Annotated in this window: 98 protein-coding genes and 12 pseudogenes (2 of these 110 cut by a window edge); 56 read left to right on the top strand and 54 right to left on the bottom strand. The window is 56.0% G+C overall.

The window, feature by feature from the left end; genetic code table 11:
• The 3 genes and pseudogenes from LB453_RS23000 to LB453_RS22990 all read right to left on the bottom strand — a co-directional run.
• Window positions 1-397, bottom strand: a pseudogene (locus LB453_RS23000) (peptidoglycan DD-metalloendopeptidase family protein); it reaches 341 nt to the left of the window's first position.
• 288 nt (window positions 398-685) lie between these two features.
• Window positions 686-1,135: a hypothetical protein gene (locus LB453_RS22995; protein ID WP_040126202.1), complete on the bottom strand. Its 450-nt coding sequence runs from the start codon at window positions 1,133-1,135 to the stop codon at window positions 686-688.
• A 158-nt stretch (window positions 1,136-1,293) separates the two neighbouring features.
• Window positions 1,294-2,028 (bottom strand): annotated as a pseudogene (locus tag LB453_RS22990) (IS3 family transposase); the annotation flags it as partial.
• 80 nt (window positions 2,029-2,108) lie between these two features.
• Here LB453_RS22990 and istA point away from each other — a divergent pair.
• Together istA and istB are read left to right on the top strand one after the other, a co-directional pair.
• A complete protein-coding gene (gene istA, locus LB453_RS22985) occupies window positions 2,109-3,281 on the top strand; it encodes an IS21 family transposase (RefSeq protein WP_004115503.1) in 1,173 nt (390 codons plus the stop codon).
• The gene (istB, locus tag LB453_RS22980; protein WP_004115504.1) at window positions 3,281-4,075 is read left to right on the top strand and encodes an IS21-like element helper ATPase IstB; all 795 of its coding nucleotides are present in this window, start codon (window positions 3,281-3,283) and stop codon (window positions 4,073-4,075) included. The genes istA and istB overlap by 1 nt, the downstream gene beginning before the upstream one ends.
• Window positions 4,076-4,805: 730 nt before the next feature.
• On the opposite strand, the gene LB453_RS22975 is transcribed toward istB, so the two are convergent.
• The 3 genes from LB453_RS22975 to LB453_RS22965 all read right to left on the bottom strand — a co-directional run bounded on the left by LB453_RS22975 (window position 4,806) and on the right by LB453_RS22965 (window position 8,863).
• Window positions 4,806-5,030, bottom strand: coding sequence for a hypothetical protein (locus tag LB453_RS22975; protein ID WP_224481791.1), 225 nt, complete (start codon window positions 5,028-5,030; stop codon window positions 4,806-4,808).
• Between the two features lie 960 nt (window positions 5,031-5,990).
• Window positions 5,991-7,823 carry an ATP-binding protein gene (locus LB453_RS22970; RefSeq protein ID WP_224481790.1) on the bottom strand — a complete coding sequence of 611 codons (1,833 nt, stop codon included), beginning with the start codon at window positions 7,821-7,823 and terminating at the stop codon, window positions 5,991-5,993.
• On the bottom strand, window positions 7,820-8,863 hold the full coding sequence (locus LB453_RS22965) for an SIR2 family protein (protein ID WP_103797697.1): 1,044 nt from the start codon (window positions 8,861-8,863) through the stop codon (window positions 7,820-7,822). The genes LB453_RS22970 and LB453_RS22965 overlap by 4 nt, the downstream gene beginning before the upstream one ends.
• 325 nt (window positions 8,864-9,188) lie before the next feature.
• Here LB453_RS22965 and LB453_RS22960 point away from each other — a divergent pair, with 325 nt between their 5' ends.
• Together LB453_RS22960 and LB453_RS22955 are read left to right on the top strand one after the other, a co-directional pair.
• Window positions 9,189-9,926, top strand: coding sequence for a tyrosine-type recombinase/integrase (locus tag LB453_RS22960; protein WP_103797696.1), 738 nt, complete (start codon window positions 9,189-9,191; stop codon window positions 9,924-9,926).
• 28 nt (window positions 9,927-9,954) lie between these two features.
• Complete coding sequence (locus LB453_RS22955; RefSeq protein ID WP_103797695.1) at window positions 9,955-10,581, top strand: hypothetical protein; 627 nt, start codon at window positions 9,955-9,957, stop codon at window positions 10,579-10,581.
• Window positions 10,582-11,000: 419 nt separating this feature from the next.
• On the opposite strand, the gene LB453_RS22950 is transcribed toward LB453_RS22955, so the two are convergent.
• The 3 genes and pseudogenes from LB453_RS22950 to LB453_RS22940 all read right to left on the bottom strand — a co-directional run bounded on the left by LB453_RS22950 (window position 11,001) and on the right by LB453_RS22940 (window position 14,446).
• A complete protein-coding gene (locus tag LB453_RS22950; protein WP_103797694.1) occupies window positions 11,001-12,569 on the bottom strand; it encodes an AAA family ATPase in 1,569 nt (522 codons plus the stop codon).
• A gap of 171 nt (window positions 12,570-12,740) precedes the next feature.
• Window positions 12,741-12,935, bottom strand: a pseudogene (locus LB453_RS22945) (phage integrase family protein); the annotation flags it as partial.
• Window positions 12,936-13,748: 813 nt separating this feature from the next.
• A protein-coding gene (locus LB453_RS22940) for an IS1-like element IS1A family transposase (RefSeq protein WP_224481720.1) occupies window positions 13,749-14,446 on the bottom strand; the annotation gives its coding sequence in 2 pieces (ribosomal slippage) (window positions 13,749-14,197 and window positions 14,197-14,446; 699 coding nt in all).
• Window positions 14,447-14,500: 54 nt separating this feature from the next.
• On the opposite strand from LB453_RS22940, the pseudogene LB453_RS22935 reads away from it, so the two are divergent.
• Window positions 14,501-15,064: pseudogene (locus LB453_RS22935) on the top strand (methyl-accepting chemotaxis protein); the annotation flags it as partial.
• A gap of 71 nt (window positions 15,065-15,135) precedes the next feature.
• Here the strand turns inward: LB453_RS22935 and lldD are convergent.
• From lldD to LB453_RS22900, 7 genes and pseudogenes are all read right to left on the bottom strand, one after another.
• Window positions 15,136-16,320 carry an FMN-dependent L-lactate dehydrogenase LldD gene (gene lldD, locus LB453_RS22930; RefSeq protein WP_048786605.1) on the bottom strand — a complete coding sequence of 395 codons (1,185 nt, stop codon included), beginning with the start codon at window positions 16,318-16,320 and terminating at the stop codon, window positions 15,136-15,138.
• Between the two features lie 12 nt (window positions 16,321-16,332).
• Window positions 16,333-17,094, bottom strand: coding sequence for a transcriptional regulator LldR (gene lldR, locus LB453_RS22925; protein ID WP_048786607.1), 762 nt, complete (start codon window positions 17,092-17,094; stop codon window positions 16,333-16,335).
• On the bottom strand, window positions 17,094-18,743 hold the full coding sequence (gene lldP, locus LB453_RS22920) for an L-lactate permease (protein WP_033755975.1): 1,650 nt from the start codon (window positions 18,741-18,743) through the stop codon (window positions 17,094-17,096). The genes lldR and lldP overlap by 1 nt, the downstream gene beginning before the upstream one ends.
• A gap of 494 nt (window positions 18,744-19,237) precedes the next feature.
• A complete protein-coding gene (locus LB453_RS22915; RefSeq protein ID WP_033755977.1) occupies window positions 19,238-19,681 on the bottom strand; it encodes a flagella synthesis protein FlgN in 444 nt (147 codons plus the stop codon).
• A gap of 11 nt (window positions 19,682-19,692) precedes the next feature.
• Entirely contained in the window at window positions 19,693-19,806 is a 114-nt protein-coding gene (locus LB453_RS22910; RefSeq protein ID WP_374044267.1) for a flagellar biosynthesis anti-sigma factor FlgM, read from the bottom strand.
• 21 nt (window positions 19,807-19,827) lie between these two features.
• Window positions 19,828-20,525 (bottom strand): IS1-like element IS1A family transposase gene (locus LB453_RS22905; protein WP_224481786.1). Its coding sequence is split into 2 segments (ribosomal slippage): window positions 19,828-20,276 and window positions 20,276-20,525, totalling 699 coding nucleotides; the frame shifts between segments, so codons are not numbered across the junction.
• A 55-nt stretch (window positions 20,526-20,580) separates the two neighbouring features.
• Window positions 20,581-21,480 (bottom strand): annotated as a pseudogene (locus LB453_RS22900) (IS5 family transposase); the annotation flags it as partial.
• 32 nt (window positions 21,481-21,512) lie between these two features.
• On the opposite strand from LB453_RS22900, the pseudogene LB453_RS22895 reads away from it, so the two are divergent.
• Window positions 21,513-22,196, top strand: a pseudogene (locus LB453_RS22895) (AraC family transcriptional regulator); the annotation flags it as partial.
• Between the two features lie 347 nt (window positions 22,197-22,543).
• On the opposite strand, the gene LB453_RS22890 reads toward LB453_RS22895, so the two are convergent.
• On the bottom strand, window positions 22,544-23,050 hold the full coding sequence (locus LB453_RS22890) for a polyketide cyclase (protein WP_043016095.1): 507 nt from the start codon (window positions 23,048-23,050) through the stop codon (window positions 22,544-22,546).
• A gap of 133 nt (window positions 23,051-23,183) precedes the next feature.
• A complete protein-coding gene (locus LB453_RS22885; RefSeq protein ID WP_103797720.1) occupies window positions 23,184-24,092 on the bottom strand; it encodes a LysR family transcriptional regulator in 909 nt (302 codons plus the stop codon).
• 196 nt (window positions 24,093-24,288) lie between these two features.
• Here LB453_RS22885 and LB453_RS22880 point away from each other — a divergent pair.
• From LB453_RS22880 to LB453_RS22870, 3 genes and pseudogenes are all read left to right on the top strand, one after another.
• Window positions 24,289-24,648, top strand: a pseudogene (locus LB453_RS22880) (integrase); the annotation flags it as partial.
• Between the two features lie 53 nt (window positions 24,649-24,701).
• Window positions 24,702-25,399, top strand: a protein-coding gene (locus tag LB453_RS22875) for an IS1-like element IS1A family transposase (RefSeq protein ID WP_224481786.1) whose coding sequence is annotated in 2 segments (ribosomal slippage) — window positions 24,702-24,951 and window positions 24,951-25,399 — 699 coding nt in all. Because the reading frame shifts where the segments join, the coding sequence is not laid out codon by codon here.
• Between the two features lie 116 nt (window positions 25,400-25,515).
• Window positions 25,516-26,799, top strand: a complete 1,284-nt coding sequence (locus LB453_RS22870) for a globin domain-containing protein (RefSeq protein ID WP_103797718.1) — start codon at window positions 25,516-25,518, stop codon at window positions 26,797-26,799.
• Between the two features lie 952 nt (window positions 26,800-27,751).
• Here LB453_RS22870 and LB453_RS22865 read toward each other — a convergent pair.
• On the bottom strand, window positions 27,752-28,060 hold the full coding sequence (locus LB453_RS22865) for a hypothetical protein (RefSeq protein WP_224481789.1): 309 nt from the start codon (window positions 28,058-28,060) through the stop codon (window positions 27,752-27,754).
• 395 nt (window positions 28,061-28,455) lie between these two features.
• Here LB453_RS22865 and LB453_RS22860 point away from each other — a divergent pair, with 395 nt between their 5' ends.
• Window positions 28,456-28,644 carry a hypothetical protein gene (locus LB453_RS22860; RefSeq protein ID WP_051905675.1) on the top strand — a complete coding sequence of 63 codons (189 nt, stop codon included), beginning with the start codon at window positions 28,456-28,458 and terminating at the stop codon, window positions 28,642-28,644.
• Window positions 28,645-28,822: 178 nt separating this feature from the next.
• Here LB453_RS22860 and LB453_RS22855 read toward each other — a convergent pair whose 3' ends face one another.
• The gene (locus LB453_RS22855; protein ID WP_048783021.1) at window positions 28,823-29,431 is read right to left on the bottom strand and encodes a DsrE family protein; all 609 of its coding nucleotides are present in this window, start codon (window positions 29,429-29,431) and stop codon (window positions 28,823-28,825) included.
• Window positions 29,432-29,801: 370 nt separating this feature from the next.
• Window positions 29,802-30,199 (bottom strand): annotated as a pseudogene (locus LB453_RS22850) (VOC family protein).
• Between the two features lie 298 nt (window positions 30,200-30,497).
• On the opposite strand from LB453_RS22850, the pseudogene LB453_RS22845 reads away from it, so the two are divergent.
• Window positions 30,498-31,321, top strand: a pseudogene (locus LB453_RS22845) (IS3 family transposase); the annotation flags it as partial.
• A 55-nt stretch (window positions 31,322-31,376) separates the two neighbouring features.
• Window positions 31,377-32,074, top strand: a protein-coding gene (locus LB453_RS22840; protein WP_224481786.1) for an IS1-like element IS1A family transposase whose coding sequence is annotated in 2 segments (ribosomal slippage) — window positions 31,377-31,626 and window positions 31,626-32,074 — 699 coding nt in all. Because the reading frame shifts where the segments join, the coding sequence is not laid out codon by codon here.
• Between the two features lie 248 nt (window positions 32,075-32,322).
• Here the strand turns inward: LB453_RS22840 and LB453_RS22835 are convergent.
• Window positions 32,323-33,216 (bottom strand): annotated as a pseudogene (locus LB453_RS22835) (LysR family transcriptional regulator).
• A gap of 97 nt (window positions 33,217-33,313) precedes the next feature.
• Between LB453_RS22835 and LB453_RS22830 the strand changes: the two are divergent.
• The 3 genes and pseudogenes from LB453_RS22830 (at window position 33,314) to LB453_RS22820 (ending at window position 36,587) form a co-directional block, all read left to right on the top strand.
• Window positions 33,314-33,937, top strand: a pseudogene (locus LB453_RS22830) (NAD-dependent epimerase/dehydratase family protein).
• Window positions 33,938-34,398: 461 nt separating this feature from the next.
• The gene (locus LB453_RS22825; RefSeq protein WP_033755685.1) at window positions 34,399-35,610 is read left to right on the top strand and encodes an AAA family ATPase; all 1,212 of its coding nucleotides are present in this window, start codon (window positions 34,399-34,401) and stop codon (window positions 35,608-35,610) included.
• The gene (locus tag LB453_RS22820; RefSeq protein WP_033755686.1) at window positions 35,607-36,587 is read left to right on the top strand and encodes a ParB/RepB/Spo0J family partition protein; all 981 of its coding nucleotides are present in this window, start codon (window positions 35,607-35,609) and stop codon (window positions 36,585-36,587) included. Before LB453_RS22825 ends, LB453_RS22820 begins: the two co-directional genes overlap by 4 nt.
• Before the next feature lie 129 nt (window positions 36,588-36,716).
• Here the strand turns inward: LB453_RS22820 and LB453_RS22815 are convergent, their stop codons facing one another.
• Window positions 36,717-36,986, bottom strand: coding sequence for a hypothetical protein (locus LB453_RS22815; RefSeq protein ID WP_127908357.1), 270 nt, complete (start codon window positions 36,984-36,986; stop codon window positions 36,717-36,719).
• A gap of 796 nt (window positions 36,987-37,782) precedes the next feature.
• Window positions 37,783-38,763, bottom strand: coding sequence for a RepB family plasmid replication initiator protein (locus LB453_RS22810; RefSeq protein ID WP_033755755.1), 981 nt, complete (start codon window positions 38,761-38,763; stop codon window positions 37,783-37,785).
• 931 nt (window positions 38,764-39,694) lie between these two features.
• Here LB453_RS22810 and LB453_RS22805 point away from each other — a divergent pair.
• The 3 genes from LB453_RS22805 (at window position 39,695) to LB453_RS22795 (ending at window position 43,180) form a co-directional block, all read left to right on the top strand.
• Complete coding sequence (locus tag LB453_RS22805) at window positions 39,695-39,940, top strand: hypothetical protein (protein ID WP_033755687.1); 246 nt, start codon at window positions 39,695-39,697, stop codon at window positions 39,938-39,940.
• 932 nt (window positions 39,941-40,872) lie between these two features.
• Window positions 40,873-41,570, top strand: a protein-coding gene (locus LB453_RS22800) for an IS1-like element IS1A family transposase (RefSeq protein ID WP_224481786.1) whose coding sequence is annotated in 2 segments (ribosomal slippage) — window positions 40,873-41,122 and window positions 41,122-41,570 — 699 coding nt in all. Because the reading frame shifts where the segments join, the coding sequence is not laid out codon by codon here.
• Between the two features lie 185 nt (window positions 41,571-41,755).
• Complete coding sequence (locus tag LB453_RS22795; RefSeq protein ID WP_033755689.1) at window positions 41,756-43,180, top strand: amino acid permease; 1,425 nt, start codon at window positions 41,756-41,758, stop codon at window positions 43,178-43,180.
• 1,274 nt (window positions 43,181-44,454) lie between these two features.
• Here LB453_RS22795 and yddG read toward each other — a convergent pair.
• On the bottom strand, window positions 44,455-45,366 hold the full coding sequence (gene yddG / locus LB453_RS22790) for an aromatic amino acid DMT transporter YddG (protein WP_033755691.1): 912 nt from the start codon (window positions 45,364-45,366) through the stop codon (window positions 44,455-44,457).
• Between the two features lie 119 nt (window positions 45,367-45,485).
• Between yddG and LB453_RS22785 the strand changes: the two genes are divergently transcribed.
• From LB453_RS22785 to LB453_RS22740, 10 genes are all read left to right on the top strand, one after another.
• Window positions 45,486-45,782 (top strand): hypothetical protein, encoded by a 297-nt coding sequence (locus LB453_RS22785; protein WP_103797679.1) that lies wholly within the window; start codon window positions 45,486-45,488, stop codon window positions 45,780-45,782.
• A gap of 140 nt (window positions 45,783-45,922) precedes the next feature.
• Window positions 45,923-46,456 (top strand): SRPBCC family protein, encoded by a 534-nt coding sequence (locus LB453_RS22780; RefSeq protein WP_048782285.1) that lies wholly within the window; start codon window positions 45,923-45,925, stop codon window positions 46,454-46,456.
• Window positions 46,457-47,623 (top strand): zinc-dependent alcohol dehydrogenase, encoded by a 1,167-nt coding sequence (locus LB453_RS22775; protein ID WP_103797678.1) that lies wholly within the window; start codon window positions 46,457-46,459, stop codon window positions 47,621-47,623.
• A gap of 76 nt (window positions 47,624-47,699) precedes the next feature.
• On the top strand, window positions 47,700-47,975 hold the full coding sequence (locus LB453_RS22770) for a putative quinol monooxygenase (RefSeq protein ID WP_033755756.1): 276 nt from the start codon (window positions 47,700-47,702) through the stop codon (window positions 47,973-47,975).
• A gap of 233 nt (window positions 47,976-48,208) precedes the next feature.
• A complete protein-coding gene (locus LB453_RS22765; protein ID WP_224481788.1) occupies window positions 48,209-48,697 on the top strand; it encodes a (2Fe-2S)-binding protein in 489 nt (162 codons plus the stop codon).
• Window positions 48,694-49,686, top strand: a complete 993-nt coding sequence (locus tag LB453_RS22760; protein WP_033755699.1) for an FAD binding domain-containing protein — start codon at window positions 48,694-48,696, stop codon at window positions 49,684-49,686. Before LB453_RS22765 ends, LB453_RS22760 begins: the two co-directional genes overlap by 4 nt.
• 24 nt (window positions 49,687-49,710) lie before the next feature.
• Window positions 49,711-51,978, top strand: a complete 2,268-nt coding sequence (locus LB453_RS22755; protein ID WP_103797677.1) for a xanthine dehydrogenase family protein molybdopterin-binding subunit — start codon at window positions 49,711-49,713, stop codon at window positions 51,976-51,978.
• 201 nt (window positions 51,979-52,179) lie between these two features.
• A complete protein-coding gene (locus LB453_RS22750; RefSeq protein ID WP_127908358.1) occupies window positions 52,180-52,500 on the top strand; it encodes a hypothetical protein in 321 nt (106 codons plus the stop codon).
• A gap of 191 nt (window positions 52,501-52,691) precedes the next feature.
• Complete coding sequence (locus LB453_RS22745) at window positions 52,692-53,174, top strand: MarR family winged helix-turn-helix transcriptional regulator (protein WP_033755757.1); 483 nt, start codon at window positions 52,692-52,694, stop codon at window positions 53,172-53,174.
• A gap of 52 nt (window positions 53,175-53,226) precedes the next feature.
• A complete protein-coding gene (locus LB453_RS22740) occupies window positions 53,227-53,457 on the top strand; it encodes a hypothetical protein (protein ID WP_033755703.1) in 231 nt (76 codons plus the stop codon).
• Between the two features lie 9 nt (window positions 53,458-53,466).
• Here the strand turns inward: LB453_RS22740 and LB453_RS22735 are convergent, their stop codons facing one another.
• The 6 genes from LB453_RS22735 to LB453_RS22710 form a co-directional block, all read right to left on the bottom strand.
• Window positions 53,467-53,730, bottom strand: coding sequence for a hypothetical protein (locus LB453_RS22735; RefSeq protein ID WP_051905664.1), 264 nt, complete (start codon window positions 53,728-53,730; stop codon window positions 53,467-53,469).
• A gap of 299 nt (window positions 53,731-54,029) precedes the next feature.
• The gene (locus tag LB453_RS22730; RefSeq protein ID WP_033755705.1) at window positions 54,030-54,503 is read right to left on the bottom strand and encodes a GlcG/HbpS family heme-binding protein; all 474 of its coding nucleotides are present in this window, start codon (window positions 54,501-54,503) and stop codon (window positions 54,030-54,032) included.
• Window positions 54,484-55,863: a cytochrome c gene (locus tag LB453_RS22725; protein ID WP_033755706.1), complete on the bottom strand. Its 1,380-nt coding sequence runs from the start codon at window positions 55,861-55,863 to the stop codon at window positions 54,484-54,486. Before LB453_RS22725 ends, LB453_RS22730 begins: the two co-directional genes overlap by 20 nt.
• A gap of 2 nt (window positions 55,864-55,865) precedes the next feature.
• The gene (locus LB453_RS22720) at window positions 55,866-57,458 is read right to left on the bottom strand and encodes a GMC family oxidoreductase (RefSeq protein ID WP_103797674.1); all 1,593 of its coding nucleotides are present in this window, start codon (window positions 57,456-57,458) and stop codon (window positions 55,866-55,868) included.
• Window positions 57,455-58,057, bottom strand: coding sequence for a sorbitol dehydrogenase family protein (locus LB453_RS22715; protein ID WP_224481787.1), 603 nt, complete (start codon window positions 58,055-58,057; stop codon window positions 57,455-57,457). Before LB453_RS22715 ends, LB453_RS22720 begins: the two co-directional genes overlap by 4 nt.
• Before the next feature lie 39 nt (window positions 58,058-58,096).
• A protein-coding gene (locus LB453_RS22710; protein WP_224481786.1) for an IS1-like element IS1A family transposase occupies window positions 58,097-58,794 on the bottom strand; the annotation gives its coding sequence in 2 pieces (ribosomal slippage) (window positions 58,097-58,545 and window positions 58,545-58,794; 699 coding nt in all).
• 689 nt (window positions 58,795-59,483) lie between these two features.
• Here LB453_RS22710 and LB453_RS22705 point away from each other — a divergent pair.
• The 11 genes from LB453_RS22705 to LB453_RS22655 all read left to right on the top strand — a co-directional run bounded on the left by LB453_RS22705 (window position 59,484) and on the right by LB453_RS22655 (window position 71,828).
• Complete coding sequence (locus tag LB453_RS22705; protein ID WP_033755594.1) at window positions 59,484-60,983, top strand: PTS transporter subunit EIIC; 1,500 nt, start codon at window positions 59,484-59,486, stop codon at window positions 60,981-60,983.
• Between the two features lie 74 nt (window positions 60,984-61,057).
• On the top strand, window positions 61,058-62,074 hold the full coding sequence (locus LB453_RS22700) for a substrate-binding domain-containing protein (protein ID WP_048782051.1): 1,017 nt from the start codon (window positions 61,058-61,060) through the stop codon (window positions 62,072-62,074).
• A gap of 138 nt (window positions 62,075-62,212) precedes the next feature.
• Complete coding sequence (locus tag LB453_RS22695) at window positions 62,213-63,271, top strand: catalase family peroxidase (RefSeq protein WP_048782053.1); 1,059 nt, start codon at window positions 62,213-62,215, stop codon at window positions 63,269-63,271.
• Window positions 63,268-63,807 (top strand): cytochrome b, encoded by a 540-nt coding sequence (locus LB453_RS22690; RefSeq protein WP_033755600.1) that lies wholly within the window; start codon window positions 63,268-63,270, stop codon window positions 63,805-63,807. The genes LB453_RS22695 and LB453_RS22690 overlap by 4 nt, the downstream gene beginning before the upstream one ends.
• Before the next feature lie 45 nt (window positions 63,808-63,852).
• On the top strand, window positions 63,853-64,326 hold the full coding sequence (locus tag LB453_RS22685; RefSeq protein ID WP_033755679.1) for an RNA polymerase sigma factor: 474 nt from the start codon (window positions 63,853-63,855) through the stop codon (window positions 64,324-64,326).
• Window positions 64,323-65,060 carry an anti-sigma factor family protein gene (locus LB453_RS22680; protein WP_048782055.1) on the top strand — a complete coding sequence of 246 codons (738 nt, stop codon included), beginning with the start codon at window positions 64,323-64,325 and terminating at the stop codon, window positions 65,058-65,060. Before LB453_RS22685 ends, LB453_RS22680 begins: the two co-directional genes overlap by 4 nt.
• Before the next feature lie 270 nt (window positions 65,061-65,330).
• A complete protein-coding gene (locus tag LB453_RS22675; RefSeq protein WP_373688006.1) occupies window positions 65,331-66,257 on the top strand; it encodes an aminoimidazole riboside kinase in 927 nt (308 codons plus the stop codon).
• Window positions 66,258-66,388: 131 nt separating this feature from the next.
• Window positions 66,389-67,942: a carbohydrate porin gene (locus LB453_RS22670; protein ID WP_255729601.1), complete on the top strand. Its 1,554-nt coding sequence runs from the start codon at window positions 66,389-66,391 to the stop codon at window positions 67,940-67,942.
• Window positions 67,943-68,008: 66 nt separating this feature from the next.
• Window positions 68,009-69,379: a sucrose-specific PTS transporter subunit IIBC gene (locus LB453_RS22665; RefSeq protein ID WP_103797233.1), complete on the top strand. Its 1,371-nt coding sequence runs from the start codon at window positions 68,009-68,011 to the stop codon at window positions 69,377-69,379.
• The gene (locus LB453_RS22660; RefSeq protein ID WP_033755608.1) at window positions 69,379-70,788 is read left to right on the top strand and encodes a sucrose-6-phosphate hydrolase; all 1,410 of its coding nucleotides are present in this window, start codon (window positions 69,379-69,381) and stop codon (window positions 70,786-70,788) included. The genes LB453_RS22665 and LB453_RS22660 overlap by 1 nt, the downstream gene beginning before the upstream one ends.
• A gap of 29 nt (window positions 70,789-70,817) precedes the next feature.
• Window positions 70,818-71,828, top strand: coding sequence for a substrate-binding domain-containing protein (locus tag LB453_RS22655; RefSeq protein WP_033755610.1), 1,011 nt, complete (start codon window positions 70,818-70,820; stop codon window positions 71,826-71,828).
• A gap of 232 nt (window positions 71,829-72,060) precedes the next feature.
• Here the strand turns inward: LB453_RS22655 and LB453_RS22650 are convergent, their stop codons facing one another.
• The 3 genes from LB453_RS22650 to LB453_RS22640 form a co-directional block, all read right to left on the bottom strand.
• Window positions 72,061-72,285 carry a hypothetical protein gene (locus LB453_RS22650; RefSeq protein WP_033755612.1) on the bottom strand — a complete coding sequence of 75 codons (225 nt, stop codon included), beginning with the start codon at window positions 72,283-72,285 and terminating at the stop codon, window positions 72,061-72,063.
• A gap of 162 nt (window positions 72,286-72,447) precedes the next feature.
• Window positions 72,448-72,618 carry a DUF2256 domain-containing protein gene (locus tag LB453_RS22645; protein ID WP_071997469.1) on the bottom strand — a complete coding sequence of 57 codons (171 nt, stop codon included), beginning with the start codon at window positions 72,616-72,618 and terminating at the stop codon, window positions 72,448-72,450.
• The gene (locus LB453_RS22640; protein ID WP_048782062.1) at window positions 72,618-73,838 is read right to left on the bottom strand and encodes an MFS transporter; all 1,221 of its coding nucleotides are present in this window, start codon (window positions 73,836-73,838) and stop codon (window positions 72,618-72,620) included. Before LB453_RS22640 ends, LB453_RS22645 begins: the two co-directional genes overlap by 1 nt.
• Before the next feature lie 443 nt (window positions 73,839-74,281).
• On the opposite strand from LB453_RS22640, the gene LB453_RS22635 reads away from it, so the two are divergent.
• Complete coding sequence (locus LB453_RS22635; RefSeq protein ID WP_084885405.1) at window positions 74,282-75,433, top strand: glycosyltransferase; 1,152 nt, start codon at window positions 74,282-74,284, stop codon at window positions 75,431-75,433.
• Window positions 75,434-75,456: 23 nt separating this feature from the next.
• Here LB453_RS22635 and LB453_RS22630 read toward each other — a convergent pair whose 3' ends face one another.
• From LB453_RS22630 to LB453_RS22615, 4 genes are read right to left on the bottom strand one after another with little or no spacing between them, the layout of a single operon-like run.
• Window positions 75,457-76,110, bottom strand: coding sequence for a DUF1109 domain-containing protein (locus LB453_RS22630; protein ID WP_033755617.1), 654 nt, complete (start codon window positions 76,108-76,110; stop codon window positions 75,457-75,459).
• Window positions 76,097-76,651 (bottom strand): sigma-70 family RNA polymerase sigma factor, encoded by a 555-nt coding sequence (locus LB453_RS22625; RefSeq protein WP_033792446.1) that lies wholly within the window; start codon window positions 76,649-76,651, stop codon window positions 76,097-76,099. The genes LB453_RS22630 and LB453_RS22625 overlap by 14 nt, the downstream gene beginning before the upstream one ends.
• Window positions 76,652-76,711: 60 nt before the next feature.
• On the bottom strand, window positions 76,712-77,950 hold the full coding sequence (locus tag LB453_RS22620; protein ID WP_103797232.1) for a protein-disulfide reductase DsbD family protein: 1,239 nt from the start codon (window positions 77,948-77,950) through the stop codon (window positions 76,712-76,714).
• A gap of 23 nt (window positions 77,951-77,973) precedes the next feature.
• Entirely contained in the window at window positions 77,974-78,537 is a 564-nt protein-coding gene (locus tag LB453_RS22615) for a peroxiredoxin (protein WP_103797231.1), read from the bottom strand.
• A gap of 183 nt (window positions 78,538-78,720) precedes the next feature.
• On the opposite strand from LB453_RS22615, the gene LB453_RS22610 reads away from it, so the two are divergent.
• Window positions 78,721-79,647, top strand: a complete 927-nt coding sequence (locus tag LB453_RS22610) for an Rpn family recombination-promoting nuclease/putative transposase (RefSeq protein WP_033755621.1) — start codon at window positions 78,721-78,723, stop codon at window positions 79,645-79,647.
• A gap of 73 nt (window positions 79,648-79,720) precedes the next feature.
• On the opposite strand, the gene LB453_RS22605 is transcribed toward LB453_RS22610, so the two are convergent.
• Entirely contained in the window at window positions 79,721-80,080 is a 360-nt protein-coding gene (locus LB453_RS22605) for an NUDIX hydrolase (protein WP_033755623.1), read from the bottom strand.
• A pseudogene (locus LB453_RS22600) lies at window positions 80,077-80,660 on the bottom strand (NUDIX domain-containing protein). The gene LB453_RS22605 and the pseudogene LB453_RS22600 overlap by 4 nt, the downstream one beginning before the upstream one ends.
• A gap of 81 nt (window positions 80,661-80,741) precedes the next feature.
• Between LB453_RS22600 and LB453_RS22595 the strand changes: the two are divergent.
• Complete coding sequence (locus tag LB453_RS22595) at window positions 80,742-81,491, top strand: DeoR/GlpR family DNA-binding transcription regulator (RefSeq protein ID WP_103797230.1); 750 nt, start codon at window positions 80,742-80,744, stop codon at window positions 81,489-81,491.
• An 85-nt stretch (window positions 81,492-81,576) separates the two neighbouring features.
• Here the strand turns inward: LB453_RS22595 and LB453_RS22590 are convergent, their stop codons facing one another.
• The 3 genes from LB453_RS22590 to rluF all read right to left on the bottom strand — a co-directional run bounded on the left by LB453_RS22590 (window position 81,577) and on the right by rluF (window position 84,247).
• A complete protein-coding gene (locus LB453_RS22590; protein WP_103797229.1) occupies window positions 81,577-82,257 on the bottom strand; it encodes a type 1 glutamine amidotransferase domain-containing protein in 681 nt (226 codons plus the stop codon).
• Window positions 82,258-82,355: 98 nt separating this feature from the next.
• Window positions 82,356-82,961, bottom strand: coding sequence for a TetR/AcrR family transcriptional regulator (locus tag LB453_RS22585; RefSeq protein WP_103797228.1), 606 nt, complete (start codon window positions 82,959-82,961; stop codon window positions 82,356-82,358).
• Window positions 82,962-83,371: 410 nt separating this feature from the next.
• Window positions 83,372-84,247 carry a 23S rRNA pseudouridine(2604) synthase RluF gene (gene rluF / locus LB453_RS22580; protein WP_033755631.1) on the bottom strand — a complete coding sequence of 292 codons (876 nt, stop codon included), beginning with the start codon at window positions 84,245-84,247 and terminating at the stop codon, window positions 83,372-83,374.
• A gap of 310 nt (window positions 84,248-84,557) precedes the next feature.
• On the opposite strand from rluF, the gene LB453_RS22575 reads away from it, so the two are divergent.
• Window positions 84,558-85,988, top strand: coding sequence for a purine-cytosine permease family protein (locus LB453_RS22575; protein ID WP_103797227.1), 1,431 nt, complete (start codon window positions 84,558-84,560; stop codon window positions 85,986-85,988).
• 172 nt (window positions 85,989-86,160) lie between these two features.
• Here LB453_RS22575 and malT read toward each other — a convergent pair whose 3' ends face one another.
• Window positions 86,161-88,863 (bottom strand): HTH-type transcriptional regulator MalT, encoded by a 2,703-nt coding sequence (malT, locus tag LB453_RS22570; RefSeq protein WP_224481802.1) that lies wholly within the window; start codon window positions 88,861-88,863, stop codon window positions 86,161-86,163.
• A gap of 281 nt (window positions 88,864-89,144) precedes the next feature.
• Here malT and malP point away from each other — a divergent pair, with 281 nt between their 5' ends.
• Entirely contained in the window at window positions 89,145-91,547 is a 2,403-nt protein-coding gene (gene malP, locus LB453_RS22565) for a maltodextrin phosphorylase (RefSeq protein ID WP_224481801.1), read from the top strand.
• A gap of 8 nt (window positions 91,548-91,555) precedes the next feature.
• Window positions 91,556-93,625: a 4-alpha-glucanotransferase gene (malQ, locus tag LB453_RS22560; RefSeq protein WP_103797224.1), complete on the top strand. Its 2,070-nt coding sequence runs from the start codon at window positions 91,556-91,558 to the stop codon at window positions 93,623-93,625.
• A 71-nt stretch (window positions 93,626-93,696) separates the two neighbouring features.
• On the opposite strand, the gene LB453_RS22555 is transcribed toward malQ, so the two are convergent.
• The 5 genes from LB453_RS22555 to malK all read right to left on the bottom strand — a co-directional run bounded on the left by LB453_RS22555 (window position 93,697) and on the right by malK (window position 97,969).
• Complete coding sequence (locus LB453_RS22555; protein ID WP_103797223.1) at window positions 93,697-94,113, bottom strand: type II toxin-antitoxin system VapC family toxin; 417 nt, start codon at window positions 94,111-94,113, stop codon at window positions 93,697-93,699.
• Window positions 94,110-94,340 carry a type II toxin-antitoxin system VapB family antitoxin gene (vapB, locus tag LB453_RS22550; RefSeq protein ID WP_048782087.1) on the bottom strand — a complete coding sequence of 77 codons (231 nt, stop codon included), beginning with the start codon at window positions 94,338-94,340 and terminating at the stop codon, window positions 94,110-94,112. The genes LB453_RS22555 and vapB overlap by 4 nt, the downstream gene beginning before the upstream one ends.
• Window positions 94,341-94,483: 143 nt before the next feature.
• A complete protein-coding gene (gene malM, locus LB453_RS22545) occupies window positions 94,484-95,398 on the bottom strand; it encodes a maltose operon protein MalM (RefSeq protein WP_103797222.1) in 915 nt (304 codons plus the stop codon).
• 118 nt (window positions 95,399-95,516) lie between these two features.
• A complete protein-coding gene (locus LB453_RS22540; RefSeq protein ID WP_033755645.1) occupies window positions 95,517-96,818 on the bottom strand; it encodes a maltoporin in 1,302 nt (433 codons plus the stop codon).
• A gap of 41 nt (window positions 96,819-96,859) precedes the next feature.
• Window positions 96,860-97,969, bottom strand: a complete 1,110-nt coding sequence (gene malK, locus LB453_RS22535) for a maltose/maltodextrin ABC transporter ATP-binding protein MalK (RefSeq protein WP_033755647.1) — start codon at window positions 97,967-97,969, stop codon at window positions 96,860-96,862.
• 362 nt (window positions 97,970-98,331) lie between these two features.
• On the opposite strand from malK, the gene malE reads away from it, so the two are divergent.
• The 3 genes from malE to malG are packed head-to-tail and all read left to right on the top strand — an operon-like array spanning window position 98,332 to window position 102,014.
• On the top strand, window positions 98,332-99,522 hold the full coding sequence (gene malE / locus LB453_RS22530; protein ID WP_146053864.1) for a maltose/maltodextrin ABC transporter substrate-binding protein MalE: 1,191 nt from the start codon (window positions 98,332-98,334) through the stop codon (window positions 99,520-99,522).
• 59 nt (window positions 99,523-99,581) lie between these two features.
• Window positions 99,582-101,114: a maltose ABC transporter permease MalF gene (gene malF / locus LB453_RS22525; protein WP_084885377.1), complete on the top strand. Its 1,533-nt coding sequence runs from the start codon at window positions 99,582-99,584 to the stop codon at window positions 101,112-101,114.
• Between the two features lie 9 nt (window positions 101,115-101,123).
• Window positions 101,124-102,014, top strand: coding sequence for a maltose ABC transporter permease MalG (gene malG / locus LB453_RS22520; RefSeq protein ID WP_033792433.1), 891 nt, complete (start codon window positions 101,124-101,126; stop codon window positions 102,012-102,014).
• Window positions 102,015-102,177: 163 nt separating this feature from the next.
• Here the strand turns inward: malG and LB453_RS22515 are convergent, their stop codons facing one another.
• Entirely contained in the window at window positions 102,178-103,251 is a 1,074-nt protein-coding gene (locus LB453_RS22515; protein WP_103797220.1) for an aldo/keto reductase, read from the bottom strand.
• A gap of 444 nt (window positions 103,252-103,695) precedes the next feature.
• Here LB453_RS22515 and oxlT point away from each other — a divergent pair, with 444 nt between their 5' ends.
• Together oxlT and LB453_RS22505 are read left to right on the top strand one after the other, a co-directional pair.
• Window positions 103,696-104,979: an oxalate/formate MFS antiporter gene (gene oxlT, locus LB453_RS22510; RefSeq protein WP_103797219.1), complete on the top strand. Its 1,284-nt coding sequence runs from the start codon at window positions 103,696-103,698 to the stop codon at window positions 104,977-104,979.
• 418 nt (window positions 104,980-105,397) lie between these two features.
• Window positions 105,398-106,429, top strand: a complete 1,032-nt coding sequence (locus LB453_RS22505; protein ID WP_103797218.1) for a tyrosine-type recombinase/integrase — start codon at window positions 105,398-105,400, stop codon at window positions 106,427-106,429.
• A 249-nt stretch (window positions 106,430-106,678) separates the two neighbouring features.
• On the opposite strand, the gene LB453_RS22500 is transcribed toward LB453_RS22505, so the two are convergent.
• Window positions 106,679-107,575 carry a LysR family transcriptional regulator gene (locus LB453_RS22500; RefSeq protein ID WP_103797217.1) on the bottom strand — a complete coding sequence of 299 codons (897 nt, stop codon included), beginning with the start codon at window positions 107,573-107,575 and terminating at the stop codon, window positions 106,679-106,681.
• 134 nt (window positions 107,576-107,709) lie between these two features.
• Between LB453_RS22500 and LB453_RS22495 the strand changes: the two genes are divergently transcribed.
• The gene (locus LB453_RS22495) at window positions 107,710-108,195 is read left to right on the top strand and encodes a cupin domain-containing protein (protein ID WP_103797216.1); all 486 of its coding nucleotides are present in this window, start codon (window positions 107,710-107,712) and stop codon (window positions 108,193-108,195) included.
• Window positions 108,173-108,955, top strand: coding sequence for a carboxymuconolactone decarboxylase family protein (locus LB453_RS22490; protein WP_224481800.1), 783 nt, complete (start codon window positions 108,173-108,175; stop codon window positions 108,953-108,955). Before LB453_RS22495 ends, LB453_RS22490 begins: the two co-directional genes overlap by 23 nt.
• Before the next feature lie 37 nt (window positions 108,956-108,992).
• On the opposite strand, the gene LB453_RS22485 is transcribed toward LB453_RS22490, so the two are convergent.
• On the bottom strand, window positions 108,993-109,868 hold the full coding sequence (locus LB453_RS22485; RefSeq protein WP_033755664.1) for a LysR family transcriptional regulator: 876 nt from the start codon (window positions 109,866-109,868) through the stop codon (window positions 108,993-108,995).
• A 108-nt stretch (window positions 109,869-109,976) separates the two neighbouring features.
• On the opposite strand from LB453_RS22485, the gene LB453_RS22480 reads away from it, so the two are divergent.
• Window positions 109,977-110,840, top strand: a complete 864-nt coding sequence (locus LB453_RS22480) for an SDR family oxidoreductase (protein WP_103797214.1) — start codon at window positions 109,977-109,979, stop codon at window positions 110,838-110,840.
• A 3-nt stretch (window positions 110,841-110,843) separates the two neighbouring features.
• On the opposite strand, the gene LB453_RS22475 is transcribed toward LB453_RS22480, so the two are convergent.
• Window positions 110,844-111,767, bottom strand: a complete 924-nt coding sequence (locus LB453_RS22475) for a LysR family transcriptional regulator (protein ID WP_033755669.1) — start codon at window positions 111,765-111,767, stop codon at window positions 110,844-110,846.
• 104 nt (window positions 111,768-111,871) lie between these two features.
• Between LB453_RS22475 and budA the strand changes: the two genes are divergently transcribed.
• Genes budA through LB453_RS22460 form a run of 3 tightly spaced genes read left to right on the top strand, consistent with a single transcriptional unit; the run spans window position 111,872 to window position 115,145 of the window.
• Window positions 111,872-112,654 (top strand): acetolactate decarboxylase, encoded by a 783-nt coding sequence (gene budA / locus LB453_RS22470; RefSeq protein ID WP_103797213.1) that lies wholly within the window; start codon window positions 111,872-111,874, stop codon window positions 112,652-112,654.
• 14 nt (window positions 112,655-112,668) lie between these two features.
• Window positions 112,669-114,348: an acetolactate synthase AlsS gene (gene alsS, locus LB453_RS22465; RefSeq protein WP_033755671.1), complete on the top strand. Its 1,680-nt coding sequence runs from the start codon at window positions 112,669-112,671 to the stop codon at window positions 114,346-114,348.
• Window positions 114,349-114,371: 23 nt separating this feature from the next.
• Complete coding sequence (locus LB453_RS22460; RefSeq protein WP_033792418.1) at window positions 114,372-115,145, top strand: (S)-acetoin forming diacetyl reductase; 774 nt, start codon at window positions 114,372-114,374, stop codon at window positions 115,143-115,145.
• Window positions 115,146-115,222: 77 nt separating this feature from the next.
• Here LB453_RS22460 and LB453_RS22455 read toward each other — a convergent pair whose 3' ends face one another.
• Window positions 115,223-115,343: the 3' end of a pyrroloquinoline quinone-dependent dehydrogenase gene (locus tag LB453_RS22455; RefSeq protein ID WP_369799195.1), read on the bottom strand. It continues 1,934 nt past the right edge of the window; the window shows 121 of its 2,055 coding nt (coding positions 1,935-2,055); the start codon falls outside the window, past its right edge; the stop codon is at window positions 115,223-115,225.

Raw genomic sequence — 115,343 nt, 5'->3', positions numbered from 1 at the left:
TCATGGGCATGGAATAATCAATGCCATTATGGGGACTCACTTTTCCCGATACCGGGTTAAGTCTTGCAGGATTGAAAGGCGAACTGAGTCTTGCTGTGGCCGGTAACGGATAATCGAGACTGCCTTTCCCGGAAGTATCGGAAAGGTTATAGAACTTTTTATCTGATATACGATACGCCGTGTAATTAAATGAACCGGACGTAAATTTATAGGCCACGACACGTGATTTTCCCGCTTTCTTTTGCAGTACGAGTTTTAATGATTCATTTTTTTTCAAATGCCGCAGATTAAACCGGGAAGGCAAGGAGCGCTGAAGAGTAGCGATCTCGTTCGATTCCAGCCCCGAGCGGGTGGCTGAAAGGTAGGCATTTTCTTTTACGACATCGGTAGAATACATTTACTGGAATTCGCCGTTAGCATGAACACTGCGGCGTATGCTAGGGGTTTTCAGGAGGCGTGTCATCTGTCAGTTAATCGGGAGCACCGTTGATGGTCGTCATTTTTGTAACATATCTTGTTTCCCGTTTGCTCCTGAAGCTCTGGGAACTGTATGACCAGCCCGACGGTGATGATTAACGGGACTGAAACAGGTTACGGCAGAGCAATATGGGGCTCATGTCCTGCTACGTAACCCGTCAGTAAAGCCCTGCTGCGCACCTGACGCTAAGCACTAACCCGCCTGCAGTTACCAGGTCGAATAAAGCCCGCGAAGCTTTCTTGCCTGCGTCTGATGTGCTTCCGCACCGGCATTATTGACCTGCTCATGCACGAGAGCGGCTTTTTCTCCGGCATTCAGTTCGTTAAAAGAAGAAGACGAGGTCTTTGAATTTGCATCACTGCCGGACAGCATTTTTTTATGTTCCTCAATCATTTTTTGATGCGCATAGGACGCGCTGTTGTTCATAAATGAATGAGCAACAATGGCCCTTTCATGTTCATTCATTTCAGAGAATGAGGGCGTGTTGTTTTTATTAACCCTGTCCGGTAAGTTTTCATGCGTCGAGGAGTTCACATGACTGACGGCTGAGGCATTATTAACAAATCGATGTGCTTCATGGGCAATATCACTGGACTGAGCAAAAGCTGCCCCACAAAATAAAGCTGTAAACGCAGTGGTCGTGATTAATATATTCATGTGTAATTACCTTCTGAGGTACATAAAAGATGTCCTTATGATCATATATAAAAATAATCAACCTGTGGGGAAGATGACGTAAATGTAATACAGCTATGTACATTACACGATTGTAATGAATTTGTTTCTTAAGGTGTGCTTGAATCGCCACGGATAATCTAGACACTTCTGAGCCGTTGATAATACTGGTTTTCATATTCAGCCGGAGGCATTTGCTCGCTCGAACCATGCCGACGCTTACTGTTATAAAACATTTCGATGTAATCAAAAATATCGCTGCGGGCTTCTTCCCGCGTTCCGTAGATCTTTTTCTTTATCCGCTCGCGTTTCAATAACTGGAAAAAGCTTTCTGCAACCGCATTATCGTGGCAGTTACCACGACGGCTCATGCTGCCCTCCAGGCCGTGTGATTTCAGGAACGACTGCCACTCATGGCTTGTGTACTGACTGCCCTGATCCGAGTGAACCAGCACCTGTTTTTGGGGATTACGCCGCCATACAGCCATCAGCAGTGCGTTCAGGACAATGTCCTTTGTCATCCGGGATTGCATGGACCAGCCGATAATTTTGCGTGAGAACAGATCAACAACCACGGCAAGATACAGCCAGCCTTCGTGGGTCCTGATGTAGGTTATGTCCGTTACCCAACGCTCATCCGGAGCATCCGGATTGAACTGCCGCTGGAGCCTGTTGGGCGACACGATACTGGCCTCGCCTTTACGTGCCCGCGGGCTCCGGTATCCGACCTGAGCCTTTATCCCGACACGTTTCATCAGCCGCCAGACCCGGTTCACTCCGCACTGTTGCCCGCTGTCCCGCAGATCCAGATGGATCTTGCGATAACCATAGACGCATCCCGATTCCAGCCAGAATGTCAGCGCCAGTGATATAAGACTTTAATTCACCATTCGGGTTGTCCGCTCTACCCGTCATGCGGTTTCCTTAAGGTTCCCACACCGAAAAGGATTCCAGCATGCTGAGCAGAGAGGACTTTTTCATGATAAAGCAAATGCGCCAACAGGGTGCTTACATTGTCGATATCGCAACACAGGTCGGATGTTCCGAAAGAACCGTCAGGCGATATCTCAAATACCCTGAGCCCCCGGCCCGTAAAACACGCCATAAAATGGCAAAACTCAAGCCGTTCATGGATTACATCGACATGCGGCTGGCGGAAAACGTCTGGAACAGCGAGGTCATTCTCGCCGAAATTAGGACGATGGGGTACACCGGCGGGCGCTCTATGCTGCGCTATTACATCCAGCCCAAACGTAAAATGCGGCCCTCAAAGAAAACCGTGCGCTTCGAAACCCAGCCCGGTTACCAGCTGCAGCACGACTGGGGAGAAGTGGAAGTCGACGTGGCCGGGCAGCGATGCAGGGTGAACTTCGCCGTCAATACGCTGGGGTTCTCCCGCCGCTTCCACGTCTTTGCCGCGCCAAAACAGGACGCTGAGCACACATACGAGTCGCTGGTGCGCGCCTTCCGCTACTTTGGCGGCAGCGTGAAAACCGTGCTTGTCGATAACCAGAAAGCCGCCGTGCTGAAAAACAGTAACGGCAACGTGGTGTTCAACGCCGGCTTCCTGCTACTGGCCGACCACTATGGCTTCCTGCCGCGGGCGTGCCGCCCTCGCCGGGCCCGGACTAAAGGTAAGGTTGAGCGGATGGTGAAATATCTCAAGGAGAACTTCTTCGTCCGCTACCGGAGGTTCGACAGCTTTCCCCATGTCAATCAACTCCTGGAGCAGTGGATAGCAGATGTGGCTGACAGGCGTGAACTTCGCCAGTTCCGGGAGACGCCTGCAGAGCGCTTCGTTGTTGAACAAACACATCTGCAGCCACTGCCAGCAACCGACTTCGATACCAGCTACTTCGATATCCGGCACGTGTCCTGGGATGGCTACATCGAGGTTGGCGGCAACCGCTACAGCGTGCCCGAGTCGCTGTGTGGTCATCCGGTCTCGATCCGGATCTCGCTGGATGACGAGCTGCGGATCTACAGCAACGAAAATCTGGCCGCGACCCACCGGCTCAGCGGGGCTTCATCGGGCTGGCAGACAGTGCCGGAGCACCATGCTCCGCTGTGGCAACAGGTCAGTCAGGTTGAGCACCGGCCCCTGAGCGCGTATGAGGAGCTGCTGTGATGTACGAACTGGAAACACTGCTGAACCGCCTGAAAATGGAACACCTGAGCTATCACGTTGAAAATCTGCTTGAGCAGGCAGCAAAGCAGGAACTGAACTACCGGGAGTTCCTGTGTATGGCGCTGCAGCAGGAGTGGAGCGGGCGGCACCAGCGGGGAATGGAGGCCCGGCTGAAGCAGGCGCGCTTGCCGTGGGTGAAAACGCTGGAGCAGTTCGACTTCAGCTTCCAGCCGGGCATAGACCGGAAGGTCGTCCGTGAGCTTGCAAGTCTGGCGTTCGTGGAGCGCAGTGAAAACGTGATCCTGCTGGGCCCGCCGGGCGTGGGGAAAACGCATCTGGCGGTCGCTCTGGGAGTCAAAGCCGCGGATGCGGGCCACCGGGTGCTGTTCATGCCGCTGGACAGGCTGGTTGCCACGCTGATAAAGGCGAAGCAGGAAAATCGTCTTGAACGTCAGCTGCAGCAACTGAGTTATGCGCGGGTGCTTATCCTGGATGAAATAGGTTATCTGCCAATGAACCGTGAGGAGGCGAGCCTGTTCTTCCGGCTGCTGAACCGCCGGTATGAAAAAGCGAGCATCATCCTGACGTCAAACAAAGGGTTCGCCGACTGGGGCGAAATGTTCGGAGATAACGTGCTGGCGACGGCGATCCTGGACCGTCTGCTGCACCACTCAACGACGCTGAACATAAAAGGAGAAAGCTACCGGTTGAAAGAGAAACGCAAGGCCGGGGTGCTGGCAAAAAGCGCAACGCCAATCAGTGATGTTGAAATGGTGGAAAGCGGACAGCGTTAATGACCAACAGCGGACAATGAAAATGGTGAAAAACGGTCAGTAATCTTGGCGTTGACAATGCACACTTTGTTCGCAGCTCAGCTAAGGCGCGTGTATCGGAGTTATAGTCTGGAATATCAGGCGAACCAGCAATCCGGCGTAAGCTGGCATGTCTCGCCGTCAGAATAAGCAGCGCATATTCTGACTAAAGGACGTGTAAAAAAACCTGTCAGCATGGCTGACAGGTTTGTTGTTATCGGGTCAGTTCGATAATGATGATGACCACACTTATGGCTGAGCGAACTGCCTTCAGAACAACAAGTAACATATTCATATACGTTTGCCTTGTAGTTACTGGTCCGTAGCCTGGCGCAGTCAGCCTTACTCTTCCCGCTGCGCTTTCTCGTGTTGGTTTCAGTACACAGACAACACGTTCAGCCTCGTCCCGGATGGCTCTGAGTACCGTTGCAGTCGGCACGTCGGGAACTTTGTTTGCACTTCCTGGAGCAGCCCCGGCTTGATACGACCGGCCCACTTTTGTTATTCTCACCCACACAGTACACAGACAACATGTTCAGTGTCGTCTGGGGAAGTGATCGGTTTGCGTTGCAGCGCAGACCTGGCTTCCGGGAAAAGATCAGCTTGCAGCTGGTCTTTTTTTTTGTCTGAAACTGACTTTCAGCCATTAATTCACAGCTTGTCCTTTTCAGCTTACCTGTGGATAAGTACTACATATAGTGGGTTCAGAGAGTTACGCCGCTACATGCAGATATAGTATTATTTTTCGACGAGATAACAAGGCAGAAAAATGATGTCTGTGGGGCTTGTATTTTGTGCGGAATTTCCTAACCCCGCGACTTATAAGGCTCAACAGCGTGTCAACTGCCAGGGTAAAAAATTCCAGATTTTGATCGACCGCTGATTTTCCGCTCATCGCAGTGATTCCTGAAGCCTTTTTCAGGTCATCGACAGTCATAAACGCCCTAAAACGCACACACAGGCTGAATAGAGGTTTTTATAAAAAGATCGGGTTTAACGCTGCCGCCTTGCAGGAAAGCTTTGAGGGCAGTTAAGCCTGTGCGGCCCCTGAATGTCAGACTGATAAAAGCGCACAGATAAGCCTCACATTTTAATCGGGCATTTTCCCTTTCGATGGACTCGTTCAGACTGACTTGGCTGAGACCCCTTGACGGAAAACAGCATAGCCATGACTCCTCCGGTAAGAACTATTCCTGAGGCGTGGACGACTTCAGCCAGCTTCTGCGCATCCTGACCAGATGCGACAGCTGGTTTGTGCGCGTGCAGACTGTCAGAGCAGATTTATCGGATGTATCGGTAAGAGTGTTTTGGGCTCTTTTTAGCGTTCATACTGATCACACAGGGCGTCAGAACCGTTATAAATACGGGCCCAGGACGAAGAAAACGACGTTACTTTTCTGGCAAGTTATTCGGCCCGTCACGTTGTGGCGTCATAAGCTTTGCCCGAGCCTGGCGCAGATATTTTGCATTTTTACTATGCGGAGCTGATGGCAGGTGAGCTAAGCAGATCCTGATTCAGGCCATTGCTCGTATCAGGCCAGGTTGCGCGCTGAGCTTTAATCATAATTTGCGCGAGGGGATGTGGCTCCTCAGAGTATGTTGGCTACCCTTCGCCATCAGTTCGGCAACAGGCTAAGGCGGGGTATAAATAGCCCCCTTCTTCTGCAACATAAATTTCTGATAATTTTTGCAGGTTTCGCCGTTCCTGATTCACGTAGCGACGCTTTCTACAGAGCGTTTGTTTATGACGACGCGAGATTTGTCAGGGACGCTGTTTTTACTACAGTCAGGTCACTTTTAAATTAAAACCAGACTACTGCCACGAGGGAGGTGCCACGACTATGCAGCGAGCTGACCGTTGAAATATGTCGCTCGTAAAATAAAAATCTAAATCGTTTCAGTCATCTTCTCTCTGCACCTCTGCAATCAAGTCGCTGAAGGCAATTGTATGACTTCTGGGCTTTTGTCCCGAAGGGAGTTCGGCAACTCTCAGTTTAAGCGGCATGGGGCTGACGATGCCACTGAATATACAGGTTCCCGTAGAAAGAGTGGGTATGGATTCTTCTGTCAGCCGGTCTATGTAAGATACCGACTTTTCGATGGCATAAAGATCGTTCTGGTTAATCAACCGGTGAATAAAGTAATTATGTGCCTGGGAAATAATTGTTGAAGAGATATCATTTGGACGCTGGCTGGAAATGGTAATAAAAACACCAAATTTGCGTCCCTCCTTGATAATCTCTTCAAAGGTTTCCAGACGGTAATCCTTCCAGCTTTCCGTTTCCCGAAAAGAAATATTAGACAGAATATTGTGAGCTTCGTCGATAATCAGATGCAGCGTTGATGGAACGTCAGACAGCTTCTTCAAATTGTAAGCCCACTTTGCAATCAAAAGAGGAAGCGTCTTCTTCATGGTAATGTTTACCATATTGAGGTTAACGACGGTAAAATTGCCCCCATTCCAGAAATCATTCTGCCCGGACGTATCAAAAATCTTGTTTATATCCTTCCGGTTAGCGTTCATTCTGTTTATAACGGGAGACAGATGTTCTGGATTGGATTTATTAGAGAAAAATTCGTATATGAGCCTGAGCCACATGAAATCAAGAAGACACTCTATCATATCCGTTTTAAATTCAAACGCGCAGGCCAGACTGTAGATATAAGCCCGCTCGACGGCTGCTTCAGAATCAAAGTAATGATGCTCGTTTCTTATTTTCCATTTCTGCCTCCCGGAATGAAACTCTAAATCTGAGTATAACTCCGGGTCATCGCGAAAAATCGGACTGAACATGGCGTTTATCGATTCGCTCTTAATTTTGTCGCCGCTGAACAGGTTATGTTTGATTTTTTTCTTGAGCATGTTTCGCATGAATCCACGCGGATCTGCGCTGCGCATGACTTCTGCCTGAAAATCCAGCACGCGCTTCAGAAACGGCTTCTGCGTTTTATCAGTGGCATCGGTCAACACGGAGAGCATGTCATGTTCAAGCAAAACCTCCCGGGGGAGCGGAAGCTTATCGCCGTTTGCCTGGTGCGTGTTCAGGTTATAAACCGTTTTCTCACCGGTTATACAGTCCGGAGCAGTATATTCACCGTTAAAGTCGAACAGGATAAATTTGCATCTTTCCTTATAGCGGTCACCAAGCATATGCCTTATCTGGGCGGTTCCCGCTTTATAAAGCGCGGCCAGAGTGTTGGATTTTCCGCTGCCGGTGTTGCCGAAAATGGCAATATGCGAGTTAATAAGACCATTGACCGGCAGCGCAATCTCGATATCTTCAAGGTCCGTACGGGTGAACTTCATTACAGCTTCATCAGAATCAGCTATCTGATGGACCGCCTGTATCATTTCCTCGGTTACCACAAAGGCCTCATTGCCAATGAGGGGGAGCTCACGTGAACCGCCAGTGAAAATGCCTCTGCGGTCAATGTACCCCGTCAGGGTTGCCGTCAGGTAACGCCGGTATCGCCAGGCATCACTGCCGCTTCCGGCAGGATTTTTTTCTTCGATAATTCGCTCAGCTTCAACTTTGCCAATCAGGCTCATAAATCCTTTTTTGATTTCAATGAAGCTACCTACAGATACGTTTCGCAGGACTTTCCCCTGATAAAACAGATCGCTGAGATTTTTGTTTTTATCGACAAGGATAATAACAGCGCGTCCGGATACCTCGCAGACCTCGCCAACCCGCAGTACCGCTTCTTCATCCGTAAAATGCCCGCTCACCTCGCGCCTCCCAGATAGCACGTGATAATATTATTCATTGCCGGAAAATCAATGTTTCCCCCCGGACGATAAACAATTTCGACGTTGGAATAATCACGAAATTTCTCCACGAACCCTTCAACGCTGGCCTCATTGAATGCAAATATCAGCAACTTGAGAGTGGCATTGCGCAGGGCCTTTTTGGTCAGCGTTTCAAGGTGCTCATCAGCAAAAGAAAAGCCAAAAACAATCAGAAGGGTGGCTTCTTTATCAAGTTCATTAGAATAGGTTCTCAGCAAATCGTAATAAACATTCTGCAGCAGCGTTTCCTTAAACTTCTCCTTGCGCGGCAGAATAAGGGCATGTTCGAGAACCCACTTTTTCTTTTTTGCTGACGTGGTAAAACTCAGCGGCCTCTGCTCGCCAATGTTATAAACAATCTTTTCTTTGTGATGTTCCCATGAAAGCGATCCGTGAAGCTTGATCAGATTGACGGTAGGGAGTTCGACCTTATAGTTATAGAGATTCCCTGTGGCGCTGATGGAATAATTAAAACTGCCTGCGTCAAATTCCATATCGCCCCAGACATCCAGCCTTTTGGTAAACCCGTCATTAAAAATGATATTTTTATTTCGGGTCGCAGCGTCCTCAATAAATAAATCATAGTTGGTTGTAAAAACGTTAATACGCCTCGGAAGCAGGCCGGTCCGGCGGCGCGTCAGTATTTTTTCCAGGGAAGAAACAAACGCATCATAATTCTTTTGCGTCTGTTCCACGCTGCTGATAACCGTTGGCAGGTAAGGGATGCCGTTAACCCGATTGAGCATACAGTCATGCGGAAGCCAGACCGCTGATAAAAACCCGGCGGCCATATCAAAGTATTCCTTTTCCTTTTCATCATTAATAAGCTGCTGGAGATCCTGCTCGATTGTCCCCAGTACCCGAATAGCCGGGAGCGATGCCCCTGACCCGATGAGAAAGTTAATGTTGGCCGACTGGAATACGCGTTCAAAGTAGTCCTGGTCGCCATCACTGCCGTAATAGGCGCGCTTGACTGCCATCTGACCCGTCCCTGATGCATTAGGATTAATCTGTATCGCTTCATCTTAACGCTGCGCTGAGCATTTTGACATCACTTCTTCATTACCCTGGCATTACCCCATTTATACCAAACATGCAGATCCGGGCCGCAGGCCTTGCGCCACAAGGCCTGACGGGATTTTTAAGGAAAAAAGGATCCTTTACGGGGTTTGGATAACCCTCTATATTGCGGGTAAAGCCAAATTCCGGATCCTTTCTGCGCGATTTATTGATCTGGCTCCGGCCGTCCCGCTGCGGGAAAATAGCCGGATAAATGCACAGACAACGCTACGTGAAAATTACGCCATGAACAGCATCCTTCCCCTGCAGAATTCACCAGAACGCGTCACCGCGCTCGCCTTCGCCCCGGGGGCGGATTTTGCGACCGCGGTGGCGCTGCGGCGCATGGCCACCGCGAACGGGGTCACACCGTGCTACCTGCTGGCGCCCGAGGTCAACGCGCTGCTGCACTATATGCCGGACAGGCGGCACCACTTTCTGTTCAGCACCCTCTGGAACACCGGGGCGCGCATTGGCGAAGCCTGCAGCCTGACCCCCGAGTCGTTTGTGCTGGACGGGCCCAGGCCGTTCGTGCGCATTCTGTCGGAAAAGGTGCGCAGCCGGCGCGGGCGCCCGCCCAAGGACGCGGTGCGCCTGGTGCCGCTCACGGATCCGGGCTACGTGCGTCAGGTCGAGAGCTGGATTGCCACCGAGCGGCCGAAGCGCCGTGAGCCGCTCTGGAGCGCAACCGACGAGACCATGCGCAACTGGCTCAAGGCCGCGGTCAGGCGGGCAAACGAGGACGGAGTATTTTTTTCAATTCCGGTGACCCCGCACACCTTCCGGCACTCCTGGGTGATGCACCTGCTTTACCACCGCCAGCCGCTCAAGGTTATTCAGGCGCTGGCCGGACACAAGGACGCGCGCTCGATCGAGGTGTACACAAGAGTGTTTGCGCTGGACGTGGCGGCGACGCTCGCCGTGTCGTTCAGCGGGGAGGGCGCCGAGGCGGCGGCGGTGCTGAGAAGCCTGCCGCCGGGCTGAACTAGATTTATTAAAAGGAGGAAAAGCAGTGGAAACCGTAGTAACGGAGGCATTTGAGTGGTTGAAAAGGGACGATGCGCCCGTCTGGCTGGCGCTTTTTGTCGTAATGGCCGCGCTGATTATTCATTCTTGGATGGTAAAAGCCGACCCGGCCGGCATTATCCGTAGCCTGCTCAACGTCAAAAAGCGTCGGCTGGAGAACATGCTGAAGCAGAGGTACCTCAATAAGGAAACCCGTACGTTGATAGAGCGTGAACTTCGCCAGCGCAGCCTGTGGAAACTGACCAGGCTTTTCGAACACCGCCTGCAGGATACAGCCGTGCTTTTTACCGCCCGTTTTAACGTTCGTGCTGACTATCTGTCTAAGTGGCGTAACTGGCTTAGCGAACGCGAAGGTCAAATCTGCTTTAACCGCACCTGGTATCAAATTTGCTTGGTACTTTTCTGGATAGGCGCCATGTTCGACACAGCTGTTTGGGGCGGCGTGGTCTATACAGCGGCGCAAAAGCTTAGTGCGGATTACTTTGCACCCGCCCTGTTTTTCTCCACCGTCCCGTGGTTGTTGTGGCTGATATTTACGTGGGTACCTATGCCAGCCATGACCCGTGAAATGGAGCTGCGCCTGCTGGAGTTCAACAAAATATCCCGAGCGTAAAGCTGAATATATTTATATCACAGGCAGTATGTTCTGCCTGTTTTTATCATCCCCGAAACTCTGATCATCAGTGTAAAACCTGAAGGTCAGTCAGTTTATCTGGACGCACACTCTACAGTGACGCTGTCACGTATTAAAACCAGTTCATTATGTTATTTTGCCTGCCACAGCTTGGTTTTTTCCAGACTACAGTAAATAAAAAATTGTAAGGTAAGCTGAGGTTCGGGCCTCAGCCGCACTCGTTGTGAACTCAGGACTAAGCAAGCTGCTGGTTATATAATTTCGAGAATGAATAAAGCCTTATGGATGTGTTGTCGCAGCGAAAAGTCTGCTTTTACAAAGCTACCGTGAATATTCCCGGACCTGACGCTGGCATGCTGAAGCCGGGATCGCTGTCAGGAGCTTACCGGCTCATAAGGCTATTCAAGCTCAGCAGCTTTATTCATAATTTCTGTACGAATATCATGGATATAATTACTCCATGCGAGACTGTACTTACTGATATAGCTTAAAACAGTATGTTCAATGTTAGGTTTGCGCGCCAGATGGTTCAGCCTTTCATAATAGTCATGCCAGTCAGGTAAGCCCTGAATCGATAATGAGTACTGTTTCAGCTTGGTGAACTCTGCACGCTCTTCGACTGTGACATCCGCAGCATCAATGGACTCAAACCATTGTTTATGGTTGTATTCAGGAGCTCCCTTCTGTGGAAAGTCAGTGAGACCGAACTCAAAAATACGGTCCAGCACTAGGCGCCGCTGAGGCCTTTTATCCGTACCGGTCAGGCATTTCTGGATGATTTTGAGTTTCTCCTGTGTGGTACGACAGATATCGCCGTCCAGAATGCACATGACTTTGCTGATATCCTTTCTAGCCAGCATCAGTCCGGCAAGCACGACGGCAGAATTTTCTGCGGCTCCGAACAGTTCCACATCCACCTTGTCAGTAAGGGCCTCACGCTCAAGCAGGACGTTAACCGCCGTACGCGCAAGCTCATCTTCAACAAACACACTGACCATTTCCGGCTGGATGTCACTGAGTTGCCGTAATGCATCAGCAGATACGCCCGGAAAGGCCTGCACGCCGGTCCCCATATTGAAAATGCTGACGATATTGATGAGTCTTTTAAACTGAATGACGGATTCCCGGTGAGTTGAAAAGACGATTTCCAGCAGGGAACTGTCGGCTATTTCAATGAGCTCGCTAACCAGTCGCTTAAAAGCTTTCTCATGCAACAGCACATCCAGCTCGTCAATCAGAAGCAACCCGTTAGGATGAAGCAGAGGATCGTGGGCTGCCCGCAGCACTTCATAAACGCGCTTTTCACCAGCGCCCATCGTGTGTTCAGTATAGGTAACACCATTCTTGGTGAGCTTGATAAAGGAATAATTGCCACGACCAGACGTACATATCATCAGGTCAGAGTAATTTGCCTCCATCACCCGGCTCATGGAGTGAAGAATTTTTGTTTTCAGATGTGGAGGACCAAACGGTACGCTGCGGTATTTAGAGTGTCGGGAAGCGGCTAAATCGTCAGAAAGGGTGCCGAGTGTCTGTAAGCCAAGGTAAAGGGATTCCTTGACTGGACGACGCTCATATATCGGCATCCATCGTTTTACTTTTTTGTAATCCTGACTGAAAACATCGTTTGGTGCCAGCGAGGATGTGAACAGGATTCTGGCTCCGTTATTCATCAGAGTACCTGCATAGTACTGAGCCTTAAAGCCACTGTCCCGCCAGTTATTTTCATCATGAGGCGTAAAAAAATCTGAAAACTGGTTATTTTCTTTGGAAGTGGTAGCCCGGGGCCTGTAGCAGCAGGCAAGAGCGTGAATGATCGTCGATTTACCGGAGCCATTCATGCCCATAATGGCGGTGACATTTTTATCGGGTGGAAAATCAATAGTGCAGTTAGTAATACCTTTCAGGTTCTGAATTTCAATTTTCTTTAGCCGCAGCTGAGCGGGAATATTTTGCCTGCCTGCCATTTTTGATTTCCTTTATAAGCGTGGCTTCCGGTACAGGATAATGTACCTCATGGAATAAGAAATATCTTATCTACTTACGCTTTGTCCACATAAAATCATTTCCTCTTTAAATCTAGAGGCCTACTTGCGGCTGATATGAAACTATAAGGCACTCGTTGCTGACATTGCTTCTGTGATACCTATCGCTTCGTTGATACATACCCCGGTGTTCCACAGGGTGGTGAACAGCATCTTGCGGTGCAGATCCGGCACGTATTGCAGCAGGGCACTGATTTCCGGTTCCGGCAGATACTGCGGGTACTCGTCATGCCGGGCCGCTATCTGACGCAGGACCAGCGCCGCGGGATAATCGATGGCCACAGGCAACTGTGCAGGCGGCTAGGCATATCCGTACGAAACGATTTCTGTCATGGTTTCTTTACTGATGATGAGCCGCTGCCGATCATTGCAGCCATAAATTCGCGCTCCTCTTCCTTGCGGCCATTGATAAAAAAAGATTCTTCCAGCTACAGGGAGACTATCGCGGTATCAATGATGTTTCTCACAACCAAAACGGCATTCCTCAGATCATGGACGCAGACGTCAACCCTGGAGCCCGTTCTGATATACCCGTTACGGTGATATAGGTCGTCTCTCAGATCGGTCAGCCCCTGCAGAGGAGAAAGCGGCCAGTCGCACGGAGAATGAAGAACAGCAGTGAAGTATTCTCTGATGTTTTCATGGTTCTGAAATGTCATTCCGGATACAACGAGGCGCGCTACCGGACGAAAGAAAGATATCTCCATTCTGCAGCTTTCTACTTCTCGTTTTTACTGAAACGTACGGACTGGAGATAATACGTATCCCTGAAACGTCGCAGCGGCAAGTCATGGTTGAGAAGGGCGCGCGCAGTACATTAGGAAGGCATCCCTAACAGACACGCTATGTGCAATCCCCAACGTCCGCTTGTGGCACATTACAGATCATCACGAATAGTCATCTTTTTCGCCTGAAGATCTTAGTACCCATCCATCTTTGTCCAATTGCAACGATGATAGCTGATGTTGATCAGGTGTAATGTCATCCGGCCTTCATTGCATGAATGCCGGATAACGGGTTTTGGCTCTTGTTGTCTATAGATTAAATTTAGCCAGTAACAGGAATCACTTTAGCCAAGCAGCTGCTGGTAATGACTCCAACTTATTGATAGTGTTTTATGTTCAGATAATGCCCGATGACTTTGTCATGCAGCTCCACCGATTTTGAGAACGACAGCGACTTCCGTCCCAGCCGTGCCAGGTGCTGCCTCAGATTCAGGTTATGCCGCTCAATTCGCTGCGTATATCGCTTGCTGATTACGTGCAGCTTTCCCTTCAGGCGGGATTCATACAGCGGCCAGCCATCCGTCATCCATATCACCACGTCAAAGGGTGACAGCAGGCTCATAAGACGACCCAGCGTCGCCATAGTGCGTTCACCGAATACGTGCGCAACAACCGTCTTCCGGAGCCTGTCATACGCGTAAAACAGCCAGCGCTGGCGCGATTTAGCCCCGACGTAGCCCCACTGTTCGTCCATTTCCGCGCAGACGATGACGTCACTGCCCGGCTGTATGCGCGAGGTTACCGACTGCGGCCTGAGTTTTTTAAGTGACGTAAAATTGTGTTGAGGCCAACGCCCATAATGCGGGCGGTTGCCCGGCATCCAGCGCCATTCATGGCCATATCAATGATTTTCTGGTGCGTACCGGGTTGAGAGGCTGTGTATGTGAACTGTAACTGCCATGTTTTACGGCAGTGAGAGCAGAGATAGCGCTGATGTCCGGCAGTACTTTTACCGTTACGCACCACCCCGTCTGTAGCTGAACAGGAGGGACAGCTGATAGAAACAGAAGCCACTGGAGCACCTCAAAAACACCATCATACACTAAATCAGTAAGTTGGCAGCATCACCTGATCAACGGTATTGCTTTCCAGACCAACATTCTGGCGCTGAACGCGGCGGTGGAAGCAGCGCGCGCCGGCGAGCAGGGCCGCGGCTTTGCGGTGGTGGCAGGCGAAGTGCGCAGTCTGGCACAGCGCAGCGCCACGGCGGCACGCGAAATTGAAACGCTGATCAATGAAGCGGGGCAGAAGGTCGATAATGGCTCGCGGCTGGTCAGCAGCGCCGGGCAGGCGATGGATGACATCGTGCGCTCCGTCTCTCAGGTGAGCGGCATCATGAACGAGATCGCCAGCGCCTCCGAAGAGCAGAGCCGCGGCATCCTGCAGATCGGCCAGGCGATGACCGAGATGGATACCACCACGCAGCAGAACGCCGCGCTGGTTGAAGAGTCCTCCGCTGCCGCCTCGTCGCTGGAAGATCAGGCGCGACAGCTGGAACAGACGGTGGCCGTGTTTAAAACCGCGCAGCGCGGCTTTGAGCGCAGTCCGGCGGTCAGCGCGCCGCGTCCGCGCGTGCTGACGCCGACGCCGGCCGCGGCGACCGCCTCACAGGGGGGCTGGGAACAGTTCTGAGCCTCAGGCGTGAGCAGATAAGATAAAAAACCCGGCCTCTCCGCCGGGTTTTCTGTTTTTATGGCCTCGCCTTAGTCGTTGGCTACCGCCTTCGCCAGCGCGTCAGGCTCCATCGGCGCCGCCGCCTGCACCAGCGAATCGCGGGTAATTTCCGCGATCGAGCGCGCGCCGGTCAGCGTCATCGCCACGCGTATCTCTTTTTCAAACAGGTTCAGCAGATTGCTGACGCCCGCCTCGCCCGCCGCCGCCAGCGCATAGAGAAACGCGCGGCCCAGCAGCACGGTATCCGCGCCCAGCGCGATCATGCGCACCACATCCAGCCCGCTGCGTACGCCGCCGTCCGCCAGGATCGCCAGTTCGCCCTTTACCGCGTCGGCGATGGCGGGCAGCGCGCGCGCCGAGGAGAGTACGCCGTCCAGCTGGCGGCCGCCATGGTTCGATACCACGATACCGTCCGCGCCGAAACGTACCGCGTCGCACGCATCCTCCGGGTCAAGGATGCCTTTGATGATCATCGGCCCCTTCCAGAAATCGCGGATCCACTCCAGGTCGCTCCACGAGATCGAAGGGTCAAAGTTATTGCCCAGCCAGCCAATGTAATCCTCCAGGTGGGTCGGCTCGCCGCGGTAGGCGGAGATATTGCCAAGATCGTGCGGGCGGCCATGAATGCCGACATCCCAGGCCCATTGCGGATAGAGCGCCGATTGCAGATAGCGGCGCATCGCCGCGTTCGGGCCGCTCATACCGGAGTGCGCATCGCGATAGCGCGCGCCCGGCACCGGCATATCGACGGTAAACACCAGCGTCGAGCAGCCCGCCGCCTGCGCCCGCTCCAGCACGTTGCGCATAAAGCCGCGATCGCGCAGCACATAGAGCTGGAACCACATCGGGCGCTGCATCGCCGGGGCGACCTCTTCAATCGGGCAGAGCGACACGGTGGAGAGCGTAAAAGGAATGCCCTTTTTATCCGCCGCGCGCGCCGCCTGTACCTCGCCCCGACGCGCATACATGCCGCACAGGCCGACGGGCGCCAGCGCCACCGGCATCGATAGCGTCTCGCCGAACAGCTGCGTTTCCAGGCTCAGCGAGGACATATTGCGCAGAATGCGCTGGCGCAGCGCGATTTGCGCCAGATCGTCGCTGTTGCGTTTCAGGGTGTACTCGTCATAAGCGCCGCCGTCGGCGTAGTGAAACAGAAACGGCGGCACTTTGGCTTTCGCTGCGGCTCGGTAATCTTTTGCTGATGAGATAATCACGGTAGTCCTCGCTTACGCTTTACTGTCCGGAATGCGCATACTGCGCGCCCGTCGCGCCTCTTCCTCATGCAGGTTGCGCATGGTGGCGTCAACAAATTCAAGGTGGTGGATAGTGACGCTGCGCGCCCGTTCGGCATCGCCGGCGATAATCGCCTGACAGATCGCCTGATGCTGCACCGCCAGCTGCTGGAAAATCTCCGGCGCGGTGTACATCCGCTGACGGCTCTGCATCACCGACGACTGCAGCAGATCGAACAGACCGCGCATCGCCTGCAGCAGCACCAGGTTGTGGGCGGCCTCGGCGATCGCCAGATGAAAGCGCACGTCGGAGTGGGCAGCCAGGTCGGGATCGTCGCGATCGCTGACCTGCAGCATCATCTGATAGCAGCGCTCGATATGCGCTTTGTCTTCCGGCGTGGCGCGGCGCGCGGCGTGCCACGCCGTGCTGGATTCAATGGCGATGCGCGCTTCCAGCACGTCGTAGCGGTAACCGGGGTCGTCCGCCAGCAGGGTGCTGAGCGGCATCACCAGCCGCGACGCCGACCAGTCCGCCGGGCGTTCGGCAATAAAGTTGCCGCCGCCGCGCCGGCTGATCAGTACCCCTTCGCTGATCAGTTTCTGCAGCGCCTCGCGCAGCGACGAACGGGAGACTGTCAGCTGCTGCGCCAGCTGGCGCTCCGCCGGCAGCCGTTCGCCCGGCTGCAGCCGCTGCTCGTCAATAAAAGCCCTCAGGCGTTGCGCCAGGCTCTCCGCCAGGCGTTGTTCTTCATGCATTACGGGATCATCCACGGGAAAACCCAGGCCTGCAGCGAAGTGATAATCCCCACTATGCAGGTGAAAATCAGGCTGTGCTTAACGGTAAAGCGGAACAGGTCGGCCTCTTTGCCGACCAGCCCCACCGCGGCGCAGGCGATAGCGATCGACTGCGGTGAAATCATTTTGCCGGTAACGCCGCCGGTGGTGTTGGCGGCGACCAGCAGCACCTCCGGCACGCCGATCTGCTGCGCGGTGGTCGCCTGCAGGGCGGCGAACAGCGCGTTAGAGGAGGTATCGGAGCCGGTGAGGAATACGCCCAGCCAGCCGAGAAACGGTGAAAAGAAGGTGAAGGCGTTGCCGGTATGGGCCAGTGCCAGCGCCAGCGTGGTAGAGAGGCCCGAATAGTTGGAGATAAAGGCGAACGCCAGCACCGCGCCGATGGAGTAAATCGGCAGCGCCAGCTCGCGCAGGGTTTCGCCAAAGGCGCTTATCGCCTGCGCGGGGCGCATGCGCAGCCAGATCACCGACAGCAGCGCAGCGATAAAAATTGCCGTGCCGGTGGCAGAGAACCAGTCGAGCTTGTAGATAGCGGCGTAAGGCGTGGCGGTGGCGACCACCGGCGGCATCTTGATCACTTGCTGATGCAGGAACGGCACGGCGAAAGAGAAGACCCAGTCATACAGCGCGCCGCCGGGTGCGAACAGCGCCTTAAACGGCGGAATGCTCCACAGGGTGACGGTCAGCGTCAAAAACAGGAACGGCATCCAGGCGCGCATCACCTGCGCCGCGCTGTAGCGCTCGACGCGCTGCGGTTCGCCGCTTTCCTCCTCGCCAGCAAAGCGGAAAATGCGCGCCGGCTTCCAGACGCGCAGGAACAGCGTCAGGCAGAGCAGGGAGACCAGTGCGGAGATCACGTCCGGCAGCTCCGGGCCGAGGAAGTTGGAGGTCAGGTACTGGGCGATAGCGAAAGAGCCGCCGGAGACCACCACTGCAGGCCAGGTCTCTTTCACCCCGCGCCAGCCATCCATGATCGCCATGACCCAGAACAGCACGATCATGGTCAGGAACGGCAACTGGCGCCCCGCCATCTGGCTGATCGCCATTGCATCCACGCCGGTGACCTGGCCGGCGACGATAATCGGAATGCCCATCGCGCCGAAGGCGACCGGCGCGGTGTTCACAATCAGGCAAAGCCCGGCGGCGTAGACTGGCTTAAAGCCCAAACCGACCAGCAGCGCGGCGGTGATCGCCACCGGCGCGCCGAAGCCGGCGGCGCCTTCCAGAAAGGATCCGAAGGCGAAGCCGACGATCAACATCTGCAGGCGTTGATCTTCGGTAATCGACAAAATGGAGTTGCGAATGATGCCAAACTGGCCGGTTTTCACCGTAATTTTATACACGAACACCGCGGCGACGATAATCCAGGCGATAGGCCACAGACCGTAGAAGAAACCGTAAACGGCGGAGGCGAGCGCCTGGTCGATCGGCATACGGTAGAACAGCAGCGCCACCGCCAGCGCGATCAGCACCGTGATGGTGCCGGCGAGATAGCCTTTCATCCGCAGCCGCGTCAGCGCGAAAAAGAAAAAGAGAATGGGAAGCGCCGCAATCAGGCTCGACAGCCAGATATTATCGAGCGGATCGTAAAGTTGCTGCCAGTTTTGCATGATCCTGATTCTCCAGAAGAGTGCCTGCCTGTAAACGGCAGCGGTCGGGGAGCGCCGCAGTCAGACAGCACGCAGCCGCAAGGCTGGTCAGACCAAAAAGCGCGTAAATGTTAAAGAATTGTTTATCTGGTGCGGGGATGAATGCAATCTTTCGCTAAAACTTTCATTTGAGGCTGGAAGATTTGTCACAAACAACAGGTTTTGGTATGACCAATTTCGCGGGCGTGCAGGCGGCAAAGCGTTTAGCGCCGCTGAAGCGGCCAGCGGGCGGTAGCATCAGGAGCGCCATGAGGCCGCGAAGAGCTATTTCGTGGCGTCAGCCGGTTATCGCATGGCGGAGCAGGAGAGCCCCCGCTAACGAAAAAGGGGCGTTAAAGCTCACCATCGCACGGCGGAAGGGGCATTAAGTATTGCCATCGCACAGCGGGAAAGGGGCGTTAAAGACCGCCATCGCACAGCGGGAAAGGAGGGTAAAGACCGCCACCCCAGGGCGGCTAGATAGTAATATCGTAAGCGCGCGTCGAGCCGTTAGAGTCCGATTGCCCGCCAGCAGTATAAAGCCCGGGGGCCGCCGCCGTTTTATCTATCGCGCGGGTTAAATGGCGCGCTCGCTGCAGATGCATCTCCAGCAGCTGGCGGGTTTGCTGGTTCATTTCGCTGGCCCGTTTAATCATCGGCAGCATGACGCTCCACTGTGCGGCCAGCGCAGGCTGCGGCTGATAGGGGGCAAACAGCTGCAGACGATCTTCCTGCTGTTTCCGCTGTTCGTCATGCCAGGCGACAGTCGCCAGCAGGCGGCTTTTCATATCGGAAAGGTGCTGAAGGGAAACCGGATGGATAGTCGCGCCGCTGAGCTGTTTGATCTCTTCGGCCAGCACGCCATCCAGTTCACTGAGCGTTTCCTGCAGCCTGGTTAAGGCGGCCTGTAAACTCTCCATGAGCGCCTCTGTCACCCCTCTTCAAGGATATTTCGCAGCAGCGCGTCGGCGATTTTATCGGCGTCCATCTGTAGTTCGCCGTTGCGCATCGCCTGTTTAATCTTTTCGACGCGCGCGCTATCCACATCCTGGGTAATGACTCCAACTTATTGATAGTGTTTTATGTTCAGATAATGCCCGATGACTTTGTCATGCAGCTCCACCGATTTTGAGAACGACAGCGACTTCCGTCCCAGCCGTGCCAGGTGCTGCCTCAGATTCAGGTTATGCCGCTCAATTCGCTGCGTATATCGCTTGCTGATTACGTGCAGCTTTCCCTTCAGGCGGGATTCATACAGCGGCCAGCCATCCGTCATCCATATCACCACGTCAAAGGGTGACAGCAGGCTCATAAGACGCCCCAGCGTCGCCATAGTGCGTTCACCGAATACGTGCGCAACAACCGTCTTCCGGAGCCTGTCATACGCGTAAAACAGCCAGCGCTGGCGCGATTTAGCCCCGACGTAGCCCCACTGTTCGTCCATTTCCGCGCAGACGATGACGTCACTGCCCGGCTGTATGCGCGAGGTTACCGACTGCGGCCTGAGTTTTTTAAGTGACGTAAAATCGTGTTGAGGCCAACGCCCATAATGCGGGCGGTTGCCCGGCATCCAGCGCCATTCATGGCCATATCAATGATTTTCTGGTGCGTACCGGGTTGAGAAGCGGTGTAAGTGAACTGCAGTTGCCATGTTTTACGGCAGTGAGAGCAGAGATAGCGCTGATGTCCGGCAGTGCTTTTGCCGTTACGCACCACCCCGTCAGTAGCTGAACAGGAGGGACAGGTGATAGAAACAGAAGCCACTGGAGCACCTCAAAAACACCATCATACACTAAATCAGTAAGTTGGCAGCATCACCAGCCTCTGCTACCTGACCATCGTAATCACGCAGCGTCAGTGAACCTCCGAACAGTTGCTTTATCCTGTACATGGCCGTCTCCGCTATCGAGCGACGGTTGTAATCTGTTGTCCATTTCCACCGGGCATTACTCCCGGTCAGCCGCTGATTCGCTACTGCACGGTTACGGTCTGCGTACTCTACGGGCCAGTAACCCGCTCCTTTTCGGGGCGGGATGAGGGCACTGATTTTCTTGCGCCGCAGTTCATCGTGACAGAGTCGGGTGTCGTAAGCGCCGTCTGCTGCGGCTGCCCTGATTTTTCTGTGTGTCTGCCGGATAAGACCCGGGAAAGCTTCTGAGTCCGTGACGTTGTTCAGAGACAGGTCCGCGCAGATGACTTCATGTGTTCTGCTGTCAACGGCCAGATGCAGCTTCCGCCAGGTACGACGGCGCTCTTTGCCGTGATTTTTGACTTTCCATTCGCCTTCACCAAAAACCTTCAGCCCGGTGGAATCAATCACCAGGTGTGCGATTTCACCCCGGGTGGGTGTTTTGAAACAGACATTAACCGACTTTGCCCGCTTGCTGACACTGCTGTAATCCGGGCAGCGCAACGGAACGTTCATCAGGGCAAAAATGGAATCAATAAAACCCTGCGCAGCCCGCAGGGTCAGCCGGAACAGGCGTTTAATCATCAGGACGGTGGTGATGGCAAGGTCAGAATAGCGCTGAGGTCTTCCCCGTGATGAAGGCGTTGCCGACTCATACCAGGCATGAGTCGCTTCATCGTCCAGCCAGAAAGTGAGGGAGCCACGGTTGATGAGGGCTTTGTTGTAGGTGGGCCAGTTGGTGATTTTGAATTTTTGCTTTGCCACGGAACGGTCTGTGTTGTCGGGAGGATGCGTGATCTGATCCTTCAACTCAGCAAAAGTTCGATTTATTCAACAAAGCCCTGCCGCAACACCAGCACCGCCGCGCGCAGCTTCTGTATGGCGCAACCGGCCTGATGCATGTTTCAACCCGTGACGGGGAATGGGTGGTTCCGCCCCAGCATGCGGTATGGATCCCCCCCGAAACCCTGCATGCAGTAAAGTTTATGGGGGTCACTACGCGTAGCCTGTATATCGAACCCGTATGCGCGGCCAGCTTACGTAACAACTGTCGCTGCGAAGTAATTGCCGTATCACCGCTTTTGCGACAGTTATTGATGGAGGCGGTGGATTTGCCGCCGCGCTATGAAAGCGTACGCGATCGGGCGCTGACAGATTTGATGCTGCTTGAACTGGCGGCAATGCCGGTGCGCGAGTTCGAGATCCCTTTGCCGCAGCAGCCCGCGCTGTTAGCCCTGTGTCAGGCTTTTTTACGCGCGCCAGCCATCCATGATCCGGCCGAACGCTGGGCCAGTACACTGTTCATGAGCGGCAGCACATTTCGTCGCCATTTCCGGCAGCAAACCGGCATGTCGTTTTCCGCCTGGCGTCAGCGAGCCTGTGTGGTCAGCGCGCTGGCATTGCTGCTAACGGGCACACCGGTGAATGAAGTCGCGTTGTCGCTCGGCTATGACAATGGCTCTTCCTTCGCGACGATGTTTCGTCGGGTTACAGGCCAGCCACCTTCATTTTATCATCCGACTTAACAGGCGCGGTTTACCTGCTGCTACCGGGTCAGGCCTGTAGGCTGCCCTGCGCCATTGACTGAACAGACGCATGGCAGTGGCTGTGTTGACGGTAGAATAAGCACTGCATGGCTAGGGTGAAGAAACAATGCTGGAACAATAACGTCCGCTTTGTGCCAGGAGCAGACATGATGGTCACGAAGCCTGTCCGCTGCGTGCCAGGAGGGGACATTACAGATATGGCCGCGCGGTGTCACTTGCGGGGGTTACATGATTTACCTGTAATCAAGTGCAATAGCAAACGGGCAAATATTCTTGAGGCTGCGGGGAAGTGCAGCCTCAGTGATATGACTGTGGAAAGCGGTTTATTATTTCTTTGCTGCTCGAATCAGGCCGTCAAGCCATTCCTGATGACCATTAAGCATTGGGTTCGGGCGGGTATTTGCCAGATCTTTTGCCGGCACTCCGTTCTGTGTTTCCTGCGTTAGGATACGGACCCTGTGACCGGAAAGATCCTCCAGTAGCCACGCATGATGGACATCGAGTCGTTGAGCGGTATCTTTTTCACCGGCCCATCCGTGCCATGCCAGACGAGCAGGTTTACCTTCAGCAGGTGGAACAAACTCCACAACCTGAGCTTCAACTGGGAAACCAAACGTGCTGAAGTAGAAGCGAACCCCATTTTCCAATTCTGGACCTTTGTTGTCATAAAAGCGCACATCGGCGGAATTTTTATAGTATTCCGGCCATAGCAATGGCTGACTCAGGAGCGGCCAGACATCATTGACGTTCAGACCTGAGATGATCATTTCATTAGAAACAAAGTTATCGGTAAAACCCGGAACAAAGCCTTCTGGCCAGTTAATCGCGTTCATAAATTTCTCCAATTGCTATAGTTGAGTGCACTGCGTGTGTCATTACGGCAGTAACGTGATGACAGTGATTATTGGTGCAATGGAGTTATAAGGCGAATTGTCATTACTTATATTCTTAATAAGATAAATTATATCATGACGCGGGATGTTGGCTTACTTCTGCGCATAAAGCACGAATCCACTGATGACTTGGGTCACGATGGGTTCGCTCATGCCAGGCCATGCTTTTGGTAAAGCCGGGTACTTTCAGGGGCAAAGGGAGAATGATGAGATCGTTGTTAGTCAGGACCATGCGGCGAGGTACAACTGCAATCATATCAGTCACTTGTAATATATCAGGTATCATCTGAAAACTATTAACTGACATGCCTACTCGTCGTGTCAGACTGAGCTTAGCCAGTGCTTCATCTGTAACACCGGTGAAGTTACCTTCTGAAGACACCAGAATATGTTCCTGTTTGCAAAATTGTTCGAGCGTCATTTCTGAACTCGCTGCCAGAGGATGATGACGTCGTGCTACGCAGACATAATCTTCTTCATAGAGCGCTCTTCCATGCAGGTCTTCGGGGGTTGTTTGCGGTGTTATCAAAGCCAGATCAACTTCACCCCGAGATAACTGCTGATACATTCGCTCATTGTCCACGGGCCGCACGGCGATTTTAATATACGGTGCACGTTGTTTTAGCTCAGCCATCAACGGAACGACAACAGCCTTAAGTGCATAGTCCGTTGCGACGATGGTATAAGTCAGTTCCACCGTCACGGGATCAAATTTCTTTGGTTTCAGCAGGATAGCGATATCGGTGAGGATTTGTTTTACCGGCGTAGAAAGTTCGTTGGCCCGCATTGTGGGGACCATACCGTGGCTGGTGCGAACAAAGAGTGGATCGTCAAAGTAATCACGCAAGCGAATAAGCATACCACTGACGGCAGGCTGCGTCAGTGAGAGGCGCTGTGCAGCCCGAGTCACGCTTCCCTCATCCAGTAATGCATCAAGGGCCTTAAGAAGGTTAAGGTCGAGGGTTCTGATATCATTTTTCATAATGAACTAGCCTGACAGATATTAAAATTTTAATTCAGGCTAAATGCTCGGGAAAAGGTTGTCTAGAAGGTTTGCGAGTGTTTTCCTTTTGGGGGAACTTCCATTTCTGGATGGTAGGCCTTGTACGGATAAGTCCGCTCTTCAGCTCATAAGGGACAACCATACTCAAATCTCCCACATTGCAGGAGATTTGAGTATGAACACGTCACCGTGGAACAAAGACCGTATCATCGGCCAAAAAAGACCACTTCAGATACCTCATATCTGGGGGATCCGAATCCGGCTTGAACTGGAAGGTAAAACGCGCGATTTAGCTCTGTTCAATACGGCCCTGGACAGTAAACTTCGAGGCTGTGATCTGGTCAAACTCAAAGTATCTGATGTGGCATATTGTAGCTCGGTTTCAAGCAGAGCAACGGTGTTGCAGCAGAAAACCGGTAGCCCTGTGCAATTTGAAATAACCAAAGGGACAAGACAAGCTGTTGCTGCATTGATAAAGCTTGGCAATTTGCACAGTAAAGACTTCTTGTTCCGGTCTCGGGTCGGAACTAACCGGTGATGCTGCCAACTTACTGATTTAGTGTATGATGGTGTTTTTGAGGTGCTCCAGTGGCTTCTGTTTCTATCACCTGTCCCTCCTGTTCAGCTACTGACGGGGTGGTGCGTAACGGCAAAAGCACTGCCGGACATCAGCGCTATCTCTGCTCTCACTGCCGTAAAACATGGCAACTGCAGTTCACTTACACCGCTTCTCAACCCGGTACGCACCAGAAAATCATTGATATGGCCATGAATGGCGCTGGATGCCGGGCAACCGCCCGCATTATGGGCGTTGGCCTCAACACGATTTTACGTCACTTAAAAAACTCAGGCCGCAGTCGGTAACCTCGCGCATACAGCCGGGCAGTGACGTCATCGTCTGCGCGGAAATGGACGAACAGTGGGGCTACGTCGGGGCTAAATCGCGCCAGCGCTGGCTGTTTTACGCGTATGACAGGCTCCGGAAGACGGTTGTTGCGCACGTATTCGGTGAACGCACTATGGCGACGCTGGGGCGTCTTATGAGCCTGCTGTCACCCTTTGACGTGGTGATATGGATGACGGATGGCTGGCCGCTGTATGAATCCCGCCTGAAGGGAAAGCTGCACGTAATCAGCAAGCGATATACGCAGCGAATTGAGCGGCATAACCTGAATCTGAGGCAGCACCTGGCACGGCTGGGACGGAAGTCGCTGTCGTTCTCAAAATCGGTGGAGCTGCATGATAAAGTCATCGGGCATTATCTGAACATAAAACACTATCAATAAGTTGGGACCATTACCGTCTGTGATTATGCTTAAGGGTGGAAAGGCCTGACTCGGCCATACTAAACTCTGGGTTCAGTTTATTCGTTACGGCAGCATGAAGGCATTGTGAGGTTAATATGTTAAGTGAAAAACAAAAAGAACAGGTTAAAGCTACAGTCCCCGTTCTGAAAGAAAACGGAGTGGCGCTGACCGATTATTTTTACAAGAGAATGTTAAAAAACAACCCTGACCTGAAAGAAACGTTTAATATGGGGCATCAGCGAAGCGGTGCTCAGGCCAAAGCGCTGGCTGGCGCAGTGCTGGCGTATGCTGAAAATATTGATAATCCCGGTGTGCTGGCACCGGTTATTGAGCTTATCTGCCATAAGCACGTCAGTTTGAATATACAGACTCCTGATTATGATACTGTTGGCGAAAATCTGCTCCATTCCATCAGTGAAGTGCTTAATATCTCCATGGATGATGAATTAATCAGGGCCTGGGCGGAAGCGTATCAGCAGCTGGCTGATATTTTTATCGCGACGGAGAAACAACTGTATGAGGAGCATAAAAATACCAGCGGCAGCTGGGTTGGCTGGCGTGATTTTATTGTGGACAGAAAAGTCATGGAAAGTGCCGAAATTACATCATTTTATCTTGTCCCCAAGGACAGACAGGCGCTGCCTCCTTATAAACCGGGCCAGTATATCACGCTCCGGGTTATGGTACCTGCCTTGGGGATTAGACAACCCCGCCAGTACAGTCTTTCGAGCAGTCCTGCTGATAATTATCTGCGTATATCCGTAAAACGCGAAGATCCCCGTATCGAAGGGCAGGATCCCGGTTACGTCTCTTCAACGCTGCATAATGCTGTTCAGGAAGGTGACATCGTTGAACTCAGCGCCCCGACCGGAAACTTTTACCTTCTGAACCCGGATAATACGAATGTTCTTATCAGCGCAGGCGTCGGACTGACCCCAATGATATCAATGGTAAACCACCTGCTTGCAGAACATGCGGACCCAAATTTATCTTCTGCTGCCGGTACAGGCGACTCTGCCATCACGGAAAAGCAGTCAGAGGCCAAAAAAGATATTTATTTTATCCATGCGGCCCGCAGTTCAGAGGCCCATGCCCTGCGTGAAGAGCTGGAGAATTTAGCGCGCCGGAACAGAAATCTTCATCTGTTTATCGCTTATGAAAATGTCAAAGAAGGTGAGGTTGCCGGCAAAAACTACCACATGCAAGGACGTCTTAAGCTGGATGAAATGCCTGCTGCCTGTTTACCGAAAGAGGCTGACTATTACCTTTGCGGGCCGGTACCTTTTATGCAGGAGCAATACCAGGCCCTGCTCCGTCTGGGGATCCCACCGGAGAGGATCTTCAGTGAAGCGTTTACCACAGGTGGCGTTCACCTGTAATCCGTAAATCATCCCAGGAAAAGGTGCCTGAGCGTTACCGAAAAAATTATTGCCCTGTAACCGGGACAGGGCGCTGACCGCCGCCCAGCGCTTTGTTCTGCTGTCCCTTTTCCATCTGACAAGGTTTTCCTGTCGTTGCCAGGAGGTACAGGAACGGCTTTTCTGAAAACTTACGCAGGGCACATGAAACCGGGCAGCGTACCTTTCTTACCGTTTGCAGAGGCAGCCTGATTTCAGGCCATGCAAAAAATGAATGCACACAACAAAGCCTGTTAAAAACGTCACGTTTATGAATGACATGTTCACCATGTTCATAAGCGTCCGGAAATACGCGGTTTATGCTGCAGATGAAAAACGGAAACGCTTATGCTCGGAATAAACTGCATTCTCTTTTCTTTTGCAAAATGCCTGACCGGAGCGGGAAAGAAAGTACATTCTGACCCGCTTAAGAATAAGAAATTTATTTCTGTCTGCCCTCTTCCAAAGCTCAAAGATGATTGCGTGGTGTTATCCCGATTAGATCGTAGTCAGCAGATTCATGTTTTATAGAGGGAAGTAAAGCATCTAGGACAAGGCCTCGCCTCAGCATCCCTGGATTTCGCTACCTTCATTGCGTCCCGGGTATGGTAAAAAGTGCCCAAAAAAACGCGATTTTCAACGCCAGGCAGTGATTTACACCCAGCTGTATGTACAAACAAAGCACCCGTGACTTCGAATTGCCTTGAAAGATAAAAATATTTTCCCATATTGCACTCTTATTTTTTTCATCAGGTTCAGGAATTGATCAAACCTCAAAACCTGTTAAGGGTTTTCCATGCTTTTAGCGGCAGGTTCGGCGCAGCTTCAGCGCCTTAGCGTGCCTGAAGTGTCCGGCCGGCCGACCTTTTTAATAAAGCCAGGCGGTAAACCTGTATCGGGTTATCAAATACAATGACCGAGCCGAGGTCTGTATTTACTTGAGCCTGGCCTTTGCGGCGCCCTTTTTGCGGCTCACCTGCCGTCTGGCATAGGCGATGACAGTCATCCAGTCAGGATCTGAACATTTATTCGTAAAGGTATTGAGGTTTTTGAAGAGTTCGGACCACATCTTCAGGTGTAAGCGATTCTGATAATGATAATGATAATGATACTTAAGATTTACCTCCATAGACCTTATGACATCATCCACCAGGTTCTTGATCTGCCTCAAATCCTCTCCGGACTGATGCCTTGCAGCAAGCTGCCTTATCTGAAAAGCATAAACTACAGTATCCAGCTCCACTGTAAACAAAACGACCTCAATTATCAGCTGTTTTCCGCCTGAACCCTAGTCTACTTAAACTTACGAGACCAGTTTTAAATCAACTTTTGTACTGTGAAGAGTAACTGATTTGCCTCCATGTACCATGCCCACCACCGTTAAACATTGAGCCGAAGCATTCTGACGCGCTGTTCATCTTTCATGTCTGATGGGAAATCGGCATCGCTGACCTTTCCCGCCTGGCTGAGTTTACTGAAGAGATTAACCAAACGCTGTAATGTTATTAGCTACCTCGAAGGACTGCCGCCGCATGCTGACAGCATCAGCACTGGAAGTGCAGCGAATGCGACTCGGAGTTGCACCTGCTTTTACCACGTCGCGGGTAATGTTCCGCCAGGCATCTTTCTCCCTGACGCTTGCAGTCGCTGCCTTCTTTCTGTGAGAGCAAGGCAGGCTTCGGTCCCCTGAGCGGTTACCGCATCCAGCATTTTGCCGTTCATGTTGATGATATTAAAAAAGCTGCCAGCCTGTTTGAGTCCGCCGGCGGGAAAGCGTTTTACCTCATCACGACTGCTGATGTTTCCGACCTGAGCTGGAGTCAATAACTTTTCTACTATAGGCGCGACATGGAGCGGTGTTACTGAAGTAATATCACTGACATAAAAGCGGCTTATTGCATATCAGTAAGGCTTTGAGCATGTGTAAGGTGGTTTAAGAAAATTATCTGACGAAAGGCGCAATAAGGCTACCTTCCATTTATTCAACAAGGCCTGCCAATCCGCTTTACATTTCCAGGAAGGCATAACCCCTGTTCTGTAAGGTTGTTATTGTGGTCAGAGCGGAAGGCGTATGTATAACCGAGCCAGCGATCCAGTTCTTTTTATAATGATGCCAGGCGATAGCCTGATCGCATATGCTCACTTTGACTCCCTGGCTCTGAAGGGCCGAAATGAGCTTAAGGTTTGGGTTGTCAGTGCCATATATTTTTTGATAATGCACGTTATCAAGCATCGCCGGCGTTGCGCCACCGTTCACCGCAACGACAAATCTGAGTTTGTTGGTGGGAACCCCGGCTGCAACATAGAGATTAACCACCTGCGCGACTTTTTCCAGGGCCGGATTCGGCAATGATGTGTTGTCTCCGGCCTGCCCCACCTTGAAAACGATTTTATTGCTCAGGTCTGGGGTGGGCTGGAAGGCAGCACTGCGTTCATAGTGGATTTCGCCATAACCCTTCACGGCCGGTGTAATCCAGAAGCCAGCGGACTGATCGTTTGAAACACTGGCAGGATGATCAGTCAGGCTTTTGAAAAAAGCATGATTATTACAAAGCGCAGCTCCCATAAGCCCGCTCGTGATTGCAATTAGTGCTCCAGTTATAACAGAACGCATGTTTCCCTCCGGGCGCCTTGAGCATGAGCGCCCTGTTTATATTAGTGAAGAAAGACATTAACAAAAACATTTTGGCATCAGCTAGCAAGCCGTACATTTACTTTATACTTTCTTACCAGGTTGTTAATTTTACAGATTATTCTTAAGCAGCGGGATCAAATCGCGCTCCAGGATAGCCAGTTTGGGCTGCTCTCTATAATTGACTATAGCAAGATGTTAACAACGCCCGCTTCTGCACATAGCGGACTGTCGCAGTTGCAGAATCCGGTATGAGCGGGTAGCAGACGTTTCACTCATGATGACTGAAAATGTCCACTACGTTGAATATAGCATCCCGGCCACGCACCGGACGTGCGCAGTCGCATAGCTATCAGAGCTGAGCGCTCTGGTGGAGATCCCAGCGGTTGCCATAAATGTCATAAAACACAGCGCCCCCCATACTCCCCCTCACACGGCTTCTGACAGCGGTGAACGCCCTTTGTTTTCATAGCGGTGTAGCCACGCCGGAAGTCTCGGTCTGCAGGAACAGGAATACCCGCCCACCACACTGATTGCCAATAAAATCTTCCTGCCTCTCGTTTGAAGTGTGGGTCAGGAGAAGATTACAGTGGCTCTCCAAGTTAGGTGTAACGACAACCCGGCGTTTACCTGGCTGCGGTGTGTCCTCAACCAGGGAAAAACCCATCTTGTCGGCGTAATACTCAATCTCGCGGTCATAGTCATCGACCACATAGCCACATATCCCATGGATCGCTTTTGCGTTCTCATTTCTGCGCCGTCAGGTTTCAGGTACAACTGCCTGAACACTCTCTTTTAACATAACAGTGCGGTCAAGAACTGCCGCGAAGAAGGTAACCCAAAAGATGTTTCCGGTAAGTCCATGACAAAAACATGCAGAGAGCTTTTTACGCCTTAGTGCCGAATAGTTGTGGTGGATTCGCTTCATACCTTCAGGCTACGCATCCGTTTTCAGGACAAAAAAACCCGCTCAGGGCGGGGAAAATGAATCGCCACGGGTTTAACAGACACCTCAGAGTCATTTAAGATGGCTTAAAGAGAGGTGCCCATGAGCGGTAAGCGTTATCCCGAAGAGTTTAAAATTGAAGCAGTCAAACAGGTTGTTGATCGCGGTTATTCTGTTGCCAGCGTTGCAACACGTCTCGATATCACCACCCACAGCCTTTACGCCTGGATAAAGAAGTACGGTCCGGATTCTTCCGCTAATAAAGAACAGTCAGATGCTCAGGCCGAGATCCGCCGTCTCCAGAAAGAGCTGAAGCGGGTTACCGACGAACGGGACATATTAAAAAAAGCCGCGGCGTACTTCGCAAAGCTGTCCGACTGAGGTACGCCTTTATCCGTGACAACACCTGTTGCTAGCCTGTTCGCCTGCTCTGTCGGGTGCTGGATGTTCATCCCAGTGGTTTTTACGCCTGGCTTCAGCAGCCGCATTCACAACGCCATCAGGCAGACCTGAGACTGACAGGACAGATTAAACAGTTCTGGCTGGAATCGGGATGCGTCTATGGTTATCGCAAAATCCATCTGGATCTGCGGGACAGCGGGCAACAGTGCGGAGTGAACAGAGTCTGGCGACTGATGAAACGTGTCGGGATAAAGGCTCAGGTCGGATACCGGAGCCCGCGGGCACGTAAAGGCGAGGCCAGTATCGTGTCGCCCAACAGGCTCCAGCGACAGTTCAATCCGGATGCTCCGGATAAGCGTTGGGTAACGGACATAACCTACATCAGGACCCACGAAGGCTGGCTGTATCTTGCCGTGGTTGTTGATCTGTTCTCACGCAAAATTATCGGCTGGTCCATGCAATCCCGGATGACAAAGGACATTGTCCTGAACGCACTGCTGATGGCTGTATGGCGCCGTAATCCCGGTGATGCTGCCAACTTACTGATTTAGTGTATGATGGTGTTTTTGAGGTGCTCCAGTGGCTTCTGTTTCTATCACCTGTCCCTCCTGTTCAGCTACTGACGGGGTGGTGCGTAACGGCAAAAGCACCGCCGGACATCAGCGCTATCTCTGCTCTCACTGCCGTAAAACATGGCAACTGCAGTTCACTTACACCGCTTCTCAACCCGGTACGCACCAGAAAATCATTGATATGGCCATGAATGGCGCTGGATGCCGGGCAACCGCCCGCATTATGGGCGTTGGCCTCAACACGATTTTACGTCACTTAAAAAACTCAGGCCGCAGTCGGTAACCTCGCGCATACAGCCGGGCAGTGACGTCATCGTCTGCGCGGAAATGGACGAACAGTGGGGCTATGTCGGGGCTAAATCGCGCCAGCGCTGGCTGTTTTACGCGTATGACAGGCTCCGGAAGACGGTTGTTGCGCACGTATTCGGTGAACGCACTATGGCGACGCTGGGGCGTCTTATGAGCCTGCTGTCACCCTTTGACGTGGTGATATGGATGACGGATGGCTGGCCGCTGTATGAATCCCGCCTGAAGGGAAAGCTGCACGTAATCAGCAAGCGATATACGCAGCGAATTGAGCGGCATAACCTGAATCTGAGGCAGCACCTGGCACGGCTGGGACGGAAGTCGCTGTCGTTCTCAAAATCGGTGGAGCTGCATGACAAAGTCATCGGGCATTATCTGAACATAAAACACTATCAATAAGTTGGAGTCATTACCGTGGCAAACAATGTACGCCTTCAAACGCAGGATCAAAGAAAAAAAGCGCCCTTTTTCCTTCCTGTTAGCGGGTACGTATTCTTTATAAATCCCAGAGACGTTACGCGGTAGTTTTTATACGACCGACGCCAGCCAGCTGCGCTTGCCGAAAGACCATTCATTTTCATTCTATCGGAGCAGGTTTAAGCAAGCGTCTGAGTAAATGTCTTAATTCATATCCTCTCATTTTTCGTTTAAGAACAAAATGTCATCCTAGGCAGATCCCTCAGCAAAGATTCACCCAGCTGCACGATGTGCCTGATTCACCAGGGAATAAAAGGGCATCAGGAAAGACCGCATATAAAAAACGATCTGGCAGACGCTAGATCGGTAGTACTCTAACCAGTTCGCCGGACTGCAACGCCTTCGCAGCCAGCAGCAGCTGTATACCCACAACGCTGATACCGGTCTACAGTGCCTGAAGCAGCCCTTCGCTGTTGCTTGCGTGAAAAATGGTATTGACCATCAGCTCAACCGTTTCATTATCTGCTACCAAAGGAAGCGGCGATGCCTGCGAGATGTCCCTGAAGCGAATGTGAGGCAGCCTAGCCACTTCCGCCAGCGATTCAACCGGCGCTAAATCGGGCGCTGCAAATAATAGCGTTTCAATGCATGCCAGCATGCGCGCTGTAAGCGTATCCGGCTACTCGCTGCTGAGCCGCAGCGCTACATCTACGCCTTCACTTACCAGCTCTGACAGGCGTTCATCAAGTGCCAGCGTCAGGTTTAGATCCGGATTATCTTTTTGCAGCGTCAGCAGGTGCGGCAGAAAAAGCTGTCCCAGCCCGTTTGGCAGCTGTATATGTAATATACCCCGCAACTGCTGTTGTCTGAGTCGCAGCTGATTTTCGATTTCCTACATCGCTTCCAGGAGCGGCACTATTTGACGGCGGTAGTATTCGCCCTGCTCGGTATGCACCTTAACCCGCAGTGCGGTGCAGCAAAATCGTGACAAGTTCCTATTCGAGCGCGGCAATTTTCTGGCTGAAAGCAGATTGCGTTATGCCAGACTGACGCGCTGCTTCGGAGAACGATTCCGCTTGTGCTACCCCTAGAAAGGTTGCAATCGTACTGAGCTTATTCTTCATTTAAGCGTTTTTCTTATAAGTGTCATCTTGTTCAGAGGACATGTGCAGAAAATCACATATAGCACACTTTGTTTCTTTCTTACTCAGGAGAACAGAGATGACGCAGAAAGATACGCCTAAAGTCGCGCTGGTTGCAGGCGCCAGCGGCATTGTCGGCGCAGCCAGATGGTTAACGCCCTGCTGGTTAAAAAATGGCAGATTATCGGGCTATCACGCCGTGCTGAAGCGCATGCATATAACGTTATGACAGTAAATGTCGACCTGCTCAGCGCACTGTAAAGCGCCCAAGCGCTGCAACCGCTTTGTCGGTGACGCATATCTTCTATAACGCCTGGCTGAATGCAGCGAACTGGAGTGCGATGGTTGAACCGAACGTCACTATATTACGCAATCTGATGAGCAATGTGGAACTCGTCGCTTCACTGGAGAATGTCAGCCTGATGCAGGGCTATAAAGTTTACGGCGCTCACTTCGGCCCGTTTAAAACGCCGGCGCGCAAGAGCGATCCTGGCGTGCTATAGCTGAACGATATAAGCTGCAGGAAGCAGATATTCTGCGACTTAGCGATGGGCAGTTCGCAGAATTCGTTTTCGGCTGGGACGACGATATGTTCGGTGATGGCAGCAAACTGCGCCGGACTGGCTTTACGCAGTCATGCGCGAATGACGAGATGTTTTTTAGCTTATTCTCTCAGCTCAGAGCCGCCCGTATTATCTCCTGATGATTCGCTGCGGTTATCCTTGATATGCCAGCGCTGGTCTCTTCTCTTCGTCTTCAAACCTTTGTACTGCGCGGTTATCCATTTACACGCCGCATATATCGCAATGCATAATCCACTGTTCCGCACCTGTGCGCTTTACACTGGCGTTTTTTTATTTCGAGAGTCGCCGTGACCGCAGATCACTTAACGCCATGGGAATTTCAATGTGAAATAATTAATAAAAAAGAATATATTTCAGCAACTTATATTTGAAAAGAGCATGGGTAATCTGGCAACTTTTCAACCTTCCTCATTATCTTTCCGCACTGCTTTTCCGCCCAAAAAACAGCCAGATTGTCATTTGGCAAGGTGAATGAACAAAATATTATGCTCTGTACAATTTTTCACTGAAAACGCAAAAATCTTGCACATAGCAGGACACTCTGTACACTGTCCCGAAATATTGCCAACGGAGCGGAGTGATGAAGAGCAATTACGGTGGAGTAGACGAAACGGCGCGCAGGGCAAACGCTATGTTGCGTAGTATGAGTGACGATATTATCGATAAGCGTCACGAATTTGGCCTCGATCAGTATTACCAGACCTTCACCCGCAATTCGGTTGCTAACTTGCCCAAGCTCAGCCGCCGGGCCGTCGAGCAGGCAATTGACGAAATGGAATCCAAAGGTCACGTGTTTGGCAAAAAGGATGCCGGCAATACAAAGCACTACGCGCTCACGGTACAGGATGTCGTCGATATTTATGCGCATCGTAAAGTACCTAAGTATCGCGATATCCATAAAGGGGAAGGGCCGTTCGTCATCTTTGTGGTGAACCTCAAGGGTGGCGTCTCCAAAACAGTCAGCACCGTTACTCTGGCCCACGGCCTGCGCGTTCATCCGGACCTGCTGCAGTACGATCTGCGCAATCTGGTTATCGATCTCGATCCCCAAGCATCCAGCACGATGTTTCTGAACCATGCAAACAGCATCGGCTCAATTATGGAAACCGCCGCGCAGGCGATGCTTAACGATCTGGACGCCGAACAGCTTCACAAAGAGATTATTCAGCCAACGATTATTCCTGGCGTGGACATCATTCCGGCCTCGATTGATGATGGCTTCGTCGCCAGTCAATGGAACGATCTGGTTCGCGAACACCTGCCGGGCGTACTGCCTTCCGAAGTGTTACGTCGTAACATCATCGATCGCGTCGGCGATGACTATGACTTTATCTTTATCGATACCGGTCCGCATCTCGATGCCTTTATGCTCAACGCCATCGCCGCCAGCGATCTGCTGCTTACGCCGACGCCGCCTGCGCAGGTGGATTTTCATTCCACGCTCAAATATCTGACCCGTCTTCCGGAAATGCTGGAGCAGCTGGAAGATGAGGGCATTAATCCCCGCATTAAAGGCAATATCGGGTTTATGTCGAAAATGACCTCCAAGCGCGACCACGAGATGACGCATGGCTTAGCGCGTGACGTGTTCACCTCTTACATTCTTGACGCTGCTTTGCCGCGGCTGGATGGCTTCGAGCGCTGCGGAGAGACGTTTGACACTATCGTCAGCGCCGATCCCCAGTCTTACCCCGGCAGCACAGAGGCGCTTAAAAATGCTAAACGCGAGGCAGAACGTTTTACCCAGGCCGTGTTTAAACGGATTGAATTTGTCAGGAGTTCGCAGTCATGAAAGAAATGAAAAAAATGGGCCGCACGCTGGGTAATTCTAGCTTTTCGCGCATGCTGAGCGAAACGGAAAGCACGCGCGTTTTTATCCTAAAGTCTGGCGCCGAAGCACGTTTCGCCCTGACGAAAATCTTGCACGATGATATCGAAGCGCAGACCTATGTCGATGCCGCTGTAAACGGCCGCGACCAGGCTTTTCTTACGCCGGAGTCGGTCAGCGATATTTCCCGAACCATCAAGCTCCAGCAGTTCTTTCCCGCCATCGGCCGCGAAGTGGACGGCCGTATCGAAGTGCTTGACGGCTCGCGCCGTCGCGCCGCCTGCCTCTATAACGGCACACCTTTCGAAGTGCTTGTCACTAAAGATGACCTTTCGCTGTCTGACGCGCGCCAGCTTGCTATCGATATCCAGACCGCGAAAGAGCATACGCTGCGTGAGCTGGGCAAGCGACTTATGGTGATGTATCCCGAGAGCATGAATCAGTCAGAGATCGCCAGAGCAGAAGGGCTGTCGGCTGCAAAAATCAGCCGGGCTTTTCAGGCCGCTTCGGTGCCTGACGAACTGATTGGCCTGTTTCCCTCGGTGAGCGATCTCTCTATTAATGATTATCAGACGCTGCTTGATATTGCTGAGAAAGTGGAAGCAAGAAAGGGCAGTCTGGATGAGCTGGTAGAGACGGTGCGCGAGCGCATAGAAGGGGACACCACGCTGGATCCGCATGACCCTACATCGAAATCCAGAATCATTGGTTTCATTCGTTCGGTAAACAGCAGTGCGAAAAGTGCAAAAGCTGACAAGAAAGTCGTGACGGAAAAGATGGCGGTGTTCGCTGACAAAAAACAGTTCGCCCGTAAGAAGACGGATGCGGAAAAACGTCTGGTCACTTATGAGTTTTCACGTATTCCCGCGCACTATCAGGCTGAGCTTGATGCCGCGGTAAAAACGATTCTGGAAAAAATGCAGGCTGAAAGTAAAGCCTGATAACAAGAAGGCCCTGAGCGGTACTCTGTCAGGGCCTCACCTTTAGCACTACTAGCAGCGTATCGCTACTGAGTACCCGCGAAAAAAATGCTCTAAGCAGCTGTTTTATAAAAAAACAGGCTAAATATTTCAAACTGAAATTCCCGCCGCTTTCAGTTTTGAAAGCCCTTTTATCACGCTTAAGGGATAACCACAGTATCCATACCAGTATGTGACGTTATGTCTTTTCGGATCTGATAATGCTTTGTTTATTAGTAAAGCCAGTTCGGCCCATGTAAATAACCTTGCCTTATTAAGTCTTAATGACAGCAGATTAAGTTTTGCCCCTGAAATAGGCTTATCAGTAAAATGGTTATTGCATCTTGCTGCTTCTGCTGGCTCTGCCGGTTCTGGTGCCATGTTGTTGAGCCGGGCATACAGGCGCGCAATACGACGTCACCTCATATCAGCTGTAATCAGTAAATTACCTTTTGCGCTGCTGCCACCTTATCTGTTGAACAGTTGTTTTATTGCACGCCTGAAAACCGGCATTTTCAAGACAGCATGCAGTAAGCATCTGCAAAACCTCAATATCTTACACATAATCCCGGGTTTGAAATATTCCTCTTTAAACATTAGGGCAGGGCAGAGATATAAGCTGTAATGAGTAAATTACTCGCTATAGTTTATATTACTCACTACAGCTTATGACATAAGCTGTAGTAAGTATTTGGCTCTTTTTGGAGTTTGTATAAGCTGTAGTGAGTAACCTGAATAAGTTAGTCTGTGCGACGTTACTGGTCGCTGTTGTAGACAGGGTTCAGATCCTGAATGCCTGGTATGTCGGAAGAGAGGGCAGGCTGCATTGGACGAGCAATGGCCCGGTTTCCCTGACAAGGAAAGCTGGCTGGCTGGGTGCTGTGTGATAAAGCATACAAAAAAAGTATATAAGCTGTAGTGAGTAAGTTACTCACTACAGCTTATATTTGTGATGTGCGTTCCAGACGACGTTTCGGATGGCGCCAGAACATATTGATGATTTAAAAGGTAATTTTACGTTTCTCGTATATAACAAGAGACTGCAGCTTTAGGCTCTTGTCAGTAGTGCGGTATCCATAGCGAGATTTACTCACCAGAGGCTATATAAGCTGTAGTGAGTAAACTGACGGGGAATGCATGCTTTTGAACGCCTATCCGCGCAATACTGGAAAGGCAATCACTTGTTTTTGAAAAGCTTTTCCAGGTCTTCCATCGTAATCCCCAGCTTTTCGAGCACCTCGAGCTTTTTCGTCAGTTCGGGATCGGGGCTGGCTGGTGCAGGCACTGCGGTCGGAATGGTTTCTTCGCTCTCGTTCCTGGGCGCTTTGAGCTTAGGGCGTCGATAGTGCACGTTAAAGAAGACCGCACGGCCTCTCTGCACTTCCGTATAGTCTAGGTAGCCAATCTCCTTCAGTTGCTCCATAGCGCGCCGTACGGTCTGGTTTTGAGAGAATACGGGGGATTTAAGGTTAAGCCTGGCGCGCAGGCGCGCAAGTGAGATAGGCGCCGGATTTTTTGGCAGGCTTTCGATAAAGGTATAGATAGCCTGCGCCGACTCGCGCCGCTTGAGGACGTTAATAGCTTTAAGCTGCAAAAGTACTTTACGATCAAACTGATAAAGCTCAAACAACCGGGGATCTGCCTGCAGGATAACGATATCTTTTGCAGTATCGTAGTAGGCTGACTGCACAAGGTGCGTAACGTACTCTTTAGAGTGCTCTTTGGTGTTTGCTGTGAATGAGATGACCGTTCCCGCAATTCGCTTCAGAGAAGGGCTTATACGCTCTCTGAGCTTCTTAGAGGAGCGATTAGACGGTATGCCACAGAGCTTGGCGAACTCGACAAAGGGAAGCTGTACCTTATCGCCAATCACCTTATGCTTGGCGAATGAGTGGATAATCCCCACCCAGGTTTTGAAATCATTATCCATGTCCAGCCGCGGGCCGACGATCTCGACTTTATCGAAGCCTTCTGCCTTGGCCAGCGAAAGCCGGGAGAGTTCTTCAGTCGCGTCCGTAACGGACATTGTATTTTTTTTGCTATTTTTTAACGACTTAAGGGTCGGAACAAAAACACCGAGCCGCATAAGCGCAACCGGCTGCACCGTATTATTGGCGTTGGGCGTTAGGGTGACGAGCTCGCCAGTGGATTTGTCCATTTCCTGGAAAAGAGTATCAAGATCTATGCTTTCGTTATCCAAAACAGGCTCCGGATCCTAATCGTTAACGCTATAAGCCGTTAATTTAGCTAGTAAAGAGAGTAAAGCACCCAGCAAGCGAGCAGTGGCGCAGGGCACTTTCAGATCCGCTGAGCTGTGGATCGAATATGTATGATCCAGACAGAACAAACAGGACAGCGAATAGCAACATGAAATTAAAGATAAAAATTATCCACAGTTAAGCAGAGAAAACCGTGATTTAACTCACTATAGCTTATCTTGTTTACCAGTTACAGCTTATAATCTACGCTTCATAGCTTATGATTTACTGACTGCAGCTTATATTTTACTTGCTACAGCTTATGGGATCACCCTTTTAAGCCAGAGCTGGCAAGGGCTACAGCGATCGGGGATCTCTTTAGGATCTTATTAGGATCATATAAGGATCGAATTGTTAGGATCTACCCAGTGGATAAATCATTCCATAGGAGACTTCATAGCCTGAAAAGTTTTAGGAGGGCATGCGAAAGACCCTGCGGAGACTTTTCATGATTGAACTGGTTTTTCCAAAACGTAGCAGCAACAGATTTAACAGAGAGCAAGCAAACAAAGCAATTAGCAGGATCGAGGACTTGTCATCATCAAATTACCTTCTGCTGAATTTTTTCAGGATACTTCGCCAGTCACGTTAACCATAGCAGTCGATTATCCTGTTGCTAAACAATCAGCCAACACAGGTATGTCTTCATTTATTGATGTAAACCCTTCTGAGAAAATCATTGTTAAAAAGCATCATAATAGACTCTGCTAATGAAATTAAGCACAATTAATCAGCTTAAAGGTTCATTCCAACTTACTGATCAGTAAGGAGTAAAATATTACTGTACCTGTCTTTTCTATTTTTATTGCCAAATCGAGCAAAGAAAGTCAGGTGGAATCGCTGTTACGTAGCGTTATTGAAACCACTTTAAAGAGGATGGTTGTGTCAGTTATCAACTCAACCGTGACACAGAAAACTTACGCCGTTTTGTCTGGACAGAAGAGTGACAGTCATAAGCGCAAATTGAACAGCATATTCGCGCAGCCCGTATCATCAATGCTGTTTGAAGAGTTGAAATTCTTAATTGACCTTTCTGAAGTGATTCTGCTGGATAAGCTGGCAGGCGGACAAGCCTGATCACTGATAAATGAGAGAACGCTACTCTACTTCGTAAGCACTGTAATCACTGAAGATAGTGTCACCCTAAGTCAGCCTTTATAATGCCGTAAAGGTCTCAAAGAGGTACTTCCGCCACAACATTAAAAATGACTGCCGCAGGTTACTATCAGTCTGAAATGAACATGATATAGCATTATGGTGAAAGCCTGCCGCCAGGAAGGGCAGAAAGCCCAAGACTGGATAAAAACTTTGATCTTATCTTAGTATCCCGAGACTTTCGCAGATAACAATATAAGCTATCGTGCGTAAAAAGCAGGTTTCTTTTTTATTTTCCTTTAGACGCTAACCTTCCTTTGGTTCATCATTCTATCTATACGCTGTTTAGTTTCCTTTCAATTAAAAAAGATGCTCATTATCTCCGAAAATACTCGAAATAACATACCGTTACGCTTCCAGCATCGCGCTGCTCATCGAGCCCACTTTTGACGCAGCATATTGTCAGCTTCAAAGCTGGGCTATCCATTGGCGCTCTCAATTACTCATCGAAAGTAAAGCGTTTTCATGTGTAGTCCTTTAATTTCATCCTCATATGTGGCAAAGCTCGAATTTTTTTGCATTTACCAGTACGTCTCGCTGTTGATCCTTTATATGTCAGCAAACCATGTAATGTTACGGTACTGCAATAAGCAGACGCTTAGCGCCTCCGGGTGGTTGCAGCATGCATTGTTTAGCGTCGAACGGTGAATCTCGACCCCGCGACATGCGCCCGGCTTGAGCAAACAGGCAGACTATTTCGCTATCGGAAATAAAAAAGCTGCGGCCTGTCGCAGTGAACCACCGCAATAGACTGTTTTTCTTGTATCACATCTGTGATTGTGCTTACCCAATTCATGCAGGTGATGCTGCCAACTTACTGATTTAGTGTATGATGGTGTTTTTGAGGTGCTCCAGTGGCTTCTGTTTCTATCACCTGTCCCTCCTGTTCAGCTACTGACGGGGTGGTGCGTAACGGCAAAAGCACTGCCGGACATCAGCGCTATCTCTGCTCTCACTGCCGTAAAACATGGCAACTGCAGTTCACTTACACCGCCTCTCAACCCGGTACGCACCAGAAAATCATTGATATGGCCATGAATGGCGCTGGATGCCGGGCAACCGCCCGCATTATGGGCGTTGGCCTCAACACGATTTTACGTCACTTAAAAAACTCAGGCCGCAGTCGGTAACCTCGCGCATACAGCCGGGCAGTGACGTCATCGTCTGCGCGGAAATGGACGAACAGTGGGGCTACGTCGGGGCTAAATCGCGCCAGCGCTGGCTGTTTTACGCGTATGACAGGCTCCGGAAGACGGTTGTTGCGCACGTATTCGGTGAACGCACTATGGCGACGCTGGGGCGTCTTATGAGCCTGCTGTCACCCTTTGACGTGGTGATATGGATGACGGATGGCTGGCCGCTGTATGAATCCCGCCTGAAGGGAAAGCTGCACGTAATCAGCAAGCGATATACGCAGCGAATTGAGCGGCATAACCTGAATCTGAGGCAGCACCTGGCACGGCTGGGACGGAAGTCGCTGTCGTTCTCAAAATCGGTGGAGCTGCATGACAAAGTCATCGGGCATTATCTGAACATAAAACACTATCAATAAGTTGGAGTCATTACCCTCGCAGTTTACCTCTACCAGTCGCAGGACGAGCTCGTGCAGATCCTGTGGCTGAGAAGCATCTGTGACTTCCCGCGCTGAAAAAAGAACGATGACCATCAGGGTCGCGCTGACTTTCTGCTCGGGCCTGCTGGGGCCGGGCTGCTCTCCGCAACTCAGAAGGAATTGCCATGACTGAAAAAGAACCGCACGGGCCGTCGGCCAGCTCCACCTCTTCGCCGCAGCTCGAGCGTGGGCTGAGCGAGCGCCATATCCAGATGATCGCGCTGGGCGGCGCCATCGGCACTGGGCTGTTTATGGGTGCCGGCAAGAATATCGCCGTGGCGGGCACCTCGATTCTTATCATCTACGCTCTGGTGGGCTTCTTTATGTATATGGTGATGCGCGCAATGGGCGAGGTGCTGTTATCGAAGCTCGACTATCGCTCCTTCGCCGACTTCGTCGCCGATTATCTGGGCCCCAAAGCCAGCTTTTATCTGGGATGGTCCTACTGGCTGAGCTGGGTGGTGACCTGTATCGCCGACGTGGTGGTCTGCGGCGGCTATATGCAGTACTGGTTTCCTGAAATGTCCGCCTGGATACCGGCACTCATCACGCTGGGCATTCTCTGTTTGTTTAACCTGTTGTCAGTCAAGATGTTCGGCGAGGCGGAGTTCTGGTTTGCCTTAATCAAAGTCATCACCATTGTCGCCCTGATCTTTACCGGCCTGTGGATGGTTGCCACCGGCTGGACCTCGCCCGACGGCGTGCGGGCTTCATTGCAGCATCTGTCTGATCCGGCTGTGTTTTTGCCGCATGGCGTGACGGGCTTTCTCGCGGGTTTTCAGATCGCCATCTTTTCCTATACCGGCGTTGAGCTGCTCGGCACCATGACCGCCGAAACGCGCGAGCCGGAGAAAATTCTGCCGAAAGCGATCAATGCCATTCCGCTGCGCATCATCATTTTCTATATGCTCTCGATGGTGGTGATTATCGCCGTCACCTCTTGGGCGGCGATCTCTCCCGACGTCAGCCCGTTCGTTACCCTGTTTGCCAAAGCGGGGCTGCCTGCCGCCGCCGCGATTATCAACTTTGTAGCGCTCACCTCTGCTATGTCCTCCGCCAACAGCGGCGTGTATTCCAGCACCCGCATGCTCTACGGCCTGTCGGTAGAAAAGCATGCGCACTGGCAGTTTCGCATTCTGTCGAAGAGCACGCGCATTCCCGTGCGCAGCCTGTTTTTCTCCTGCTTCTGCATGCTGAGCGGCACGCTGCTGCTGTTTCTGGTGCCGAACGTGATGACGCTGTTTACCATCGTTTCCACGCTTGCGGCGATACTGGTGATCTACAGCTGGGGCATGATCCTGGTGGCCTATCTGGCCTACCGTAAGCAGCGTCCGGAACTGCATGCGCAGTCGCAGTTTAAAATGCCTGCGGGCATCGTGATGAGCTGGATTAGCTTGCTGTTTTTCGCCTTCTCGGTGGTGATTATGGTCTTCGATCCGGATACGCTGGCCGCGCTTTGCGCCATGCCGTTCTGGTTTTTACTGCTGTGGGTCGTCTGGCGAGTGAAGGCGCGCAAAGCGCACACGCTTAAGGCCGTTCGCAGCGCCTGACGCTGCCTTCGACTTGCCGGCTGCGATCTGCCAAGAAGCCAGGTGGAAAAAGATTGAGAACGATAGCTAATCGTTAGGGCGGGAAGAGAAAAAAAGAAAGCGCTCCTCTGGAGGAGCGCTGCTAATAATTAGCAATGAAACGCCCAGTTTGTGAGCATAAAGAGGAAGCCTGTATGAGGTTATCAAAATATCCCGGCATTGAATCGAATATCAACAAGCGATAACGTTTTTGTTATGCGGTGCATTTATTTATTCGCATAGCCCATAAATGAAAAAAACGCCCGGTAAAGGGCGCAAGCAAGGGGAGTTACATTAATCAAACGTTTCATGAGTTATGGCGCGTAGTCACAATAGCGACCACTTTATTTCGTTGATAATAAACCCTGCTTCAACATCTTTCTCGTAAGCCACTTGCGCTATTGCATTTATCCAGGTCTGCTTTAATCAGCGGCGGCCGCGCCGGTGGGACATCACACTATTTGATTACGATCGCATTCCAGAAAGGGGAGAAAGAAGAAGGGGCAGGCAAGATTAAATGTTGAAGAGGGATTTATGGTTCCAGTCTGATAATGAGGTCTGATTAAAGCATGATATGTCAAATGAGGTGTTAATGAAATCTATCATTTTTATTAACGTCTTTTGATGAAGCTGGAAAGGATGCTAATGCGATTCCCTGACAAACTGGCAGGCTTAATTCTGTTTTTATTTCTTTACTGCTCGGCCGGGTTTCTGGTGTGGCTCTTCCTTATTAAATGTCACACGTTGTTGCGTTTTCTTTTTCATTAATCTGTTGCTGTGCCAGAAATGTTAACGATAATCGTGATCGCAGGTTTTAAAAATTATCCTGTAAACGAACTGCGCAATATGTGTTAACCAGTCTGTATAGCTGTCAGGACTTTTGTGATAAAGGCACTCGGCCGTTTGCAAAATGGCTTTCGCCTGAATTTTGTAAGTAATAAACATTATGAAAAGGATGCCAGCCAGACCCCAAGCGAACTTAATAGAGCTGACTTTTCTGGATGAATCATATATTTGCATTAAATTTCAATAGTTACTGAAAGGAACAATAACAACAATAATGCCATTTTATCGAAAAATCACCTAGTGCTATGTCGCCAGCGTTTTACGCAACCATTACATTATGAGAAGAGACATAAAATAATAGATCGCTGGCTTTTGTAATTTAACTAGTTACACATTTTTGCTGAGATGTACTTACCTTTTTCTACCCAGACCGCGCGGCTGGCGTGCGGTCTGGGGATGTATCTTCGCCTTTATGGGAGCTCGCGCGCAACTTTGTTGCCTGATGGCGTGCGGGTGGACCACCAGCAAAGCAGCGACCCTAGGCTAACCATTGCGGCCCCTTGCCAGAATGATAACGTCAGGTGCGAATGCAGCAGAAATGCCGCCAGTACCGAGGAGAGGATCGGAATAAAGTAGGAGACCGCAGCCAGCAGGTTAACGTTGCCGTGCAGAATGCCAGTATTCCATGCGGCATAGCCAAATCCCATCGCCATTGCGGCCAGCGCCAGGCTGAGCAGCGCCTGCGGCGAAACAGCTAATGCTGGCTGCGGCGACAGCAGAAATTTCACCCACAGGGTCAGTGCAGTCAGGATAAAAAATAGCGTAATGCCGTTGCTGCCGTTCGCAATCTTTTTTGTCACCACGCAGTAAACCGCCCAGATCGCTGCGCCACAAAATGCCAGCCCATAGCTGAGCGGGTTGTCCATAATGTTATTGCCGATCTCGCTCATTGAGAAAGCGTGCTCGCCGCCCAGCACGCGGCAGATCCCCGCGACGGCCAGCAGCAGGCCGGGAATAATCAGCGGGCTGGTTTTTTGCCGGTTAACGAGCGCCGCCAGCACAATCGTCATGCCTGGCCAGAGATAATTCACCATACCGACCTCAATCGCCTGACGGCCGCTGTTGGTAAAGCCGAGCGACAGTGACAGGCAAATTTCGTAACTGACAAATAACAGGCTGCCGACGAGCAGATAGCGCCGCGGAAAGGTGCGCACGCTGGGAAAGCCGACGGTAAAGAGCAGTAGCGCGGCGCTAAAGCTGTAGATCAGCGCCGCGCCGCCGATCGGCCCAAAGCTCTCGCTGACGCTTTTAATCAGGCCGACAATTGTGCTCCACAGCACAATGGCCAGCAGGCCAGTTAGCGTTGCTCTCTTTTGGGACATAACGCTTTACCTCATTTCAGACGTGATCGGCTTAGCAGGTCAGAATACGCAACTGAGTCAGGTCTGCCACCTCTTTATCTATGAACTACCCTTACTGCTTACCCACGGAGGAGAGCAAGATGACTGATGCAACCCTGATCGAAACGCTGCAGTTCGGCCCTGATGATGCCCCAGAGCAGAAATATGAAATTTACGGCGACGACGAAAAAACGCCGACCTATGCGCTGATTTACCGCCAGCACGACGGCGACTGGGAAAAAATGGACGAGAAGCTCACCTTCGCAGCCAGAGATGAGCAAAAAGAGGTGGCCGTCGCCATGGACTACGGCTCTGGCGACAGCCTGCCGGAGCTGCGAGATTTACCCGCGGAAGCCCGCGAACACTGCGAGCGTCACTGGCAAAACAGCCAGCAATAACATGGGCCGGGGAAAGTTCCCGGCTTTTTTTCACCCCCTCGTGCGCCCCTCTCTATCTGCGGTTACGCTCGCAATATCCGATCCTCTGAACTTAACTCAAATTATGTTCATCGCCTGATTGCGCCTTACGGGAGGATCCTTTGGCCAAAAAATTACAACCTGAAGCCGCGGCCGATGTGCTCGTATTGCGGCGCTGGATAACCGTTGGACGTCCCGCTGAAGAGCTGTTTGCGCTCTGGCTGGCACCCGATACCTTACCGCGCATCATGAGCCATTTCGCCACCGTGACGCCCCTTAACAAAAGCGACGCGCAGTGGCAGGTCGACGGGCCGCTCGGCAAACATTACTCATGGGAGAGCCGCATCGTCGAGGCGCAGCCGGGCGACATCATCGCCTGGCAGTCGCTGGAGGGCGCGGACATCCCCAACGAGGGCGAGCTGCTGCTGCGCCCGGCGCCCGGCGAGTGGGGAACCGAACTGGCGCTGACGCTGCGCTTTACGCCGCCGGGCGGTGCGCTGGGCAAAAAGGTCACGACCTTTTTCGATCTCCTGCCTAAAGAGATTGTCAGCAAAGCACTGCACCGCTTTAAAAGTCTGGCCGAAACCGGCGAAATCCCAACCCTTGACGGCCAGCCCGCTGGCCGCCATGCCGACCGTCAGGATAAGGAGAAATAGATGCGCGCACTTTGCTGGAACGGCGTAAACGATCTCAGCGTTGAAACGGTGGCCGATCCCGGCCTGCTCAATCCCCATGATGCGATTATCCGCGTTCGTTTAACGACCACCTGCGGCTCCGATCTCCACGTCATCGACGGCCTGATCCCCAGCATGCGCGAGGGCGATATTCTCGGGCATGAATTTATGGGCGAGGTGGTCGAAGTCGGCAGCGCGGTGAAAAATATTCGCCGTGGCGATCGCGTCGTGGTGCCCTCGTTTATCTCCTGCGGCTCCTGCTGGTACTGCCAGCATCAGCTGCCCTCCTGCTGCGACAACACTAATCCGCAGTGGGAGAAGGGTGAAACGGTGCTGGGCCACCCGACCGGCGGCATTTACGCCTATAGCCACACCTTTGGCGGCTACGCTGGCTCGCACGCCGAATATGTCCGCGTGCCCTTCGCTGACAACGACTGCTTTGTCGTGCCGGAAGGAGTAAGCGACGAGCAGGCGCTGTTTCTCTCCGACGCGGCGCCGACAGGCTACATGGGCGCGGATTTTTGCAATATTCATCCCGGCGACACCGTTGTGGTGTGGGGCTGCGGCGGCGTAGGCCTGATGGCGCAGCAAAGCGCGTGGCTAATGGGCGCGCATCAGGTTATCGGCATCGACCGCTACCCGGAGCGGCTGGCGATGGCGCGTGACTATGCCGGCAGCATAGCGCTCGATTATACCCAGGTCGATATCAACGAGGCGCTGCTGGAGCTGACCGGCGGTCGCGGCCCGGACAGCTGTATCGACGCTGTCGGCATGGAGGCGCGCGGCGAAGGGCTCAGCCAGGTTTATGATAAAACCAAACAGCTGCTGCATCTGGAAACCGACGTCGGCGCCGCGCTGCGTCAGGCGCTTTACGCTTGCCGCAAAGGCGGCAATATCGCGATTCTGGGGGTATACGGCGTGATGGACAAATTCCCGCTGGGGCTGATGATCAACAAAAGCCTGACGATCCGCACCGCGCAGCAGCACGGCCAGCGCTATATGCATCGGCTGCTGGATCACGTGGCGAAGAACGAGCTTAATCCCGCCTTTATGGCGACGCATCGCTTCTCGCTGGAAGAGGCGCCGCGCGGCTATGAGATGTTCAAGCATAAAGAAGATGGCTGCGTGCGCGCGGTATTCGCCCCCTGAACAGAGCGCCGGGATGGCGCAGCGTCACGTTTTCGTAGTAAAAAAGTCGCAACGTGACGCAACTGAAGGGAACACGATGATTAAGCTTACCGGCCGATTGATTTGTAAAAACACGGAAGAGACGGCGCTGGTGCGCCGTTATCTTCCCGAGCACATCCGGCTGACAAAAGAAGAATCAGGATGCCTTAGCTTCGAAGTGAAGGAGACAGCGGATCCGCTTATCTGGTCGGTAGAAGAGCGGTTCACCAGCCAGCAAACCTTCGATATGCATCAGGCCAGAACCCAAGCCTCGGCGTGGGGGCGGGAAACTGTGGCGATTGCCCGTGAGTACGCCATCGTGGAGATCGCCTGACGTCTCGGAACGTACCGCCAGCAGGGAACCCGCCGCCGCGGCCGGTTCCTTTTTTATGACCAGCCTTAATCCCCTTGAATCGCTATCTGGACAATCAGGCAACAGATTTCCAGAAACAGGCAACCCCGCTTTCGCTTAGCCGTCTAGACTTAACGGATTGCACACCACAATAGACTTCCTCATAACGTGCATAACACGCCATTTTAAACCCCGTTAAATACTGGAAACGAGCTATGTCTGAAAATCTACAACTGCAGCTGGCGATCAACGGGCAACCGCATACGATGCGGGTGGATCCCCGCGTCACCCTGCTTGACGCGCTGCGCGAGCACCTGACGCTTACCGGTACCAAAAAAGGATGCGATCAGGGACAGTGCGGCGCTTGTACGGTGCTCATCAATGGAAAACGCGTGCTGAGCTGCCTGACGCTGGCGGCCCAGGCTAACGGCCAGTCGGTCACCACCATCGAAGGCCTGGCGCAGGCCGACGGCACCCTGCATCCGGTGCAGGCGCGCTTTCTGGAACACGACGCCTTTCAGTGCGGCTACTGCACCTCAGGGCAGATTATGTCGGCCGTGGCCTGTATCGACGAGGGGCATGCCGGCTCGGCGGACGAAATCCGTGAATATATGAGCGGCAATCTTTGCCGCTGCGGCGCCTATCCCAATATCGTCGAGGCGATCCAGCAGGCGGCCGCCGACCTTAGCAAGGAGGCGACATGAACCCATTCGACTACGTCGGCGTCAGCGATGCCGATGACGCGCTGCGGCAGAAGCAGCGCGCGGACAGCCGCTTTCTGGCAGGCGGCACCACCCAGATCGATCTGATGAAATGCGACGTCGAACAGCCCGCCGCGCTCATTGACATCAACCAGCTTGCGGAGATGCGCGAAATTGCCTTTACGGCGGATACGCTGCGCATCGGCGCGCTGGCGCGTATGAGCGAGGTTGAGAATCATCCTGAATGCCAGCAGAACGCGCCCGCGATTTATGACAGCCTGTGGCAGGCGGCGTCGCCGCAGCTGCGCAACATGGCGTCGATAGGCGGCAATCTGCTGCAGCGCACCCGCTGCGTCTATTTCCGCGATCCCCATACCTTTTCAGCCTGCAATAAACGCCAGCCGGGATCCGGCTGCGCCGCGCGCGGCGGCGTCAACGGCAACCACGCCATTCTGGGCACCAGCGAAAGCTGCATCGCGGTTTATCCCGGCGACCTGGCGGTGGCGCTGACCGCCTTCGAGGCGGTCGTCATCGTACGCAACGCCGCCCAGCGCGAACGCCGCATTCCCATCGATGAATTCTACCTGCTGCCGGGCGATACGCCGCATCTGGAGCACGATCTGGGGCCGGACGAGATGATCGTAGCGGTGGAACTGCCGTTAACGCCGGCGCTGCGCCAGTCCCACTATCTGAAAGTGCGCGATCGCAGCTCCTATGAGTTCGCCGCCGCCAGCGCGGCGGTCGGCATCGAGCTTGATGGCGACCGCATCCGCGATCTGCGCATTGCCGTCGGCGGCGTGGCGACGAAACCCTGGCGCGCGCGGCACGTCGAAGGGGCGCTGCGCGGTCAGCCGTTCAACGAGCAAACCCTGCGCCGCGCCGCCGAGCTGGTCGTGCAGGACGCCGAGCTGCTGCCGCAAAACCAGCACAAGAAACTGCTGGCGCCGCGCGCCATCGCACGCGCGTTGATGAAAGCGGGCGGCATGGCTTAACAGGCCGAACAGAGAGGATTAACAATGGATACGGCAGAAAAGAGTTATCAGGCGCTGGGTGAAAAGCGCGAGCGCGGCGACGGCGTCGTTAAGGTGACTGGCGAAGCGCGCTATGCGGTTGAGCATCAGCCGGAAAACGCGGCGTACGGCGTGGTGATCCAGTCCACCGTTGCCAGCGGACGCATTACCCGCATGGATACCGAAAAGGCGCGTCAGGCGCCGGGCGTGCTGGCGGTTTACACCCACCTCAACAGCCTGAAAATCAATAAGCCGACCGCCATCGCCGACGGCGGCGCGGCGCAGTCCACCTATACGCCGATTCAGAACAATAAGATTATCCATAACGGCCAGAATATCGGCCTGGTGGTGGCGGAGACCTTCGAGCAGGCCACCTGGGCAGCCACTCTGGTGGAAGTGGAGTATGAGACGGAGCCGGCGCTGGTTTACCCGGACGATCCGCGCGCCGCGCGTAAAGAGAGCAGCGGCACCAACATCGATCTCGGCGATGCCCATCAGGCGATGGCGCAGGCGGAAGTAAAAATCAAAGGGCGTTACGCGACGCCGCGCGAATACAACATGCCGATGGAGCCGCACGCCTGCGTCGCCTCCTGGCAGAATGAGCGTATGACGGTCTGGGAACCGAGTCAGTGGGTGATGGGCGCGCAGACCGAAATCGCCGAATGGCTGGGCCTTGAGGTTGACCAGGTGCGCATCATCTCCCCCTACGTAGGCGGCGGTTTCGGCTCTAAGCCGGTGCCCTATACTCATGTGGCGCTTGCCTGCGTCGCTTCGCGCGCGCTGGGACGGCCGGTTAAAGTCTCTTTAACCCGGCCGCAAACCTTTACCGGGCTCGGCGGTCGTCCGGCGACGATCCAGAACCTTGAGATGGGCGCCTCGCGCGACGGCAAAATTCTGGCGATTATCCATGACGGCCTGAGCGACACCTCGCTGATCGACACCTTCGCCGAGGGCACCAATAAAGTGACAGGCCGTCTCTACGCCGTGCCGAACGTCTATTCGCGTCACTACGTGGCGGCGATCAACACCGTCACGCCAGGCTGGATGCGCGCGCCGGGCGAGAACCCGAGCGCCTTCGGACTGGAAGTGGCGATGGACGAGATGGCCTATGCGCTGGGAATCGATCCGCTGGAATTTCGCCTGCGCAACTGGGCCGATCATGACTATCAGCTGAATGCGCCCTGGAGCACGCGCCGGTTGAAAGAGGCCTACGCCGCCGCCGCTGAAGCCTTTGGCTGGGACCAGCGCAGCATGGCGCCGCGCTCGATGCGCGAAGGGCGCGAGCTGATTGGCTGGGGCATGGCGACCGCCACCTATCCGGTCAGCCGCTCGCCCGCCGAAGCGAAGCTGATTTTCCACAGCGACGGCAGCCTGGTGGTGCAGAGCGCCGGGGCGGATATCGGCACCGGCACCTATACCATTCTGGCGCAGACCGCCGCCGAGGTGCTGCACATTCCTTCGCGTCAGATTCGCGTCGAGCTGGGCGATACTGATTTGCCGCGCGCCGGCGTAGCAGGCGGCTCGCAGCTGGCGGGCAATCTTACCGCGGCGGTGCACAAGACGGCGGAAGCGATGCGCGAGAAACTCTTTACCCTGGCGACCGAATCGCCTGGCTCGCCGCTGTTTCAGGCGGATCGCGAGCAGCTGGTGCTGCGTGACGGCGCAGTATGCGTGAAAAACCAGCCCGATCGCGCCATTCGCTACGACAAACTGGTAGAGCTGAACGACTCGCTGACGCTTTCCGTGGTCTCCGGCACTTTCTCTGAAGAGGAGAGCGAAGAGGATCGCGATCGGGCGGTGCACTCGATGTCGAAGATGACGCGTCCTGAAGCCTTTTCGGCGCACAGCTGGGGCGCGCAGTTCGTTGAGGTGCGCGTCGACGAGGATTTCGGCACCGTGCGGGTTAAACGGCTGGTTTCCGCTTTCGACAGCGGACGGCTTTATAACCCTCAGCTGGCGCGCAGCCAGTGGATTGGCGGCATGGTGATGGGGCTGGGCCAGGCGCTGCTGGAAGGCGGCGTTATCGATCCGCGCAACGCCCGCGTCATCAATAACAACCTGGCGGACTACCTGATCGCCGTGAATGCTGACGTGCCGGAGATCGTCACCATCGACGTCGGCGAGCCGGATCATCACGCCACCCTGATGGGCGGCAAAGCGGTCGGCGAGTTAGGCATTGTGGGCATGGCGGCGGCCATCAGCAACGCCGTCTATCACGCGACCGGCAAGCGCATTCGCGATCTGCCGCTCTCTCTGGATAAACTGATCGACTAAAGCGCGGCGGCGATGCCGGACAGGCATCGCCGTCTCTTTTACGACAGATCCCTTCATTCTTAAATCACCGGCAGTTTTTCATCTTCGTGAATATACTGTTACTCACAGTGCCAGTGATAACAAGAGTCACTCTCTGCCACTCAATGCCATAACGGATCGCATGATCTCTTTCACGGACGAACTTTTCTGAGGAGCCTGTTGATGACATCGTCCGCTGCAAAAGTCAGTGCTGGTCTTGGTCTGGCGTTTCTTATGCTGTTTAATTCCGCTTTCGCCGCGCCCCTGACGTCAGGCGGTTCTCTGACGTTTAGCGGCGCGATCGCCCAGGATCCCTGCCAGTTAACCCCAGGCGCCAGCCGCATCACCTTCGCCTGCCAGGACAACAACGGCGTTCATACGCAGCAAATCGGCCTTCAGCAGGTGGCGCAGGGCGATGTGGTTTTGCCTGGCGTGGACCATGTCAGCCTGACTTACCTTGACCCGCAAAAGTCGAAGGCGGTGGTTCGGGTCGACTATAACTAATTCGCTTTGTTGCAGGACCTGCGAGGCTCTGCAACAGCTCACGCTGGCCGCGTAAAAAGGGAATTTCGATTAATCAGAGATTTCTCTCCGGCCAGTAGGTTGACATCAATTTAATTTGATTCAATATTATCACGACCTCACAGGATGACGCTGTGCCGCTCTCTTTCGATCAGATAATAAGCAGCAACACCATGAATGTAGAATTACCAGAAACCTGCGGCGGCGCTTCGCAAGGCAGCGCGCCTGTTACCGTCGATCAGTTTCTCTGCTTTGCGCTCTACTCCGCGTCGCTGGCGATGACCAAGCTCTATCAGTCGCGTCTGAAGCCGCTAGGGCTGACCTATCCGCAATATCTGGTTCTGCTGGCGCTGTGGGAAACCGACAATGTCACCGTCTCTGAGCTGGGGACGCGCGTCCATCTTGATTCGGGCACGCTGAGCCAGCTGCTCAAAAGGCTGGAGCAGGCGGGCCTGATCAGTAGACGGCGCGACGTAGGACATGACGAGCGTCGCGTGCTGATTACGCTGACGCCAGCGGGAACCGCGCTGAAATCTGAGGCCGCTGGCGTGCCGGCGGATATGATCTCAGTTATGGATACGCCGCTTGAGGAGCTATCCGATCTGACCAGCCGGGTCGCCGCTCTGCGGCAGAAACTGATAAAGGCGATTCCCTGATCGTCCGGATGTAGACATTTCCCAGGCGCAGCTGTCAGGGATTAAAACGATAATGACCAGCATGGACAAAGGCCTTGTGAGCACTGAAAAAGCAGAAGATCCAGACGAAATTCATGCGGCGATCGGAGAGATAGCGTCGCTGCTGTTGAAAGCGGGAAAGCCGCTTGAGCTGGCGGGGCTGAGCACGATGCTCACACAACAAGCTGAACAGACGGCGGATGCGTCGCTGCAAAAAAATTATCGTGATGCGGCACGCTTTGTCGCTGAAAAAATCGGGTCATAACGGCAGCTGTCAGTGAAGAGTGGGCTCGCTCTCCGGCCAGTCGTCGTTGCCAAAGAAGGCGCTGTTCTGGTCCGACTGGCCTGCTGCGCTGATCAACTCGGCAATCGCGCGCTGAAAGGCTCGCTGCCGGATGGGATTGCGCTCAGACGCTGCCATCGTCTGAAGTTGCGCCACGACGTGCTCGGCAAAAACGGGCGAATCCTGCGCCAGTAGCGCCATCACGGCTTCGCCTGTCAAAATATCTACCAGCTTTTCATCGTCATTTTTGCTCATATTGCCATCATATTATTTAGTTTGATCTGGACGCAGGCGAAAACGCTACCCTGAACGGTTGCGTCTCGGGCAGACGTTGCGCCCTGCGCAACGCCACGGTTGCAGAGAAAATTGCTTTGCGCCTGATTAGCTTATCAAGTTTATAACATTTTGCCTTTTGATTTTCATGCAGCAAAATAAATATCTGTTTTAAAAGATTAATTTCTCGAAGTGGATTCTCATTCTTATTCTGACGCAAGGCGAGCAGATTCGCAGCCTCGCGTCATTTCTGTTGCCTCAAGCGCCTGACGCGCGTGTTATTAAGGCTGATGAAGGGTTTTGCTGCCCGCGTCGGCAATGGCGATTTCTGCCGGATTTGCCGTTCCGCTCACGCCAATCGCGCCCGTCACCTCGTCGTTAACTGTCACTGTCGCGCCGCCGCCAAGCGGCACCATATTGGGCAGCGTGGCTATCGCTGGCTCTGTGCCATTGGCTCGCGCCATATATTTGTCGGTCGAGGTGCGATACAGCGCCGCCGCGCGTCCTTTTTGCATCGAAGAGTCAATACAGCCCGGCGGCGCGTTATCCATGCGTTTGAAGGCCAGCAGCTGTCCGGCTCGATCGAGCACGGCAATGCAAACCTGCGCTTTCAGCGACTGCGCCTGCGTCTCCGCACGCGCAATAATGCGCTGTGCATCATCGGCGCTCAAGATAGTTTGGGTCTGCGTGGCGCTGACTGTGGCGGTCCACAACGCGGCAAGGGCGCAGAGTGCGCTACAGAGAGGTGCTTTCATGGAGTCTCCTTTTATGAGATCGATATCGCCATACTCCCAGACAGATCAGCAGTGCCAGCAGGCCTGCTCCTGCCCACGGCGCGCGCTGCAACCAGAGCGAATGCCTGGGATGGCGCAGGGTGTGATTAACCTGCTCTTCGGTAATGTGCTGTCCGGCCGCGCCGAACTGTGTTGAGACATAGTCCAGCAGACGCGCCAGCTCGGCGCTGCTCATCTGGCTGGAGAATGCCGGCATAAAGGCGTGGCCTGACGCGGTGGTGCGGTCTACCCCCTCTGCGACGGTCATAATCAGATTGGCGGGATTAGCGTTGAGCACCGCCGAGGTGCCGGTTAGCCGGGGAAAGGTTTGCGGCGCGTCACGGCTGCCTTCGCCCTGCGCGCCGTGGCAGCTTGCGCAGGCGGCGTTATAAAGCTGCGCGCCGCTCATCTGCTCGCCGCCGATGGCGCCGCGCAGCGTCGCGGACGGTCCGGTCTCGAACGCTGCAATAGCGCGCGGAGGTGGCGTCGGCGCAGCATGCGTACTGGCCGGCGCGTGACCCAGCGTCAACAGATAGCGGGCGACAGAGCGTCGATCGCTGTCGGTCAGGCGGGAAAAAGAGTTTTCCACTACGGTCGCCATTTCGCCCGCCGCGATGGCTTTGCCCGGCAGCGAGCCGGTTTTAAGGTAGGTCGCCAGTTCCGTTTCGGACCAGGCGTAAAGGCGCGCCTGAGTCAGATCGGGTGCCTGCCAGCTGCCGACGGCTCCGCCGCGCAGGAAGCTCGCGCTTTTCTCCGCCATCAGCACGTTGCGCGGCGTGTGACAGCTGCCGCAATGTCCCAGCGTTTTCACCAGATACTCGCCGCGCGCGTCGCCGATCGCTTCAGCGCTGCCGCTGGCGAGTGGCTGGGGTGACAGGAACAGGCCGTTCCAGAGCGCCATCATCGCGCGCCAGGAGAAAGGGAAAGGGAGCTGCGTCGCGGGCACCTGATGATCTTCGGCGGGCACGCCCGTCATAAACCAGGCGTACAGCGCCGCGATATCCTCATCGGTCAGCGAGGCAAACGCGGTATAGGGCATCGCGGGATAGAGATAGCTACCATCCCGCCGCCGGCCCTCGCGCATGACGCGGCGAAAATCCGCCAGAGAGTAGTTTCCGATGCCGTTAACGCGCGATGGTGTGATATTGGTGGCGATAATGTCTCCCAGCGGCGAGGAGATGCGATAGCCGCCGGAAAAGGGATGACCGTTATCCGGGTTGCGATGGCAGGCGGAACAGTCGCCTGCGATAGCCAGATATTCGCCGCGCTTCAGAGTGGCGCTATCGGGCTGCGCTAGCGCCAGCGCGGGTAAAAACAGCAGGAGAAAGGTTGCCGTTCGCATGTTCACAGCTCCCGAATCAGCGTATCGGCCAGACGGAGCGCCAGCGCGATGCCCGTCAGGGTGGGATTTACGGTGGCGGAGGTGGGCATCACGCCGGTAGAGGCGATAAACAGGTTGGCGTGATCCCAGCTGCGGCAGTGCGCATCGACCACCGAGTCGCGCGAATCGTCGCCCATTATCGTGGTGCCCATGATGTGATACTGATTGCGCCAGCCGGTGGGCGCCTCCACCATCTCGCCATTAAACGCCATCAGGAAATTAGCGAAGTCGCGGTAGGCCTGCGGTCGCATGCCGCGGACATAGCTGTCCAGCTGATAGTTAACCTGCAGGGTCGGCAGGCCAGCCCCGTCGCGCCGCGTTGGGTGAGGAGTGACCCGGTTCGTGGGGCTGGGCAGGGTTTCGCTCATGGTGCTGATATTCATAATGCGCGAGGCGCGGTCGCGTATCGCCGCGTCCAGCTCGCGTCCCACCAGCCCCTGCCTGAGCAGCGCGGGTGTCACATCGCTATTCGGCACCAGATTGCGCAGCGCGTAGCGGATAGCGGAGTGTTGCGCGCGGGTGGGTTCATCACGTCGGGTGGCGATGCTGCCGTGCTGCACCGAGCCGCGTCCAGTCCAGAGCGGTTCGTCGGCAAGAAAAGTCATGCTCAGTCCGGTGTGATCCATCAGGTTGCGTCCGACCTGATCGGAACTGTTTGCCACATCAGACATCAGCAGCAGCTTCGGAGATTCCAGCCCATGCGCCGCCACCACGAACGCCTTTGCGCTCAGGCGCACGTCGCGGCCGTCAGGTTTGCGATAGTGCACCGCGACGATGTGGTTTTTCGGCCCCTTCTCCAGCTTCCAGGCGACCGACTCGGTGCGCAGATCGACCCCCAGCGCCACCGCTTTATCAACGTGCATATCCCCTGAGTACATCGGCCCGATAGGGCAAACAGGTTCACAGTTATTGTTGCCGGCGCAGGCGGGACGGCCGTCATAAGGGCGAGAAACGCGCGCGTGCGGCTCATGGATCACCTGGTAGCCTAACGGTCCGAGCTTCGCCTGCATGCGCTGCACCATGTAGGGCTTCGCCTCCGGCGGCAAGGGATAGGGCGCGGAGCACGGCGGCCAGGCGTCGCGTCCCTGACCGCTCTGATCTTCCTCTGCGGTGCCGACCACGCCCACCTCGCGCTCCGCGCGCAGATACCAGGGTTCCAGATCGTCATAGGCAATCGGCCAGTCACGCCCGACGCCGTAAACGCTTTTCAGTTTGAAGTCGTTGGGCAGCAGCCGCCAGCAGGCGGACGCCCAGTGACGCGTGCTGCCGCCAGCCACCTTGAGAAAGCTGGTGACATAGTGGAAATCGTCATCGCCCTGCGTCTCAATATAGCCGTCGCTGTAGCTGTTCGGCGCCCAGGGCAAATTAGGATAGGGTGCGCACCAGTTGCGTTTACTGGGACTGTTGCGATAGTTGTCGACCACTTTCCAGCGCGGAATATAGGGTCCGGCCTCCAGCATGATGACCGACTTGCCCGCTTTCGCCAGCTGATATGCCGCATTTGCTCCCAGGGCGCCCGATCCGATAATCACTACGTCGGCGTCATAGTGCGTCATGAGCCATCTCCAGTGCCGTCGGTGAGGCGCAAGGCCTCCGCATAGGTTCTGGCGCGTCCTTCCACCATTGCCAGCCAGGCCGGTTGCGGCTGCGCGATGCCAGATGCCGCGCGCGGCGACGCCTTTCCCCAGGCGTGAATCGTTGCCGGCATCTGTGGCGCGCTGACGCCATCCGGTACCGCCTGCCAGTAGTCGCTGCCGCGCTGCGAGTAGGAGGGGCGCGGCGTAAGGTCGGCGGTGGGCTCGTACATCAGGGCGGAGAGAAAACTGACAAAGGGCGCGTCGTCAGTAGCGCGCGTGGTGGCGGGATTGCCGGTATAGCCAAGGTACCAGGGGGTAATGATGGCCAGCGCGGTGTTGACCTCCTCTTCGGACAGCGACGCCAGCAGCGCCTCAGGTGCGCGAGCCTCGCTGCGGCTAAGGTGTTCGGCCAGCTGCGCCAGACGCTGGGGAAACAGCGGGTTCTGGCGCGTTAACAGCGCGTACAAACGCTGACTGATGGTCGGATCCAGCTGCTGGCGTCCGGTTAGCGCCTGGCTGACACGGTGAAAGCGGTTCTCTGGTTCGGCGGCGGTGGCCAGCGAGCCAGTAATGGGCACGCTAATGATGATGCCTGATGCGAGGGTAATGACTCCAACTTATTGATAGTGTTTTATGTTCAGATAATGCCCGATGACTTTGTCATGCAGCTCCACCGATTTTGAGAACGACAGCGACTTCCGTCCCAGCCGTGCCAGGTGCTGCCTCAGATTCAGGTTATGCCGCTCAATTCGCTGCGTATATCGCTTGCTGATTACGTGCAGCTTTCCCTTCAGGCGGGATTCATACAGCGGCCAGCCATCCGTCATCCATATCACCACGTCAAAGGGTGACAGCAGGCTCATAAGACGACCCAGCGTCGCCATAGTGCGTTCACCGAATACGTGCGCAACAACCGTCTTCCGGAGCCTGTCATACGCGTAAAACAGCCAGCGCTGGCGCGATTTAGCCCCGACGTAGCCCCACTGTTCGTCCATTTCCGCGCAGACGATGACGTCACTGCCCGGCTGTATGCGCGAGGTTACCGACTGCGGCCTGAGTTTTTTAAGTGACGTAAAATTGTGTTGAGGCCAACGCCCATAATGCGGGCGGTTGCCCGGCATCCAGCGCCATTCATGGCCATATCAATGATTTTCTGGTGCGTACCGGGTTGAGAAGCGGTGTAAGTGAACTGCAGTTGCCATGTTTTACGGCAGTGAGAGCAGAGATAGCGCTGATGTCCGGCGGTGCTTTTGCCGTTACGCACCACCCCGTCAGTAGCTGAACAGGAGGGACAGGTGATAGAAACAGAAGCCACTGGAGCACCTCAAAAACACCATCATACACTAAATCAGTAAGTTGGCAGCATCACCGGCGCTGCCGAAGGCACCGCAGATTCTTTAGCGCGTGCTGATGCCGTCTGGAATGACATTATTGCCGCAGGTTAATTAATCTGCGTTTGGGGTAGCTGTCAGCGTTTTTTAGCGCTGATAGTTGACCCCTTTTATTTTTGAATTTTTTTTAGCATGCAAGTTGCACAGCTTTCGCAACAGAGAATATTTTCATTCAGAATGAGCGTTGTTCACATTGTTGAATGAAATCGCGCTTTTTTATAAGTGTTCGCAGTGAACAGGAAAAATTCGCCTTTTCTGCTTCATCAATACCGACGAGCCCTGATTAGCAGAGCGTATTTATGCGCTGTATCACCCTGCTAAGCGACTCACGCTGCCTCTTTCCACCCCGTTCATGGGGTGACGATGACCTCAGGCATTCCTTCGGCACGTGCTCTTCACTCTCTGGCTCAAAAAGCGGGCGCGTTCAGGTACGCAGCCCAGCTTTTACGATCCACTTCAAAAATATCAGTAAATCCTCTGGCTGAAGGCCAAATATCAGTTGCCTGTTGAACAGGCTTCTCGAATGATAAGTAGAACGTTCTAGTAGAACGTTCTACCACTTATAACAGCACTTAAAAAGTGTCATCCAGGGTCTTAAATCGGGGAAAGCAGCATGAGTCTGTTCTCAGGATTGATAAAGTCGTTATCCAAACTATCGATGATCGGCCGCGCGCTTATGCTGCCTATCTCGCTGTTGCCAGCCGCTGGTCTGCTGCTGGCATTCGGCGACAAATTCCATCTGCCGCTGATGATGAACGCCGGCGGCGTCATCTTCGACAACCTGCCGATGCTGTTCGCCATCGGCTCCGCCGTCGGGCTGGCGTCTGAGTCGGGTATTGCGGCGCTCTCCGCCGCCGTCTCGGTTTTTATTACCAATATCACTATCGGCACGGTAATGGGCATTACCCCGGAGATGGCGTCGCAAGGAGGAAAATATGCGATGGTGGTCGGCATACCCACGCTGCAAATGGGGGTGTTTGGCGGTCTGCTCTGCGGCATCCTGGCCGCCTGGTGCTATAACCGCTTTCACACGCTGCAGCTGCCTGAGTTCCTCGGCTTCTTTTCGGGCAAGCGCTTCGTCGCCATCGCTACGGCCTGCTTATCCTTTCTGATGGGGCTGCTGCTGCCCTATATCTGGCAGCATATCCAGTCGGGCATCGATGCGCTTTCTGTGGTGGTGAACGGCGATAATCAGGCGGCCTCCACCTTTATTTTCGGGTTAGTGGAGCGCGCGTTGATTCCGCTCGGGCTCCATCATATCTGGTATCCCTCTTTCTGGTATTCGTTCGGCGACTACACCACGCACGCCGGCCAGGTGATCCACGGCGACCAGACGATCTGGTTTAAGATGCTGGAAGAGGGCGTTAAATCCTTCAGCAGCGACTCCTATCAGAACGCCGGCAAGTTCATGCAGGGCGAGTTCCCGCTGATGCTCTTTGCTTTGCCTGCCGCCTGCCTGGCGATGTATCACGAAGCGCAAACGGCCAATAAAAAAATCGCCGCCGGGATCCTCTTCTCCGCCGCGCTCACCTGCTTCCTGACGGGGATAACCGAACCGGTTGAGTTCACCTTTATCTTTGTCGCGCCGATCCTCTACGTGTTTAACGCCATCATGGCGGGCCTGGCCTACATGATGATGTATCTGATGCATGCGCATATCGCTAAATCATTTTCCGCCGGATTTATCGACTACCTCTCATTCGGCATTCTGCCCTCGTTCAACGGTTATCAGACCCACTTCCTCAACGCCGTGATCATCGGCGTGCCGATGGGACTGATTTACTACTTTACGTTCCGCTATGTTATCCGCCGCTTTGATATCAAAACGCCAGGCCGCACCCTTGTGACGGCCAATATGAACGATAAATCGGATAACGAGATTGCGACCGAAATTATCGGCTTGCTTGGCGGGGCGCAAAATATCAATACTGTCGGATCCTGCATCACCCGTTTGCGGCTTGAGGTAGTGAAAAGCGAACTGGTCGATAAGGATGGCCTTAACGGCGTCGGCGCGCGCGGAGTGGTCTTTGTCGGTGATACGGGCATTCAGGTTATTTTCGGCGCCCGCGCGCAGTTTATCGCGCAGACGATGTCGACCATGATGGCCAAATAGCAGGCAGCGGCGCTCTCCGGCTACGGCGGGAGCGCGCGCTGGAATAATGGATCGGATTGTTATCAGGAGCAGGTTTGAAAAAAGTCAGCATCATCGATGTGGCTAAAGAGGCTAGCGTATCGGTCTCTACCGTTTCGCTGGTTTTACGGCAGAAAGGCAAGATTTCCGATGCGACTATCGAGAAGGTTCAGGCCGCTATCCAGCGGCTGGGGTACGTGCATAACGTCGCCGCCGCCAACCTGCGCGCCAGCACCTCTAATCTGATAGGACTTATCCTCTGCGACTTCAGCGACAGCTATACCGTTAAGGTGATGGCGAGCGTGGTTAAAGAGCTCGAGAAAAAGGGATTTATGCTGTTTCTCGGTCAGCCGCACGATGACGAGGCGAGCCTGGAACGCTGCCTGCTTTCGTTTAAACAGCAGGGCGTCGCAGGCATTATCTACCTGACGTCCGACACCGTTAATCCCACCGTGCCGGAGCGGCTGCGACGCTGCCCTTTACCGTTCGTGGTGGTCTCGCAGACGCTAATCAGCGAAACGTGCAATCTGGTAATGCGCGACAATCGACAGGCTGCGGCGCTGGCGACGCGCTATCTGCTGGATCGCGGCCATCGTAATATCGGCTATATCGGCGGCGAAGCGGATTCGCTGCTGCGCACGCAGCGGCTGCAGGGGCTGCGGGCCAGCCTGCTGCAAAACGGTATTGCGCACAAGGACGAGCTCGCGCCTGCCTGCAGCGACGATACCTTTGCGGCGAGTCTGGCGACGCGCCACCTGCTGGAAAAAAACAACACCCTTACCGCACTGCTCTGTCATTCGTCGACGGCGCTGATTGGCTGTCTTAACGGCATTCAGCAGGTCGGGCGCACTTTAGGCAAGGATCTCTTCCTGACGCAGCAGGTCGCACTGGTCGGCTTTGAGGATATGCTGCAGGTCAATCTTACGTCTCCCTCCTTGACCTACGTCTCATCCGCGAGCGAGGAAACCGGACGGCAGGCGGTAGAGCTGATTGTCAGCAACATCCGGGATCCTGGTTTGCCCAGGCAGCGCATCTTGCTGAGCGGCGAACTTGTCGTGCGCGAGTCTGCATGACGCCGCTCCGCTTGTTTTCCACGTCGTTACCGACAGCCTGAGCGGTTTCCCCGCAGCCGAAAAAAAATCTTATGCCTCGGGAATAAAGCTGTCGCTGGTTCGTCTTATGCGCTCTTTGCAAACAGGCGATCCTATCCTATGACGAACTCTCCACTTTCCACCGGCCAGAAAGTCGCGCGCCTCGCGCTGGTCGGCGTGGTTCCGCTGGCGCTGATCATCGTGTTTTTATGGGCCGGCGGCTGGCTGGCGCCGCAGCGTCTCTCCGCCGATAAGCTGGTTACGGCATTGCAGCAGTCCGGCGGCGAACATCCTGGGTATCGGCGCAATCACGCCAAAGGGGTCTGCGTCATCGGCGAGTTTAGGGCAACCGGCAACGCCAGCGCCTTCTCGCGCGCGCCGCTGTTCGCGCAGGGCGCGACGACGCCGGTAACGGGACGCTTTGCCATCGCCGGCGGCAACCCCGGGGCGCCCGATTATGCCGTTCCGGTGCGCAGCATGGCGCTGCTGTTTCAACAGGCGGACGGACAGCAGTGGCGTACCGGCATGAATGCGATCCCGTTCTTTCCGGTTGCCACCGTGCAGGGGTTCTACGATCAGCAGGTCGCTTCGCGACCCGATCCGGCTACCGGCAAACCCGATCCGGCCAGAATGAAAGCCTTTGTGCTTCAGCATCCGGAAATCAAACCTTTCCTCGCCTGGATAAAAGGGTACGTGCCCTCGTCCAGCTGGAGCAGCGACAGCTTCAACAGCCTGAATGCCTTCCGTTTTATCGATAAATCCAGCGCTGCGCATCTGGTGCGCTGGAGTATGGTGGCGCAAACGCCCCGTCAGCCAGAGACCGCGGAAGAGAAAACCGACAAAGATTTCCTGCAAAAGGATCTTGCGCAGCGTCTGGCGAACGGGCCGCTGAAATGGGATCTGATGGTAACCCTGGCTGGCGCGGGCGATGCGGGTAACGACGCATCGAAAGTCTGGCCTGCCGATCGCCAGACCATTAATGCCGGGACGCTGGTGGTGACCCGTTCGCTGCCTCAGCAGCAGGGCCCGTGCAACGATATCAATTACGATCCGCTGATTCTGCCCGATGGCATCGCCGCCTCCGACGATCCCTTACTGAATGCGCGCTCCGCAGCCTATGCCAAATCCTATAACCAGCGCACCCGCGAACAGTCTGAACAGGCAGGTCATCCATTATGAAACAGGTAACCTATTTTCATCCCGCGCTGCGTCTGGTGCACTGGCTAATGGCGCTGGCGATAATGACTATGTTATTTATCGGTGTGGCGATGGTGTCGACCGTCTCCTCGCTGCACGGCCTGCTGGTGGCGATTCACAAGCCGCTGGGCCTGATGATATTTGTGCTGGTGGTGGTTCGGCTGTGGCTGCGCTTTTATACCGCCATTCCGCCGCTGCCCGGCTCGATTCCCGCCTGGCAGCGCGCCCTGGCGCACCTGTCGCACTGGGCGCTGTATGCAATGATGCTGGCTCAACCGCTGATTGGCTGGGCGATGCTTTCGGCGGCGGGCTATCCGGTGACCCTCGGCGGCGGATTCGTATTGCCGGCCATCGTGCCGGTGAATAACGACTGGTACGCGCTGTTGCGTCCGCTGCATTCCATCGTCGCGCTGTTGCTATTCCTGACCATCATGGCGCATCTGGCGGCGGCGTTACTGCATGCGCTGGTACTGCGCGACGGTGTGTTTAACAGTATGGCGGGAACCCGCAAACGCTGAGGAAAGCCTGTGTCGCAGCTGACTGACGAAGAGATCCGGGACGTGATGCCGCATCTGCAACGCTTCGCGCTGTGGCTGACCCGCAGCCCGCACAGCGCTGATGATTTAGTGCAAAGCTGTTTAATCAAGGCATTGACGCGAACGCCGCAGAGCCGGGATGAGCAGAGCCTGCGCGCCTGGCTGTTTGCCATTCTTTATCGGCAGTTTATCGACGGCGAACGGCGGCGAAAGCGCTATCGAACGCTTCTCGCCTTTTTTACCGGCGAGGAGGCGTTGAGTAGCTCTACCGAGTCGATGGCGATTGCAGACGATACGCTGGCGTTGTTCGCGACGTTGCCGACCGATTATCGCGCCATACTGCTGCTGGTGAGCGTGGAGGGGCTGAGCTATAAAGAGGCGGCCGAGACGCTGGATATCCCGCTGGGAACGGTGATGTCGCGTCTCTCCCGGGCGCGAAAACTGCTGCATGAGAAATTAGAAGGCAAGGTCAAGCCGTTACCCCTAAGGAGACTGAAATGAAACCCGACGAAGAGGATCTGCACGCCTGGATAGATGGCGAAGCGGATGACGCTACCGCACGACGCGTCGAGCGTTATCTGGCGGAGGATCCTCAGGCTGCCGAACGCGTGGCGGAGATGCGTTATGAGATGCAGCTTTTGCGGCAGGCGATGCACCAGCAAAAGCAGACGCTGGAAACGCCCGAGCCGCACGCTTTTCGCCGCCGTGCGCGGCAGCAGCGGCAGCGAAAGCTGGCGCTTGCCTGCGTATTGGTTCTATCCCTTAGCGTCGGCGGCTTTACCGGCTGGCAGCTGAAAGATTCGCAAATGGCCGGTCATTTGCCGATGGAAGATGCGGTGCAGGCCTATAAGCTGTTCGGCAATGCGACGCTGACGCCGATGGACGTGGTCGCCAGCCAGCAAAACGAGCTGGCGAGCTGGGTCGGGCGCTATTTTATCAACGGCAATTTGCCGCCTAATCTGGAGCAGTATGGCTTTAAACCGCTCGGCGCGCGCCTGATAGCAACGGCGCAGGGCCCGGCGGCGCTGGTGATGTATCAGGATGCGCACGGCACCCGCCTCGCCTGGTATATCCGGCCGCTCAGTCCGGTTAAGCTGCCGCACGGCGAGCGCAAAGCCGAGAATGTGATGGCGCAGTACTGGAGTGATGAGCATTACAATTATGCCCTGGTCACGCCGCTTGATGCGGCGGCGACCGGCGACGTGCGTAAAGCGCTCTCAGAAGTAACGGGGTGATATCAGGAAGCCCATCGACAATAACGTCAGCTAAATCATAACCGCTACGCCAACATGCCCGACTCTCTCTTTATCCCGGTTGTTTGAGCCGGAGGAGTGGCTGGGGACACTATCATGGAACCGGGCGTCCTTTGTAAGAGCGCTATCCAAATCTGTTATCTGCCTTTACCTGCTGCCTGGCATTATTAACAGCCGTGACAATGTCCAAATCCTTAATGCATACTATCGCCACATAGCTAAATCGGTTTAGCTTTTTACTGGAGTTTACTGATGAATCGAATCTGGTGTTTAGGTGATGCGGTGGTTGATTTGCTTCCTGAAGAGGACGGGCGTCTCCTGCAATGTCCTGGAGGCGCGCCGGCTAACGTGGCGGTGGGAATCGCCCGGCTTGGAGGAAACAGTCGATTTATTGGCCGTGTGGGAGACGATCCTTTCGGACGCTTTTTGCGACAAGTGCTTGAGAGGGAAAATGTGGATGTCTCCTGCATGTTGATGGATAAGACGCACCGCACTTCAACCGTGGTAGTAGCACTGGACGCCGAGGGTGAACGTACCTTCACATTTATGGTTCGCCCAGGCGCGGACTTATTTCTGGAACGCCATGATCTTCCTCAGTTTATCCCTCACGACTGGTTACACTGTTGCTCAATTGCACTGCTTCAGGAACCCTCTAGAAGCACCACCTTACAGGCAATGAAATCAGTGCGTGACGCAGGCGGCTATGTCAGTTTTGACCCCAATATTCGACTCGATCTCTGGCAGGATAAAGCTGAACTCCATCGCTGTATCAGGCAGGCACTTCAACTGGCAGATGTTGTGAAGCTTTCCGAGGAAGAGCTGATATGGATAGCGGATTGCGCCGACGTTGAAGCCGCTATCGAGGAGCTGGCGAAGCATTTTGCGATCAGATTACTGTTGGTCACTCAGGGTAGCGCAGGCGTATGGGCCTGGTATAACGACGGGCTTGTTCACTATCCGGCGAAGCCCGTACTCAGCATCGATACAACCGGTGCTGGAGATGCCTTTGTCGCAGGGCTGTTATGGGGACTTGCGCAGAACGGGCTTCCTGCTGATGCTGCGCAACTGGCGGCACGTCTGCAGTGCGCACAGGCATGCGGCGCGCTTGCGACAACAGCCAAAGGGGCAATGACAGCTTTGCCTGATTACCCGCAACTGCAGGATCACCTCAATCAGTAATCGCTTTTACTCCCTGTTTTGAGACATGCCTCACATCAACTAAACCGGTTTAGCAAATTCCGTTGCGCTTTCAAAATCAGCACAACTATGATGCTGACCTAAATCGGTTTAGCAATAACGTTTTATTGATGATGGCCTTACCTCAGGGATGCAAACCAGTGAAAAAACGTCTTTTAGCGCTTAGCCTCGGCACATTATTGAGTTCTGGCCCCGCCTGGGCGGCTAACTCTATGGAAAGTATTGAAGCGCGTCTCGCGGCAATGGAAAAACGCCTGGCTGCAGCTGAACAGCGGGCCAGTGCTGCGGAATACCGCGCGCTGGCTGCTGAGAATCAGGCACAGAAGCTGACTGCCACGCAACAGCAGCAACAGCAGCCCCAGATCGTGAACGAACAGAGAGAACCGCGCGCCGAGAAACCAGAACAGAGTAGCAGGAATAATACAGATGGATTTGAATTCCATGGCTACGCGCGTTCAGGGCTGCTGATGAATAGCTCCGCAGCAAAAACGCAGGGCGGCCCGACCGTCACGCCGGCAGGAGAAACCGGCGGTCACGTTGGCCGACTCGGCAACGAACCCGATACCTACGTTGAGCTAAATCTCGAACATAAGCAAATCCTCGCTAACGGCGCGACGACCAGGTTCAAGGCGATGCTGGCCGACGGTCAGCGAACCTACAATGACTGGAGTGCCGCCAGCAGCGATCTCAACCTGCGTCAGGCTTTCGTGGAACTTGGACAGTTGCCCACGTTCACTGGTGCCTTCAAAGACAGTACCGTCTGGGCTGGTAAGCGCTTTGATCGCGATAACTTCGATATTCACTGGATTGATTCTGACGTGGTGTTTCTTGCTGGCACCGGCGCAGGCATCTATGACGTCAAGTGGAGCGACGAAGCGCGCAGCAACCTGGCGATTTACGGTCGTACCTTCGGTGATATCGAGAATAATGACAACACCGCACAGAATTACATTCTGTCTCTGAATAATTTTGTAGGGCCGCTGCAGCTGATGGTGAGCGGCATGCGCGCTAAAGATAATAATGAGCGCACCGATATTGACGGCAATCGCGTTAAAAACGATGCAGCGAACAACGGTGTGCATGCGCTAATCGGACTACACAGCGATAGCTTCTATGGCCTGCGTGAAGGGTCATCGAAAACCGCGCTGCTCTATGGTCACGGCTTAGGCGCTGAGGTGAAAACCATCGGTGCCGATGGCGCACTGCTGCCGGAAGCTGATACCTGGCGTCTGGCCAGTTATGGCATGACGCCGCTCGGCGAGGGCTGGCATGTCGCACCGGCGCTACTGGCGCAAAGCAGTAAAGACCGTTACGTCAAAAGCGACAGCTATAAATGGGTTACCGCTAACCTGCGTCTGATTCAGGAAATTACCCAGAATTTCGAGATGCAGTATGAAGGCTCCTGGCAGTATATGGATCTGCGTCCTGCAGGCTACAACAACCGCAACGCCGTTAGCGGCAACTTCTACAAATTAACCGTGGCGCCGACGCTGAAGGCGAGCGACGTCGGGGAATTTCTAAAACGTCCTGAAATCCGCCTGTTCGCCAGCTGGATGGACTGGGATCACCGCCTGGATAACTACGCCACAGATGATGCCTTTGGCAGCAGCGGCTTTAAGGCCGGTGGTGAGTGGAATGTCGGCGTACAGATGGAAACCTGGTTCTGATATTGCGGCCCCCCACGGGGGCCCTGTTCCCTTTTGTTGGCATTAAAATGAAAAACTGAGGTCATTATGGATTTTGTGAACATCTCGCGCGCGCTGCTGCCGTTGCTAGGAGGCCGAGAAAATATTGCCAGCGCGGCGCACTGTGCAACGCGCTTGCGCCTGGTGCTGGTGGATGATGCCAAAGCGGATACCGCCGCAATTGGAAAAATTGAGGGAGTTAAAGGATGTTTTCGCAATGCGGGACAATTGCAGGTGATCTTTGGCACCGGCGTGGTTAATAAAGTCTACGCTGCCTTTATTCGCGAAGCCGGCATTAGTGAAGCCAGTAAGTCAGAAGCGGCTGATATCGCCGCGCGCAAGCTCAACCCCTTCCAGCGCATCGCGCGTCTGCTGTCGAATATATTTGTCCCAATCATTCCGGCCATCGTTGCATCCGGCCTGCTGATGGGACTGCTGGGAATGGTAAAAACTTACGGCTGGGTAAACCCCGACAATGCGCTCTATATCATGCTGGATATGTGCAGCTCGGCGGCATTCATCATTCTGCCAGTCCTGATTGGCTTCACCGCTGCGCGAGAATTTGGCGGTAACCCGTTCCTCGGCGCCACGCTGGGCGGCATTCTGACACACCCTGCGCTGACAAATGCCTGGGGCGTAGCGGCCGGATACCACACAATGAACTTCTTCGGCATAGAAGTGGCGATGATCGGCTATCAGGGCACCGTATTCCCGGTACTGCTGGCGGTGTGGTTTATGAGTATTCTGGAGAAACAGCTGCGCCGAGTGATTCCGGATGCACTTGATCTGATCCTGACGCCGTTCCTGACGGTAATCATTTCCGGCTTCATTGCGCTACTTATTATCGGTCCGGCAGGCCGTATGCTCGGTGACGGCATTTCATTTGTGCTCAGCACACTCATTGCTCATGCGGGCTGGCTGGCTGGATTACTCTTCGGCGGCCTGTACTCGGTGATTGTTATTACCGGCGTGCATCACAGCTTCCATGCCATAGAGGCAGGGCTGCTTGGCAATCCGTCGATTGGCGTTAATTTCCTGCTGCCGATCTGGGCAATGGCGAATGTGGCGCAGGGCGGCGCCTGTCTGGCGGTCTGGTTCAAAACCAAAGATGTCAAAATCAAGGCGATTTCGCTGCCATCCGGCTTCTCCGCACTGCTCGGCATTACGGAAGCGGCTATTTTTGGTATTAATCTGCGCTTTATGAAGCCGTTCATTGCCGGACTGGTCGGCGGCGCGTTAGGCGGGGCCTGGGTGGTATCAATGCATGTTTCAATGACCGCAGTAGGCCTGACCGGTATTCCCGGCATCGCGATCGTGCAGGCAAGCTCACTGCTCAATTATGCGACTGGCATGGTGATCGCATTTAGCGCTGCGTTTATTCTCTCTTATTTGCTCAAATACAAAACGGATGCAGACTAATGGGCTCGACCACACTGTTACCCCAAATTCTTAACGCAGTGATGCGTGGTCAGCCGAAGGCACTCAGCGATCCCCACTATCCTGGCTGGCACCTTGCGCCGGTAACGGGGCTGCTTAACGATCCCAATGGCTTTATCAATTTCGCTGGTCGCTATCATCTCTTCTATCAGTGGAATGCGTTGGGCTGTGAACACAAATTTAAATGCTGGGGACACTGGAGTTCCACCGATCTGCTCCACTGGCAGCATGAGCCGATTGCGCTGATGCCTGATGAAGCCTTTGACCGCAGCGGCTGCTACTCTGGCAGCGCCGTGGATGATAACGGCGTGTTGACGCTGATCTACACCGGCAACGTGAAATTTGACGACGGATCGCGCACCGCCTGGCAATGTCTGGCCGTCCAAAATGAGGCGGGCTGTTTCGATAAGCTGGGGCCGGTTATCGCGCTGCCGGAGGGATATACCGGACATGTTCGCGACCCAAAAGTATGGCGGCATGGCGATCAGTGGTACATGGTGCTCGGGGCACAAGACAGCCATAAGCAGGGCAAGGTGCTGCTGCTGCGCTCTGCAGATTTGCATCACTGGCACCCTTTAGGCGAGATTGCCGGCAGCGGTCTGAACGGGCTGGGCGACGCTGGCTATATGTGGGAATGCCCAGATTTGTTTACTCTTGGGGAGACGACTTTCCTGATTTGCTGCCCGCAGGGCATTGCACATGAAGAGCAGCGCTTTCTCAACGCACATGCCAGTGCCTGGCTCGCTGGCAATTTTAATTACGACACCGCCGACTTCGCTCATGGACCCTTTCACGAGCTTGATGCTGGCTTTGAGTTCTACGCCCCGCAAACCACGCTTACCGCCGACGGACGGCGGCTGTTGATTGGCTGGATGGGCGTGCCGGACGGCGAAGAGATGTACCAGCCAACAATTGCGCAATCCTGGCTCCACCAGATGACTTGCGTGCGCGAACTCGACGCGCGTGATGGTCGTCTTCTGCAGCGACCGGTCGCTGAATTGCAGGCATTGCGCGGCGACGAACACCGTTATTACGGTCGGGCAAGCGGCGCCCCGGTGTTAGCAGCGCAGCGGCTGGAACTGGTGCTTACGGGGTCGGGCGGTATTACGCTGAATTTTGCTGAAACTTTGTATCTGGACTGGCATGGAGAAGGATTGCGTCTCGCCCGGCGCAGTTTGGTGAGCGGCGAATGGCACTATCGCTACTGGCGTGGAGCGGTTACTGAGCTGCATATATTATGCGATCACTCCAGCGTTGAAATTTTTATCAATGAGGGTGAAGGCGTGATGAGCAGCCGCTATTTTCCGGCGCATCACGCGCAACTCACGCTGATCGGCGACGAAGAAGTGAATGCCCGCTACTGGCCGTTGCGTCACCTCATGGTAGAATAAGTCATTGTTTCATTAAATGTCGCATTGATGTGAAAAAAACCAGACGCGTTACCATTGCCGATATCGCCGCGTTGGCAGGCGTATCTAAAGCAACCGCCAGCCTGGTACTGAATGGCCGGGGCAAAGAGTTGCGCGTAGCGAAAGAGACGCGCGAAAGAGTACTAACGCTGGCGCGTGAACATCACTACCAGGCGAGTATCCATGCGCGCCTGTTACGTGAGAATCGTAGCCATACGCTGGGTCTGGTGGTGCCTGAGATCACTAATTATGGTTTCGCAGTTTTCTCTCATGCCCTGGAAAATCTCTGCCGCGAGGCGGGTTTACAGTTGCTCATCTCCTGTACGGATGAAAATGCCGGGCAGGAGCGGGTGGTCGTGGATAACCTTGTGGCGCGTCAGGTAGATGGATTAATTGTGGCATCAAGCATGCTCAGCGACAGCGACTATGTGAAGCTGAGCGAACAACTGCCGGTGGTGCTGTTTGACCGCTACATGAGCGATACCAGGCTGCCGCTGGTGATCACCGACTCTGTGACGCCTACCTCCGACCTGGTTGAAAGGATGGCGCGCGCTAATCCCGACGAGATTTATTTTTTGGGTGGGCAGTCGCGCCTTTCTCCTACCAGAGACCGTCTTGCGGGCTTTATGGCGGGACTGGAACGTGCAGGCGTTACGCCTCGTCCGGAGTGGATCATTCATGGTACTTATCACCCCAGCAGCGGTTACGAAATGTTTGCAGCGCTTTGTGCCAGACTGGGCCGTCCTCCTAAAGCGATATTCACTGCTGCCTGCGGGCTGATGGAAGGCGTTTTGCGCTATATGAGCCAGCACCATTTGCTCAGTAGCGATATGCGTATGGCCAGCTTCGACGATCACTATCTCTATGACTCGCTCTCTGTCGCGATTGATACTATTGAGCAAGATGTTCCCAGACTGGCCCAAGAATGTTTCACTCTGTTGACTGCGATGATTGGCGGCGAAGAACCTACTAACCAGCAAACGGTATTACCGGCAACCGTTAAATTACGTGGTAAACATTAATCTGAGGCTTGCCTTTTGTGTATACACTGGATCATAATTCGCATAATCATAATTATGTTAAATGTGATCGCGATATTCATACCGCCTCGATGTTCTGTCCGCTACCCTACTTTATGCAAAACCCGCGCTACCCGTTATTTTACTGCGCCTGATAGCTCACAGCGCCGTTCAGATCTTACAGCCTCACCTGCACGGCGAACTCAGGGCCGCCCGGGCAGCCCTGAAACCCAGCTTACTGCGCCTGCTGTTGATTCTTTTCCGCGTCCTTTTTCTCTTTTTTATGGGCCATATGATGGCCTACGGCGCAGCCCGCCGCCGCGCCGGCGACGGCATGATCTTTGATATGCCCGGCCGCGCCGCCGACCGCTGCGCCTTTGAGGCAGCCCTTCGCCTCAGCCTGGGAGGCGACCGACATCAGCAGGCCCAGGGTAATCACTAAACACGACAGTTTACGCATTTGAACGCTATCCTCATAAGAATTAACAGCACATTGCCGATAAGCAGCCCGATGAGCATAGTCGCAATGTTAGGCCCGTAGAGGGTAATACGACTACCGTTGTCATTCTGTTGAGGAATCGTTGCATGTTTATGTGAAGAGCACCCATTGCGCTTCTCGGCATCACGCCTGGTTAGCGTCGGCGCCGCGCTTTGCTTCCCGGCGACAGCGTTCGGAGCAGTACTGCACCTGATCCCAGCACTTTTCCCATTTTTTACGCCAGGTCATCGGCTTCTTGCAGTTTTTACAATAGCGTACCGGCAGCGACTGTTTGTTTCCCTTAAAAACGCGCATTATTTGCCTCTCTCAGGTTCAGCATTATCGCTTCTTCGCTCGAACCGACCGCCCACCCACCAGAGCGCGAGCGCCGTCAGAGCGATAACGCCCAGCGCCGCGAATGCCGTGCTGTAGGAGTAACGCGCGGCAATGGTGCCCGCCAGCGCCGGACTCATCGCGGCGCCCGCCCCTTGCATCAGCATAATCGCGCCCTGCCCTGCATTGGTATGCCCGCTTCCCGCCAGCACGTTAACAATATAGCCCGGCACCGCCACGCCCAGCAGTCCGGCCGCCAGGCCATCCAGTATCTGAACCGGGATCATCCCCAGGGCGCCAGGCCAGGCAGAGGCGATAGCAGCGCGCAGCGGCAACACCAGCAGCGCCGCCGTAATCAGTAGTGAATAGCCCGACTTTTGCGCGCGGCTGGCGGCAAACAGGGCTACCGGGATCATCACGCACTGCGAAATCACCACGGTGGCGGCTGCATAAACGCCGGCAGGCATCGTCCCGTCATGGGCGGCGGCGGCACGCATGCTCAGCATGGGCAGCAGCGCGGCATTGCTGAGATGGAACAGCAGCAGCGTCAATCCGGTGATGATAATGGCGGGGTTGCGCAGAATAACCGAAAGCCTGGGCACCGCAAGCCGGTGGTCATCGCCGCTTAATCCGCGCGCAAGGCGATGATCGATATCTTCATGCCGGATAGCTAAAACGGAAAGCGCCGCGCAGAGCGCCATGGCGGTCATCAAAACGAAGACGGCGCCTGTTCCCCACCAGGCGACGGAAATCCCGGCGATAATGGCCGCGGTCATATTGCCGCCGTGGTTAAAGGCTTCGTTATGGCCCATCTGGCGGCTGAATCCATCTGGCCCAGTCAGGCCAAGCGTGATGCCGGTCAGCACGGGCGCGATAAATGCCGCTGCAAGGCCGGTGAGGATCTGCGAAAAAAGCGTTACCCATGAATCGGGAAAATACCAGAGCAGCAGCGTCGACACGGTAATGACCAGCGAGCCGACAATCAGCAGCAGGCGCTTATGGCGCGTCGCATCCGTTATCAGTCCGGCGGGAAGCGTGGCGAACAGGCCCGCCAGACCGCCGGCAGACATCACCCAGCCGATATCATCCGCTCGCCAGTGATGTTCGGTGAGGAAGATGCCCAAAAACGGGCCCAGTCCGTCCCGCACGTCCGCCATAAAAAAATTTACCAGACAGAGCGCCTGAAGCGATCGCAGCGTCATACACATCCTCGTTAATAAGTTTACGATTATCGGGGATAAACCCCGCTTCGTTTAAGCCTGGCACGGAAAGCGAGGTTGCGTAAAAAACAGGGGTCACTGGCCAGCTAAACGCCCTGCTACCCTGTCACCCGCGTCTATAACGCATAAAAAAAATTAACTGATAAATAAATCAGTTTGCATTAAGTAAAGAAGTAATAAATAGCGTCCCGGTGTAACCAAAAAAGACAAATGCTCAAACCGGATTAGCTGATAATAAATAGAGATAAGGCGAGAGCGAAGGAATAAATATTAAATAAATTAAATGAAAAAGGGAATGTTCCTATAATTATGCTTTGCTTTACTCGGTGGCGGAATTAAAAAGATGTTGATTATATAATCACTTCACCTGAGCGTGCTTTTTCAGCGTGTCACCTGTTGCTTCCGGAATTTTATCAGGGGCTTATATGAAAATAATAGTGAGCGGGCGCGGCTACCCGGAAAAAAGAAACATTATCGTTAACGAGCAGTACACCTACCTTGATTTTCGTTATAAAAATATATGGCTTTACATCAATAAAATAAGACAGAAGCTGGCGCGTGCTAATAAGGTCTTTATCTTCTGGCCTTTCCGTTTCCTTATGCCGGCGGACACCCAGGTCATCCATCTGTTTAACGAGGTGGCTCAGACCCGGCAGCGCTGGATCGCCACCTTTGAAACCGAGCTGCCACGCGTTCTGCCGGTGCCGGGCGTGCCCAAACTCGCCAATCCCGCGCTAAAGAAGGCGCTCAGGCTGGTCGCCGCGCCGCAGTGTGTGGCGATCGTGGCGATGTCTGAAGCCGCAAGGCAGATTCAGCTAAAACTGCTGGAAGCCTTTCCTGACGAGGCGGCAGCCATCATCCCTAAAATGCATAAGCTGCATCCCCCGCAGCCGGTGCTTTATGACGGGCCGCGCGATACGCCTGACAAAAAGCTAATTTTTACCTTTGTTGGTAATGAATTTTATCGCAAAGGCGGCGCCGAGGTGGTGCTCGCTTTTAGCGAGCTGGCCGAAGAAGGGGTAATTAATGCCGATACCGTCGAGGTGAATATAACAGGCGATCTTAACAATAGGTATAACATCGCGCATGGCAAATATCAGGATGAAGCCGCTTTTTACAGTAAAATTGAACAATCGCTAACGCGATATAATATTTTTACTCATGCTACCTCCAGACCCAACAGCGAGCTCATCGCGTTATTTAAGCGCGCCCATGTCGGGCTGCTGCCTAGCTGGCAAGATACCTATGGCTTTTCCGTTCTGGAAATGCAGGCGTGCGGCTGTCCCGTTATCACCACCAACGTGCGCGCGCTGCCTGAAATAAATCCGGACGCCGCGGGCTGGACCCTCGCCTGTCCTCTGAACGCGATGTTTGAACTCACCGTGGCGTCCGTTGAGGATAAAATAGCGCTGAGGCGTCTGATGGTGGCCCAGCTGAAAGCGCAAGTGCTGGCGATCCTGGCGGACCGGGCGTCTGTTCTCTCCCGTTCTCAAAACGCCCTGCGGCGAATCGAGACGCACCATAATCCGGCGCGTTTTAAAGAGAGCCTCGACGCAATTTATGCGCTGGCGCGGTGATGCAAGCAGCAGGGCCGCGAGAGTCAGATTCGCGCGTCGCCTTCCAGACGGACCCAGCGACGTCCGGTCGCCACCGTGAGCGCAACCAGCGTCAGGCCCGCTGCCAGATGCATTAAAAAATCGATCATATGCAGCTGCGTGTCGTGGCAGAGCGACAGCAGCATCGACGACATAAAAGCGATGCCGCATCCCGCCAGCGCCAGACTTTTTGCCGGAAAGAGCGAGCGGGTACGATAGAGGCTGAACACCGAGATCGCCATCATCGGCAGGCCCGCGCACAGCATAAAGAGATAGCAGTGAATGCCCTCGCCAAAGCGTCCTGCGCCAGCGGGCACCTGCGCGGCGGTCATGTTGCCGAGATTGAGCGCCAGCCACGCCAGCGCCGGCAAAAGAAGGTAACGCAGCGCGGGCGGCTTCCGTCCCGCCAGGCTAAGGGTAAAGGCTCCGGCGATAGCGCCGACGCCCAGCATAAAAGACAACAGCAAGGCCGCTATTGCCAGCGGCGCGCCGGGCTGCGACCAGTCGGTGTAGCGGCTGTGTAGCGCCCAGCTGCCGAGCGCGCCGCAGGGCAGCGCCGCCGCGATCCAGCCAGTGACGCGCCATGCCGTTGGCCAGATGCGTCTGACCGGCTGCGCTGACGCGCTGAGCTGTTCGATAAGTTGGTCATGATTTCTCATGCTTGCCACTTCCAGATTTACGCAGGTTGAGCATTGCGCGGTGCAAAAGCGATTTGACCGCAGAAAGCGAAAGATTGGCCTCAGCCGCCGCCTGGGCCAGGCTCTGTTCGCGCAGGTGAACGGACTCGACGATCTGTCGCTGACGTGCCGGCAACGCGCCTAAACAGTCGTTTAGCGCATCCTCGCCCGCATCGGTCTCGTTCGTTTCCGTCGTCTGGCGGTGAAGGACGTCCTCGTCCTGCACTTCATGCTGGCGGCCACGCTGACGCAGGGCGTCGATCGCCCTTGCCGAAGCGATAGCCGCCACCCAGGGCAGCAGGGGACGGCGCGGATCGTAAGTGTGGCGCACCCGATGTATCGCCAGCAGCGTCTCCTGAATCACATCTTCAACCAGCGCGTCGTCGGCGATTTTTTTGCGCACCAGGGCACGGATGGCGGGCACCATCGCTTTCAGAAGCTGGTTATAGGCGGCTTTATCGCCAGCCTGCGCGCGGGCCATTAAGAGAGGCCAGTGCTGAGCGCGCGCGTCAGTGGCGGGCATCGCCCGCGCTTAAAGGCTGAACCATCCGCCCGGCTAAGAGGTTAATCAATATTCACCCGTTCACGTTTTCTTTCCGCTTTCAGCGGCCTGCTCAAGCGCCGAAATAACGATGCCCGGCGTCAGGACCTGCGGCAGCACCAGCGGTTTTCCGCCGTTTGCCGGATAAACCACATAGAGCGGCAGCCCGCCTCGCCCGAAATCGCTGAGCGCCTGCTCGACGTCCGGATTATATTTCGTGGAGTCCGCGACCATATAGATGGTGTCGGTGCGCGCCATCGCCGCTTTCACCGCCTGAGTCGACAAAGAGGTGCGGTCGTTAACCTGGCAAGTGATGCACCAGGAGGCGGTAAAGTTCACCAGTACCGGCTTGCCCTGGCCTTTAATCGCATCCACGTTCTGCGGCGACCAGGCGACGGCCGCCGCCGCCACGGCGCTCCCGACGTTCTCTTCAGGCGCGGCAACGCTTTTCAGATTGATCAGCGGCGGCACCAGCAACAGCAGGAAAACCGCCGTCGTCAGATGCAGCGCCCAGTGGCGACGTCCCATCATACGGCGTTTCTGCGCCATGCCATATAGCCAGGCGGCAAAACTGAGCAGCAGGCAGCAGCCGAGGATCGCCGCCAGCGCCGCCGAACCCGCCTGGCGTTCCAGCACCCAAATCAGCCAGCCAACGGCGCCCAGCATCGGGAAAGCCAGCCCGTGTTTCAGCGTCATCATCCAGGCGCCGGGTGCCGGCAGCACGCGCGCCAGTACCGGGAAGAAGGCGATCAGGGTAAAGGGCGCGGCGAATCCGAGCGCCAGCGCGATAAAAATCACCAGGCTGACGGCGGGCGGCTGCGTCAGCGCATAGCCGACGGCGCTGGCCATAAAGGGCGCGCTGCACGGGGTCGCCACGACGATAGCGAGCGCGCCGGTGAGCGCCGACCCCACTAAGCCGCCACGATTGCCGCCCACCTCGCCTGCCCGCTGCAGGGAAAGCCCAATTTCAAACACGCCGAAGAGATTAAGCGCCGAGGCCAGCATCACCAGAATCAGCAGCGCGATGACCATCGGCGACTGTAGCTGAAAGCCCCAGCCGACCGAGGCGCCGCCCGCTCGCGCCAGCAGCAGTACCCCCACCAGCGCCAGCATCGTCACGACCACGCCCAGTAAAAACGCCAGCCCCTCGGCGCGGGCGTGCGCCGGTTTGTCGTGATGGCGGATCAAACTCAGCGCCTTCAGCGAAATCACCGGGAATACGCACGGCATAAGATTGAGTATCAGGCCGCCGAGAAACGCGGCGGCGATAGCTGTCAGCATGATAATTTCACCTGGTTCAGGGGTCAGGCAGGATTGGCCTGACGATATTTTTTCACTGCGTCCATCGCCTTCTGGATATGCGCATCCGGATTTTTGTCGGTATAGCTGAGCAGAATTTTGCCGTCCGGGGCGATCACGTAAGAGGTGCGATCGGAAAAAGTTTTCCCTTTAAAATCCATAGTGCTTTTGTATTCCGCCGCCACTTTGGCGCCGGGATCGGCCGCAACGGTGAATTTATCGCGGCACTCGAGCTGCGAGAATTTCGCAATCTGGTCGGTATTGCCCGCGGTCACGCCAATGACCGTCGTGCCCTGCTTGTTGAATTCGTCAGTCGCCTCGGCGAAATCGTGCGCTTCCAGCGTGCAGCCCGCGCTGAAGGCCGCCGGAAAGAAATAGAGCACTACCGGCCCTTTCTGCAGCGCCTGCTGCAAAGAGAAGGTGGTCGCTTTACCGGCCAGCGCCGCGTCGAGTTTGAAATCGGGCGCCTTGTCGCCGACCTGCAGCGCGGCGAACGCCGAGGCGACAGGCAGGCTCAGGGCGAGAAGCGTGGCGGCCGCCAGCGTTTTCAGGTTGTTTTTCATCGGCATCTCATTCTTCTCCGTGGGTAATCAGGCGACATGCCTGGAGGATATAATCAAAGGTTCGTCAGCCGCTGCGGAAAAGTTTCGCTGCCGGAAAATATTTTTGCGGCAGGGCGATTCCTGAACCGGCGCGGGTACCTTGTGATACTATGCGCCGAACGGATTTCAGACCGCATGAGGCGCATCGGGATGCATAAAAACAGTACGCCGACCCCGCACGACGCGGTGTTCAAAACCTTTCTCTCGCACCCTGAGACGGCGCGCGACTTCATGGCGCTGCATCTGCCGCCCGCGCTGCTGGCGATCTGCGATCTCTCCACGCTGAAGCTGGAATCCGGCAGTTTCGTCGAGGATGACCTGCGTCCTTACTACAGCGACGTGCTTTACTCGCTGAAAACCGGCGGCGGGGATGGCTATGTGCACGTCCTGATTGAGCATCAGAGCTCGCCGGATAAGCATATGGCGTTTCGGCTGATGCGCTATGCCGTGGCGGCGATGCAGCGTCATCTTGATGCCGGGCATAAAACCCTGCCGCTGGTGATCCCGGTACTTTTTTACCAGGGCAAGCGCAGCCCTTATCCTTACTCGATGAACTGGCTCGATTCGTTTAGCGAACGTGAGCGGGCCGCGGCGCTCTATAGCGGACATTTTCCGCTGGTGGACGTGACCGTGATCCCGGATGAAGAGATTATGCAGCACCGCAGCATGGCGGCCCTGACCCTGCTGCAAAAGCATATTCGCCAGCGCGATCTTCGAGGACTGCTCGATCAGCTGGCCACGCTAATGCTGACGGAATTTATGACCGGACAGCAGGTGATGGCGCTGGTAAACTATATGCTTCAGGCCGGCGAAACGCCGGACGCGAAAGCGATGATTCGCGAACTGGCACAGCGCGTGCCGCAGCATGAGGATGAACTGATGACCCTTGCACAACAGCTTGAGCAGATAGGCCTGAAAAAAGGACTGGAACAAGGGCTGGAACAAGGCCGCCAGCTTGGCGAGCGTGAAGCCAGCCTCAATATCGCCCGAAACTTGCTGAAAAACGGTATGGACGTGCCTTCAGTGATGAAAGTGACGGGCCTGTCCGAAGAAGATCTGCAGCAAATCCGCCACTAAGTCCTGCCTGACTCATTACGCTTAGCCGCCGCGCCTTCCGGCGGCTAAGCTGTCACCCGCTTCGCTCTGTTTACTACGGCTTGATGACAGGCAGGCTTTCTGGCGAGGTGAAGATCGTCAGCCCGAGGGATTGGCCAAGGCGCACGTCATTGTCGGCGCCCTGCGACGCGCCCGGCATGCGCAAAATGGCGTCGCAGCAGGCGATTAAGCGATGCGCGACCGGATAGAGAAATCTCTCGCTGATCTCGTCGCCGATGTGGGCCGATCCTGCGGCGGCCGCGAGCGGCAGCGCCAGCCACTCGCCGATCACCGGCGTATGTCCGCGCTGATAAACCTCCAGCGCCATGCGGTTCATCTTCGCCAGGTTGGCATCGATCAACGCCGGATCGCCGTTCGTGCCGCTGCGAACCGGGCCCGCGATCAAAATCATCATTGGCTGTCCCCTTCGAAAACGGCGCTGAGCGCCAGGTGCTGCAGCAAGATGATGGTCTTGGCATCTTCAATCTCGCCGCTGCGGATCGCCGCCAGCGCGCGGGCGAAAGGCCACTCCAGCACTTCGATATCCTCGCCCTCTTCCGCCAGCCCGCCGCCCTTGCCGCGCCGATCGTCGTCATGATATTCGGCGATGAAAAAGTAGAGCTTTTCCGTAACGGATCCGGGGCTCATATAAGCCTCCAGCACCTTCTCCGCATGCGTAACCCGGAAGCCGGTCTCCTCTTCCGCCTCCGCGAGGATGCGCGCTTCGGGCGAGGCATTGTCGAGCAGGCCAGCCGCCGCCTCGATTAAATAGCCGCTATGGCCGTTGATATAGACCGGCAGGCGAAACTGGCGGGTCAGCACCACGCTTTTACGCGCGCGGTTGTAAAGCAGAATGACCGCGCCGTTGCCGCGATCGTAGGCTTCACGGCTCTGCTCTTGCCAGCTGCGCGCTGCTGCTCAAAGGTATATTTCTTCAGCGTGTACCAGTTATCGGATAACACCTGCTCGTGCAGGTGACGTATGTTCGGCTGCATGTTTTCTCCTCAGGAAGGTGACAAAAAACACGCTATCATGCATAATCGTGCAACATCAAGAAAAAACAAAGGCGTTTCTTTATGCTGAGTTCACAGCGCAAGCAGCAGATCCTGGCGATACTCGCCGAGGAAAAACAGGTGATGTCCAGCGAGCTGAGCCAGCGCTTTAGCGTCTCAGAGGACTCGATACGGCGCGATCTTCGCGAGCTGGCGGCGGAAGGCTTGCTGCAGCGCGTACACGGCGGCGCGCTGCCGGTATCTGCAGCGGTGGCCCCTTTTGAAACACGCAAAAACGTGCATGCCGGCTCCAAGCAGCTTATCGCGCAAAAAGCAGTCAGACTTATCCAGCCCGGTCAGGTCGTGATTATCGACGGCGGCACCACCACCGAAGCGATGGTGCGGCAGCTGCCTGCGGATCTGGCGTTTACCGCCGTCACCCACAGCCCGAGCGTTGCCGTGGCGCTGGTCGACTTCCCTCAGGTCGAGGTGATTATGCTTGGCGGACTGCTCTATCGTCACTCTGTCGTGGCGGTAGGTGCAGCGGTGCTGGAGGCTATCGCACGCATCAATGCCGATCTTTTTTTTATGGGCGTCACGGGCGTTCATAAGAACGCAGGATTGACCACCGGCGACTATGAAGAGGCGGGAATTAAACGGGCGCTGGCGGCGCGCGCCTCGGAAACCGTGGTAATGGTATCGCAGGAGAAGATGAATTCGGCCTCGGCGTTTGCCATCGGCGATTTGACGCTGGCCAGCACGCTGGTGGTCGACGGCGAGCCGGATGCGGAGATGAAGAGGCTGCTGGCGCAAAAGCAGATTACAGTGATTTAAAGGCGACGCATCTGGGGCGAAAACGGCGAGGAGACGACCGGCGCACCCTCGTCCGGGCTAAGGTGCGCCGCCGCAGAATAAGCGATTACTTCGCTAGCGCTTTCAGCAGCTGCGCCGCCGTTGCCGCCGATGAGCCCGGGTTCTGTCCGGTGATTAGCAGGCCGTCCTGCACTACCCAGGAGCCCCAGTCTTCGCCTTTGGAATAGAGGCCGCCTTTGGCGATCAGCTCATCCTCCACCAGGAAAGGCACGATGTTGGTCAGGCCGACGCCCTCTTCTTCGCTGTTAGCGAAGCCGGTCACTTTTTTACCTTCGACCAGCGGACGCCCCTCTGCGGTTTTCACATGGCGCAGCACGCCCGGCGCATGACAAACCAGCGCAACCGGTTTTTGAGCGGCAATAAAGCTTTCGATCAGGGCGATGGAGTGCTGATCTTCCGCCAGATCCCATAACGGGCCGTGGCCGCCTGGGTAGAACACCATATCGAAGTCGGAGGCGGAAACGCTCTCCAGGCGTACCGTTGACGCCAGCTGCGCTTTGGCTTCTTCATCCGCCTCGAAGCGATGGGTCAGATCGGTCTGGAAATCAGGCTCATTGCTTTTCGGATCCAGCGGCGGGTTGCCGCCCTGCGGCGAGGCCAGGGTAATTTCGGCGCCGGCGTCTTTAAAGGCGTAGTAAGGTGCGGCCAGCTCTTCCAGCCAGAAACCCGTTTTACGTCCGGTGTCGCCCAGCCGATCGTGCGAGGTCAAAACCATTAATACTTTCATGTCTGTTCTCCGCTTAATGAAGTTGCCATTTAAATAGTAGACCAGTCGTCTAGATTCTGCTGATAAAAAAAGTCGTTGCCGACCTTTTTTGCCGCCCCTCAGGAGGCAGCGTTAAGCATTTGCTGCGTCAGCGCCATGGCTGATGCAAACGGCCGCTTGTTGCGTACAATCTTGACCATCACGCTGGCGCCGAGCCAGAGCTGATAGAGAGTTTCCGCCACCACGGCCGGCTTCTCTTCAGTGCGCAGCGACCCTTCCGCTACGCCCGCCTCAATGGCGTCCGTCAGGCGCGCCACGATGCCGGCGGTGCCCTTTTCCAGCGTATGGCGCATCGCTTCCGAGAGATCGGCCACTTCGACGCCCAGCTTGACGGCCAGGCATTTGCCCTGACAGTCCTGAAAAGATTGCGTATCCTGCCACTGCTGCCAGTAGTGCATCAGCCTTTGCTGCATCGTGCAGTTGGGCTGGCTCAGCGTCTCATCCATATTCGCCAGATAGTCGTCAAAGTAACTTTCCAGCATAGCGACGCCAAAGGCATCTTTCGAACCGAAGTAGTGATAGAACGAGCCTTTCGGCACGCCTGCTTCCGTCAGAATTTCGTTGAGACCGACAGCCGAGTATCCTTTGCTGGCCATAATGCGCTGGCCGGTGTCCAGGATATGTTCGCGAATGCCTTCTCTGTGCTTGTGAGCGACTGTGTTCATGAATTCAAAATAGCCTTTATTAGACCGGTCGTCTAGACGCGGGCGCGATTTTTTTGCGTCTACTTTATCATGGATTATGCTAAAGCGTTAAAAAGCTTTTTAATCAACGGGATAAAAGAAGCAGCATGATGAAAAGAAAATAGCCGTAACGGTTTGCCAGGGCGGCGCCGGCGATCACAACGATCTGGCGATACCCGGCGCCGGCTGACCTGCGGTTCTCCGGGCCGGGAAGCGGGCTTCGCCTCGATCGGCTGGTGCTGGACGGCCGGTGTATCTTCATCTGGACTGCGATACGCTCGCGGAGAGCGCTTTTTTCAGGCATTGAGATCGCCGACGTCCAGCCCGCCTGGCAGCGCGTCAATATCGCCCGAACCGCTTATCAACGCGCTGCCGCCGTTATGGCGCGGGCGTTAACGCCCCTTCTTCTTGCGTCCTGGCTGGACAAAGCGTTTGCGGTTGCCGGCGCGGTCGTCGCTCTTTTCGCTTTTCTTCGGCGCGCTGCTGATAACCGGCTTTTTCACCGCGCTGCTTTTCGCGGGCGTCTTTTTCTTTGCGGGCTTCTCTTCCGAAGAGGAGTTTTCGATTAGCTTAAACAGCTCCGCCAGCTCGTCGTCGGTAAGGTCGCGCCATTCGCCCAGCGGAATGCCCTTCAGGCTGACGTTCATAATGCGCGTGCGCTCCAGCTTCGTGACCTCAAAGCCAAAATGCTTACACATGCGGCGGATCTGACGGTTCAGGCCCTGCACCAGCGTAATGCGGAAGACAAACGTGGACTCTTTCACCACTTTGCATTTTTTAGTGACGGTGCCGAGCATCGGCACGCCTGCGCCCATACCGGCGATAAAGTCGTCGGTGATCGGCTTATCAACGGTGACCACATACTCTTTCTCGTGGTTATTGCCCGCGCGCAGGATTTTATTCACCAGATCGCCATTGTTGGTGAGGAAGATCAGTCCCTGGGAATCTTTATCCAGTCGGCCGATAGGAAAGATGCGCTCGCTGTGGTTAACGAAGTCGCGAATGTTGTCGCGTTCGCCCTCTTCCATAGTGGTGATGATACCGACCGGCTTGTTCAGAGCGATCAACACCAGATCTTCTTCGCTGCGGGGCTCAATCAGCTGGCCGTTTACCTTGACGCTGTCACCCGGAAAGACCTGCGCGCCGACGGCAGCGCGTTTGCCGTTGATAAACACGTTGCCCTGTTCGATGTAGCGATCGGCGTCGCGGCGCGAACAGATTCCGCTCTCGCTGATGTATTTGTTCAGGCGCGTGGATGCGTTAAGCAAGGGAAACCTCCAAAAAGCGCGGACTATACAATAATCTTGCGGGTAAATCCTGCGCTTACTGCAGGTTAGCCCGTTCTTCTCATCTGCTGTTTTTATCGCGGCGGCAGACTGCGCTTATGTAGCATATTCTTGCGCGCTTTTCTCTCTGTTCGTCATGCCAGGCTTGCCAGCGCCATCACAATTTCCAATGACCCGCCGCCTTGTAACTTTTAAAACGGCATGACAACATCCGTACATGTATATACATGTAGCGTCGCAACGGTTAACAAAGGGCAGATAATAATTAACACTTCAACCTGGCGAGGAACCTATGTCAGCGGAACTTCCTGCATCAGCGCGTTCAGACGGCGAGAGCCAGCGGCTTTCTGAAACCCGATCGATCGATTTTATTCCCCACCGCGAACGTCACGGACATCCGTTCAGCCAGTTCACGCTATGGTTCGGCGGCAATCTGCAAATTACGGCTATCGTCACAGGCGCGCTCGCCGTGGTGCTGGGCGGCGATGTGGTCTGGTCGATTATCGGCCTGCTCGTGGGCCAGATCATCGGCGCGGCGGTGATGGCGCTGCACGCCGTGCAGGGACCGCGACTGGGCCTGCCGCAGATGATCACCAGCCGCATTCAGTTCGGCGTCTTCGGCGCGGTGATCCCGCTGGTGCTGGTATGCATTATGTATATCGGCTTCTCCGCCAGCGGCACGGTGCTGGCCGGTCAGGCGATGGCGAAGCTGCTGCATATTAATAACGCCGCCGGGATGATCCTGTTCAGCCTGATCATTATCGTGATTGCGGTGCTGGGATATCGCGTTATTCATAAGCTGGGCAAAGTAGCCAGCGTCATCGGCGTGCTGGCGTTCTTCTATCTGTTCGTCACGCTGCTCTCAACCCACGATTTAGCGCCGCTCTGGCAGAATCGCCACTTCGCTTTCTCAACCTTTTTACTCGCCGTCTCTCTCTCCTCGTCATGGCAGATCGCGTTTTGCCCCTATGTCTCCGACTATTCGCGCTACCTGCCGCAGGAGGTCTCCGCGAAACGTCTGTTCAGCGCGGTGTTCTTCGGTACCGTGCTCGGCACCCAGGCGTCGATGACGCTGGGCGTTATCGTCGCGGCTATCGCGGGCAGCGCCTTCTCCGGCAATGAGGTGGGCTATATCGTTGGCTTAGGCAGCAGCGCCACCATGGCGATGGTGATCTATTTTGCCATTTGCTTCGGCAAGATCACCTTTACCACGCTGAACGCCTACGGCAGCTTTATGTCGCTGACCACCATCGTTTCCGGCTTCAGCCGGCAAACCTCCCTGAGCCGGGGCGGACGGATTGGTTTCGTAGTGCTGATGGTGGCGATCTCCTGCGGTATCGCGCTGATCAGCGAGCCTGCTTTTCTTAAATCGTTCACCCACTTTCTGCTGTTCCTGCTGGCCTTTTTCGTGCCCTGGAGCGCCATCAGCCTGACCGATTTTTACCTTATTACCAAAGGCCATATCGACATTCCCGCGCTGTCGCAGCCGGACGGGCGCTACGGCCGCTGGAACTGGCCGGGCATCGCCACCTATTTTATCGGCGTGCTGATCCAGCTGCCTTTTATCGATAATCCGCTGCACCACGGCTCGCTGACCTGGATTTTCGCCGGGAATGACGTCTCGTGGGTTATCGGCTGGTTCGCTACGGCGCTGCTGTGGCTGGGGATGCGGCGTTTCGACCGCCGCGGTGCGCTGAGCGCGACGCGCTATCCGGTACAGTGAGTAAAAGCGGTGTGACCCTCTCACAGCCGTAAAAAAGGGGTGTCTGTGAGGGGGGCATTTCTGGCCGCAGGCTGGCGGGAAAGAGCCTCAGTGGCGGATTTGTGCCAGACCCTTTCCGGAAATCCCGCTCATTTTCATGAGGCTATCACGCTCGAGCACAGGGCGGGCAACTTCACACATACCCCATCAGCTTCAGCATCGACTGCGCCTGATGCATCGCCTCGGCGCGATGCGAGACGCCCAGCTTCTGATAGAGGTTGCGGATATGGGTTTTAATGGTGGTGGCGGCCACATCCAGCTCCCCGGCGATCTGGTCGTTGCTGTAGCCGGAGTAGATCAGGCCCAGCACCTGCCATTCGCGCTGCGTCAGCGGGCTGGTGCGGATCAGCTCCGGCACGTCGGGATGATTCAGCAGTCGGCTGACGAATCCCTCGTCGAAGTGGGCGAACTTATGGCGATGGTATTTGTTAATTTCATTCAGGATACGGCGCGCGCGATGATTATCCAGCTCTTCCAGCGCGTTAAGCTGGATAAGCTGGCGCAGCTGCTGCGCCATGATCTCGCCTTCGATCACGAAATGGCTGATAAAGCCGGTGCCGCGCGCCAGCTTCAGCGCCTCGATGAGCGCGCGCTGCGCTTCGGCTTTGCGTCCGGTCTGCCAGTAGATCTGATTGAGCAGCAGCAGGTTGCGGTTCATATCGCTCATCAGACGCAGCGCGCGCGCGTTTTCGTTGAGCTCTTCCAGCACCACTTCCGCCTGGCTGAGATCGCCCTGCAGGATCTGCGCCCGCGCGATATTGCGCCACTGCCCCTGCAGGAAGTGGTTATTGGCGAAGGCGGGCTTCGCGGTGTGCCGCATCCAGTGGCTGGCGCTCTGGACGTCACCCGTCATCTGCCAGTAGATCACCCTCACCTTGTCGGCGTTGGCGATCCAGTCGCTGTGCAGGCTGCCGTTGTTGAGCAGATTCTCCAGACGGTTCAGGTAGCTGCGCGCGTTATCCAGATTGCCGCGCGCCAGCGAGCACTGCACCAGCAGGCCCAGACACTGGATCTGCTGCTGCGGCGGGTAGCCCTTCAACACTTTCATACCTTCGCGCGCCGCCTGCTCCGCCTCGTCCAGCCGGCCCCACGCCCACATCAGCTGGGCGCGAATGCGCAGCAGAAACTCGTGCAGCGGAAACTGCGCCAGATGCTGCTCGCCAACCAGCACGAACGCTTTCTCCTGAATCTCCCAGGCGGCCTGCAGAAATCCCTGCGCGAAAAGAATTTCGCTTTGCTGGATCAGGCTCCAGAGCGCGTAGTGCCAGGTTTCGTCGCGGCGCGCCATCTGCTCGGTCTGACGCATCAGCGCCAGCGAACTCGCCAGCTCGCCTTTGCAGTGCATCACTTCGCCATGCACCGAGGTAGCGACGATGCGGCTGTAGCGGCGGCTTTCCGGCAGGGCTTCCAGCGCCAGGCGGGCAAGCTGCTCCGCCTCTTCGGTGTTGCCGTCGTTGATCGCCACCTGCGCACGCACGGCGTTGAATTCGCCCTGTAGCGCGGCGTCGATCTCGCAGCTGCACGCCTGCTCGAACTTCGCCAGCAGGCGGTTAACCTCGGAAAAGCGATGCTGGCTCTGCATCAGCCAGGCCTGTAGCAGCACCAGGCGTGGATTATCCACCAGCGTCGCCCAGGGAAGCGCGCTCAGCGAGTTCTCCAGCAGCGCCAGCTCGCTCTGATTGAACAGCGTCCAGGCGTGCGCCAGCAGCACGTCGCGCAGCATCTCGACGTCGCCTGAGGCGAGCGCATGATGGACCGCTTCGCCGGGGAATCCCTGCGCCATCCAGCTTTGCGCGGCTGCGCGATGCACCGCGGGCAGCTCGGCTGCCAGCTCCCACTGACAACGCTGGCGCAAAAACGATCCAAACAGCGGGTGATAGCTGAACCACTGGCCCGAATCATCCATACGCTGCAGGAAGAGCCCTCGCCGCTCAATCTCCTCCAGCCGCATGCGTCCGTTCGCCTCGCTGGTCACGCAGGCGACCAGGGCGTCATTCATCGAGCGTAGCAGCGCGGTTTTCAGCAGGAAATGACGCGTCGCGTCGTCGATATTGTCCAGCACCTCCTCCACCAGATAGTCGGCAAGGTGGCTGGCGTTGATGCCGGAGAGCCGCCGCGCGGAGTCCTGCGCCGAGCCGGCGCCCTGACGCGCGGAAATAGCGATCAGCTGAAGCGCCGTCGCCCAGCCCGCCACGTCGTCGCACAGGCGCCCGCTCTCTTCAGAGGCGAGCGGCGCGCTCAGGCGACAGTCAAAAAACTGTTTCGCCTCGTGATGGGTAAACGCCAGCTGCTGGCTGCCCAGCTCCAGCAGCTGTTCGCGCACGCGCAGATTAGCGATGCCGAGCTGCGGCAGATTGCGCGACAGCACGACCAGCGTCAGGTTGTCGGGCTGATGGCGCAGGAAAAAGCGCATCGCCTCATGAATGGCGGGGTTGGCGATGTGGTGATAGTCATCCACGATCAGCCACAGCGGCTGCCGCCAGTCGGCCAGCTCGATAAACAGCTGCGCGAAAAGCGCGTTGAGGTTGACGTACTGCCGCTTCTGCGCCAGCGTTTCGCTGCGGCTGCAGCCGCCCTGCGTCGCCTGCTGCAGCGCCGCGATAAGATAGTCGGCGAAGCGCTCCGGCTGATTGTCGCCCTCGTCTAATGAATACCAGCCCAGATCCTTTCTATCCGCCGCCCACTGCGAGACCAGCGTGGTTTTGCCGTAGCCCGCCGGACTGGTAATCAACACCAGCCGGTAATTGCCCGCTGCGCCCAGCTTTTGCAGCAGGCGATCGCGCGTGACGGTGCTTTCAAGGCGTACGGGACGACTGAGCTTCGAGGGAATTAACATGGGCGCACGCTTCTCCATTAACGTTCAGCGCATCATTTTTTTACGCTTCGTAATTAATCTTCATACACGTTCACGGATCCGTTAGCTGAATGCAAGCGAACCTGTAAGGCAGGCTTAACAAAAGCGAGTGCAATCACACTCCTGCGCCGCTTTCAGATTTACCCTGGCCTCTCCGCCCTCGTTATCCTCCCTGCTGAATTTCATGCAGGAGGAGGAGCGCCCGAAAGGCGGCAGGCAAACTGGCAGGCAATCCCTTTTCGTTCTGACAGGAAGCACACGACATGAATTCGCAACCCTTCGATCACGCCCGCTTTACCGCCGCACTCACGCGGCAGTGGCAAAGCTTCGGCCTGCGCGACGCGCAGGAGATGACGCAACAGCAGTGGTGGCAGGCGCTGAGCGGCGCGCTGGCCGAACTGCTGGCCGAACTGCCTGCGCAGCCCGCATCCGGGCCGCAGCGCCACGTTAACTATCTCTCCATGGAGTTTCTCACCGGCCGGCTGACGGGAAATAACCTGCTCAACCTGGGCTGGTATCAGGCGGTCGCCGACGCGCTCGCCGCCTGGGGCATCGCCCTGAGCGACGTGCTGGAGCGCGAGACCGATCCGGCGCTCGGCAACGGCGGCCTGGGACGGCTGGCGGCCTGTTTTCTCGACGCGATGGCCACCACCGGCCAGCCCGCCATCGGCTACGGCCTGAACTATCAATATGGCCTGTTTCGCCAGCGTTTTATCGAAGGCGCGCAGCATGAACAGCCTGACGACTGGGGACGCGACCGCTATCCCTGGTTTCGTCACAACGCCGCGCTGACCGTGCAGGTCGGTCTGGGCGGCAAGGTGGTGACGGAAGAGGGGCGCCCGCGCTGGGAGCCCGCTTTCCTGCTGCAGGGCGAGGCCTGGGATCTGCCCGTCGTCGGCTATGGCAACGGCGTCACCCAGCCGCTGCGCCTCTGGCAGGCGAAACACGCGCGTCCGTTCAACCTGCAGCGCTTCAACGACGGCGATTTCCTGCGCGCCGAACAGCAGGGCATCGATGCGGAGAAGCTGACGAAGGTGCTCTACCCCAACGACAATCATCAGGCCGGGAAAAAGCTGCGCCTGATGCAGCAATATTTTCAGTGCGCCTGCACGCTGGCCGACATCCTGCGTCGTCACCATCAGGCGGGCCGCGCCATCGAGACGCTGCCCGACTATGAAGTGATCCAGCTCAACGATACCCATCCGACGCTGGCGATCCCGGAGCTGCTGCGCCTGCTGATCGACGAGCATCAGCTCTCCTGGGATCGGGCGTGGCGCATTACGCAGCGCACCTTCGCCTACACCAACCATACGCTGATGCCGGAGGCGCTGGAGTGCTGGAACCTGCGTCTGGTACGCGCGCTGCTGCCGCGCCATATGATGATTATCAATACGCTGAACGCGCAGCTCAAAAAAGAGGTTGAGGCGCGCTGGCCCGGCAATGAGGCGATCTGGGCGAAGCTGGCGGTGGTGCACAATCAGCAGCTGCGCATGGCTAACCTCTGCGTGGTCAGCGGTTTTGCGGTCAACGGCGTGGCGGCGCTGCACTCCCGGCTGGTGGTGCAGGATCTCTTCCCGGAATACCACGCGCTGTGGCCGGAGAAGTTTCACAACGTCACTAACGGCATTACGCCGCGTCGCTGGATCCAGCAGTGCAATCCGGCGCTGGCCACGCTGATTGACAATACGCTGTCGCGCCCCTGGGTTAACGATCTGGATGCGCTCAGCGACCTGGCGCCGCTGGCGGACGACGCCGCGTTTCGCGCGGAGTATCGCGCCATCAAGCAGCAGAACAAGGCGGCGTTAACGCGCTGGATCGCCGAAAAGACCGGTATCCGCGTTCAGCCTGACGCCCTGTTCGACGTGCAGATCAAGCGCCTCCACGAATATAAGCGCCAGCATCTGATGCTGCTGCATATCATCGCCCTGTGGCAAACGCTGGTCAGCGATCCGCAGGCGAATCTGACGCCGCGCGTGATGCTGTTCGGCGCCAAAGCGGCGCCGGGCTACGCGCTGGCGAAAAATATCATTTACGCCATTAACAAGGTGGCGGCCGTGGTTAACGCCGATCCGCGCGTCGGCGACCGCCTTAAAATCGTGTTTATTCCCGACTACAACGTCTCGGTGGCGGAGCGGCTCATTCCTGCCGCCGATCTCTCCGAGCAGATCTCGACGGCGGGCAAAGAGGCTTCCGGAACCGGCAACATGAAGCTGGCGCTTAACGGCGCGCTGACGATTGGCACCCTGGACGGCGCGAACGTGGAGATCGCCCAGCAGGTCGGCGAGGAGAATATCTTTATTTTCGGCCATACCGTCGAGCAGGTGACTGCGCTGAAGCAGGCGGGCTACGCGCCGGCGACCTGGCGCAAAAAAGATCCGCAGCTGGATCGGGCGCTGACCGCGCTGGAGGACGGCACCTTTAGCGACGGCGACACGACGGCCTTCGACGCGCTGGTGCGCAGCCTGGGCCCGACGGGCGGCGATCCCTACCTGGTGCTGGCCGATTTCCACCACTATCTCAACGCCCAGCAGCAGGTCGAAGCGCTGTGGGCCGATCCGGACGCCTGGACGCGCGCCGCGATCCTGAACACCGCGCGCTGCGGCATGTTCAGCGCCGACCGCGCCATCCGCGATTATCAGCAACGTATCTGGCAGGCCGCGCGCTGAGGAACGCCATGAAACCGAAAAATCATCTCGATCGCGCCGCAGACGGCCTGATTGCGCCCGATTACATTGATGCCCACGGCCGGCCGCAGCAGGTCTCTACGCTGACCCGCGAGCGTCTGCTGGGGCTGATGCAGCCTCAGAACGCGGGCGCGTCTCCGCTGCCGCCTGCGGCCATCTTACGCCAGGGCGAGCCGCTGACGCTCTCGCCGGTGCTTCTCAGCGCGGCCAGCTGGCAGCTGACCAGCGAAGGGGGCGCGTGCTGGTCAGGCCGCTGCGCGGCGGGCGAAACCCTGACGCTGCCGCCGTTGCCGGACGGCTACCACCAGCTGACGCTGGAGCATGAGGCGCAGCGCTACGGCTGCTGCGTTATCGTCGCGCCGCCGCGCTGCTATGAGCCGCCCGCGCTGCTGGCGGGCGAATCGCTGTGGGGCAGCTGCATCCAGCTCTATACGCTGCGATCGGCACATAACTGGGGCATCGGCGACTTTGGCGATCTGCGGCGGATGATCGACGAGACGGCGCGCCGCGGCGGCGCCTTTGTCGGGCTGAACCCCCTGCACGCCCTGTTTCCCGCCGAGCCAGAGAGCGCCAGCCCGTACAGTCCTTCGTCGCGCCGCTGGCTCAATATTCTCTACATCGACGTCAACGCGGTGCCGGACTTTCAGCAGAGCGAGGCGGCGCGGGCCTGGTGGCGTCTTGAGGCGACCCAGCAGGCGTTGCAGGCGGCGCGCCGCGCGGAATGGGTAGATTACCCTGCCGTGACGCGCCTGAAGCTGGAGGGCTTACGGCTGGCCTGGCAGGCGTTTCGACTGCGCGACGCGGATGACGCGGAGGCGGCGGCGTTTGAGGATTTTGTCGAGGCGGGCGGCGACAGCCTGCTCTGCCAGGGCCTGTTTGACGCCCTGCATGCCGAGCAACGTAAGCAGGATGGTGACAGTCACGGCTGGCAAAGCTGGCCGGACGCCTTTCAGCATCCCGACAGCGCCGCCGTGCTGGCATTTCGCATTGAGCAGAGCGATGAGGTGCGCTTTTATCTCTGGCTGCAGTGGCTCGCGGCCCGGCAGTTCGCGGCGTGCTGGCAGCGCTGTCGGCAGCATGAGATGGCGATCGGCCTGTACCGCGATCTGGCGGTAGGCGTGGCGCGCGACGGCGCCGAAACCTGGCGCGAGCGGGAGCTTTACTGTCTTGAGGCGAGCGTCGGCGCGCCGCCCGATATTCTCGGTCCGCTGGGGCAAAACTGGGGGCTGCCGCCGATGGATCCGCAGGTGATGGCCGCGCGCGCGTTTGAGCCCTGGATCACCCTGTTGCGCGCCAGCATGCAGGATTGCGGCGCGCTGCGTATCGATCATGTGATGGCGCTGCTGCGCCTCTGGTGGATCCCGCAGGGCGAAAGCGCGGCGGAAGGCGCCTATGTGCACTATCCGGTGGACGCGCTGCTGGCAATTCTGGCGCTGGAGAGTCAGCGCCACCGCTGTATGGTGATCGGCGAGGATTTAGGCACCGTGCCGGCGGCGATCGTCGACAAACTGCGGGACGCGGGCGTCTACTCCTACAAGGTGCTCTATTTCGAGCAGGCGTCGAAGCAGGCGTTCCGCGCGCCGGGGCAGTGGCCGCGCCAGGCGATGGCGGTCGCCACCACCCACGATATGCCGACGCTGCGCGGCTGGTGGCGCAGCGACGATCTTCGTCTGGGCAGCAAGCTGGGCCTCTATCCCGATAAGGACGTCCTGGCGGGGCTGTATCGCGACAGGCAGGCGGCAAGGAAAGCGCTGTTGCAGACCCTGCTGCGCAGCGGCGCGCTGCCCCCGCGCCGGCGCTTTCAGCGGGGCGGCGCGCGTATGACCCGCGCGCTCAGCCAGGCGATTCTGGGCTATCTGGCCGACACGCAAAGCGCCCTGCTCGGCCTGCAGCCGGAAGAGTGGCTGGATATGACGACGCCGGTAAACGTGCCCGGCACCGTCGACGCCTGGCCTAACTGGCGGCGCAAGCTCAGCGCGACGCTGGAGGAGATGTTCAGCGATCCGGCGGTCGATGCGCTGCTGGCGGCGGTGGATCGCGGCAGAAAGGGAATGAAATAGAAGAGAGACGTTAGCCCGCCGCGCGCGGGCTGACGATTATGGACTGCGCTATTTCCATCACCGTCAGACGATCATTTGCTCCAGTCTTCAAAAACAAGCCCTGGCACGCGCTCAAATTCCTTGACGTTATGGGTAACAAGCATGGCGTCAGCCGCAATAGCGTGCCCGGCAATGGCGGTATCATTCGGGCCAATGGGCCTGTCAATAGCGGTCAGCGCACGCTTGATTTCTGTGGTTGCGTCCACTGCATGGCGATCCCAGGCCAGAATGGCATCCAGGCGCGCGCAGAACGCTTCAACCAGCTGTACATGGCGAGGCGACGCTTTCTTGCCAACAGCGCCAAACCGCATTTCCGCATAGGTTATCGCCGACACAACAATTCGATGACGACGCAGCACAGCTTGCTCCAGCCGCATGAGTACGGCTTCCGGCTGTTCCCGCATAATAAAAGAGCAGATATTTGTATCGAGCATATAGGTTTTAATCACAGCTCAAATCGCCCTTCATCGCTGAAAACGTCTGCACGCTCCGTCATAAAATCGGCGTCAGCCTTTTCTTGCTCGCGAAATGACCCCCAGCTCGGCTTGACTGGTCGCAGGATCAGAGAGTCGCCTTCGCGAATAATCTCCAGTTCGTTTACGCCGTCGAAATCGAGATCGCGCGGCAGGCGAATCGCCCGATTATTACCGTTTTTGAATATCGATACCGTACGCATTTTTTTGTCCTCCCATCCTTACATATGCCAAGAATATGCCGAGGAAGGCGTGATGTATAACCGCCCTTCATACGTTATTTTTCCATAAAAAAAGGTGCGCCGTAGCGCACCAGGTGGGGCAACTCAGCACTGTCGGGGCAGCTTCACCCCTTGCCTTTAACACTGCTGATAAAGGTTTTGCGCGCCGACGTCGAACCCAGGCGTTCCGCCTCGTCCAGCAGCTTGAGGGCTTTATCGATATTGCCCTGATCCACCGCCTGACGGATGCTCTGATTAAAGTAACTTTCGGTATCCTCCACCAGCGGCGCCGACGGCGCGGCGGGCGCGGTGCGTGCCGCCGCCTGCGCAACCGGCTGGGTGCTGCCGACCGTAACCGGCGCCGGACCTGAGGAGCCGAACAGCGGGCCGACCAGAATCGAGGAGGCGGAGCTGGTGGAGACTTTCAGCTTTATTTTGCCGTCCACGCCGTGACGCGCGACCGGATCGGGAATATCGGGCACCGCATGGCCGGTGCCTCTGGCGTAGGCTTTCGCCGGATCCACCAGCGTGGTGGTCTGGCCGAGATCCTGCGCGGTAGTGAATACCAGCAGATAGATTTTTTGCTGGCCCAGCGCCGGCGTCAGCTTCATCACCCCTTCCAGGCGGTCGGCGCTCATCACGCCCGGCTGTTGATAGGTAAAAAAGCGGCTCGGGAACCAGGCGGCGGGACGCAGATTCTCGTCGAGCACCAGCACATTGGGGGCGAATACCTGATTGTGCGCCACTTCGCTGCTCAGCGTCACCGTCAGCTCGCCCTGGCTGGCAGGCAGGCTAAACGCGGCGACAGGACCGGTGATGCCGCTGACGTCAAGCTGCGTGCCGCTCTGCGACAGCGAGATGCTCTGCGGGCGCGAGGTGTCGACGGGCTGCCAGCTCAGTCGCTGCAGGCTCGCGGTCGGGATCGTCGGCGCGGCGGAGAGATCCTGCGGCACCAGGTTAATTTCAGCATGCGCTGGCAGTGCGAGGCTCGTCAGCAGCGCGGCGCTCAGACAGAGTGCGGTAAGCGTTTTCTTTTTCATTTTTTATATTCTCAACAGGCTGTCGGACAGCCGCTGAAGCCAGGCAATGGCCGCGGCTGCTCAGAAAGCGCCGTGCGCTGAACGCACGGCGGCCGTTTGCGTTACAGGTCGGTAGGGTTTACCACCAGATTTCCATCTGCGCGCCGAAGCTCCACTCATCGTTGTCGCCGCGGCTGTTGGTGAAGAGCCCGTTGCCGGTGCTGTCTGCGGAAGCCAGCGAGGTCAGATCGCCGGAGGCATCTTTGCTGTAGCCCCACTTCTCATCCCATTTGGCATAGGTAGCGAACAGGCGCAGCGCCGGGCGCGACCAGATGCTGTCGCCCGCCTGCCACTGCTGAGCGAGGGTGATTTTGTACTGGCCGTTGCGTTCGCTGACCTGCTGCGACTTCACGTTGTCGTAGCCCACTTCCAGCAGGGTGCTCATGATCGGCGTCCATTTGTACATCGGGCGCACGCCGACGGTGTACCACTCGGTGCCGCGGTTGTTGTCCAGATCGGTGTTCTGGTACATCGCCACGTACATCAGGTCCCAGCGATCGGCGAGCGAGATGGCGCCGTGATCGAGGACGCGGTACATGCTGCCGTTGTTGTTGATGTTGGTGCCCTGCGGCAGCCCTTTGCCCTGCGAGGTGAGCGCATCGGTGGCGTACTGCAGCACGAATTTGTTGTAGCCTTTGAGCATGCTCTGGGTATGCTCCGCCGTGAACATCCAGCCATCTTTCGACGCGCCGTCTTCGATACGGTAGCCGTCGCGCGCGTTGGCGCGGCCATAATCGACACCCAGCTCCAGCACGCCGTCCGGGTTGGTTTCCAGTCCGGCCAGGCGCACGTCGAAGACGTCGTTGGCGGTGCTGGTGGCGTAATCGCGGATGCGATCGCTGGAGAAGGTATAGGAGCCGCCCGCCTCTGAGGAGCGCGTCGCCGCGAAAGAGAGCTTGCCGAAGCCGAGATCCACATCTTCCAGACCGGCGCCCGGGCCGGAGATATCCCAGTAGTAGAAGTCGATCATATGCACGTCGTGACGCTGGTAGAAGCGCTTACCGGCCCAGATAGTGGAGCCCGGCAGGGCGTCGATCAGGTTTTTGCCTTTGACGTTCGCCTCGCGGAAGGCGGGGGATGTCGCCTCCCAGTCATTCTGTTGCGCCACTGAATAGGCGACGTTGGTGTCGAAGTAGAAGCTTTTGTCGCCCTCTTTCCACACTTCCTGGCCCAGCTTCAGTTCGGCGTAGGTTTCGCATTCGTTGCCCAGACGGTATTTGCTTTGCGCGCCGGTAGCCTGAAAGCACTGCTGTTCGCCGCCGCTGCCGGTCCAGCCGATGCCGGAACGGGCGTAGCCGGTAAAGTCGACCGCCATCGACGAGGCAGAGATCGTGCCCGCCGCGATGGCGATAGCGACGGGAAGTTTGCGCAGAGTTATCATTTTCTATCTCCTGAGATCATTGCTTTTATTGTTTTGCAGGGCTAAACACCAGGCTCCTGATGCAGCCTGCGACAGGCGCTCCCGTCCTCGCGGAACAGGTGACAGCGCTCCGGTGGCAGGCCAATGCCCATCAGGGCGCCCTCTTCTACCAGCACGACGTCCTCCTGGCGGTAAACCAGGTTTTGACGGATAGCGGGGATCTGGATATGGATTTGCGTTTCGTTGCCGAGCTGCTCGACCACCTGCACCTCGCCCTCGAGCGTGACGTCGGCGATATCGCTGGAGAGCAGGTGTTCAGGTCGGATGCCTAACGACATATTGCTGCCCACCTGGACGCCTGCGCTCTCGACCGGTAGCCAGATGCGCTGATCGTTAGGCAGGCGGACCTGCACCTGATCGATAGCGGTGGCGGTCACTTTGACGGGCAGGAAATTCATGCGCGGCGAGCCGATAAATCCGGCGACGAAGCGGTTAGCGGGATAGTGATAGAGCTCCAGCGGCCTGCCGACCTGGGCGATGCGCCCGGCATCCAGCACCACGATCTTGTCCGCCAGGGTCATCGCCTCGATCTGATCGTGGGTGACGTAAATCATGGTGCGCTTCAGGCGCTTGTGCAGGCGCGAAATCTCGATGCGCATCTGCACGCGCAGCGCGGCGTCCAGGTTGGAGAGCGGCTCGTCGAGTAAAAAGACGCGCGGCTCGGCGACCAGCGTACGGCCGATCGCCACGCGCTGGCGCTGACCGCCGGAGAGCGCTTTGGGCCGACGGTCGAGCAGATGCGCCAGCTGCAGCACTTCCGCCACCTGATTAACGCGATGCTGGATCTCGTCACGCCTGACGCCCGCCAGCTTCAGGCCGAAAGACATATTTTCCGCCACCGACAGGTGCGGATAGAGGGCATAGGACTGAAACACCATGCCGATGCCGCGCTCGGCGGGCGGCACCTCGTTCATTCGCTGGCCGCCGATCAGCAGCTCGCCGCGGGTAATGGTCTCCAGACCGGCGATCATGCGCAGCAGCGTGGATTTGCCGCAGCCCGACGGGCCGACGAACACCACAAACTCTCCTTCGCCGATTTCCAGATTGATGTCCTTCGAGACCAGGGTGTCGCCCCAGGCCTTGGTGACATTGCGTAACGCGACGCTCGCCATGATGCTTTCCTCTCCGCTTGCTCATTCTTGCCTGCATCGCCGCAGGCAGACTCCGGCGTCCACTATGGGAAAGGTTCCGGGCGCGCGCATCCTCCGCCGCAGGCGCTTTAGCTGGGGGATGAGAGAGGAGGAGGAGATCGCCGCGCCTCTCCCTGCAACGGCGGCGGCGCGCGGTTTTTTGTGATCGACTGCGCAGAGTCGCGGCGACCGGAGTGTGCGCCAGACCGTGATAACCGCCCGGTTTTGCAACGGAGATCACGGCTTAGCGTCGGCAGGCGTAGAGCGCGGGAGGATGAGAAGCAGCGGCGGATGGTCACAATGTGCGGGAAAACGATTTCCGTTTCCGCTAACAGGATGGAGTTATGACAATGAAAACCGGCGCACGCATTTTTGCCCTTTCCGCCCTTACGGCCATGCTGTTTTCGGCCTCGGCAATCGCGAAGATCGAAGAGGGAAAACTGGTTATCTGGATCAACGGCGATAAAGGCTATAACGGGCTGGCCGAAGTGGGTAAGAAGTTCGAGCAGGATACCGGCATTAAAGTCACGGTCGAGCATCCGGATAAAATGGAAGAGAAATATCCGCAGGTGGCCGCCACCGGCGACGGCCCGGACATTATCTTCTGGGCGCACGACCGCTTCGGCGGCTATGCCCAGTCGGGGCTGCTGGCGGAGATCTCGCCGGATAAAAGCTTCCAGGAGAAGCTCTTTCCTTTTACCTGGGACGCGGTGCGCTTTAACGGCAAGCTGATCGGCTACCCGGTGTCGGTGGAATCGCTGTCGCTGATCTACAACAAAGATCTGCTGCCTGACCCGCCGAAAAGCTGGGAAGAGATGGCGGCCGTCGACAAACAGCTGCGCGCCAAAGGCAAGAGCGCCATTATGTTCAACCTGCAGGAACCCTACTTCACCTGGCCGCTGCTGGCTGCAGGCGGCGCTTACGCCTTTAAAAAGAGCGACAGCGGCTACGACGTCAAAGATACCGGCGTAGATAACGCCGGCGCGAAAGCGGGCATGCAGTTCCTGGTCAATCAGGTTAAAGCCAAAACCCTCAACGCCGACACCGACTACTCCATCGCCGAAGCGGCGTTCAATAAAGGCCAGACCGCGATGACCATCAACGGTCCCTGGGCCTGGAGCAATATCGACAAGAGCGGCATCAACTACGGCGTCACGCTGCTGCCGACCCTGAACGGCAAACCGTCGAAAACCTTTGTCGGCGTGCTGAGCGCGGGCATCAACGCCGCCAGCCCGAATAAAGAGCTGGCGAAAGAGTTCCTTGAGAACTACCTGCTGACCGATGCCGGTCTGGACGCGGTGAATAAAGACAAACCGCTGGGCGCAGTCACGCTGAAGTCGTTCCAGCAGGCGCTGGAAAAAGACGAGCGCATCGCCGCTACCATGAACAACGCGCGCAGCGGCGACATCATGCCGAATATCCCGCAGATGGCGGCCTTCTGGTATGCGATGCGCACCGCCACGCTTAACGCCCTGAGCGGACGTCAGAGCGTCGATGCCGCGCTGAAAGATGCGCAGGCGCGCCTGAACAAGTAACGCCTCTCCCAAAGCCGGTTCGCGCCGGCTTACCACTGGTTGTTAAGGAACACCGAATCATGTCAGGAAAACCGAAAACAGGAGGCGCGGGCCAGCTGCTGAAGCGCGTTCTCGTCGGGATCTGCTGTCTGCTGGTCGGCTACCTTCTGGTGCTGATGTATGCGCAGGGCGAATATCTGTTTGCGCTGCTGACGCTGATCGTCAGCGCGGCGGGCATCTGGATCTACGCTAACCGGCGCGCCTACGCCTGGCGCTATGTTTATCCCGGTCTCGCCGGGATGGCGCTGTTTGTGCTCTTTCCCCTCGCCTGTACCGTGGCGATCGCCTTTACCAACTACAGCAGCACCAACCAGCTCACCCAGGCGCGCGCGCAGCAGGTGTTGCTGAGCCGTCAGTATCAGGACGGCGCGGGAATGAACTTCGCGCTCTATCCTGCGGGCGATCGCTGGCAGCTGGTGCTCTCCGCCGACAGCGAGAGCTATGTCTCGCCGCCGTTCGCTTTTGGCGGCGAACAGCAGCTCAGCATGACCCCTGCCGCGCCGCCGGCGGGCCAGCGCGCGACGCTGAAGGTCGTCACCGGCAACCGGCAGGCGCTCAGTCAACTCCGCGCCAGGCTGCCGGACGGCCGCGAACTGGTGATGAGTTCGCTGCGACAGTTCTCCGGCACGCGGCCGCTCTATCAGCTCACCGCCGACCAGCGGCTGAAAAATCAGCAGAGCGGCGAGATCTATCAGGCGAACGATCAAACTGGCTTCTTTCAGCGCGTCAACGCCGACGGCAGCTGGGGCAGCGAGCAGCTCAGCCCGGGCTTTACGGTTGGCGCAGGCTGGAAGAACTTTGTGCGCGTCTTTACCGACGAAGGCATCCAGAAGCCCTTCCTGGCGATTTTCGGCTGGACGCTGCTCTTCTCCCTGCTGACCGTGGCGCTGACCGTCGCCGTCGGTATGGTGCTCGCCTGTCTGGTGCAGTGGGAGGCGCTGAAAGGCAAAGCGATTTATCGCGTGATGCTGATCCTGCCCTACGCCGTACCGGCCTTTATTTCGATACTGATTTTCAAGGGGCTGTTTAACCAGAGCTTCGGCGAGATCAACGTGCTGCTCAACGCCCTGTTCGGCCTGCAGCCCGCCTGGTTCAGCGACCCGCTGCTGGCGCGCGCCATGCTGGTTATCGTCAATACCTGGCTGGGCTATCCCTATATGATGATCCTCTGCATGGGGCTGCTGAAGGCGATTCCGGACGATCTCTACGAAGCCTCGGCGATGGATGGCGCGGGGCCGATGCAGAATTTCTTTCTGATTACCCTGCCGCTGCTGCTGAAGCCGCTGATGCCGCTGATGATCGCCAGCTTCGCCTTTAATTTTAACAACTTCGTGCTGGTGCAGCTGCTGACCAACGGCGGCCCCGATCGCCTTGGCACCACCACGCCGGCGGGCTATACCGATCTGCTGGTGAACTATACGTGGCGCATCGCCTTCGAGGGGGGCGGCGGACAGGACTTTGGTCTGGCGGCGGCGATCGCCACCCTGATCTTCCTGCTGGTGGGCGCGCTGGCGGTGATTAACCTGAAAGCCGTGCGGATGAAGTTCGACTAAGGAGGCGTTATGGCTATGGTACAACCTAAATCGCAGAAGCTGCGTCTGCTGCTGACCCATCTGCTGCTGCTGGCGTTTATCGCCGCGATTCTTTTCCCGCTGCTGATGGTGGTGGCGATCTCGCTGCGCGCGGGCAACTTCGCCACCGGCAGCCTGATCCCGGAGCAGATCTCCTGGGAGCACTGGCGGCTGGCGCTGGGCTTCAGCGTGACCCATGCCGATGGCCGCGTCACGCCGCCGCCGTTCCCGGTGCTGCTGTGGCTGTGGAACTCGGTGAAGATCGCCGGCATCAGCGCGCTCGGCATAGTGGCGCTTTCCACCACCTGCGCCTATGCTTTTGCTCGCATGCGCTTCGCCGGACGCGCCAGCCTGTTGAAAGGGATGCTGATTTTTCAGATGTTCCCGGCTGTGCTTTCGCTGGTGGCGCTTTATGCTTTATTCGATCGGCTGGGGCAGTATCTGCCTTTCCTGGGGTTGAATACGCACGGCGGCGTGATTTTCGCCTACCTGGGCGGTATCGCGCTGCACGTCTGGACGATTAAAGGCTATTTCGAAACCATCGACGGCTCGCTTGAAGAGGCGGCCGCGCTGGACGGCGCGACGCCGTGGCAGGCGTTCCGACTGGTGCTCTTGCCGCTGTCGGTGCCGATCCTGGCGGTGGTGTTTATTCTGGCGTTTATCGCCGCGGTAACGGAAGTGCCGGTCGCTTCGCTGCTGCTGCGGGACGTCAACAGCTATACCCTGGCGGTGGGGATGCAGCAGTATCTCAACCCGCAGAACTATCTGTGGGGCGACTTCGCCGCCGCCGCCGTGCTCTCCGCCATCCCGATCACGCTGGTGTTTCTGCTGGCGCAGCGCTGGCTGGTCAGCGGCCTGACGGCGGGCGGCGTTAAGGGCTAATCTCTTCATCATTGCAGTGCCACTGCTTCCTCAATACTAACCATAATTGAGGGTTTTTGGCGGCCTTAGGGCCGCCGTTTTTATTTGTGCTGAAAGAGGCGCTTACGGCATAAAAATAAAGGCTGACCACATCGCGCGGCCAGCGTGCGGCTTATTTCTGCGCCTAATCTTTACGTTCGTCGAGGGTCTGACGGTACTCGTCCAGGAAGGGTTGCTCTGCCGGATCGATACGGTCCATGCCGCTGGTGAAGCGGTGCCAGTAGGGATAGCGCGGCGCCGGACGCGTCACGCGTTCAATGCGCTGGCGCTGCTCATTGCTCAGGGTGAGTTTGAAGGCGTTGAGGTTTTCACGCAGATGCGTTTCGCTGCGGTTGCCGACGATCAGCGCGCTGACGCCGGGACGCTCCGCCAGCCAGGCCAGGCAGACCTGCGCGATAGAGGCGTTAATCTCTTTGCCGACCTGCTCCAGCACCTCGATAACGTTATAGGCGTGCTCCATATCGTGGACGTAGGGTTCCGGCCAGCCGCTGCCCTGACGCGTGGATGCCGGCGCTTTGCCGTGACGGCTGACCGCGCCAGTCAGCAGGCCTTCGCCCAGCGGCCCCCAGATCAGCGTGCCGATCTGCTGGTCGATCGCCATCGGCAGCAGCTCGAACTCCGCTTCGCGCGATTCCGGCGTGTAGTAGATTTGCTGGCTAACAGGCTTGAGCAGCTGCTGTTCGCTGGCGCAGCCTAACGTCTTCATCATCTGCCAGGCGGTGTAGTTGGAGGTGCCGAAGTAGCGGATTTTGCCGCTTTTCACCAGATCTTCCAGCGCGCGCAGCGTCTCTTCAACCGAGGTGACGCCATCCCAGTTATGGATCTGATAAAGGTCGATGTGGTCGGTTTTCAGGCGGCGCAGGCTCGCTTCGCACGCTTTGACGAGATGGTAACGGCTGGCGCCGCTCTCATTCGGGCCATCGCCCAGCGGGCTGCGCGCTTTGCTCGCCAGAATGACCTTGTCACGTTTATCGCCGAGCGCTTCGCCGACCACCTCTTCCGCGCCGCCCATCGAATAGAGATCGGCGGTGTCGATCATATTAACGCCGTGATCTAGCGCGATATCGATAAAGCGGCGCGCTTCGCTGGCGTTAACGTTGCCGGTTTTTTCAAAGCCGGCTTTGCCGCCGAACGGCACGGTGCCCAGCACGAATTTCGAGACCAGCAGGCCCGAGTGGCCCAGTTTACGGTATTGCATTTACTTTCCTCCTTTACAGCTTAAAAAGGCGATCGTAGTCGCAATGGGTTTTGTGTGTTCAGGGGGAAAAGCGTAGGAGAGGATTGGGAGGGGTGCAAATTGTTCAAAAGCAAGTCAGCAAAGGTGCAATTTATTTTTTCCTTGTAACAACTACATTAAATGCTGAAGTAAGGTATTTGTAAAAAAAATAAATCACGATCTGCTAGCTAAAATGCGCAATATTTTCGCGCAAAAAATAGATAAACATGTAAACCATCACTTTGCGTAACAGTTTGTTTGGGGAGATGAGCCCTGGTAATGCTATAAATATATTCACTCGCACATTTTTGATGCGAGACGCCACATTTTAGGGCAAGAATCTTCCTCATGTATATTAAATTTCTATAAAACAGCGATATTAGCGTTCTGTTCAGGCATGGCACGGTAAATGCTTTAAAAAGTAAAATGCGTTTAAGCCGGAGTGTGATGATGTCAAGTTCAGTATTATCAGAGGTAGAGGTTTCCCACTACAGAAAGAAATGGGCGCAACTCTTTTTGGGGTTGGTGTGCATGATTTCAATCTCCAGCCCGCAATATGTCTGGGCGCTTTTTACCCGACCTTTGATGGAAAAATTACACGCGCCACTGGCAGAAATTCAGATCACCTTTTCACTTTTAATCATCCTTCAGACGTTTTTCTCCCCGCTTCAGGGAAAATTAATTGACCGTTTTGGCCCGCGCGTGCTTATCACCATCGGGACGCTGATGGCCGGTATTAGCTGGATGCTCGTCTCACGGCTTGACTCGCTTTTTGAACTCTACCTTTATTATGGAGTAATTGGTGGTCTTGGCACGGGCATCGTTTATATCGGTGTGGTCGGATTAATGGTTCGCTGGTTCCCTGAAAAAAGAGGATTTGCAACGGGCATGGTGGCAGCAGGTTATGGAATGGGGGCCATTTTAACAACCTTTCCTGTCACCGCCTCGCTCGCTACAGCAGGACTGGAAAAGACGTTTTGGCAGTTTGGCATTATGATGGCATCCGTTGGATTTATTGCCAGCCAGGGGCTAAGGATGCCAAAAGATAGTATTGAATCGCGCGCAGGGCAGCGATCAGCTGACGCTCCCAAAAGTTTCAGCTCAAAAGAAATGCTACGGCAGCCCATATTCTGGCTGATGTTTATCATGATGACCATGATGTCTACATCAGGACTTATGGTTACGTCACAGATGGCTATATTTTCTGAAGACTTTGGCATCACTTCAATAACAATTTTGGGGATGGCGGCTTTACCCTTGGCCATGACCATAGACCGCTTGATGAATGGCCTTACACGACCCTTTTGTGGTTACATTTCCGATCGTATTGGTCGTGAAAAAATGATGTTTTTTGCTTTTGGTCTTGAAGGCATTGCTATGACGTTGTGGCTGTTATGTAAAAGTGATCCTGTGTTATTTGTTTTACTTTCCGGCGTAGTTTTCTTTGGCTGGGGAGAGATATTTTCTTTATTCCCGGCAACCTTAACGGACACCTTTGGCACTCGCTTCGCTACGGAGAATTACGGTTGGCTTTATATTTCTCAGGGTATTGGTTCTATATTCGGTGGTCCCGTAGCGGCATTGCTTTATCAGCATACGCATAACTGGAGCATAGTATTTGGCAGCGCCATTACTCTGGACATTGCCTGTGCTTTACTTGCCATATGGGTACTTAAGCCCTGGCGGGCGCGATTTTTAGCCAAAGCCTGATTTAAAGCCGGTGAGTTGCAGGTTCAGTATTTGTTATTGAATCTGCAATTTTAGGCCTCTAATTGAATTGTTTTTTATTTGAAACTGTCAGCATATTTAAATATTGATTCTGCCTGTGCCTCCTGCTCACTATCCATCATGGGTGAGCTAAATTTCTAACTTCATATAACAAGACTTATACAAACCCAGCGACATCCCTTCCTAAACCCGCTATCATGCGGATCCGGTCTGGATCCTGAGCGAAAGCGCTATTTGCCCTCCGTCTTTCTCTTGAAAACGATGTCCGGACATTAAAACAGGCAACCAATGTGCCTTAAAATGACAACGCTACGCAAAATCTGCAGCAGTTTACCCCTGCTTTTTTTTCAGAATTCACGTAGCGCGATCCCCAGCTGAATTGCGGACAAATTGAACAGATATGGATGGATTAATTACCTCACACGCCCTGCTCCCGCTTTCTCAGTCGGATGACGACCTTGCGCAACGCCTGCGCGAGTTCGTACAGGATAAAGATGCGTTTGCGCCCAATACCTGGCGACAGCTGATGAGCGTAATGCGCGTCTGTCACCGCTGGGCATTGGCCAACAATCGCGTGCTGCTTCCTATGTCGCCTGAAGATCTGCGCGACTACCTGAGCTATTTGCAGTCTATCGGGCGCGCGTCATCGACTATCGGCACGCATCAGTCGTTGATCACGATGTTACACCGTAACGCCGGGCTGGTGCCGCCATCGACCTCGCCGCTGGTCTCGCGTGCGGTAAAAAAGATCAATCGCGTGGCGGTGGTCTCCGGCGAGCGCACCGGCCAGGCGGTTCCTTTCCGGCTAAGCGATCTGCAAAAGGTGGAAGCTGCATGGGCAGAAAATGCGAGCCTGCGTCACCTGCGCGATCTCGCCTTTCTCCATGTGGCGTACAGTACGTTAATGCGTATCAGTGAAGTGGCGCGCTTTCGCGTTGGCGACGTAATTCGCGCCGAAGATGGCCGCATCATCCTGGAAGGTTCCTGGACCAAAACCATTCTGGACACCGGCAGCCTGGTGAAAGCGCTGGGGTCGAAGTCGTCAGCGGTGCTGACAAAGTGGATTATGGCATCGGGACTGATTAATGAACCCGATGCCTATCTCTTTGCGCCGGTGCACCGCTCAGGCAAAGTGATGATCGTGACCGACGAACCCATGAGCACGCCCGCGCTGAAGAGTATTTTCACCCGTGCGTGGGAGGCTGCCGGGCATACCACGACCATGAAGCCGAACAAAAATCGCTATCGCCGCTGGAGCGGCCACAGCGCGCGCGTGGGCGCCGCGCAGGATCTGGCGCGCAAAGGCTATTCTGTTCCGCAAATCATGCAGGAAGGGACCTGGAAAAAACCGGAAACCCTGATGCGCTATATCCGCTATGTGGAAGCGCACAAAGGCGCAATGGTTGATCTGATGGAAAACAGTGAAGAGTAAGCCGCTAAGTTATCCACAGAAAAAGTGGACAGCCTGTGTGAAACTCCGGGAAAAGATGCGCTGAACGGTACAGTAATGCAGGAAACAGGGCGATTTTAGCGCTGAATTAACACGCAAATACATCAGGTTATCCCCCTGTTGTTTAGCCATGCGTTAATGTCATGCCTGGAGGTGTGCAGCCAACAGCCTTTGACCGTTTTTTTCCATGATGGTTCAGCTAAATTCGCTTATTCGCACGCTTTATTAACGTCAGGTTTCCCTGTAGCGCAGCGCGTTAATCACTTCAGTCAGCGCAGGCATCATTTGACGGCGGCTGGCGTAGTAAAGATGGTATCCCGGAAAAAGCGGCCACCACGCCTGCAGAACCGGCACTAATTTTCCCCTTTCGATATAGTGCTGCGCCAGATCCAGCGGAACATAAGCGAGCCCCAGCCCATCCAGCGCCGCCTGCAGCATCAACCCGGTCGTGTTAAAAACGGTTTGTCCCTGCACCCGCACCGATAACGCTTTGCCCGCTTTTTCAAAATCCCAGGCGTAGATCCCGCCGCGTGTCGGCAGCCGCAGATTGATGCACTGATGCGTCGTCAGCTCAGCTGGCGTTTCCGGCACCGTTTTATCCTGCAGATAATCTGGCGAGGCGACTACCGCCATATAAAAGTCAGGACCGATCCTGACGGCGATCATATCCTTATCGACCACGTTGCCGACCCGCACCCCGGCATCAAACTGCTGCGCCACGATATCGGTCAGCGCATAGTCCACGCTTAATTCGATCTGCATCTCGGGATAGCGCTTCAGCAGCGGCCGCAGTCGCGGCCAGAGCACGGACTCGATGGCGTGATCGTGCGCGGTTATGCGCACGGTGCCCGCCGGTTTTTTACCCAGCGCGCGAAGCGAGGCAAGTTCGCTGTCGAGTTCGCGCAGCATCGGCAGCAGCATGTTATAGAGCCGCGCGCCAGCTTCGGTAAGGGAGACGCTGCGCGTGGTGCGCGTCAGCAGTCTGACGCCAAGGCGCGCCTCCAGCGCCGTAATCGCATGGCTCAATCCAGAGCGCGACATGCCGAGCTGCGCGGCCGCTCGGGTGAAGTTTTTCTCACGCGCCACATGAAGAAAGGCGCGCAGGTCGTTGAGATTTTCAGGGACCATTGTTGAATATTCTGCACATACGCATTCACATTTGACCATCTTATCAAACAATCTTACGGAGCCTACACTGAACTGACTATCCACCAGCGGGGCTGGCGCCTGACGTTGCTCCCTGTACTGAGAACTGGAGCCATATGAAGACCCTTGCCGCTGCTGCGATGTCCCTCGCACTGGCCTGTTCAGCTGCTTACTCAAAGGAGAAGACACCTGTGATTACCATCATGCAAAGTGGAGAAAAACCCTCGGTACCGGGATCGCCAGACTATTTCACCGGAACGGTGCGCATTGACTCGCCGTTTCAGGGAGGCGATCCGGCGCGCGTGGGCGGCGCGACCGTGACGTTTGAGCCTTCCGCCCGTACGGCGTGGCATACCCATCCCCTCGGCCAGACGCTTATTGTCATCTCAGGGCTCGGCTTTGTTCAGGAATGGGACGGTCCGGCGCGCGAGATCAGGCCTGGCGATATCGTCTGGATCCCGGCGGGCGTGAAGCACTGGCATGGCGCTGCGCCGCAGAACAGCATGTCGCATATCGCCATTGCCGAGGCGCAGGAAGGCATAGCGGTTGACTGGATGGAGCACGTCAGCGACGAGCAGTATGCGTCTCGTGATAAATCTTGACGGCATAACGATTCGGCGGCGCATGGGGAGCCTGCTGGCGCTCTGCGTCGCGCTGTTTTGCTCCAGCGGCGCTGCCGAAGAAGCTTCCCGTCCCACTTCGATAAGGAACAGAACCATGCTGACCCAGCAGCAACATCCTCTTACCGCGCCGCAGAAGCAGACGGCGGCGATTGCCGCCAGCGCTGCGACGGGCGACATACCCGCACTGAACGCTGCGCTGCACCAGGGGCTGGATGCCGGTCTCACCATCAGCGACTGTCGTGAGATCCTGGTCCAGCTTTACGCCTATGCCGGTTTTCCCCGTAGCCTGAATGCGCTGGCTGAGCTGATGAAAGTCGTTGAGGCGCGTCGTGAGCAGGGTAAAAACGATGCAGAGGGCAACCCGCCAGGGCCGCTGCCGAAGCCTGAAGAGATGCTGGCGGTCGGCACGCAGAACCAAACCACGCTCGCTGGCGGCCCGGTCAAAGGCGCGCTTTTCGATTTCGCGCCAGCCATCGATAGCTATCTGAAGGTTCATCTTTTCGGCGATATTTTCAGCCGCGACAACCTCGACTGGAAACGCCGGGAGCTGGCGACCGTAGGCGCGCTGGCAGCCATGACCGGCGTGGAGTCCCAGCTAAAAGCGCACCTGAATATCAGCCGGAACGTAGGGCTGACGGATGCGCAGCTGGCCGAACTGGTGCCGCTGTTTGAGAGCCGGGGCGAGCAAAACACGGCGCAACGGCTGCAGCGTGCGCTGGAGTCGGGCAGCGCACAATAACGGCATGCACCTGAACCCGCCGGTTAAACCCGCGGGTTCAGGCTGTAAACCAGCCGCCGGGATATTGCTCGCAGATGAATGCCACGAAGGCGCTGACTTTTGGGCTCTGCAGGCGGCGAGAGGTGTGCAGCACCCACAGCTCTGTCGTCTCGTTAGCCTCTCCCCATGCGATCAGCGCGCCTTTTTCCAGCAGATTACTGACAATCGACTGGGGCAGCATCGCCGCGCCGGCGCCCGCAGTTACGGCGTCACGCACGGCCAGCAGGGAAGAGAACTGCGCCACCGGCTGCGGGACCAGGCAGCGTCGCCCGTTATCCAGCGACCAGATTTCGCCTTCCCTGTGCGTGGGCATCACGACCGCAGCAACCGGGAGCGGGCGGCCGCCGTCGCTGAGCGGCATCTCAAACCCGGGAGCGGCGACCAGCATGAGCTTGTCTCTGGCAAAGCATCTGCCCACCAGCGCGCTGTCCGGTGGGGGATTAATGCGAATTGCCACGTCGAAATGCTCCTCAACCAGATTGCTGAGCCTGTCCTCTGCCACGGACTCAATCCGGACGTCGGGATAACGCGTGCGGAATCGGGCTGTGAGCTGGCCCAGCGCCACCTGTGAAAACAGCAGCGGTGCTGCAATACGCAGGCATCCTCTGGGACGGGTCGCGCCCTCCTGCGTCATAACGACAGCTTCGCTGATTTCGCGCATGGCCCCGGCCGTTCTGGCCAGCAGAAGTTTACCTGCCTCGGTAATTTCAAGCCGACGGTTACCGCGCTCAATAAGGCGGACGCCAAGCGTTTCTTCAAGATCGGCCAGCCGCCGCGACAGTGTTGCCTTTGAACGCCCGCTGGCGCGGCTGGCGGCGCCGAACCCGCCCGAGGCGGCGATAAGGTGAAAATCTGTTAAGGCGTTAAGATCCATACGCTGTCTCATTTATGGAACAAAGAGTCTCGAGAATAGCGTCTTCCGCCATTAAACAAAACACCCTAATCTCTGTTTACACCCACCTGACATCACGGAGTAAACATCATGACTATTCTTGTTACCGGCGCCACCGGCCGTGTCGGCCGCCATGTCGTCGCCCAGCTTATCAGCCGCGGCGCTGCTGTTCGCATACTGACGCGTAACCCTGACGCTGCCGGCTTTGGGCCAGGCGTCGAGGCGGTTAAAGGCGAGCTGCTCGATCTCGACGCCCTGCGCGCCGCCTTCTCGGGCGTTAGCACGCTTTTCCTGCTGAACGCCGTCACGGCCGATGAGTTTACGCAGGCCATCATTACCCTGAACGTCGCCCGCGAATGCGGCGTTGAACGGATCGTCTATCTTTCGGTGTTCGAGGCGGATAAAGCGGTGAACGTTCCCCACTTTGCCGTTAAGTACGGCGCGGAGCAGATGCTCGCGGCGATGAATTTTAGCGCCACCATCCTGCGGCCGACCTATTACATCGATAACGACGCGATGGTTAAAGAGGTCATCTTCAACCACGGCGTTTATCCGATGCCGATCGGAAACGTCGGGCTGGCGATGGTCGATGTGCGCGATATTGCCGAGGTGGCCGCTATCGAACTGATACGACGCGACCGGGCTCCCGGCAAACTGCCGGTCGAAACCATCAATATTGTCGGACCCGATACCCTTACCGGACCTCAGGCCGCTGCGGTATGGGCTGAGACGCTCGGGCGACCGGTTAACTACGGCGGCGACGATCCTGCCGCGTTTGAAGCGAACATGGCGGGATTTATGCCGAAATGGATGGCCTATGAAATGCGTCTGATGGCCGAGCGCTACGTTAGCGACGGCATGATCCCGCAGACTGGCGATCGCGAGCGGCTGGTGGCGCTGCTGGGCCGTCCGCTGTATTCGTACCGCGACTTTGCGGCGGCGCTGGCGGGCTGAAGATCACTCGCCGTCGGGTGGAGAGGGCTCGCCCGACGCGGCCTGCTCAGCGTCGTTAATCAGCCTGAGCAGGTGCGATACCGTTCTGGCCGTGCTGCTGCGTCGCCAGGCAAAGGCGATATCCGTATAAAGCGTGTTGTTCTCGATCTCGCAAAACACAATCTGCGGGTTATTGACGCAGCACATAGAGGCCGGCACCAGCGCGATGCCGCAGTTGGCGCCCACCATGCCGAGAGAGGAGGCGATCTGCGGCGCCTGCTGAAATCGCGCCGTGGAAAAGCCCGCGCGCAGACAGGTGCTGACGATAAGTTCATACAGGCTCGGGGAGACGTCGCGCGGGAAGATAATCAGCGTTTCGTCCGCCAGCTGCGACAGCGCCACGCTTCGCTGATGGCCAAGCGCGTGGCCAGCGGGCAAGGCGACGAGCATTCTCTCGGTGGCGATCACCTTCAGATTAAAGGCTTTGCTGCTTTCGCAGGGCAGGCGAATAAACGCCGCGTCGAGCAGTCCTTCCTGTAAATCCTGCATCAGCAGCGCCATGTTCTCCTCCCGCGTGGTCAGGGTGATGGCGGGATAGCGCGCCTTGAAACGCCGGATCAAATCGAATACCGGCTGACCAAACGCCACCGAACTGGCGAAGCCCAGCGACATCTGCCCGCTGATGCCTCGCGCCACGCCGCGCGCCTTCTCCAGCGCATTATCGGCCTGTTGCACAATCTGTATCGCATCAGGCAGAAACGCGCTGCCCGCCTCGGTCAGCTCGACCCCACGCGTTAAGCGCTTCAGCAACGGCGTGCCAATCTCATGTTCCAGACGCTGGATTTGCTGACTTAGCGGCGGCTGAGAAATGCCCAGCATTTCCGCTGCGCGGGTAAAGTGCAGCGTCTCGGCCACAGCAACGAAATAACGTAGATGCCGAAGTTCCATATCAAAAACGTCTCAAAGTTAACAGGTTTCGCTATTGGATTCTGCGAGCCAACTGGCCCAACATGATATTAACACGGCTTAACTATGGGTTTGTGAGGCACCATATGTGTAATATTGTATCTGATTGTTCATGTGAGGATCAGTTCAAGGAAACCCTTGGCAAACTTGCGGAAAAATCACCAGAAAAAGTTATCTATCAGACCTCGCTGATGAGCGCGCTTCTTAACGGGGTTTACGACGGATCGACCACGGTTGCGGATCTGCTGCGCAAAGGCGATTTTGGTCTGGGCACTTTTAATCAGCTCGACGGCGAGCTGATCGCTTTTGACAGCGAGGTGTATCAGCTCCGCTCCGACGGCAGCGCCCGTCCTGCCAGGCCCGATCAGAAAACGCCTTTTGCGGTGATGACATTTTTCAAACCTGAATACCAGCACCGCTTCGCTGAAACCGCCACGCGTGACGATGTGCACCGCGTTATCGACAGCAAAATCACCTCAGATAACCAGTTCTGCGCGCTGCGCATCAGTGGCCGCTTTCATGCCGTACAGACGCGCACCGTGCCCTGCCAGTGTCGCCCCTATCGCACCATGCCTGAAGTGCTCGGCAATCAGCCCACCTTCGACTTTCGCGAGGCGGAGGGCGAACTGATTGGCTTCCGCACGCCGCAGTATATGCAGGGCATCAACGTCGCAGGCTACCACGAACACTTTATTACCGGCGATCGCCAGGGCGGCGGCCACATCCTCGATTATGTGCTGGAAGGAGGAGAGCTGACGTTCGGCGCCATCAGCCAGCTGGTGATCGATCTGCCGCAGGACCGCGATTTTCTGCAGGCGGATCTGAACCCGCAGGATCTGGATGAAGCCATTCGGGCTGTCGAAAGCTAACAACTGAGGTGATGATGAAAACGCTAAAAACCAACGTGCTCTGGAACAGCGGCGCCGATCTCGTGGTGGCGCAGCTTGAAGCGCAGGGCGTCAACCATGTGTTCGGCATTCCCGGCGCCAAAATCGACAAGGTATTCGATTCGCTGGTGGATTCCCCTATTCAGCTAATCCCGGTGAGGCATGAGGCGAACGCCGCCTTTATGGCGGCCGCGGTCGGCAGGCTGACCGGCAGCGCCGGCGTGGCGCTGGTCACCTCGGGGCCGGGCTGCTCGAACCTCGTGACCGGCATGGCCACCGCCACCAGCGAAGGCGATCCGGTGGTGGCGATTGGCGGCGCGGTGAAGCGTTCCGACAGCGCCAAGCAGGTTCATCAGAGCATGGATACCGTGTCGATGTTTCGTCCGGTGACGAAATTCGCCGTAGAGGTTACCGACGCCTCTGCGCTGGCCGAATGCGTGTCCAACGCTTTTCGCCATGCTGAGAACGGCCGCGGCGGCGGCGCCTTTATCAGCCTGCCGCAGGATATCGTCGACCAGCCGGTGTCAGGCACGCCGCTGCAGCACAAGGGACGCGTCACGCTGGGCGCCGCGCCCGATTCGCTGGTCGAGGCGGTCAGCCGCGAAATCGCCCGGGCCAAAAATCCGGTGATCCTGCTGGGCCTGATGGCGAGCCAGCCAGAGAACAGCGAGGCGATCCACGAGCTGCTGAGCAAAAGCCGCATTCCCGTCACCAGCACCTATCAGGCGGCCGGCGCGGTGCGTCAGGAGCACTTTTCGCGCTTTGCCGGACGTATCGGCCTGTTTAACAACCAGGCGGGCGATCGTCTGCTGCAGCAGGCCGATTTGATCATCACCATCGGCTACAGCCCGGTTGAGTATGAGCCCGCGATGTGGAACAGCGGAAAAGCGATGCTGGTGCATATCGATGTGCTGCCGGCGGAGGCTGACAATCTCTACCTGCCTGACGCCGAGCTGGTGGGTGATATCGCCCAGACCGTGCGTAAAATCGCCGCGCGCATCGCCTCGCCGCTGCAGCTCAGCGAGGCGGCCGCCGCCGTGCTGGAGGATCGCCGCCAGCAACGGCAGCTGCTGGCGATGCAGGGCGCCAGCCTGGATCAGTTCGCGCTGCATCCGCTGCGCATCGTGCGCGCCATGCAGGACATCATCAACAACGACGTCAGCCTGACCGTCGACATGGGCAGCTTTCATATCTGGATCGCCCGTTATCTTTACAGCTTCCGCGCGCGTCAAATCATGATTTCCAACGGGCAGCAGACGATGGGCGTCGCGCTGCCGTGGGCTATCGGCGCCTGGCTGGTGGATCCGTCGCGCAAAGTGGTGTCGGTCTCAGGCGACGGCGGATTTTTGCAGTCGAGCATGGAGCTGGAAACCGCCGTCAGGCTGAAGGCCAACATTCTGCACATTATCTGGGTCGATAACGCCTACAACATGGTCGCCATCCAGGAGGAGAAAAAGTACCAGCGCCTCTCCGGCGTCAACTTCGGCCCGGTCGACTTTAAAGCCTATGCCGAAGCCTTCGGCGCGGCCGGGTTTGCGGTAAACAGCGCGGCAGAGCTGGAGCCGACGCTGCGCAAAGCGATGGATGTGAACGGGCCGGCTGTGGTTGCCCTTCCCGTCGACTACAGCGACAACCCGCTGCTGATGGGACAGCTTCATCTCAGCCAGCTGCTCTGATCTAACCTTAAAAGGATAGCGTTATGAAAAATAAAGTGGCTTTTGTTACCGGCGCCGGTCAGGGCATCGGCGCGGCGATCGCATTACGCCTGGCGAAAGACGGCTTTGCCGTGGCGGTCGCCGATTATAATGCCGACACCGCGCAGCAGGTTGCGGAGACGATTACCCGCGCCGGCGGCAAGGCGGTTGCGCTGCAGGTCGACGTCGCCCGGCGCGATCGCGTCTTTGCGGCGGTCGAGGAGGCGAGACGCGCGCTGGGCGGCTTCGACGTCATTGTGAACAATGCCGGCGTCGCGCCCTCTACGCCGATCGCCGATATCACCGAAGAGGTGATCGATAAGGTGTATAACGTCAACGTGAAGGGCGTTATCTGGGGCATGCAGGCGGCGATCCAGGCGTTCGCCGCGGAAAGCCACGGCGGGAAAATTATCAACGCCTGTTCTCAGGCGGGCCACGTCGGCAACCCAGAGCTGGCCGTGTATAGCTCCAGCAAGTTCGCGGTGCGCGGGCTGACGCAAACGGCGGCTAAAGATTTGGCTGCTGCGGGCATTACGGTCAACGCGTTCTGTCCCGGCATTGTAAAAACGCCGATGTGGGAAGCGATCGACAAGCAGATATCGGAGGCGGCGGGAGAGCCGGCGGGATACGGCACGCGGGAATTTGCTAAACGCATTACGCTGGGGAGACTGTCCGAGCCGGAAGATGTCGCCGCCTGCGTCTCTTTCCTGGCGGGTCCCGACTCCGACTATATGACCGGGCAGTCCTTATTAATCGACGGCGGTATGGTGTTTAACTAACGTCCGCGTCGCCTGCCTTCTTTACGTTCTGAACGAGAGCAAATCGCTTTGCTCTCGTTCAGAACTTACCAGCAGGGTTATTTAGGCAGCGCGTAGACCACGACCTGGTCGCCGACCTGATCTTTCAGTATGGTGTTGCCGCCGGCGACAAAGGCGACATACTGGCGTCCTTTGTATTCATACACCGAGGGGTTTGCC

Origin of the sequence: Pantoea agglomerans, from assembly GCF_020149765.1 — a bacterium.
Taxonomy (GTDB): domain Bacteria; phylum Pseudomonadota; class Gammaproteobacteria; order Enterobacterales; family Enterobacteriaceae; genus Pantoea; species Pantoea alvi.
Note: the sequence above shows the minus strand (reverse complement) of the source record. Positions and strands in the feature narration are given on the sequence as shown.

Bases quoted from the DNA above. Each gene is read 5' to 3' on its own strand.
- LB453_RS22500 (WP_103797217.1), bottom strand. From the start codon at position 107,575: ATGGTCCCTGAAAATCTCAACGACCTGCGCGCCTTTCTTCATGTGGCG.
- LB453_RS22635 (WP_084885405.1), top strand. From the start codon at position 74,282: ATGAAAATAATAGTGAGCGGGCGCGGCTACCCGGAAAAAAGAAACATT.
- LB453_RS22725 (WP_033755706.1), bottom strand. From the start codon at position 55,863: ATGCGAACGGCAACCTTTCTCCTGCTGTTTTTACCCGCGCTGGCGCTA.
- LB453_RS22695 (WP_048782053.1), top strand. From the start codon at position 62,213: ATGACGAACTCTCCACTTTCCACCGGCCAGAAAGTCGCGCGCCTCGCG.
- LB453_RS22795 (WP_033755689.1), top strand. From the start codon at position 41,756: ATGACTGAAAAAGAACCGCACGGGCCGTCGGCCAGCTCCACCTCTTCG.
- LB453_RS22915 (WP_033755977.1), bottom strand. From the start codon at position 19,681: ATGGAGAGTTTACAGGCCGCCTTAACCAGGCTGCAGGAAACGCTCAGT.
- LB453_RS22755 (WP_103797677.1), top strand. From the start codon at position 49,711: ATGGATACGGCAGAAAAGAGTTATCAGGCGCTGGGTGAAAAGCGCGAG.
- lldR (WP_048786607.1), bottom strand. From the start codon at position 17,094: ATGCATGAAGAACAACGCCTGGCGGAGAGCCTGGCGCAACGCCTGAGG.
- LB453_RS22480 (WP_103797214.1), top strand. From the start codon at position 109,977: ATGACTATTCTTGTTACCGGCGCCACCGGCCGTGTCGGCCGCCATGTC.
- LB453_RS22615 (WP_103797231.1), bottom strand. From the start codon at position 78,537: ATGCCGATGAAAAACAACCTGAAAACGCTGGCGGCCGCCACGCTTCTC.
- LB453_RS22750 (WP_127908358.1), top strand. From the start codon at position 52,180: ATGACATCGTCCGCTGCAAAAGTCAGTGCTGGTCTTGGTCTGGCGTTT.
- alsS (WP_033755671.1), top strand. From the start codon at position 112,669: ATGAAAACGCTAAAAACCAACGTGCTCTGGAACAGCGGCGCCGATCTC.
- budA (WP_103797213.1), top strand. From the start codon at position 111,872: ATGTGTAATATTGTATCTGATTGTTCATGTGAGGATCAGTTCAAGGAA.
- LB453_RS22490 (WP_224481800.1), top strand. From the start codon at position 108,173: ATGCGTCTCGTGATAAATCTTGACGGCATAACGATTCGGCGGCGCATG.
- malQ (WP_103797224.1), top strand. From the start codon at position 91,556: ATGAAACCGAAAAATCATCTCGATCGCGCCGCAGACGGCCTGATTGCG.
- LB453_RS22885 (WP_103797720.1), bottom strand. From the start codon at position 24,092: ATGAAAAATGATATCAGAACCCTCGACCTTAACCTTCTTAAGGCCCTT.
- vapB (WP_048782087.1), bottom strand. From the start codon at position 94,340: ATGCGTACGGTATCGATATTCAAAAACGGTAATAATCGGGCGATTCGC.
- LB453_RS22855 (WP_048783021.1), bottom strand. From the start codon at position 29,431: ATGCGTTCTGTTATAACTGGAGCACTAATTGCAATCACGAGCGGGCTT.
- LB453_RS22775 (WP_103797678.1), top strand. From the start codon at position 46,457: ATGCGCGCACTTTGCTGGAACGGCGTAAACGATCTCAGCGTTGAAACG.
- yddG (WP_033755691.1), bottom strand. From the start codon at position 45,366: ATGTCCCAAAAGAGAGCAACGCTAACTGGCCTGCTGGCCATTGTGCTG.
- LB453_RS22785 (WP_103797679.1), top strand. From the start codon at position 45,486: ATGACTGATGCAACCCTGATCGAAACGCTGCAGTTCGGCCCTGATGAT.
- malP (WP_224481801.1), top strand. From the start codon at position 89,145: ATGAATTCGCAACCCTTCGATCACGCCCGCTTTACCGCCGCACTCACG.
- LB453_RS22740 (WP_033755703.1), top strand. From the start codon at position 53,227: ATGACCAGCATGGACAAAGGCCTTGTGAGCACTGAAAAAGCAGAAGAT.
- LB453_RS22485 (WP_033755664.1), bottom strand. From the start codon at position 109,868: ATGGATCTTAACGCCTTAACAGATTTTCACCTTATCGCCGCCTCGGGC.
- LB453_RS22960 (WP_103797696.1), top strand. From the start codon at position 9,189: ATGAACAGCATCCTTCCCCTGCAGAATTCACCAGAACGCGTCACCGCG.
- LB453_RS22720 (WP_103797674.1), bottom strand. From the start codon at position 57,458: ATGACGCACTATGACGCCGACGTAGTGATTATCGGATCGGGCGCCCTG.
- LB453_RS22965 (WP_103797697.1), bottom strand. From the start codon at position 8,863: ATGGCAGTCAAGCGCGCCTATTACGGCAGTGATGGCGACCAGGACTAC.
- LB453_RS22705 (WP_033755594.1), top strand. From the start codon at position 59,484: ATGAGTCTGTTCTCAGGATTGATAAAGTCGTTATCCAAACTATCGATG.
- oxlT (WP_103797219.1), top strand. From the start codon at position 103,696: ATGCGTTTAAGCCGGAGTGTGATGATGTCAAGTTCAGTATTATCAGAG.
- LB453_RS22585 (WP_103797228.1), bottom strand. From the start codon at position 82,961: ATGAACACAGTCGCTCACAAGCACAGAGAAGGCATTCGCGAACATATC.
- LB453_RS22645 (WP_071997469.1), bottom strand. From the start codon at position 72,618: ATGCGCGTTTTTAAGGGAAACAAACAGTCGCTGCCGGTACGCTATTGT.
- LB453_RS22685 (WP_033755679.1), top strand. From the start codon at position 63,853: ATGCCGCATCTGCAACGCTTCGCGCTGTGGCTGACCCGCAGCCCGCAC.
- LB453_RS22810 (WP_033755755.1), bottom strand. From the start codon at position 38,763: ATGGACAAATCCACTGGCGAGCTCGTCACCCTAACGCCCAACGCCAAT.
- malM (WP_103797222.1), bottom strand. From the start codon at position 95,398: ATGAAAAAGAAAACGCTTACCGCACTCTGTCTGAGCGCCGCGCTGCTG.
- LB453_RS22950 (WP_103797694.1), bottom strand. From the start codon at position 12,569: ATGGCAGGCAGGCAAAATATTCCCGCTCAGCTGCGGCTAAAGAAAATT.
- LB453_RS22680 (WP_048782055.1), top strand. From the start codon at position 64,323: ATGAAACCCGACGAAGAGGATCTGCACGCCTGGATAGATGGCGAAGCG.
- malK (WP_033755647.1), bottom strand. From the start codon at position 97,969: ATGGCGAGCGTCGCGTTACGCAATGTCACCAAGGCCTGGGGCGACACC.
- malE (WP_146053864.1), top strand. From the start codon at position 98,332: ATGACAATGAAAACCGGCGCACGCATTTTTGCCCTTTCCGCCCTTACG.
- LB453_RS22670 (WP_255729601.1), top strand. From the start codon at position 66,389: ATGGCCTTACCTCAGGGATGCAAACCAGTGAAAAAACGTCTTTTAGCG.
- LB453_RS22765 (WP_224481788.1), top strand. From the start codon at position 48,209: ATGTCTGAAAATCTACAACTGCAGCTGGCGATCAACGGGCAACCGCAT.
- LB453_RS22675 (WP_373688006.1), top strand. From the start codon at position 65,331: ATGAATCGAATCTGGTGTTTAGGTGATGCGGTGGTTGATTTGCTTCCT.
- istA (WP_004115503.1), top strand. From the start codon at position 2,109: ATGCTGAGCAGAGAGGACTTTTTCATGATAAAGCAAATGCGCCAACAG.
- istB (WP_004115504.1), top strand. From the start codon at position 3,281: ATGTACGAACTGGAAACACTGCTGAACCGCCTGAAAATGGAACACCTG.
- LB453_RS22495 (WP_103797216.1), top strand. From the start codon at position 107,710: ATGAAGACCCTTGCCGCTGCTGCGATGTCCCTCGCACTGGCCTGTTCA.
- LB453_RS22820 (WP_033755686.1), top strand. From the start codon at position 35,607: ATGAAAGAAATGAAAAAAATGGGCCGCACGCTGGGTAATTCTAGCTTT.
- LB453_RS22595 (WP_103797230.1), top strand. From the start codon at position 80,742: ATGCTGAGTTCACAGCGCAAGCAGCAGATCCTGGCGATACTCGCCGAG.
- LB453_RS22610 (WP_033755621.1), top strand. From the start codon at position 78,721: ATGCATAAAAACAGTACGCCGACCCCGCACGACGCGGTGTTCAAAACC.
- LB453_RS22505 (WP_103797218.1), top strand. From the start codon at position 105,398: ATGGATGGATTAATTACCTCACACGCCCTGCTCCCGCTTTCTCAGTCG.
- LB453_RS22825 (WP_033755685.1), top strand. From the start codon at position 34,399: ATGAAGAGCAATTACGGTGGAGTAGACGAAACGGCGCGCAGGGCAAAC.
- lldP (WP_033755975.1), bottom strand. From the start codon at position 18,743: ATGCAAAACTGGCAGCAACTTTACGATCCGCTCGATAATATCTGGCTG.
- LB453_RS22665 (WP_103797233.1), top strand. From the start codon at position 68,009: ATGGATTTTGTGAACATCTCGCGCGCGCTGCTGCCGTTGCTAGGAGGC.
- LB453_RS22660 (WP_033755608.1), top strand. From the start codon at position 69,379: ATGGGCTCGACCACACTGTTACCCCAAATTCTTAACGCAGTGATGCGT.
- LB453_RS22460 (WP_033792418.1), top strand. From the start codon at position 114,372: ATGAAAAATAAAGTGGCTTTTGTTACCGGCGCCGGTCAGGGCATCGGC.
- LB453_RS22890 (WP_043016095.1), bottom strand. From the start codon at position 23,050: ATGAACGCGATTAACTGGCCAGAAGGCTTTGTTCCGGGTTTTACCGAT.
- LB453_RS22605 (WP_033755623.1), bottom strand. From the start codon at position 80,080: ATGATGATTTTGATCGCGGGCCCGGTTCGCAGCGGCACGAACGGCGAT.
- LB453_RS22690 (WP_033755600.1), top strand. From the start codon at position 63,268: ATGAAACAGGTAACCTATTTTCATCCCGCGCTGCGTCTGGTGCACTGG.
- LB453_RS22995 (WP_040126202.1), bottom strand. From the start codon at position 1,135: ATGAATATATTAATCACGACCACTGCGTTTACAGCTTTATTTTGTGGG.
- LB453_RS22590 (WP_103797229.1), bottom strand. From the start codon at position 82,257: ATGAAAGTATTAATGGTTTTGACCTCGCACGATCGGCTGGGCGACACC.
- LB453_RS22640 (WP_048782062.1), bottom strand. From the start codon at position 73,838: ATGACGCTGCGATCGCTTCAGGCGCTCTGTCTGGTAAATTTTTTTATG.
- LB453_RS22760 (WP_033755699.1), top strand. From the start codon at position 48,694: ATGAACCCATTCGACTACGTCGGCGTCAGCGATGCCGATGACGCGCTG.
- LB453_RS22770 (WP_033755756.1), top strand. From the start codon at position 47,700: ATGATTAAGCTTACCGGCCGATTGATTTGTAAAAACACGGAAGAGACG.
- LB453_RS22730 (WP_033755705.1), bottom strand. From the start codon at position 54,503: ATGAAAGCACCTCTCTGTAGCGCACTCTGCGCCCTTGCCGCGTTGTGG.
- LB453_RS22625 (WP_033792446.1), bottom strand. From the start codon at position 76,651: ATGCCCGCCACTGACGCGCGCGCTCAGCACTGGCCTCTCTTAATGGCC.
- LB453_RS22975 (WP_224481791.1), bottom strand. From the start codon at position 5,030: ATGACTGTCGATGACCTGAAAAAGGCTTCAGGAATCACTGCGATGAGC.
- LB453_RS22575 (WP_103797227.1), top strand. From the start codon at position 84,558: ATGTCAGCGGAACTTCCTGCATCAGCGCGTTCAGACGGCGAGAGCCAG.
- LB453_RS22870 (WP_103797718.1), top strand. From the start codon at position 25,516: ATGTTAAGTGAAAAACAAAAAGAACAGGTTAAAGCTACAGTCCCCGTT.
- LB453_RS22735 (WP_051905664.1), bottom strand. From the start codon at position 53,730: ATGAGCAAAAATGACGATGAAAAGCTGGTAGATATTTTGACAGGCGAA.
- LB453_RS22630 (WP_033755617.1), bottom strand. From the start codon at position 76,110: ATGAGAAATCATGACCAACTTATCGAACAGCTCAGCGCGTCAGCGCAG.
- LB453_RS22540 (WP_033755645.1), bottom strand. From the start codon at position 96,818: ATGATAACTCTGCGCAAACTTCCCGTCGCTATCGCCATCGCGGCGGGC.
- LB453_RS22745 (WP_033755757.1), top strand. From the start codon at position 52,692: ATGAATGTAGAATTACCAGAAACCTGCGGCGGCGCTTCGCAAGGCAGC.
- malG (WP_033792433.1), top strand. From the start codon at position 101,124: ATGGCTATGGTACAACCTAAATCGCAGAAGCTGCGTCTGCTGCTGACC.
- LB453_RS22650 (WP_033755612.1), bottom strand. From the start codon at position 72,285: ATGCGTAAACTGTCGTGTTTAGTGATTACCCTGGGCCTGCTGATGTCG.
- LB453_RS22620 (WP_103797232.1), bottom strand. From the start codon at position 77,950: ATGCTGACAGCTATCGCCGCCGCGTTTCTCGGCGGCCTGATACTCAAT.
- LB453_RS22475 (WP_033755669.1), bottom strand. From the start codon at position 111,767: ATGGAACTTCGGCATCTACGTTATTTCGTTGCTGTGGCCGAGACGCTG.
- LB453_RS22815 (WP_127908357.1), bottom strand. From the start codon at position 36,986: ATGGCACCAGAACCGGCAGAGCCAGCAGAAGCAGCAAGATGCAATAAC.
- malF (WP_084885377.1), top strand. From the start codon at position 99,582: ATGTCAGGAAAACCGAAAACAGGAGGCGCGGGCCAGCTGCTGAAGCGC.
- LB453_RS22515 (WP_103797220.1), bottom strand. From the start codon at position 103,251: ATGCAATACCGTAAACTGGGCCACTCGGGCCTGCTGGTCTCGAAATTC.
- malT (WP_224481802.1), bottom strand. From the start codon at position 88,863: ATGTTAATTCCCTCGAAGCTCAGTCGTCCCGTACGCCTTGAAAGCACC.